Annotated in this window: 105 protein-coding genes, 4 tRNA genes, 1 pseudogene and 1 riboswitch (2 of these 111 cut by a window edge); of the genes and pseudogenes, 51 read left to right on the top strand and 59 right to left on the bottom strand. The window is 58.7% G+C overall.

Going from position 1 to position 115,343, the window contains the following annotated elements:
- Together secDF and yajC are read right to left on the bottom strand one after the other, a co-directional pair.
- On the bottom strand, positions 1–1,415 hold the 5' portion of the coding sequence (gene secDF / locus F617_RS0118180) for a protein translocase subunit SecDF (protein ID WP_019566235.1). Its footprint begins 1,150 nt before the window's first position; only the first 1,415 of its 2,565 coding nucleotides appear in the window; it begins with the start codon at positions 1,413–1,415; its stop codon lies beyond the left edge, outside the window.
- Positions 1,416–1,494: 79 nt separating this feature from the next.
- Entirely contained in the window at positions 1,495–1,842 is a 348-nt protein-coding gene (gene yajC, locus F617_RS0118175) for a preprotein translocase subunit YajC (RefSeq protein ID WP_003515350.1), read from the bottom strand.
- 207 nt (positions 1,843–2,049) lie between these two features.
- Here yajC and F617_RS0118170 point away from each other — a divergent pair, with 207 nt between their 5' ends.
- Positions 2,050–2,922 carry an ATP-binding protein gene (locus tag F617_RS0118170; RefSeq protein ID WP_013636188.1) on the top strand — a complete coding sequence of 291 codons (873 nt, stop codon included), beginning with the start codon at positions 2,050–2,052 and terminating at the stop codon, positions 2,920–2,922.
- A 304-nt stretch (positions 2,923–3,226) separates the two neighbouring features.
- Positions 3,227–4,417 carry a formaldehyde dehydrogenase, glutathione-independent gene (fdhA, locus tag F617_RS0118165; protein ID WP_025593503.1) on the top strand — a complete coding sequence of 397 codons (1,191 nt, stop codon included), beginning with the start codon at positions 3,227–3,229 and terminating at the stop codon, positions 4,415–4,417.
- A gap of 97 nt (positions 4,418–4,514) precedes the next feature.
- Here fdhA and F617_RS27175 read toward each other — a convergent pair whose 3' ends face one another.
- Positions 4,515–5,180, bottom strand: a complete 666-nt coding sequence (locus F617_RS27175) for a TetR/AcrR family transcriptional regulator (protein ID WP_026330931.1) — start codon at positions 5,178–5,180, stop codon at positions 4,515–4,517.
- A gap of 111 nt (positions 5,181–5,291) precedes the next feature.
- Here F617_RS27175 and F617_RS0118155 point away from each other — a divergent pair, with 111 nt between their 5' ends.
- Positions 5,292–6,686: a cytochrome P450 gene (locus F617_RS0118155; protein ID WP_019566232.1), complete on the top strand. Its 1,395-nt coding sequence runs from the start codon at positions 5,292–5,294 to the stop codon at positions 6,684–6,686.
- Positions 6,687–6,740: 54 nt separating this feature from the next.
- Here F617_RS0118155 and F617_RS0118150 read toward each other — a convergent pair whose 3' ends face one another.
- The 3 genes from F617_RS0118150 to F617_RS0118140 form a co-directional block, all read right to left on the bottom strand.
- On the bottom strand, positions 6,741–6,944 hold the full coding sequence (locus F617_RS0118150) for a DUF3126 family protein (protein ID WP_003515356.1): 204 nt from the start codon (positions 6,942–6,944) through the stop codon (positions 6,741–6,743).
- A gap of 150 nt (positions 6,945–7,094) precedes the next feature.
- Positions 7,095–7,919 carry a serine O-acetyltransferase gene (gene cysE / locus F617_RS0118145; RefSeq protein WP_003515358.1) on the bottom strand — a complete coding sequence of 275 codons (825 nt, stop codon included), beginning with the start codon at positions 7,917–7,919 and terminating at the stop codon, positions 7,095–7,097.
- 143 nt (positions 7,920–8,062) lie between these two features.
- Positions 8,063–8,839 (bottom strand): alpha/beta fold hydrolase, encoded by a 777-nt coding sequence (locus F617_RS0118140; RefSeq protein ID WP_025593509.1) that lies wholly within the window; start codon positions 8,837–8,839, stop codon positions 8,063–8,065.
- Between the two features lie 170 nt (positions 8,840–9,009).
- Between F617_RS0118140 and F617_RS0118135 the strand changes: the two genes are divergently transcribed.
- Entirely contained in the window at positions 9,010–9,255 is a 246-nt protein-coding gene (locus tag F617_RS0118135) for a zinc-finger domain-containing protein (protein ID WP_003495891.1), read from the top strand.
- A 29-nt stretch (positions 9,256–9,284) separates the two neighbouring features.
- Positions 9,285–10,454, top strand: coding sequence for an FAD-dependent monooxygenase (locus tag F617_RS0118130; protein ID WP_019566231.1), 1,170 nt, complete (start codon positions 9,285–9,287; stop codon positions 10,452–10,454).
- Positions 10,455–10,456: 2 nt separating this feature from the next.
- On the opposite strand, the gene F617_RS0118125 is transcribed toward F617_RS0118130, so the two are convergent.
- Positions 10,457–11,644, bottom strand: a complete 1,188-nt coding sequence (locus tag F617_RS0118125; protein ID WP_003515364.1) for a cystathionine beta-lyase — start codon at positions 11,642–11,644, stop codon at positions 10,457–10,459.
- Positions 11,645–12,020: 376 nt separating this feature from the next.
- On the opposite strand from F617_RS0118125, the gene F617_RS0118120 reads away from it, so the two are divergent.
- The 6 genes from F617_RS0118120 to F617_RS0118085 all read left to right on the top strand — a co-directional run bounded on the left by F617_RS0118120 (position 12,021) and on the right by F617_RS0118085 (position 17,339).
- Complete coding sequence (locus F617_RS0118120; RefSeq protein WP_003515366.1) at positions 12,021–13,043, top strand: amino acid ABC transporter substrate-binding protein; 1,023 nt, start codon at positions 12,021–12,023, stop codon at positions 13,041–13,043.
- A 107-nt stretch (positions 13,044–13,150) separates the two neighbouring features.
- Entirely contained in the window at positions 13,151–14,347 is a 1,197-nt protein-coding gene (locus F617_RS0118115; protein WP_003515368.1) for an amino acid ABC transporter permease, read from the top strand.
- Between the two features lie 3 nt (positions 14,348–14,350).
- Entirely contained in the window at positions 14,351–15,508 is a 1,158-nt protein-coding gene (locus F617_RS0118110; RefSeq protein WP_013636194.1) for an amino acid ABC transporter permease, read from the top strand.
- 12 nt (positions 15,509–15,520) lie between these two features.
- Positions 15,521–16,294, top strand: coding sequence for an amino acid ABC transporter ATP-binding protein (locus tag F617_RS0118105; protein ID WP_003515372.1), 774 nt, complete (start codon positions 15,521–15,523; stop codon positions 16,292–16,294).
- A 447-nt stretch (positions 16,295–16,741) separates the two neighbouring features.
- Positions 16,742–16,816 (top strand) — tRNA-Glu (locus tag F617_RS0118095).
- Between the two features lie 448 nt (positions 16,817–17,264).
- A tRNA-Glu gene (locus tag F617_RS0118085) sits at positions 17,265–17,339 on the top strand.
- Positions 17,340–17,468: 129 nt separating this feature from the next.
- Here F617_RS0118085 and recJ read toward each other — a convergent pair.
- The 5 genes from recJ to F617_RS0118060 form a co-directional block, all read right to left on the bottom strand.
- The gene (recJ, locus tag F617_RS0118080) at positions 17,469–19,277 is read right to left on the bottom strand and encodes a single-stranded-DNA-specific exonuclease RecJ (protein WP_013636196.1); all 1,809 of its coding nucleotides are present in this window, start codon (positions 19,275–19,277) and stop codon (positions 17,469–17,471) included.
- 103 nt (positions 19,278–19,380) lie between these two features.
- Entirely contained in the window at positions 19,381–19,605 is a 225-nt protein-coding gene (locus F617_RS0118075) for a hypothetical protein (RefSeq protein WP_026330929.1), read from the bottom strand.
- Positions 19,606–19,792: 187 nt separating this feature from the next.
- Positions 19,793–21,103 (bottom strand): homoserine dehydrogenase, encoded by a 1,311-nt coding sequence (locus F617_RS0118070; RefSeq protein ID WP_003515377.1) that lies wholly within the window; start codon positions 21,101–21,103, stop codon positions 19,793–19,795.
- A gap of 61 nt (positions 21,104–21,164) precedes the next feature.
- A complete protein-coding gene (locus F617_RS0118065; RefSeq protein WP_003515379.1) occupies positions 21,165–22,385 on the bottom strand; it encodes an LL-diaminopimelate aminotransferase in 1,221 nt (406 codons plus the stop codon).
- Positions 22,386–22,685: 300 nt separating this feature from the next.
- Positions 22,686–23,645, bottom strand: coding sequence for a nucleoside hydrolase (locus tag F617_RS0118060; RefSeq protein WP_019566228.1), 960 nt, complete (start codon positions 23,643–23,645; stop codon positions 22,686–22,688).
- Positions 23,646–23,824: 179 nt separating this feature from the next.
- On the opposite strand from F617_RS0118060, the gene F617_RS0118055 reads away from it, so the two are divergent.
- Entirely contained in the window at positions 23,825–24,628 is an 804-nt protein-coding gene (locus F617_RS0118055; protein ID WP_026330928.1) for a TSUP family transporter, read from the top strand.
- Between the two features lie 43 nt (positions 24,629–24,671).
- On the opposite strand, the gene F617_RS0118050 is transcribed toward F617_RS0118055, so the two are convergent.
- The 8 genes from F617_RS0118050 to hemN form a co-directional block, all read right to left on the bottom strand.
- Positions 24,672–25,370 (bottom strand): hypothetical protein, encoded by a 699-nt coding sequence (locus F617_RS0118050; RefSeq protein ID WP_013636202.1) that lies wholly within the window; start codon positions 25,368–25,370, stop codon positions 24,672–24,674.
- Between the two features lie 279 nt (positions 25,371–25,649).
- Entirely contained in the window at positions 25,650–26,579 is a 930-nt protein-coding gene (locus F617_RS0118045; protein ID WP_019566226.1) for a lipid A biosynthesis lauroyl acyltransferase, read from the bottom strand.
- Between the two features lie 4 nt (positions 26,580–26,583).
- Entirely contained in the window at positions 26,584–27,612 is a 1,029-nt protein-coding gene (locus F617_RS0118040; protein ID WP_003515388.1) for a zinc-binding dehydrogenase, read from the bottom strand.
- 152 nt (positions 27,613–27,764) lie between these two features.
- A complete protein-coding gene (locus F617_RS0118035) occupies positions 27,765–29,048 on the bottom strand; it encodes a beta-ketoacyl-ACP synthase (protein ID WP_003515389.1) in 1,284 nt (427 codons plus the stop codon).
- Positions 29,049–29,060: 12 nt separating this feature from the next.
- Positions 29,061–30,257 (bottom strand): beta-ketoacyl-ACP synthase, encoded by a 1,197-nt coding sequence (locus F617_RS0118030; RefSeq protein ID WP_003515391.1) that lies wholly within the window; start codon positions 30,255–30,257, stop codon positions 29,061–29,063.
- 209 nt (positions 30,258–30,466) lie between these two features.
- Positions 30,467–30,946, bottom strand: coding sequence for a 3-hydroxyacyl-ACP dehydratase FabZ family protein (locus F617_RS0118020; RefSeq protein ID WP_019566224.1), 480 nt, complete (start codon positions 30,944–30,946; stop codon positions 30,467–30,469).
- A gap of 89 nt (positions 30,947–31,035) precedes the next feature.
- Positions 31,036–31,320 carry an acyl carrier protein gene (locus tag F617_RS0118015; RefSeq protein ID WP_019566223.1) on the bottom strand — a complete coding sequence of 95 codons (285 nt, stop codon included), beginning with the start codon at positions 31,318–31,320 and terminating at the stop codon, positions 31,036–31,038.
- Positions 31,321–31,434: 114 nt separating this feature from the next.
- Positions 31,435–32,784, bottom strand: a complete 1,350-nt coding sequence (gene hemN / locus F617_RS0118010) for an oxygen-independent coproporphyrinogen III oxidase (RefSeq protein ID WP_019566222.1) — start codon at positions 32,782–32,784, stop codon at positions 31,435–31,437.
- A gap of 212 nt (positions 32,785–32,996) precedes the next feature.
- Between hemN and fnrN the strand changes: the two genes are divergently transcribed.
- Positions 32,997–33,722 carry a transcriptional regulator FnrN gene (fnrN, locus tag F617_RS0118005; RefSeq protein WP_003515395.1) on the top strand — a complete coding sequence of 242 codons (726 nt, stop codon included), beginning with the start codon at positions 32,997–32,999 and terminating at the stop codon, positions 33,720–33,722.
- Positions 33,723–34,106: 384 nt separating this feature from the next.
- Here the strand turns inward: fnrN and F617_RS0117995 are convergent, their stop codons facing one another.
- Positions 34,107–34,529: a hypothetical protein gene (locus tag F617_RS0117995; RefSeq protein WP_003515396.1), complete on the bottom strand. Its 423-nt coding sequence runs from the start codon at positions 34,527–34,529 to the stop codon at positions 34,107–34,109.
- Positions 34,530–34,667: 138 nt separating this feature from the next.
- On the opposite strand from F617_RS0117995, the gene F617_RS0117985 reads away from it, so the two are divergent.
- The 6 genes from F617_RS0117985 to F617_RS0117960 all read left to right on the top strand — a co-directional run bounded on the left by F617_RS0117985 (position 34,668) and on the right by F617_RS0117960 (position 41,310).
- A complete protein-coding gene (locus F617_RS0117985) occupies positions 34,668–36,527 on the top strand; it encodes an alpha/beta hydrolase (RefSeq protein WP_019566220.1) in 1,860 nt (619 codons plus the stop codon).
- Between the two features lie 30 nt (positions 36,528–36,557).
- Positions 36,558–37,277: a DNA/RNA nuclease SfsA gene (gene sfsA, locus F617_RS0117980; protein WP_019566219.1), complete on the top strand. Its 720-nt coding sequence runs from the start codon at positions 36,558–36,560 to the stop codon at positions 37,275–37,277.
- A 31-nt stretch (positions 37,278–37,308) separates the two neighbouring features.
- A complete protein-coding gene (map, locus tag F617_RS0117975) occupies positions 37,309–38,142 on the top strand; it encodes a type I methionyl aminopeptidase (protein ID WP_026330927.1) in 834 nt (277 codons plus the stop codon).
- Positions 38,143–38,154: 12 nt separating this feature from the next.
- The gene (gene radC, locus F617_RS0117970) at positions 38,155–39,000 is read left to right on the top strand and encodes a DNA repair protein RadC (protein WP_013636211.1); all 846 of its coding nucleotides are present in this window, start codon (positions 38,155–38,157) and stop codon (positions 38,998–39,000) included.
- Positions 39,001–39,146: 146 nt separating this feature from the next.
- Complete coding sequence (locus F617_RS0117965; RefSeq protein ID WP_013636212.1) at positions 39,147–39,569, top strand: TadE/TadG family type IV pilus assembly protein; 423 nt, start codon at positions 39,147–39,149, stop codon at positions 39,567–39,569.
- A 1-nt stretch (position 39,570) separates the two neighbouring features.
- A complete protein-coding gene (locus tag F617_RS0117960; RefSeq protein WP_019566217.1) occupies positions 39,571–41,310 on the top strand; it encodes a TadG family pilus assembly protein in 1,740 nt (579 codons plus the stop codon).
- Positions 41,311–41,377: 67 nt separating this feature from the next.
- Here the strand turns inward: F617_RS0117960 and F617_RS0117955 are convergent, their stop codons facing one another.
- From F617_RS0117955 to rpiA, 4 genes are all read right to left on the bottom strand, one after another.
- Positions 41,378–42,754 carry a class II 3-deoxy-7-phosphoheptulonate synthase gene (locus F617_RS0117955; protein ID WP_003515403.1) on the bottom strand — a complete coding sequence of 459 codons (1,377 nt, stop codon included), beginning with the start codon at positions 42,752–42,754 and terminating at the stop codon, positions 41,378–41,380.
- Between the two features lie 250 nt (positions 42,755–43,004).
- On the bottom strand, positions 43,005–44,393 hold the full coding sequence (gene gor, locus F617_RS0117950; protein ID WP_019566216.1) for a glutathione-disulfide reductase: 1,389 nt from the start codon (positions 44,391–44,393) through the stop codon (positions 43,005–43,007).
- Positions 44,394–44,561: 168 nt separating this feature from the next.
- Entirely contained in the window at positions 44,562–45,128 is a 567-nt protein-coding gene (locus F617_RS0117945; protein WP_003515410.1) for a DUF2059 domain-containing protein, read from the bottom strand.
- 16 nt (positions 45,129–45,144) lie between these two features.
- Positions 45,145–45,840, bottom strand: coding sequence for a ribose-5-phosphate isomerase RpiA (gene rpiA / locus F617_RS0117940; protein ID WP_003515412.1), 696 nt, complete (start codon positions 45,838–45,840; stop codon positions 45,145–45,147).
- A 192-nt stretch (positions 45,841–46,032) separates the two neighbouring features.
- Here rpiA and F617_RS0117935 point away from each other — a divergent pair, with 192 nt between their 5' ends.
- On the top strand, positions 46,033–46,734 hold the full coding sequence (locus tag F617_RS0117935) for an HAD family hydrolase (RefSeq protein ID WP_019566215.1): 702 nt from the start codon (positions 46,033–46,035) through the stop codon (positions 46,732–46,734).
- Between the two features lie 23 nt (positions 46,735–46,757).
- Positions 46,758–47,330: a hypothetical protein gene (locus F617_RS0117930; RefSeq protein ID WP_019566214.1), complete on the top strand. Its 573-nt coding sequence runs from the start codon at positions 46,758–46,760 to the stop codon at positions 47,328–47,330.
- A 68-nt stretch (positions 47,331–47,398) separates the two neighbouring features.
- On the opposite strand, the gene F617_RS0117925 is transcribed toward F617_RS0117930, so the two are convergent.
- Entirely contained in the window at positions 47,399–49,336 is a 1,938-nt protein-coding gene (locus F617_RS0117925; protein ID WP_081626756.1) for a murein L,D-transpeptidase, read from the bottom strand.
- Positions 49,337–49,744: 408 nt separating this feature from the next.
- On the opposite strand from F617_RS0117925, the gene fumC reads away from it, so the two are divergent.
- A complete protein-coding gene (fumC, locus tag F617_RS0117920) occupies positions 49,745–51,136 on the top strand; it encodes a class II fumarate hydratase (RefSeq protein WP_026330925.1) in 1,392 nt (463 codons plus the stop codon).
- A gap of 208 nt (positions 51,137–51,344) precedes the next feature.
- Positions 51,345–52,277 (top strand): alpha/beta hydrolase, encoded by a 933-nt coding sequence (locus F617_RS0117915; protein ID WP_019566211.1) that lies wholly within the window; start codon positions 51,345–51,347, stop codon positions 52,275–52,277.
- 66 nt (positions 52,278–52,343) lie between these two features.
- Here F617_RS0117915 and F617_RS0117910 read toward each other — a convergent pair whose 3' ends face one another.
- From F617_RS0117910 to F617_RS0117895, 4 genes are all read right to left on the bottom strand, one after another.
- Positions 52,344–53,981, bottom strand: a complete 1,638-nt coding sequence (locus tag F617_RS0117910; RefSeq protein ID WP_026330924.1) for a CTP synthase — start codon at positions 53,979–53,981, stop codon at positions 52,344–52,346.
- Positions 53,982–54,131: 150 nt separating this feature from the next.
- Positions 54,132–54,590, bottom strand: a complete 459-nt coding sequence (gene secG / locus F617_RS0117905) for a preprotein translocase subunit SecG (RefSeq protein ID WP_003515429.1) — start codon at positions 54,588–54,590, stop codon at positions 54,132–54,134.
- Positions 54,591–54,705: 115 nt separating this feature from the next.
- Entirely contained in the window at positions 54,706–55,476 is a 771-nt protein-coding gene (gene tpiA / locus F617_RS0117900) for a triose-phosphate isomerase (RefSeq protein ID WP_003515430.1), read from the bottom strand.
- A 214-nt stretch (positions 55,477–55,690) separates the two neighbouring features.
- Positions 55,691–56,572 carry a dienelactone hydrolase family protein gene (locus tag F617_RS0117895; protein WP_019566207.1) on the bottom strand — a complete coding sequence of 294 codons (882 nt, stop codon included), beginning with the start codon at positions 56,570–56,572 and terminating at the stop codon, positions 55,691–55,693.
- A 209-nt stretch (positions 56,573–56,781) separates the two neighbouring features.
- Here F617_RS0117895 and parE point away from each other — a divergent pair, with 209 nt between their 5' ends.
- Positions 56,782–58,902: a DNA topoisomerase IV subunit B gene (gene parE, locus F617_RS0117890; protein ID WP_013636223.1), complete on the top strand. Its 2,121-nt coding sequence runs from the start codon at positions 56,782–56,784 to the stop codon at positions 58,900–58,902.
- Positions 58,903–58,945: 43 nt separating this feature from the next.
- Here parE and F617_RS0117885 read toward each other — a convergent pair whose 3' ends face one another.
- Genes F617_RS0117885 through F617_RS0117875 form a run of 3 tightly spaced genes read right to left on the bottom strand, consistent with a single transcriptional unit; the run spans position 58,946 to position 60,271 of the window.
- Positions 58,946–59,557, bottom strand: a complete 612-nt coding sequence (locus tag F617_RS0117885; RefSeq protein WP_026330923.1) for an ATP-dependent Clp protease proteolytic subunit — start codon at positions 59,555–59,557, stop codon at positions 58,946–58,948.
- A gap of 43 nt (positions 59,558–59,600) precedes the next feature.
- Positions 59,601–59,960, bottom strand: coding sequence for an SRPBCC domain-containing protein (locus F617_RS0117880; protein WP_019566205.1), 360 nt, complete (start codon positions 59,958–59,960; stop codon positions 59,601–59,603).
- Complete coding sequence (locus F617_RS0117875) at positions 59,957–60,271, bottom strand: helix-turn-helix transcriptional regulator (protein WP_026330922.1); 315 nt, start codon at positions 60,269–60,271, stop codon at positions 59,957–59,959. The genes F617_RS0117880 and F617_RS0117875 overlap by 4 nt, the downstream gene beginning before the upstream one ends.
- A gap of 164 nt (positions 60,272–60,435) precedes the next feature.
- Here F617_RS0117875 and F617_RS0117870 point away from each other — a divergent pair, with 164 nt between their 5' ends.
- Complete coding sequence (locus F617_RS0117870) at positions 60,436–61,992, top strand: phospholipase D family protein (RefSeq protein ID WP_003515446.1); 1,557 nt, start codon at positions 60,436–60,438, stop codon at positions 61,990–61,992.
- Between the two features lie 31 nt (positions 61,993–62,023).
- On the opposite strand, the gene F617_RS0117865 is transcribed toward F617_RS0117870, so the two are convergent.
- The 4 genes from F617_RS0117865 to F617_RS0117850 all read right to left on the bottom strand — a co-directional run bounded on the left by F617_RS0117865 (position 62,024) and on the right by F617_RS0117850 (position 68,867).
- The gene (locus F617_RS0117865; RefSeq protein WP_003515447.1) at positions 62,024–62,857 is read right to left on the bottom strand and encodes a response regulator; all 834 of its coding nucleotides are present in this window, start codon (positions 62,855–62,857) and stop codon (positions 62,024–62,026) included.
- 162 nt (positions 62,858–63,019) lie between these two features.
- Entirely contained in the window at positions 63,020–65,533 is a 2,514-nt protein-coding gene (locus F617_RS0117860; protein ID WP_026330921.1) for an FAD-dependent oxidoreductase, read from the bottom strand.
- Between the two features lie 251 nt (positions 65,534–65,784).
- Positions 65,785–66,114, bottom strand: a complete 330-nt coding sequence (locus tag F617_RS0117855) for a hypothetical protein (protein ID WP_236770678.1) — start codon at positions 66,112–66,114, stop codon at positions 65,785–65,787.
- 83 nt (positions 66,115–66,197) lie between these two features.
- Positions 66,198–68,867, bottom strand: a complete 2,670-nt coding sequence (locus tag F617_RS0117850; protein ID WP_019566200.1) for a mechanosensitive ion channel family protein — start codon at positions 68,865–68,867, stop codon at positions 66,198–66,200.
- A 123-nt stretch (positions 68,868–68,990) separates the two neighbouring features.
- On the opposite strand from F617_RS0117850, the gene F617_RS0117845 reads away from it, so the two are divergent.
- Both F617_RS0117845 and F617_RS0117840 read left to right on the top strand, forming a co-directional pair.
- A complete protein-coding gene (locus F617_RS0117845) occupies positions 68,991–69,245 on the top strand; it encodes a GlsB/YeaQ/YmgE family stress response membrane protein (protein WP_003515453.1) in 255 nt (84 codons plus the stop codon).
- 154 nt (positions 69,246–69,399) lie between these two features.
- A tRNA-Lys gene (locus F617_RS0117840) sits at positions 69,400–69,475 on the top strand.
- Between the two features lie 134 nt (positions 69,476–69,609).
- On the opposite strand, the gene F617_RS0117835 is transcribed toward F617_RS0117840, so the two are convergent.
- Positions 69,610–70,155 carry an energy transducer TonB gene (locus F617_RS0117835; RefSeq protein ID WP_245260817.1) on the bottom strand — a complete coding sequence of 182 codons (546 nt, stop codon included), beginning with the start codon at positions 70,153–70,155 and terminating at the stop codon, positions 69,610–69,612.
- Positions 70,156–70,494: 339 nt separating this feature from the next.
- Here F617_RS0117835 and F617_RS0117830 point away from each other — a divergent pair, with 339 nt between their 5' ends.
- The 4 genes from F617_RS0117830 to F617_RS0117815 all read left to right on the top strand — a co-directional run bounded on the left by F617_RS0117830 (position 70,495) and on the right by F617_RS0117815 (position 72,153).
- Positions 70,495–70,827, top strand: coding sequence for a hypothetical protein (locus tag F617_RS0117830; protein WP_003515455.1), 333 nt, complete (start codon positions 70,495–70,497; stop codon positions 70,825–70,827).
- Positions 70,828–70,996: 169 nt separating this feature from the next.
- Positions 70,997–71,248, top strand: coding sequence for a hypothetical protein (locus F617_RS0117825; protein ID WP_019566197.1), 252 nt, complete (start codon positions 70,997–70,999; stop codon positions 71,246–71,248).
- Positions 71,249–71,443: 195 nt separating this feature from the next.
- A complete protein-coding gene (locus tag F617_RS0117820) occupies positions 71,444–71,668 on the top strand; it encodes a hypothetical protein (protein WP_013636232.1) in 225 nt (74 codons plus the stop codon).
- 296 nt (positions 71,669–71,964) lie between these two features.
- Complete coding sequence (locus F617_RS0117815; protein WP_003515469.1) at positions 71,965–72,153, top strand: hypothetical protein; 189 nt, start codon at positions 71,965–71,967, stop codon at positions 72,151–72,153.
- 73 nt (positions 72,154–72,226) lie between these two features.
- Here the strand turns inward: F617_RS0117815 and F617_RS0117810 are convergent, their stop codons facing one another.
- Together F617_RS0117810 and F617_RS28740 are read right to left on the bottom strand one after the other, a co-directional pair.
- Positions 72,227–72,478 carry a hypothetical protein gene (locus F617_RS0117810; RefSeq protein ID WP_003515471.1) on the bottom strand — a complete coding sequence of 84 codons (252 nt, stop codon included), beginning with the start codon at positions 72,476–72,478 and terminating at the stop codon, positions 72,227–72,229.
- Between the two features lie 139 nt (positions 72,479–72,617).
- Entirely contained in the window at positions 72,618–72,776 is a 159-nt protein-coding gene (locus F617_RS28740; RefSeq protein ID WP_162993578.1) for a hypothetical protein, read from the bottom strand.
- Positions 72,777–73,110: 334 nt separating this feature from the next.
- Here F617_RS28740 and F617_RS0117800 point away from each other — a divergent pair, with 334 nt between their 5' ends.
- A complete protein-coding gene (locus tag F617_RS0117800) occupies positions 73,111–73,545 on the top strand; it encodes a PACE efflux transporter (protein ID WP_019566196.1) in 435 nt (144 codons plus the stop codon).
- 24 nt (positions 73,546–73,569) lie between these two features.
- On the opposite strand, the gene F617_RS0117795 is transcribed toward F617_RS0117800, so the two are convergent.
- The 5 genes from F617_RS0117795 to F617_RS0117775 all read right to left on the bottom strand — a co-directional run bounded on the left by F617_RS0117795 (position 73,570) and on the right by F617_RS0117775 (position 78,648).
- On the bottom strand, positions 73,570–74,538 hold the full coding sequence (locus F617_RS0117795; protein WP_034502331.1) for a prolyl oligopeptidase family serine peptidase: 969 nt from the start codon (positions 74,536–74,538) through the stop codon (positions 73,570–73,572).
- A 102-nt stretch (positions 74,539–74,640) separates the two neighbouring features.
- Positions 74,641–75,246, bottom strand: coding sequence for an ABC-type transport auxiliary lipoprotein family protein (locus tag F617_RS0117790; protein ID WP_019566194.1), 606 nt, complete (start codon positions 75,244–75,246; stop codon positions 74,641–74,643).
- A gap of 15 nt (positions 75,247–75,261) precedes the next feature.
- The gene (locus F617_RS0117785) at positions 75,262–76,632 is read right to left on the bottom strand and encodes an MlaD family protein (protein ID WP_003515479.1); all 1,371 of its coding nucleotides are present in this window, start codon (positions 76,630–76,632) and stop codon (positions 75,262–75,264) included.
- Between the two features lie 8 nt (positions 76,633–76,640).
- Entirely contained in the window at positions 76,641–77,477 is an 837-nt protein-coding gene (locus tag F617_RS0117780; RefSeq protein ID WP_019566193.1) for an ABC transporter ATP-binding protein, read from the bottom strand.
- Positions 77,478–77,487: 10 nt separating this feature from the next.
- On the bottom strand, positions 77,488–78,648 hold the full coding sequence (locus tag F617_RS0117775) for an ABC transporter permease (protein ID WP_003515483.1): 1,161 nt from the start codon (positions 78,646–78,648) through the stop codon (positions 77,488–77,490).
- Positions 78,649–78,791: 143 nt separating this feature from the next.
- On the opposite strand from F617_RS0117775, the gene dgcA reads away from it, so the two are divergent.
- Positions 78,792–79,775: an N-acetyl-D-Glu racemase DgcA gene (gene dgcA / locus F617_RS0117770; protein ID WP_019566192.1), complete on the top strand. Its 984-nt coding sequence runs from the start codon at positions 78,792–78,794 to the stop codon at positions 79,773–79,775.
- 244 nt (positions 79,776–80,019) lie between these two features.
- On the opposite strand, the gene F617_RS0117765 is transcribed toward dgcA, so the two are convergent.
- Positions 80,020–80,856, bottom strand: coding sequence for a UDP-2,3-diacylglucosamine diphosphatase (locus F617_RS0117765; RefSeq protein WP_026330920.1), 837 nt, complete (start codon positions 80,854–80,856; stop codon positions 80,020–80,022).
- Between the two features lie 229 nt (positions 80,857–81,085).
- On the opposite strand from F617_RS0117765, the gene F617_RS0117760 reads away from it, so the two are divergent.
- On the top strand, positions 81,086–83,401 hold the full coding sequence (locus tag F617_RS0117760) for an NADP-dependent malic enzyme (RefSeq protein WP_003515491.1): 2,316 nt from the start codon (positions 81,086–81,088) through the stop codon (positions 83,399–83,401).
- Between the two features lie 135 nt (positions 83,402–83,536).
- On the top strand, positions 83,537–84,637 hold the full coding sequence (locus F617_RS0117755) for a DUF2865 domain-containing protein (RefSeq protein WP_026330919.1): 1,101 nt from the start codon (positions 83,537–83,539) through the stop codon (positions 84,635–84,637).
- A 69-nt stretch (positions 84,638–84,706) separates the two neighbouring features.
- On the opposite strand, the gene bluB is transcribed toward F617_RS0117755, so the two are convergent.
- A complete protein-coding gene (gene bluB / locus F617_RS0117750) occupies positions 84,707–85,423 on the bottom strand; it encodes a 5,6-dimethylbenzimidazole synthase (protein ID WP_019566188.1) in 717 nt (238 codons plus the stop codon).
- Between the two features lie 97 nt (positions 85,424–85,520).
- Positions 85,521–85,707, bottom strand: a riboswitch (cobalamin riboswitch).
- A gap of 128 nt (positions 85,708–85,835) precedes the next feature.
- A complete protein-coding gene (locus tag F617_RS0117745; RefSeq protein ID WP_019566187.1) occupies positions 85,836–86,666 on the bottom strand; it encodes a TolB family protein in 831 nt (276 codons plus the stop codon).
- 192 nt (positions 86,667–86,858) lie between these two features.
- On the opposite strand from F617_RS0117745, the gene F617_RS0117740 reads away from it, so the two are divergent.
- Positions 86,859–87,236, top strand: a complete 378-nt coding sequence (locus tag F617_RS0117740) for a VOC family protein (protein ID WP_019566186.1) — start codon at positions 86,859–86,861, stop codon at positions 87,234–87,236.
- 149 nt (positions 87,237–87,385) lie between these two features.
- On the opposite strand, the gene F617_RS0117735 is transcribed toward F617_RS0117740, so the two are convergent.
- Entirely contained in the window at positions 87,386–89,065 is a 1,680-nt protein-coding gene (locus tag F617_RS0117735) for an NAD+ synthase (RefSeq protein ID WP_019566185.1), read from the bottom strand.
- Between the two features lie 231 nt (positions 89,066–89,296).
- On the opposite strand from F617_RS0117735, the gene F617_RS0117730 reads away from it, so the two are divergent.
- The 3 genes from F617_RS0117730 to sthA all read left to right on the top strand — a co-directional run bounded on the left by F617_RS0117730 (position 89,297) and on the right by sthA (position 93,826).
- A complete protein-coding gene (locus F617_RS0117730) occupies positions 89,297–91,237 on the top strand; it encodes an LTA synthase family protein (RefSeq protein ID WP_026330918.1) in 1,941 nt (646 codons plus the stop codon).
- A gap of 109 nt (positions 91,238–91,346) precedes the next feature.
- A complete protein-coding gene (locus tag F617_RS0117725; protein WP_003515504.1) occupies positions 91,347–91,880 on the top strand; it encodes a DUF1003 domain-containing protein in 534 nt (177 codons plus the stop codon).
- 542 nt (positions 91,881–92,422) lie between these two features.
- Entirely contained in the window at positions 92,423–93,826 is a 1,404-nt protein-coding gene (gene sthA, locus F617_RS0117720) for a Si-specific NAD(P)(+) transhydrogenase (protein WP_003515506.1), read from the top strand.
- Between the two features lie 200 nt (positions 93,827–94,026).
- Here the strand turns inward: sthA and F617_RS0117715 are convergent, their stop codons facing one another.
- Together F617_RS0117715 and F617_RS0117710 are read right to left on the bottom strand one after the other, a co-directional pair.
- A complete protein-coding gene (locus F617_RS0117715) occupies positions 94,027–94,677 on the bottom strand; it encodes a hypothetical protein (RefSeq protein ID WP_013636246.1) in 651 nt (216 codons plus the stop codon).
- Between the two features lie 253 nt (positions 94,678–94,930).
- Positions 94,931–95,470: an AAA family ATPase gene (locus F617_RS0117710; protein ID WP_019566183.1), complete on the bottom strand. Its 540-nt coding sequence runs from the start codon at positions 95,468–95,470 to the stop codon at positions 94,931–94,933.
- Positions 95,471–95,769: 299 nt separating this feature from the next.
- Here F617_RS0117710 and F617_RS0117705 point away from each other — a divergent pair, with 299 nt between their 5' ends.
- The gene (locus F617_RS0117705) at positions 95,770–96,759 is read left to right on the top strand and encodes a carbon-nitrogen hydrolase family protein (RefSeq protein WP_026330917.1); all 990 of its coding nucleotides are present in this window, start codon (positions 95,770–95,772) and stop codon (positions 96,757–96,759) included.
- Between the two features lie 140 nt (positions 96,760–96,899).
- Here F617_RS0117705 and tig read toward each other — a convergent pair whose 3' ends face one another.
- Both tig and F617_RS0117695 read right to left on the bottom strand, forming a co-directional pair.
- Positions 96,900–98,378 carry a trigger factor gene (tig, locus tag F617_RS0117700; RefSeq protein ID WP_019566181.1) on the bottom strand — a complete coding sequence of 493 codons (1,479 nt, stop codon included), beginning with the start codon at positions 98,376–98,378 and terminating at the stop codon, positions 96,900–96,902.
- 240 nt (positions 98,379–98,618) lie between these two features.
- Positions 98,619–98,701, bottom strand: a tRNA-Leu gene (locus F617_RS0117695).
- Positions 98,702–99,360: 659 nt separating this feature from the next.
- Here F617_RS0117695 and F617_RS28025 point away from each other — a divergent pair.
- From F617_RS28025 to F617_RS27165, 8 genes and pseudogenes are all read left to right on the top strand, one after another.
- Positions 99,361–99,507, top strand: coding sequence for a DUF1127 domain-containing protein (locus F617_RS28025; protein WP_003502992.1), 147 nt, complete (start codon positions 99,361–99,363; stop codon positions 99,505–99,507).
- 476 nt (positions 99,508–99,983) lie between these two features.
- Positions 99,984–100,127, top strand: a complete 144-nt coding sequence (locus F617_RS27170; RefSeq protein WP_003515516.1) for a DUF1127 domain-containing protein — start codon at positions 99,984–99,986, stop codon at positions 100,125–100,127.
- Positions 100,128–100,423: 296 nt separating this feature from the next.
- A complete protein-coding gene (gene trmFO, locus F617_RS0117680) occupies positions 100,424–101,881 on the top strand; it encodes a methylenetetrahydrofolate--tRNA-(uracil(54)-C(5))-methyltransferase (FADH(2)-oxidizing) TrmFO (RefSeq protein WP_019566180.1) in 1,458 nt (485 codons plus the stop codon).
- 148 nt (positions 101,882–102,029) lie between these two features.
- Positions 102,030–103,157: an S-(hydroxymethyl)glutathione dehydrogenase/class III alcohol dehydrogenase gene (locus tag F617_RS0117675; protein WP_013636254.1), complete on the top strand. Its 1,128-nt coding sequence runs from the start codon at positions 102,030–102,032 to the stop codon at positions 103,155–103,157.
- Between the two features lie 278 nt (positions 103,158–103,435).
- Positions 103,436–104,194, top strand: a complete 759-nt coding sequence (locus F617_RS0117670) for a hypothetical protein (RefSeq protein WP_019566179.1) — start codon at positions 103,436–103,438, stop codon at positions 104,192–104,194.
- A gap of 88 nt (positions 104,195–104,282) precedes the next feature.
- Entirely contained in the window at positions 104,283–104,546 is a 264-nt protein-coding gene (locus tag F617_RS0117665; RefSeq protein WP_003515534.1) for an acyl carrier protein, read from the top strand.
- Positions 104,543–106,075 carry an AMP-binding protein gene (locus tag F617_RS0117660; RefSeq protein ID WP_019566178.1) on the top strand — a complete coding sequence of 511 codons (1,533 nt, stop codon included), beginning with the start codon at positions 104,543–104,545 and terminating at the stop codon, positions 106,073–106,075. Before F617_RS0117665 ends, F617_RS0117660 begins: the two co-directional genes overlap by 4 nt.
- Positions 106,059–107,327: pseudogene (locus F617_RS27165) on the top strand (type III PLP-dependent enzyme); the annotation flags it as partial. The gene F617_RS0117660 and the pseudogene F617_RS27165, both read left to right, overlap by 17 nt.
- A 501-nt stretch (positions 107,328–107,828) precedes the next feature.
- Here the strand turns inward: F617_RS27165 and F617_RS0117650 are convergent.
- The 6 genes from F617_RS0117650 to coaD form a co-directional block, all read right to left on the bottom strand.
- Positions 107,829–108,986, bottom strand: coding sequence for an aminodeoxychorismate synthase component I (locus tag F617_RS0117650; protein WP_019566176.1), 1,158 nt, complete (start codon positions 108,984–108,986; stop codon positions 107,829–107,831).
- Between the two features lie 36 nt (positions 108,987–109,022).
- A complete protein-coding gene (gene tgt, locus F617_RS0117645) occupies positions 109,023–110,153 on the bottom strand; it encodes a tRNA guanosine(34) transglycosylase Tgt (RefSeq protein WP_019566175.1) in 1,131 nt (376 codons plus the stop codon).
- A complete protein-coding gene (gene queA / locus F617_RS0117640; RefSeq protein ID WP_019566174.1) occupies positions 110,153–111,235 on the bottom strand; it encodes a tRNA preQ1(34) S-adenosylmethionine ribosyltransferase-isomerase QueA in 1,083 nt (360 codons plus the stop codon). The genes tgt and queA overlap by 1 nt, the downstream gene beginning before the upstream one ends.
- 194 nt (positions 111,236–111,429) lie before the next feature.
- Entirely contained in the window at positions 111,430–111,939 is a 510-nt protein-coding gene (locus F617_RS0117635) for a peptidylprolyl isomerase (RefSeq protein WP_003515547.1), read from the bottom strand.
- Positions 111,940–111,975: 36 nt separating this feature from the next.
- On the bottom strand, positions 111,976–112,545 hold the full coding sequence (locus F617_RS0117630; RefSeq protein ID WP_019566173.1) for a peptidylprolyl isomerase: 570 nt from the start codon (positions 112,543–112,545) through the stop codon (positions 111,976–111,978).
- A gap of 29 nt (positions 112,546–112,574) precedes the next feature.
- Positions 112,575–113,069 (bottom strand): pantetheine-phosphate adenylyltransferase, encoded by a 495-nt coding sequence (coaD, locus tag F617_RS0117625; RefSeq protein ID WP_003515552.1) that lies wholly within the window; start codon positions 113,067–113,069, stop codon positions 112,575–112,577.
- A gap of 418 nt (positions 113,070–113,487) precedes the next feature.
- Here coaD and F617_RS0117615 point away from each other — a divergent pair, with 418 nt between their 5' ends.
- From F617_RS0117615 to F617_RS0117605, 3 genes are all read left to right on the top strand, one after another.
- Positions 113,488–113,667, top strand: coding sequence for a hypothetical protein (locus F617_RS0117615; RefSeq protein WP_003515553.1), 180 nt, complete (start codon positions 113,488–113,490; stop codon positions 113,665–113,667).
- A 41-nt stretch (positions 113,668–113,708) separates the two neighbouring features.
- Positions 113,709–113,843, top strand: a complete 135-nt coding sequence (locus F617_RS29055; protein WP_003515556.1) for a hypothetical protein — start codon at positions 113,709–113,711, stop codon at positions 113,841–113,843.
- 270 nt (positions 113,844–114,113) lie between these two features.
- Positions 114,114–115,343 carry the 5' portion of a peptidylprolyl isomerase gene (locus tag F617_RS0117605; protein WP_026330916.1) on the top strand. 663 nt of this gene lie beyond the right edge of the window, so the window shows 1,230 of its 1,893 coding nt (coding positions 1–1,230); it begins with the start codon at positions 114,114–114,116; its stop codon lies beyond the right edge, outside the window.

Genomic DNA, 115,343 nt, shown 5'->3' with positions numbered 1-115,343 from the left:
GTCGCAAAGGCGCGTGTGAAACCATTATCCAGTGACTGGATCAGCGGTTTTCCGCTCTTCACCTCTTCGCGTATTCGCTCGTAGATCAGAACGTTGGAGTCCACCGCCATACCGATCGTCAAGACGATACCCGCAATACCGGGCAAGGTGAGCGTAGATCCGATCACACTGAGGACGGCGATCAGCATGACCACGTTGACAATGAGGGCGATGTTCGCAAGCAGGCCGAAGAAGCCATAAAAGACGAACATGAAGATGAGGACGCCGACAGCACCGATGGCGCTCGCCGTGAGGCCGGCGGTGATAGAGTCGTTACCAAGGCTCGGACCGACGGTGCGTTCCTCAACCACGGTCAACGTGGCCGGAAGTGCGCCCGCACGCAACAGGACTGCAAGGTCGTTGGCGCCCTGAACCGAGAAACTGCCGGAAATCTGTCCCGAACCGCCGATGATCGGCTCACGGATGACAGGTGCGGAAATGACCTGATTGTCGAGCACGATGGCGAAAGGCTTGCCGACATTCTGCTGCGTCGCCTGCGCAAAGCGCTGCGCACCGCGGCTGTCGAAACGGAAGGTGACGACGGGTTCGTTGGTCTGCTGGTTGAAGCTTGCCTGCGCATCGACGAGGTTGTCGCCGGAAACGAGCGCGCGGCGTTCCACCAGATAGGGAACCGGCGGATCGTCCTGCGAATAAAGAACCTCTGAGGTCGCGGGCGGACGGCCATTCATCGCTTCCTGCACCGGCATGGTGGTATCGACCATGCGGAAGGACAGCTTTGCCGTCTGGTTGAGAAGCGATTTCAGGCGCTGCGGATCCTGGAGGCCCGGCACCTGTACGATGATGCGGTCGGAACCCTGACGCTGGATGAGAGGTTCGGTGGTGCCGACTTCGTCAACACGGCGGCGCACGACCTCGATGGACTGCGACACGGCCGAGGACAGGCGATAATCCACGCCTTCATCGGTCAGGTTGAGCCGCAGCAGATTGTCGCCGCCGTCGTTCATCGTCACTTCTGTGATGGAACCGCCGACCAGCGTTCCGGCGGACACCGGCTGCGTCAGGTCGCGAAGCGCGGTTTTCGCCGCTTCATACTGAGCGGGATCGCTGATGCGAACCTGGATCTGCTGGCCGTTGCCCGTAAGCCCCGAATAGCGGATGTTGGCGTCGCGAAGCTGCGTGCGCACGTCACCCACGATCGTTTCAAGCCGTTCCTTGACGATGTCGGAACGCTCGATCTTGAGCATGATGTGGGAGCCGCCCTGAAGGTCGAGACCGAGCGTTACCTTGTTGTCCTTGTACCAGGCAGGCATGCCCTCCAGCTGTTTGTCCGAAAACAGGTTGGGAGATGCGATGAAGACGCTTGCCAGCACAAGCAACCAGATAAAGACTGTTTTCCAACGGGAAAAATGAAGCATTTCGATCTCGGTCAGGGTTGGGGTTGCGCGACGCGCAACCCGTCAAATTCGGAAGCGGACGTTCAATTATCCGGCAGGATCAGGAAGCGGCTTCCGTCTTGACCACTTCGCCCTTCACGCGCACTTCGGCAATGTAAGCACGAGCGGCACGGATTTTCACGCCTTCGGCGATTTCGACTTCGAGTTCATTGTCGTCGATGACCTTGGTCACCTTGCCAACGATGCCGCCACCAAGAACGACCTGATCGCCACGGCGAATATTGGTCAACGTTTCCTGACGCTTCTTCATCTGCGCGCGCTGCGGGCGAATGAGGAAAAAGTACCAGACCACCATAAGCGGTGCAAACAGGAAAAGCATCTCAAGGCCGGAACCGAATGCAGACGCGCCGCCCGCCGTGTCCTGGGCAAAAGCTTGACTAATGAACATATAAAACTCCTCAACGATTACAGCACGACCTCGTATGCCGCCCCAGCTTTCAAGCCGCCGGAATATAGTGGGGAACGCCGGGAATGCAACAGATGCAGAAGCCACGCCGTACCGATTCCGGACCTCTTAACCTTTATGGGCCTGAAACGCCATGCTAGGCCGGGTTGAAAACATCGTTATGAACATCGGATAAGCGGAAGAAACACCATGATTCGAGAAGAGACGGCCACCCTGCTTCTTGCCGAACTGCGCCGGCTTAACGTCGCCATGGAACGGTTGGCAGGCCCGGCACCTGCCGTGAACGACTGGAATGCGGCGGATTGCTTTGTCTGGACGCCGGTCAATTCCTTTCTGCAGCCGGTTTCACGTCCGAACCGCATTGCGCTGAAACTCATTCGCGGCGTCGATCATGTGCGCGATATCCTGCACGAGAACACGCTGCGTTTTGCCGATGGTTTTCCCGCCAACAACGTGCTGCTCTGGGGCGCACGCGGCATGGGCAAATCCTCGCTGGTCAAGGCCGTTCACGAAGATGTGCGCGCCGCAAGCGGCGTTCCGTTGAAGCTGGTCGAGGTGCATCGCGAAGATATCCACACCCTGCCCGCCTTGCTGGATATATTGAAAGCTTCCGGCGAACGCGTCATCGTCTTCTGCGACGACCTCTCCTTCGATCACGACGACACGGCCTACAAGTCGCTGAAGGCAGCACTCGATGGCGGCATAGAGGGGCGTCCGGACAATGTGCTGTTCTATGCCACGTCCAACCGCCGTCATCTTCTGCCGCGCCACATGATGGAGAACGAGCAATCGACCGCCATCAACCCTTCGGAAGCTGTTGAGGAAAAGGTCTCGCTCTCGGACCGCTTCGGCCTGTGGCTCGGCTTCCACAAATGCGGCCAGGAAGACTATCTGACAATGATTGACAGCTATGCCGAACATTTCGATCTCGGCCTTGATCGCGAAACCCTGCATCACGAGGCGCTGGAATGGGCGACCACGCGCGGCGGCCGCTCCGGTCGCGTCGCCTGGCAATATATTCAGGATGCCGCCGGGCGCCTGAGAAAATCGATCGACAGATAACGCCACCGTGACATCTGGCGGGAGCCGGTGTCGTTGCGGCTATAGGCGTTGTCGTATTCCCGACCGCCACATCGCCCGCCAAATGATTTGCTGCACATATCCGGCGTAATGCCGGGTATCTGCGGCGGGCGGTGATCAAGAGGCAGGCGACGTTTGTCCAGATGCGCCGATTGTTCTTCTTTCCATCCCTTCGCCGATTGAGATTCCACGCGAGCCGCATACGGGTCCGCGCATGAGTTTTGACGATATCATGTCCGCGGAGGAGCGGGCCGATATTGGTGTTCAACCCAAGGAGGAGATGGATATGAGCAAAAACAGAGGCGTCGTCTATTTGCGCCCCGGCCAGGTCGAGGTCCGCGACATCGATGATCCGAAGCTGGAGGCGCCGGATGGCCGCCGTATCGAGCACGGTGTCATTCTCAAGGTTATTTCCACGAATATCTGCGGTTCGGACCAGCATATGGTGCGCGGCCGCACCTCGGCGATGCCCGGCCTCGTCCTTGGCCATGAGATCACCGGCGAAGTCATTGAAAAAGGCGTCGACGTCGAGATGCTTGATATCGGCGATATCGTCTCGGTGCCGTTCAACGTCGCCTGCGGTCGCTGCCGCTGCTGCAAGTCGCAGGACACCGGCGTGTGCCTGACGGTGAACCCCGCCCGTGCCGGCGGCGCCTACGGTTATGTCGATATGGGCGGCTGGATCGGCGGACAGGCCAGATACGTGACCATTCCCTATGCCGACTTCAACCTTCTGAAATTTCCCGACCGCGACAGGGCAATGTCCAAGATCCGCGACCTCACCATGCTCTCGGACATCCTGCCGACCGGCTTTCACGGCGCGGTCAAGGCCGGCGTCGGTGTCGGCTCCACGGTCTATGTCGCGGGCGCCGGTCCGGTCGGTCTGGCGGCTGCCGCGTCTGCCCGTATTCTCGGTGCCGCCGTCGTCATGATCGGTGATTTCAACAAGGATCGCCTTGCGCACGCCGCCAAGGTCGGCTTCGAGCCCGTCGATCTTTCCAAGGGTGACCGGCTGGGCGACATGATTGCCGAGATCGTCGGCACCAACGAGGTCGACAGCGCCATCGATGCCGTCGGTTTCGAAGCGCGTGGCCATTCGGGCGGCGAACAGCCGGCCATCGTTCTCAACCAGATGATGGAAATTACCCGTGCCGCCGGCTCGATCGGCATTCCCGGCCTTTACGTCACCGAAGATCCAGGTGCGGTCGATGCCGCTGCAAAACAGGGCAGCCTGTCGCTTCGCTTCGGCCTCGGTTGGGCCAAGGCACAATCTTTCCATACCGGCCAGACGCCGGTGCTGAAATACAATCGCCAGCTCATGCAGTCGATCCTGCACGACCGCCTGCCCATTGCCGACATCGTCAACGCCAAGATCATCGCACTCGACGACGCCGTACAGGGATATGAAAGCTTCGACCAGGGTGCCGCAACCAAGTTCGTGCTCGATCCGCACGGCGATCTGCTGAAGTCAGCCTGATAACTGCGGCTTAAGACCCGCGAGATGGGAAACGCCCGCGATAGAATATTGTCGCGGGCGTTTTTGCCCGCATCCACATTGTCACCATCAGGTGAAATCATGGATCAACTTCAAGCATCGCCTCCAGCTCGGAGGTGGCCAATGGTGAGAGATAGGGTCGAAACAGGCTGGACACCTGCCGAAGTCCCCAGTCCAGTTGCTGCGGCCCGAATTCGGTGACCCCTTCCTGAAGGTTGAGATAAGCCGCCCAATAGGTCGAGACGATCCAGAGATTGGTAAGCAGGGCCGCCCGCTCAGTTTCTGGAATCTCTGCAAGCCCTGCCCTCTCCATCCGGCTGACGATATCATCAACGGCAAATCGCATTGCCGCGCTTATGCCGCGAACCGGCTCCACCAGCGCAGGCGCGGAGGAAAGAAGGCCGACAAAATCGCGAAACAGAAAGCGGTAGTTCCACACCAGCGAAAACCAGAGCCGCAGAAAGCCAGCATACGTCGATGCGGCAACTTCGTCCTCTTCGTCGATCTTTGCGACAACCGCCAGTGCGTCGGTCTCGAACAGGGCAAACAGCGCCAGCACCAATGCCTCCTTGGTGCGGAAATGATAATAAAGATTACCCTCGTTGATATTCACTGCCCTTGCGATCTCGGCTGTGGTTACGTGATCAGGCCCCCTCTCGTTAAATAGTTGGAGTGCGGCAGCGATTATTCTCTGTCGTGTGGGGGAAGGACGCCCCGTCGATCGTCCGGCCTCGCTTTTCTTCATTGATATCGGACCCCGCTATTGAAACCTAAGGTGCACACCTTAAATGAATAAAATAAGGTACACACCTTAACAAATAAATTTGAGTGTTCAACGCGAATAAAGGACCTGTCCATGCCCGGAACCGACCTTCGCACCCCGCTCCCGGATACATCCGCTGCGGCACCCGTATCGAAATTCGCCACAGCACGTTTGGCCCTCTCACTCATCCGCAACCCGCTGAACGCATTGCCACCGGAGATTTTCAACGAACCGGCGGTGTTTATCCGTGTCGGCGGTACGATGCGCGTCCATCTTGCCGATCCTGTCCTTATTCATGAGGCCCTCGTCAAGAACGCCCATCTGCTCGGCAAGGGTGAGGACGTGCGCCGCGCGCTTGGCCCCGCTCTCGGACAGGGCCTTCTGACCGCCGATGGCGATCACTGGAAATGGCAACGGCAATCCGTTGCCGCCGCCTTCCGGCACGAAAAGCTGCTGGAACTGCTGCCCATCATGATCGAGGCGGCGGAGCGAACCGGCAGGCGCTGGCGCGCATCTCCTTTCGGTGACATCGATATCGGCCATGAAATGATGCGGACCACCTTCGACATCATCGTTGAGACCATGATGTCCGGCGGCCACGGGATCGATATCGGGCGCGTGGAGCAAAGCATCACCGACTATCTGAAACCGACAGGCTGGACCTTCGCGCTCGCCATGCTGGGCGCACCGGAATGGCTCCCTCACCCCGGTCGGCGCAAGGCCCGGGCCGCTGTCGGTTATCTGCGCTCCAGCCTGTCGACGGTGATTGCGGACCGGCGGCAGAACCCCGTCGAGAGAAACGATCTGGTGTCCATGCTGCTTGAGGCGAAGGACCCCGAGACGGGACGCATGATGAGCGACGAGGAAATCATCGACAATCTGCTCACCTTCATCACCGCCGGTCACGAAACGACCGCGCTCGGTCTGGCATGGACGTTCAATCTGCTGTCGCAACACAGCGACGTGGAGCGGAAAGTCGTCGAGGAAATCGCAGCCGTCACGGGTGGAAATCCCGTCGCCGCAGAGCACATCGCCCAACTGACCTATACCAGACAGGTATTTTCCGAGGCGATGCGGCTTTACCCACCTGCCCCGGTGGTCACCCGCACGGCGTTGCAGGATTTCAAGCTCGGCGACCATGATATTCCTGCCGGAACCGTTCTTTATGTGCCGATCTACGCTGTCCACCGGCACACGGCGCTGTGGGACGAACCGGAACGTTTCGACCCTTCCCGCTTCGAGCCGGAAAAGACCAAGGCGCGCCACCGTTACGCCTATATGCCCTTCGGTGCAGGTCCGCGTGTCTGCATCGGCAACGCATTTGCGATGATGGAGGCCGTGTCGATCCTGGCGGTGCTGTTGCAGAACGTCCATCTCGAAAACAGATCGGCAAGTCCGGCGGAGCCACTGATGAGGGTGACGTTGCGGCCGCAAAGCCGCTTGATGATGCGTATCACCGACCGCAAAAACAAATCGCCCGCGGCGTGAACCACCGCGGGCGACTATTAATCCGGGAAAACACCCGTCACCGGGCAGTGACGATCAAAGATCGACGTCGAGGATTGCCATGGAGAAGTTGTACGAGCGGTCGCCGTCCTCGTCATCGATGTAGACAACGCCAAGGAACTCTTCGCCAAGATACACTTCGGCGGAATCGTCCTTACGGGGACGCGCCTTCACAACCATCTTTTCATTGAAGGTGCGCTTGAAATAGGCGTCGAGTTTTTTGATTTCGTCGGCTTTCACCACTATTCTCCTGTGCGGTTCGGGTTGCGCCGCTTTTGGCATGGGACAAAGGCGAAAGTAAAGTGAAAGCGGCACATCGCAATGTCTTTCACAGGCCATGTCGTTCACGCGGAGCCTTCCACACGGACGATTGAGAGAATATCGGACCCGTCAGATATCGGCTCCGATGACCTGATCCATCAGGCGCGAGGGTTCGGAACACCCTGCCTCTCCCACCACGCGCGCCGGCACACCGGCAACGGTGGTCTTCGGCGGGACCGGCTTCAAAACCACAGAACCGGCGGCGATGCGCGAGCAACTACCGATCTCGATATTACCGAGGATTTTCGCGCCCGCTCCGATCATCACGCCATTGGCGATCTTCGGATGACGGTCCGCCCCCTCCTTGCCGGTGCCGCCAAGCGTCACGCCATGCAGGATGGAAACGTTGTCGCCGATAACGGCCGTCTCGCCGACCACAAGCCCGGTGGCATGATCGAGGAAGATACCCTTGCCGATGCGTGCTGCCGGATTGATATCCGTCTGGAAAATGCTGGACGAGCGGCTTTGCAGATAAAGCGCCAGATCCCTGCGGCCCTTTTGCAGCAGCCAATGGGCAAGGCGATGCGTCTGGATGGCCTGAAACCCCTTGAAATAAAGGAGCGGCTCCATGAAGCGCGTGCAGGCCGGATCGCGATCGTAAACCGCCTGGATATCGACGCGCAGCACGCTGCCCCATTCGGGCCAGTCATCCAGCATGTCCTGAAAGGTCTGGCGCAGAAGAACGGCCTGCATATCGGGATGATCGAGGAGTTCACAGATGCGATAAATCACGCATTCTTCCAGAGACCGGTGATTGAGGATCGTCGAATAAAGGAAAGCCGAAAGCAGCGGGTCCTGCGCCACGGCGCTTCGCGCTTCATGCAGCAGGCTGCCCCAGATCGGATCGACGATCGCCAGCTGTTCCGGCTGACGGGCCTCGGTACGTGCGACCATGAATGGTCTCCTCGTTTGCAGTAGTCGTTCTTTATACAGAAAAAGACGTGCATAAGAAATGGGATTCGAATGACGACTTTAAAGGCGGCAAGGCTTCAGTTTTTCTTCATGCAGCATGAAAAACCGTTTCTTGCCGCCACCCATCAAAGGCTGCGGTAAAATTCCAGAACCGCCGCCTTGAACACCCGGTCGCCAACGGCCAGCATGTGGTCACGGCCGGGAATGTCGATAGCGCGCGCATGCGGCATGATCGCCGCAAGTTCGGCACCCGATCCGGCGATATCGTCATTGGTTCCGACCGCGATCAGCGTCGGTGCATCGATCTTTGCGGCCTGTTCGCGGCTGACGAGGACACGCGACGTCTCGATACAGGCTGCAAGCGCCAGCCGGTCGCTTTTCGTCTGGTCGGCAAAGGCGCGGAACATACGGCCGCGCTCATGCGTGACGACATCGAGCGAGGGGGCCAGCAGCGCTTCGGCGATCGGATCCCAGTCGCCCACACCTTCCACCATGCCGATGCCAAGTCCGCCGAAAACCAGTGAGCGGACACGCTCCGGATGTGCCATCGCCAGAAAGGCCGAAATGCGTGCGCCCATGGAATAGCCCATCACATGAGCCTCCGCGATGCCGAGATGATTAAGCAGCGCCACCGCATCGCCGGCCATGACGGGCGGATAATAGGCTTGCGGATCATGCGGCTTGTCGCTTGCGCCATGGCCGCGATTGTCGATGGCAATCACCCGGTAACCGGCGTCACCAAGCGTTTTCAGCCAGCCTGGATGCACCCAGTTGACGTTGGCGCTGGAGGCAAAGCCGTGAATCAACAGAACCGGATCGCCCGCCGGGTCACCTTCATCGAAATAGGCAAGGCGAAGGCCGTCATGGGAAAAATCGGAAAATTGCGGCATGTTGAGATTCATCAAGGACATCCTTTTTGCCGGACCATATGGCAGGAAATCGCAATTTTGAACATGTTTTCCTGACGATTTTTATGGAGATGCAATGCGTTTGAGGCTACATATCCGCAGCAATAAGCCCATGCTCGATGACGACCTGCGGCTTAACCACGATATTGCATTTGGAGACGAACATGGCCGGGCATTCCATTCCCCACTTCCAGAACGATGGCGGACACAGCGTGATCGAGATCGGCGTCAAGGAATTCATGTGCACCGGCGCTTCGGTGCCTTTCGATCATCCCCACATCTTCATCGACATGGGCGACGACAACGAGAAGGTCTGTTCCTATTGCTCCACCCTTTACCGCTACAATCCGTCGCTGAAGGCCGAGCAGACCAATCCTCCAGGCTGCGTCTTCCATGTGAAGGCCGCCTGACCTTCCACCTTTCCTGATCGGGGCGCGACATGCCCATCAAATCCGTAGCCATCGTCGGTGCCGGCATCGCCGGTCTCACCGCAGCGCTTTCTTTTGCCCGCCAGGGCATCAGCTCTGACATCGTTGAACAGGCCGGCGAACTGACGGAAGTCGGTGCGGGCCTGCAAGTATCGCCCAATGCCGCCCGCATCCTTGCCGAACTCGGCGTGATGGCTGAGATAGAGGCGCGTTGGACCGAGCCGGTGAGTGTCGATCTGGCCGATGGCAAATCGCTTGCCACGTTGCTGTCCTTACCCGTGGGTGCGACGGCCCGCACACGCTGGGGCGCACCTTATGGCGTGCTGCATCGCTCGACGTTGCAAAACGCGCTTCTCAATGCGGTAACGCGCAATCCGCTCTGCCGCCTGCATCTTGGCAAACGTATCGAAAACGCGACGACAGACGTCATCGCTGCAACCACGTTCCGCGATCACGACCTGATCGTCGGCGCAGACGGTGTCTGGTCCGCGGCCCGTTTCGCTGTCCCCTCCGCCCCCACTGCCACCTTCTCCGGCAATATTGCCTGGCGCTTCACGGTCGCGGCAAAAGATGTGCCGTCAGCCATCAACAAAAGCGCCGTCACCGCCTATCTCGGTTCGGGTGGCCATATCGTCGCCTACCCGCTGAAGGAAGTCGGCGGCTTCAACATTGTGGCCATCGCACTCGGCGCCGATCCCGGCGCAACATGGCGGGCGGAATCGAGCGGCCAACAGAAAGCCATGCTGCTTGCGCAGTTTCGCGGGTGGAGCCCGGATATCGTTCGGCTGCTGGCATCGTCGGAAAATCCGACCTTCTGGCCACTTTATCAGGCCGGTCCCGGACGCTGGCACAATGGTCGCGATACGGTGCTGATCGGCGACGCTGCCCACGCGATGATGCCCTTTGCGGCACAGGGGGGGGCGATGGCCATCGAGGATGCATTTGAACTGGCGGGCACATTGACCGGAACATCCCTGCCCGTACCACAGGCCCTTGCCGCCTTCGAAGCCCTGCGTCTGCCGCGCATAGAAAAGGCCCGCAAGCGGGCCTCTCTCAATCGTTTCGCCTATCACGCCACAGGCCCGGTTCGGCTTGCCCGGGACTTCGTCTTCTCGACACGTCCGAGGGAAGCCTTCCTGAAGGACTTCGACTGGCTATACGGCTACCGCGCCAAAGGCTGAGGTTAGACCGCGGCTGCCGCAGCAAACCCGGCCTCGAGATCCTTCTTGAGGTCGGCGATATCTTCAAGCCCTATCTGCAGACGGATGACCGGACCTTCCGACGGGCCTTTGGCAATCGTCCTGTCGACAAGCGACACCGATACGGCAAGCGATTCGTAACCACCCCAGGAATAGCCGAGCCCGAAGAAGGTCAGCGCATTCAGGAATGCCGCCGCAGTCTGCTTGTATTTGCCCTCTTCGGCCTTCAGCACGAAGGAAAATACGCCGCTCGCGCCCTTGAAATCGCGCTTCCAGAGTTCATGCCCGGCAAAGCTCGGCAGGGCCGGATGCAGAACGCTCACGACGTCGTCGCGGCTTTCCAGCCAGGTGGCGATGTCGAGGGCGCTTTTCTGGTGGTGCGCAAGCCGAATGCCCATGGAGCGCATGCCGCGCAGTATCTGATAGGCGTCATCAGGCGTCACGCAGATGCCAAGATTGGTGTTCGCTTGATAAAGCGTCTTCCAGTGCTTTTCATTGGCGGAAACAAAGCCCATCAGGACATCGGAATGACCTGACGGATATTTGGTGGCGGCATGGATGGAAACATCGACACCGAAATCGAGCGGCTTGAAATAAAGCGGTGTCGCCCAGGTATTGTCCATCGTCACGACGCAATCGTGCCTGTGGGCGATCTCGGTGATCAGCCGAACGTCCTGAATCTCGAAGGTATTGGAACCCGGCGCTTCGAGATGCACCAGCTTGGTATTCGGGCGGATCAGCGCTTCGATACCCGTCCCGATGGCCGGGTCGTAATACTCCACCTCCACACCAAGCTTCTTCAGCATCGTGTTGCAGAAGCGGCGTGTGGGAAAATAAACCGAATCGACGATCAGCGCATGATCGCCGGCGCCAAGATAGGCGAGGAACGGCACGGTGATCGCCGCAAGGCCCGATGGCACGAGAATGGTTCCGAAAGAACCCTCCAGCTCGTTGACGAGATTGCATAGCGCATCGGTCGTCGGCGTGCCGTGGGTGCCATAGGTGTATTTCTGGTTTTCGGTCGAAAGCGTCTCGGCATCGGGGAAAAGCACGGTAGAACCGCGCACGATGGGCGGATTGACGAAACCGAAACAGTCGGCGGGATCGTTGCCGCCATGGGTCAGGCGCGTATTCATACCTGCGGTGGAAAGCAGGTCATTGGTCTTGGTCATTTCAGATCAGCTTTCGAAGGGATATTGACGCGAGCGACAATGCGGAGAGCCGGAGGCAAGGTCAAGTCCCGCAGAACATTCGTAGATGGGAGGATTGATCCACCCGGTAACAGCATACAAGAAGTATACAAAAATCGTGCAAGTGTATTTTTCCGCAAAAATATGCTTATATTTTCACCCTTTGCACACTTCCCGACCAAAATTTGGAAAATTCCGTTTTATAGGCACAATTATTGTCAGCATGTCTTGACCCCGCTGCCAATTACGATTGTGATAGAAAAAGCGGATCGAAAAGATCTGCTGAAGGGGGGAGCTGGGGCAAAAACAATATGCCGGTCCTCTTCCGATTGACGATAACAAACAAAGGTTGGGAAAAATGAAAAAGGCAATTCTGTCGGCCGTTATCGGCGCAGCAGTTTTGGGAGGAGCCTCGGTCGCTTCGGCTGCGACGCTTCAGGACGTGAAGTCGAAAGGTTTCGTCACCTGCGGCGTGAGCGCTGGCATTCCGGGATTTTCCAATCCCGATGACAAGGGCGAATGGTCCGGCATCGACGTGGACTATTGCCGCGGTATTGCCACTGCGGTTTTCGGCGATCCTACGAAGGCTAAATTTGTCGCTCTTTCGAGCAAGGACCGTTTTCCGGCTCTCCAGTCTGGCGAGGTCGACGTTCTGACCCGTAACACCACCTGGACGATCAGCCGCGACACATCGCTCGGCTTCAACTTCCGTACCGTCAACTATTATGACGGCCAGGGCTTCATCGCCAAGAAGGGCCTCAACGTGAAGTCCGCGCTTGAGCTTTCCGGCGCCGCCGTCTGCGTTCAGACCGGCACGACCACCGAGCTCAACCTTGCCGACTACTTCAAGACCAACAACCTGCAGTACAACCCGGTTGTTTTCGAAAAGGAATCCGATGCGACTTCGGCTTATGATTCCGGCCGTTGCGACGTTTACACCACCGACCAGTCCGGTCTGTACGCTATCCGTCTCAAGCTAAAGAACCCCGATGACAACATCGTTCTGCCTGAAGTGATCTCCAAGGAGCCGCTTGGACCGGCCGTTCGCCAGGGCGACGACCAGTGGTTCGACATCGTCACGTGGGTTCACTACGCGATGGTCAACGCCGAAGAGCTGGGCATCACGTCGAAAAACGTCGACGAGCAGAAGAACAGCGCCAACCCTGATATCAAGCGTCTGCTTGGTACTGAAGAAGGCACCAAGATCGGTACCGATCTCGGCGTGACGAACGACTGGGCCTATAACATCGTCAAGAAGGTCGGCAACTACGGCGAAGTCTTCGACCGTAACGTTGGCGCCGGCTCGCCGCTGAAGATCGAGCGTGGCCAGAACGCGCTTTGGACCAAGGGCGGCCTGCAATACGCACCGCCGGTTCGTTGATCGGCACTATCGTTGGCTAAGGACTGAAGGGAGGCTGGGCAATGCCCGGCCTCCACTTGAAATTATAGAATAAGCTCGCAAAGAGCATATAAAAGGGAAAGGTGCCTATGGCAGGCAACGCGGTCAGTTCGCAACGATCGCGCGCGCAAAGCGCGTCGTCACTCATTTACGATCCACGCATACGCGGAATTTTTTATCAGGTTCTGACAGTCGTCATCCTGACCGCCTTCGTCTGGATCATCGTGACGAATACGATCACAAATCTTCAACGGTCAAACATTTCGTCCGGCTTCGGCTTCCTCAATGGAAGAGCCGGCTTCGATATCGGCCAGTCGCTGATCGCTTACACCAGCGATGCGACCTATGGCCGGGCATTGCTCGTTGGTATTCTCAACACAATTCAGGTCGCATTTTTCGGCATCATCGCCGCGTCGATCATCGGTTTCATCGTCGGTATCGCCCGGCTGTCCAACAACTGGCTAATCTCGAAGCTGGCGCAGGCCTATGTGGAAATCTTCCGCAACATCCCGCCCCTGCTCGTCATCTTCTTCTGGTACAAGGGCGTCATATCCGTTCTGCCGCAGGCCCGCGATTCGCTCCAGCTTCCGCTTGGAACCTACCTCAACAATCGCGGCTTCTTCTTTCCAAAGCCTCTCTGGGGCGAAGGGACGTGGCTGATACCGCTCGCTTTTGTGGTCGCCATCGTCATCAGCGTCTTCATTTATCGCTGGGCGAAGGCCAGGCAGGAAAGAACCGGCGAGCAGTTCCGCACCGGCATCACCGCAACACTTCTCATCATCGGCCTTCCGGCTGCGACATTCCTCGCGCTCGGCTCACCCCTGACATTCGATTACCCGATTGCCGGGCGGTTCAACCTTGCGGGCGGTTCGGTCGTCGCACCTGAATTCATGTCGCTGTTTCTGGCGCTCTCCTTCTACACCGCTTCCTTTATCGCCGAGATCGTTCGCGGCGGCATCAAGGCCGTGGCAAAAGGGCAGACCGAGGCAGCGGAGGCATTGGGTCTTCGCGCCAGCACGACGACACGTCTGATCGTCGTTCCTCAGGCGATGCGCATCATCATCCCGCCGCTGACAAGCCAGTATCTCAACCTGACCAAGAACTCGTCGCTTGCGGTCGCGGTCGGTTTCGCCGACATCGTCTCCGTTGGCGGCACGATCCTGAACCAGACGGGACAGGCGGTCGAAGTTGTCGCTATCTGGCTCGTTCTCTATCTCTCGCTGTCCATTCTCACGGCCGTGGTCATGAACTGGTTGAACGCGAAAATGGCCCTGGTGGAGAGATAATAGATGACGATCAGCAATCACGCGTTCGTGCGCCACACCATTGAAGAAGCCAAACCCGCGCCTTCAAGCGCGGTTGGTATCAGCCATTGGCTGCGCACTAAACTTTTCGCCACGCCGAAGGACACCGTCCTTACGGTTCTTGCCATCGCGTTCCTCGCCTATCTTTTGCCACCAATCTTCAAGTGGCTGTTCGTAGACGCGGTATGGACCGGTACGGATCGCATCGCCTGCCTCACCGCCTCCCAGGGCGGTGCGCTGGCCGATGGCCAGTCCGGCGCATGCTGGGCCTTCGTTTCGGCGAAGTTCGGCCAGATCATGTTCGGCCGTTACCCGATCGATGAACGCTGGCGTCCTATCCTTGTGATGGTCATGTTCACCATCCTCCTGGTGCCAATGCTCATTCCGAAAGCGCCGTTCAAGCGGCTCAATGCGCTGGCGCTTTTCATCATCCTGCCAGTCATTGCGTTTTTCCTCCTCATCGGCGGCGTCTTCGGCCTGCCGGTGGTGGAAACGCAGCTCTGGGGCGGCCTGATGGTTACCCTGATCCTGTCTTTCTTCGGAATTGCAGTGTCCCTGCCCTTCGGCATTCTTCTGGCGCTTGGCCGCCGGTCGAACCTGCCGGTAATCAAAATGCTGTGCGTGCTTTTCATCGAAGTTATCAGAGGTATTCCTCTGATCACCGTCCTGTTCTTCGCCAGCATCATGTTGCCGCTGTTCCTTCCCGACGGCTGGACCTTCGACAAGTTCCTGCGCGCTCTGGTCGGCGTGTCGCTCTTCTCGTCCGCCTATATGGCGGAGGTGATCCGTGGCGGCTTGCAGGCCATCCCGAAGGGGCAATATGAAGGGGCAGACTCGCTCGGCCTGAACTATTGGCAGAAAACCCGGCTGATCGTGCTGCCGCAGGCGCTGAAGCTCGTCATTCCGGGCATCGTCAACACTTTCATCGGTCTTTTCAAGGACACGTCGCTGGTCTCGATCATCGGCATGTTCGACCTGCTTGGCATTGTCACACTCAACCAATCGGATGCGAACTGGGCGACACCTGTCACCGCAATGACGGGCTATATTTTCGCCGGGTTCATATTCTGGATATTCTGCTTCGGCATGTCGCGTTATTCGCTGTTCATGGAACGGCACCTCGACACCGGGCATAAACGATAAGGGACGCTCAAAATGGCAGAAACCCAAACAAAAAAACTGGCCGTTTCGACAACGGACGTGGCAATCGAACTCGTCGGCATGAACAAGTGGTATGGCGACTTCCACGTCCTGCGCGACATCAACCTGAAGGTGATGAAGGGCGAGCGCATCGTCATCGCCGGCCCTTCGGGATCGGGCAAATCGACCATGATCCGCTGCATCAACCGGCTGGAAGAACATCAGTCGGGCACGATCAACGTCGACGGTATCGAACTCACCAACGACCTGAAGAAGATCGATGAGGTGCGTCGTGAAGTCGGTATGGTGTTCCAGCACTTCAACCTCTTCCCGCACCTGACCATTCTCGAGAACTGCACGCTGGCGCCGATCTGGGTTCGCAAGATGCCCAAGAAGGAAGCCGAAGAAGTGGCGATGCACTATCTGAAGCGCGTCAAGATCCCCGAACAGGCGCATAAATACCCTGGCCAGCTCTCCGGCGGTCAGCAGCAGCGCGTGGCGATCGCCCGCTCGCTGTGCATGAAGCCGAAGATCATGCTGTTCGACGAGCCGACCTCGGCGCTTGACCCGGAAATGGTCAAGGAAGTGCTTGATACCATGGTCAGCCTTGCCGAAGACGGCATGACGATGCTGTGCGTGACCCACGAAATGGGCTTTGCCCGCCAGGTCGCAAACCGCGTCATCTTCATGGACCAGGGCCAGATCGTCGAACAGAATTCGCCCGCCGAATTCTTCGACAATCCCCAGCACGAGCGCACAAGGCTGTTCCTCAGCCAGATCCTGCACTGAGACACTGCAATCAGCTAGCATCACGAAACGGGGCCATTTCGGCCCCGTTTTCATTTGACGACAGCCTCTCCACGCTCGACCTCATCCATGGGCTTGTCCTAAATATCTAAGTCAACAAAATCGAGCGGTTGAAGATCTCGGCAAAAACCCAAGGGTGACGCCGAAATGTTTGGTAAGGTTCGCCATTCATTTTGATGGCTTCTTTCGCACCATAAGCCCCGTTGAGTGAATCACCGGCCCCTGCAAATCGTCGTTTCACATCGTTCTTCATCCGCGAGAAGCACTGAAACTGCCAAGCCGACCTCGGTTTAACCATTTGTTACGAAACGGAAATCCTTGTTTTCCAAGGGTTCTGACAGCCAATGTCATTTTTTTGTCAAATCATGCATTTTTCCGCTTGCGGACCACGGGGAGCCTGACTATAAGGGCGCCACACCACAAGCGCACGCGCCCTTCGTCTATCGGTTAGGACGTCAGATTTTCATTCTGAAAAGAGGGGTTCGACTCCCCTAGGGCGTGCCACTTGCCTTCGTGTTTCCCCCTTCGAAAATATAAAGCAGCTTCGCAGATAGCGAATTCGTAACGCGTGATCGATGCGCCGGAACCGATTCCAGGGCGATACGTTAGAGTGCCGTCCCCCCGATGGAAGGCAAGCCGGATGAATCGCCAGCGGGCAAATCGACCGGCTTGCCTTTCCCCTTCCAGCCAAACAGTGTCGGTTCTTTCTGGCGGGCAGCAGATGCCAGCTAAGGGTTGGAAAACCACGCCCCGAGGCCTTCGACGAGTCATGAAGGCATTGCCGGCGCGCAGTGATAGCGGCGAAATTTCAAGGCCTTGGCCAGTCCCAGCGCAGTTTTCCACAGCCGGTCCGGCCTCCATAAAAAAACTCGTCACGAAGCGGAAAAAATCAATTTTTCCGCTTGCGGAGCAACGGGAGCCTGACTATAAGGGCGCCACACCACAAGCGCACGCGCCCTTCGTCTATCGGTTAGGACGTCAGATTTTCATTCTGAAAAGAGGGGTTCGACTCCCCTAGGGCGTGCCACTTGCTTCTCCTTGAAAATCAGTATTATGCGTTCAAATCTTCACGTGATGTGTGAGATAGAGAATGCATGCCGTTTCCGGCCGTCCTTCAGCTTTTCCCGTAAAATCAAGTCTCGATCTGTGCCGACTGTCAGGGCGCGAAAGCCGCGTCCAGAACACGCAGCTGCACACGCCTCTGGCCCTGCCAGAGATCGGCACCCACGGTGCCTGCCACGTGGATGGACCTGCCACGCGCATTCAGCAGCATCTGCCCCAGAGGGGCCTCTGCGGCGCGGAATGCGATGCCATCCAGCCGTGAACCATCCATGGCCTCCAGCGTGATCTTGACGTGTGAGGTGCCGACCAGACGCACATCGCGCAGCCGGTGGGCAGGCACGGCAAAAATGGGCTGAGAATGGCCGGAGCCATAAGGACCTGCCTGTTCCAGCTGATCGACAAGCTGCAGGGTCGCGCCAGACGCGCCGATTGCGCCGTCGATCTTCAGCACGCTGCTTTCCACCAGCTCGCTCACCGTCTTTGCGGCGGCTTCCTCGAAGAAGGTCCGGAGTTTGCCGAGATTGGCGCGTTCCACCGTCAGGCCCGCGGCCATGGCGTGACCGCCACCCTTGACCAACAGGCCGGCATCCACAGCGGCGCGGACCATTCTGCCCATATCGAAACCATTGATCGAGCGGCCGGAGCCTGTGCCCTTGCCAGAGGGATCGAAAGCGATGGCAAAGGCCGGGCGGCGGAAACGGTCCTTGAGGCGTGAGGCGAGCAGTCCGACGATGCCAGGATGCCAGTTTTCCCGTGCGGTAACGATGACGCCAGCGCCAGACCCGTCGCCATACTCATAAAGCGCTTCCGCTTCGGCTTCCGCCAGCATCACGGCTTCCATCGCCTGTCGCTCGCGGTTCAGCTCATCCAGCTTTTCGGCAATCACGTCCGCCTGTGACGAGTCGTCGAGTGTAAGCAGACGGCTACCCAGTGCGGCATCGCCAATACGGCCACCGGCATTGATGCGTGGACCGATCAGGAAACCGAAATGATACGGTGTCACCGGCCCACCCAACCCCGCCTTCCTGAACAGCGCCGCCAGCCCGGCGTTGTTCATATGGCGCGCGGCAATCAACCCCTTCACGACATAGGCGCGGTTCAGCCCCTTCAAGGGCACCACGTCGCATACGGTTGCGAGTGCGACTATATCCAGCAGCGCCAGCAGATCGATCGTGAACGCCTGTCTGTTGCGCCTGTCCTTCAACAGCCTGAGGGTGGCGACCAGAACCAGGAACACCACGCCTGCGGCGCAGAGATGCCCCTGCCCCGAAAGATCGTCTTCGCGGTTGGGATTGACCAGCGCCACCGCCGGCGGCAGTTCCGAACCGACCTGGTGGTGATCGATCACCACCACATCTGTTCCCGCATCCTTTGCGGCATTCAGAGATTCATGGCTGGTGGAGCCGCAATCGACCGTCAAGATCAGGGTCGCGCCATTGGCGGCAAGCTGCTGCATCGCCGCCGGGTTCGGCCCATAACCCTCGAAAATACGATCTGGAATATAGATTTTCGGCGTCAGCCCGAAATGCGCGAGAAAACGATACATCAGCGCGGAAGACGCGGCGCCATCAACGTCATAATCGCCGAAGATCGCCACCTTCTCACCGGTCTCGATGGCGCGGACCAGCCTTTCGGCAGCCTTTTCGCAATCTGTCAGCATATGCGGGTCGGGCATCAATGAGCGAATGGTCGGATCGAGGAAAGCGAGAGCCTCATCCACACCCACCCCTCGCCCGGCCAGCACCCGGGCAATCAGTTCGGGAATGGCATGGATCTGGGACATGGCCAGCGCACGGTTCTGTGCGGCCTGATCCAGCCGCGAAACCCAACGTTGCTCTGTCGCCGACCGCTCCACGCTTAGAAATGCGCGGACCACGGTATCGGCCGGCTCCATCATTGCCATCCTGTCCATCGTCCTGTCATGCGAATGCGTATCCGCGCCTTGTCATGACAACGGGCTAAATGGCGATGGCGCCTTTTTCAAGCAAAAACGCCCGTATGAGGTTTCACACCGAGAAAATCGAGAAAAATGGGCTGACGATCGATACCGCGCCGACCAGCAGCAACAGGGAAAACACCGCAAGTGAACACCAATTGCGCTCACATTCAGCAATATCGAATTCCATGCCTCGAATATTGTCGTTGGCATTGTGAGGCCGCGCCCGATGATGGGCGGCCAGAACGCTTTCGCGCTTACTGTCCTTGAAAAGGATAATCGATGTCACAGCCACGCCTCCCTCGCTTGGTAACATGATTAACCATAGAGCCGAATCGCGTTGTTTTCCAGCGGTTCTGAGGCGATCCCCTCAAATTTTATGGCGGCTTATCCGGTGGTCGCCAAAACGGGTTTCGGGAGAAAAAAGATCGCGCCTCCATGTGGTGGCGCGGCCCTCAAATTCAGAAAAATCGTAAAGCGTCTCAGGTACGCTCGATGCGGATGACCTGCGGTTCGCTGACCAGATATTTCTCGTTCTTGATCGCCTTGACGGCCTTGCGGATCGCATCTTCCATCGTCGCGTGGGTCACGAGGATAATCGTCTGCGGCGCGCCTTCCACATGCACGCGCTGGCGCTGCACGATGGATTCCAGCGAAATGTTGTTATCCGCCATGCGGGTAGCGATGGAAGCGAAGACGCCCGCCTGGTCCTTCACCGTCAGCCGGATGAAATAGCCGCCTTCATGGCTCTTCATCTTGGCGCGACGATAATCGGTCAGCGACTTCGCCGGACGGCCGAGCACCGGAACCTGCTGGGCACCGGGACGGCTCTTGGCGATATCGGCGATGTCACCGAGCACGGCAGAGGCCGTGGCATTGCCGCCCGCACCTGGGCCAACCATCAGAAGCTCGCCAAGAATATCGGACTCGATCGCCACCGCATTGGTGACGCCATCAACCTGCGCGATAACGGAATCGAGCGGCACCATGGTCGGATGCACCCGCTGCTCGATACCGGATTCGGTCACCTGCGCCACGCCGAGAAGCTTGATGCGATAACCGAGCTCGGCGGCCGCCTGAATGTCCTCGCTGGAGATGTTGGTGATGCCTTCGAGATAGATGTCGTCGGCCGAAATCTTGTTGCCGAAGGCAAGCGTCGTCAGAATGGCAAGCTTGTGGGCGGTATCGTTACCCTCGATATCGAAGGCGGGATCGGCTTCGGCATAACCCAGCCGCTGCGCTTCTTTCAAACAGACCTCGAACGACAGCCCTTCCTTCTCCATCTTGGTCAGGATGTAGTTGCAGGTGCCGTTCATGATACCGTAGATGCGCGACACATTGTTGCCGGTGAGAGATTCACGCAGCGCCTTGATGACGGGAATACCGCCGGCCACAGCCGCTTCGAAATTGAGAAGCGCACCCTTGTCTTCGGCAATCGTCGCCAGCTCGACGCCGTGCTTGGCAAGCAGCGCCTTGTTGGCTGTCACTACATGGAGACCGCGCGAAAGTGCTGCGCGCACAGCTTTTTCCGCCTGGCCGGAAGCACCGCCGACCAGTTCCACCAACACGTCGATATCGGCTTCGTTTGCAAGCTGCTCCGGCGTATCGAACCAGGTAATACCCTTGAGATCGATGCCGCGGTCACGCGAACGGTCGCGCGCGCTCACTGCAATAATCTCAATCGCGCGTCCGCAGGTAATCGCAAGTTCGTTGCTTCTCTGCTGGAGGATGCGCACGAGCGAAGCGCCGACAGTGCCGAGCCCCGCTATGCCGATTCTCAATGAATCTGCCATGGGTATGTTCCTGATTTGCTGGTGATGGTGACGGCCGGGACCCGGCCGCCTTCGGTTGCCCTTATCTGTGGGCATTGAGCGAAACGACATTGTGCATCGTTTCGTCAGCACTCGACAGGAAACGCTTCAGATTGCGCGCTGCCTGACGAATTCGATGCTCGTTTTCAACGAGCGCGAGGCGGACGTAATCATCGCCCATTTCGCCGAAGCCGATGCCGGGAGCAACGGCAATGTCTGCCTTCTCGACCAGAAGCTTGGAAAACTCCAGGCTGCCGAGATGGCGGAACTTTTCCGGGATCTTCGCCCAGGCGAACATCGTCGCCGCCGGCGGTGGAACTTCGAAGCCCGCCTTGCCGAACGTATCGACCATGACGTCGCGACGGCGGCGATAAACGCTGCGTACCTCCGCGATGTCGGAGCCGTCGCCGTTCAGCGCGTGCGTCGCCGCAACCTGGATCGGCGTGAAGGCACCGTAATCGAGATAGGACTTCACGCGGGTCAGAGCCGCGATCAGCCGCTCGTTGCCAACGGCAAAGCCCATGCGCCAGCCCGGCATGGAGAAGGTCTTCGACATGGAGGTGAATTCCACCGCAACGTCGATTGCACCGGGAACTTCGAGAACCGAAGGCGGCGGATTGTTGTCGTCGAAATAGATTTCCGAATAGGCAAGGTCGGAAAGCACGATGATTTCGTGCTTCTTCGCAAATGCGATCACGTCCTTGTAGAAATCGAGCGAGGCAACGTGCGCCGTCGGGTTCGACGGATAGTTGACGATCAGCGCCAGCGGCTTCGGAATGGAGTGGCGCACCGCCCGCTCCAGAGGCCCGAAGAAGCTCTCGTCCGGCTCCACATTCATGGAACGGATAACGCCGCCCGCCATCAGGAAGCCGAAAGCGTGGATCGGATAGGTGGGGTTCGGACACAGGATGACGTCACCAGGCGCGGTGATGGCCTGCGCCATATTGGCGAAACCTTCCTTGGAACCAAGGGTCGCGACGACCTGCGTATCGGGGTTCAGCTTCACGCCGAAACGGCGGGCATAATAACCAGCCTGCGCGCGGCGAAGGCCGGGAATGCCCTTGGACGAGGAATAGCGATGGGTGCGAGGGTCCTGAACGACTTCGCACAGCTTGTCGACGATCGCCTTGGGGGTCGGAAGGTCGGGATTGCCCATGCCGAGATCGATGATATCGGCCCCGGCCGCTCGCGCGCTCGCTTTCAAACGGTTGACCTGTTCGAAGACGTATTGCGGCAGACGCCGGACCTTATGAAACTCTTCCATCACTTTCCTCATGGAAATGGACCGGTTCTGCCGGCCCATAACGAAGTTCGTTCTTGTTGTTAAACGCCGCCGACACGAACCGATCCGGCGGGCGCTATTCATTGTACCGCAAAGCACAAGAAAACCTACAGCGGTTTTCTCGGTCCACGCGGCATCGCGATCATCCGCCTTGTGGCTCCGGCGCGGCCTTTTCAGACCAAAGGCAAGGCGAATTGCGCAATGTAATCAGGAAACCTGCATAACGCCAGATTCTTGGAAATTGCAAGGCAGACCATGCTCAAGAACGGCCATTCCGGCCGTTCAGTCGCGCTCGCCCTTCACAATTGCCGCGCGGATGACGGAAAGCACCCGCTCCGGCTTGATATCGGTGCAGATGAGCTGGCTCGGATGCCCGTCCCAGTCGCCCGGCGGAAAGGCGCGGCCATCCGGCTTCTGAATGGTCTGGCCATCGGCAAGCCCGCCGCAGACGACGCGTATAGGGCCGCTGCGGGTCTCGAACAGTTCGGGCGCAACAAGGTAAACGCAGGCGCAGCTGTCATGCACCACCATGCCATCGCCGGTGCGTGTCTTGTAGAAATCGATGTAGAATTGCGACAGATCGGAAAGTAGCTGCACCGGCTTGCCGCCCGCCTCTGCCATCTCGGCCATGAAGGCGCTGGTCATCACCGTTTTCGTCGTCACGTCCAGGCCGACGACGACCACGCGCCAGGGCGCGGTGAAGACGAGATCGGCCGCTTCCGGATCGCCGTGAATATTGGCCTCAGCCGCCGGCGACACATTGCCGTTGATATCGAAGGCGCCGCCCATGACGATCACCTGCTTCACCAATGCCGCAAAATCCGGCTCTTCGCGCAGCGCCAAGGCCAGATTGGTCATGCGACCAACAGCGATCAGCGTCACCTCGCCGGGATTGGCCTTGACCGTCTCGATAATAAAGCGATGCGCGGGACGCGGATCGAGCGGCAGATCGATGGTCTCTGGAATATCGATATCGCCGAGACCGTTTTCGCCATGGATGAAAGTCGGCCAGTGGCCTTCCTTGCGGGCCGGATCGAAGGTCACGCCCGCACCTTTCGCTACCGGCGCCGTCATCTGCCATTCCCGTTTCAGGAAGAGCGCATTGCGGGTGGTGATATCGATGGGCGCGTTGCCGAAGACGGTGGTGACGCCGATCAGATCGATATCGGGGTGACGGTGCAGGAAAAGAAGCGCCATGGCATCATCTACACCGGGGTCCGTATCGAATATCACTTTATGCATAATGCCCTCATCCTGATGTCTCGTCATCGCCGCGTCTGGCGGTGCGCCACGGAAACATACCCATAAGCGGCAACACCGCAATCCCCCTGCCCGTCCCGGATCGGAGAGAAAAATATTGCGTGGCGATCTTTTCGGTGAAAGAAGAGGCCCTCTCCCTTAAGCCCGCCTGGACATGCCAAGTGCAAGACATCGCTCTCAACGTTTTCCTCGTTCTTTTCTGCGTCGCCATCTTTGCCGGATTTATCGATTCCATCGCCGGCGGCGGCGGTCTCATCACCATCCCGGCCATGCTGATCATGGGAATTCCGCCGCTCGATACGCTCGGCACCAACAAGCTGCAATCGCAGTTCGGCTCGGCGTCGGCCACCATTGCCTATGCCCGCCGCGGCCATGTCAATCTGAGGGAGCAATTGCCGATGGCGATCATGGCGATGATCGGCGGCGGGCTCGGCGCTTTCACCGCCGCCTTCGTGCCGTCAGACCTCCTGCGCACCATCATGCCCTTTCTGCTGATCGCGATTGCCCTGTATTTCGCCTTCAAGCCGCAGCTCAGCGATATCGACAGCCATCGCCGCATCACGCCTTTCGTGTTCGGCCTCACCGCCGCACCGCTCGTGGGTTTCTATGATGGCGTTTTCGGCCCCGGCGCGGGTTCCTTCTACATGCTTGCCTTCGTGGGGCTTGCCGGCTTCGGCATGCTGAAGGCAACCGCCCATACCAAGCTTCTGAACCTGGGTTCGAACTTCGGCGGCTTTGTTGTTTTTGCGGCTGGAGGCGCGGTTCTCTGGAAGCTTGGCATCGCCATGGGCATCGGCCAGTTCGTCGGCGCGCAGATCGGATCGCGGTTTGCGATGAAAAACGGCGCGAAGATCATCCGCCCGCTTTTGGTTCTTTCCTGTCTGGCAATGGCGACGAAGCTTCTTGCGGATGCTTCATCCGCATGGTCAATCGCCACGATCTGGGAAACCATCTTCCCGAAATGACAGGAAAAGGACACGGCTCGACGCTTGCGTTCGAACCGTGAATTTATGCCGTGGCGCGACGGCGCCTGCGATCGGCGATTTCGCGGATGACCACCATTGCGCCAACCAGCTTGTAGTTGGAGGAATAGCAGGGCGACATTTCCAGCGATTTTACGATCGTATGGCCGTCATGATCTTCGGCATAGGTGTATTTCGACGTACCGCCCTTGAAGCAATTGTCGAGCCTCTCCCGCAGATCGTTCTGAAAACGGTGTACTCCGACAAGCTCGGCGATATGACATCCCAAAGGCCCTTCCGGCGTATTGCGCGGAAAAGCATCGATCCCGTTGGAGAATGATACCCGATAACCGGGAGAAACGACGACCACCGGCTCGTCGAGGTCGTTCAGCATATCCTCATCGAGAATGAGATGGCGGTGATGCCACTCCAGGATGTCCTCGTCCTCGTCGCCGATCACCTTTGCCTTGAGCGGCATGCCGACATAGCGGTCAACCAGCGTTCTCAAAAGATCGGAATTGCGCTGCACGCAGCCGAGATCTTCCGCCTCGTGATTAAGGAGGTCGATGGCGAAACGGAATTGCTCACGAATGTCCTCGGAACTGCCGGTCTTACGCCCGATGACCCGATCAAGCAGCAGCTCCAGTTCACGCTCCAGCACTGCGATCTTGTCGGCCTCGTTCTTACCAACCGCTGATTGCAGTTCCGTATAACGCAGCCAGAACAGCTCAATCAAATCTTTCAACCCAACTCTCCCTGAACGGGCAAACAGCCCGCTCCCAATCCGAATGGATAGACACTTATCCCCTCATTGTAGCGTCTGTGCATTAAAAAATGACGTAACGACACGCAGGACCGCCGCAGGGATTAATCTCTAAAATATCATAGCTACTGCTATTTTTTCAATTTCGATAATCCATGAACGAAAAATAAGGTTCCACTAATAAGTAAAAATACTTAAAAACGCAATTTTACGACCGAATTCTGTAAAAAATCACTAGAAATTCGGCCGCGCTGCAAATAATCAGATCTGGTGTTTAACGTCCCAACGGTCGTGATACCACAGCCATTGTTCGGGATATTCGCGGACCCAGCTTTCCACCTTGTCATTCAAAAGCTGCGCCGTCGCCTGAATATCGACATTTCCTTTTTCATCGCGCGGAATTTCAACCCTCGGCTCTATTTCCAGCCGGTAGCGGTTATCAGGCAGACGCACGCAGCGGGCGGGATAGACATCGCAATTGAATTGCCGCACCAGCTTGGCAAGAAGCGGGTTGGTGCGCACCTCATGGCCGAAGAACTTCGTCGTCAAGCCTTTGCCGAACTTCTGGTCAACGAGCACGCCGACACCGCCGCCCCTTTCCAGCTGCCGCGCAAGCGCGAAGGAAGAGCCGGCATGCGACGGCACGAGATTGCCCATGCGTTCCTTGCGGAACTTGAACACCTTGTCGGCCACGAAAGGATTATTCGGCGGCCGGAACAGCACCGTCACATCCAGACCGAAGGCAGAACTGGCCACCGGCAACAATTCGAAATTGCCGCTATGGGCAGTAAATACGATGAAGGGCCGCGGGTTATCGCGAAGCTCGATAAACGTCGAAATACCCTCGACCCGGATACGGCCCGGCTCGCTATTTTCCGGATCGAAATCGAACAGCCTGTCGAGAAAGACATATTCCGCCGCAAGCCGCCCCATGCTGCCCCAGCTGTCCATTGCGATGGTAAGCCGCTCCTCTTCGGATTTCTCCGGAAAGGCGCGCGCCAGATTGTAGAGCATCAGCTTGTGGCGGCCGGTTTTCGGCCCCACGAAGCGCGCCAGCCTGTCGGCAGCGCGAATTCCCGCGTCAGCTGGAAATATCTTCAGCAGATTGAGAAGGCCGAAGGCAAACGTCGCAATCAGCCATTGCCGGAAATGGTCCAGCTTCAGGACGATCCGCGTAATGAACAGTTTCAAGGCGTCAATCCATCCGCAGAACGATTTTGCCGAATACCTGGCGCGTTTCCATGCGCTCCAGCGCCCGGTCGATATCCTCGAAGGTGACTTCCGTGTCGATGACAGGATGAACGATGCCGCGCGCCATCTTCTGCATGGCGTTGGCCATGTTTTCCATGCGGCAACCGAAGGAGCCGAGCAGCTTCAGCTGCTGCTGGAACAGCATCATCAGGTTGATATCGGTCGATACGCCTGAGGTTGAGCCGCAGGTGACGAGACGGCCGCCACGCTTCAGCGAGAACATCGATCCCGCCCAGGTGTCTTTGCCGACATGCTCGAACACCACGTCTACACCCTTCTTTTTCGTCAGCTTGCGCACGACGCCTTCGAAACGGTCGGTCCGGTAGTTGATGACGTGATCGGCACCCAGAGCCTTCGCCCGTTCGATCTTGTCGTCGGAGCCGACCGTGGTGATGACGGTGCAGCCCATCTTCTTGGCCAGCTGGATCGCCGCCGTGCCGATACCGGAACCGCCGGCATGCACGAGGATCGTTTCGCCCGATTCCAGCTTGGCATTGTCAAACAGCATGTGTTCGACCGTGCCGAAGGTCACAGGCGCCAGAGCCGCGCCGATGGCATCGACGCCATGCGGCGCCGGAACGAGCTGGCGGGCGGGAATATTGATCTTTTCCTGCGCAAAGCCGTCGAGATGGAAACCGTGCACGCCCTGAACATGTTCACAAAGATTGTCACGGCCTTCACGGCACGGCTTGCAGATCCCGCAGGTGCGCGCGCCGTAGATCGCGACGAGCTGGCCAGGCAGCACATTCGAAACGCCCGGGCCAATGGCCTCCACTACGCCGGAAGCCTCAGCACCGATCGTCAGCGGCATCTTGCGCTTGGCAAAAGCCATGCCGCGCCAGCCCCAGACGTCGATGTGGTTCAGCGCCACGGCCTTGACGCGCAGCGTCACCTCGCCCGGACCTGGTGCATCGGGTTCAGGCAGGTCCACTTTTTCGAGCTTCCGGTCGTCCACGAGTTGAAGAGCGCGCATGTTTTTAGTCCTTCGCCCGGAGGCGTCTATCTCAAGAGTAATTCCAGCAAAACTCTGTAACGGTTTTGCGGTCGGAATGTGTAGTCACACCAGCGAGAGCGTTCCCGGGCTTCGTTCAGGCCGGAAACGCCCCTGTATTCTGGCGGAACCGGTTAAGCCGGTTCACGCGTCATGACAAGGCTGGCATTCTGCCCGCCGAACCCGAAGGAGTTGGAAAGCACGGCATTGACCGTCGCGTCCCGCTTCACATTCGGCACCACATCGAGCGAAATGGTCGGATCAGGGTTGTTGTAGTTGATCGTCGGCGGCAGGGTGCCGGTCAGCATGGTCTGTAACGAGAACACCGCCTCAACCGCGCCGGCCGCCGTCAGCGTATGGCCGATCATCGACTTGTTGGATGACAGCGGAATGTCTTTCAGGCCTTCGCCGAAGACGGCAAGCATCGAGCCATATTCCATCTTGTCGTTTTCCGGCGTCGAGGTGCCGTGGGCGTTGATGTAGCCGATATCGCTTTCAGCAACACCCGCATCCGCAAGTGCGGCGCGGATCGTCGCGATCGCCGGGCCGCCATCTGGCGAGGAACGCGTGCGGTGGAAGCTGTCCGCCTTTTCACCGGCGCCCTTGATGATGCCGAGAACCTTCGCCCCGCGCGCAATCGCCGATTCCAGCGATTCCAGCACCAGCGTTGCCGCACCTTCGGCGATCACGAAACCGTCGCGGTCCTTGCTGAACGGCTTGGATGCCTTTTCCGGCGGCTCATTCTGGGTCGACAGCGCCGAAAGAAGCGAAAAGCGGATCAGCGCTTCGGCGCTGACCGAACCGTCTGTCGCAACCGTCAGCGCGCGCTCGGTGCGGCCCTGGCGGATAGCCTCGACACCAAGCTGGATTGCGGTCGCGCCGGATGCACAGGCCGTCGAGAGCGTGACCGGCAGGCCGCGTGTACCAAAGCGGTCCGAAAGACGCTCCGAAATCGCGCCGAAAAGAGCCGCTTCCTGAAACGCCGGGTCCGGACGTTGACGGAAAGCCGTCAGGAACCGTTCATAGGCATCACCCGGCTGGGCGGCCGGCGGAGACCGGTCGGCAAGCTCGAAACGCGCGCTCCATTCCGGCTCGATCGGTGGTGCAGCCAGAAACAGCGGGCCATCGAAATCGCCCGAGATGCCGGCCTGCGCCAAAGCCTCAATGGTTGTCTCGCGTGCAAAGGCATAAGAGCGCTCGACGGAATTCGGAACCGGGATGTCGATGAAATCGACGGTGCCGCTGATCCTTGTGGAAAGCCCCTCCGTCGGGAAGCGGGTAATCTTGTGGATGCCCGACTTGCCCGCAGTCAGAGCCGCCCAGTTATCGGCAAGACCCTGCCCAAGCGAGGTGATAATGCCCATACCGGTGACTGCAACGATCGGGCGACCGAGATGATCCTTGAAGTTGGAAGTCATGGTCTTTTCTCCTCACACGTCACGGGACAGAACGGCGACACCTTCGCCGCGCACATGGCCGACGGTGGTGACGACCGCTTCGCTGGCCGCCTCGCCCATGGGCTTTTCCGCGGCGCCATCGAAAGTAGGAACCTTCGCGCCGCTTTCAAGCGTCAGGGCAGCAAGCGCCAGCCCAAGCGGGAACTGTGCTTCAAGTCCATGGCCGGTGATACCGCCGAAACCGCGAATGACGGCCTGCGGCAAAGCTTTTTCGAGAATATTCTTTTCACGCTGCGTCACGGCGTCGTAACCGCTCGCACCGGAAAACACGACGGTCGCAGCACTGTCCTTTGCAGGGGCAAGCAGCCGTTCCATGCGCTTTTCCATCTTGCCGTCATCACGGCTACCACGATCGCCCTCGATGGCGTCGATGCGGGCATAGATCCGTGCGCCGCGTTCACTGGCGTGCTTGCGCGATTCCAGCACCAGGAAGGCTCCCAGCGAACCGGAAATCATGCCGCCGCCGTCCTGGCCGCCACGCGACCAAAGAGGCTGCCAATCGCCCTGCGCATGCGCGCCGATCGCTTCAAACAGCAGGATCATGTCCGGGCGCTCGGCCGAGAAGGCGCCGCCCACCAGGGCGTGGCTGGATTCGCCGGAACGGATACGGTGAAACGCAGTCTCGACGGCGGAAATGCCGGCTGCTTCCTCGCCCATGAAGGTACGGGAGGACCCTGTGACCTTATGCACGATGGAAATGTTACCGGCCATCAGATTGGAAAGCTGGGCGAGAAACAGGGTCGGACGCAATTCCGTCGTCAGCTTCTCGTTGAGCAGCACTTCGCGGTCGTTGCGTTTCAGCGCCTCATCGACAATCAGCGTATCGACATTGATGTCGCGCTCGCCACCGCCGGCAGCCACGATCATGTCCATGGTAGCGCAGGCTTCCGGGTTTTCCTTCAGCCCTGCATCATCAAGCGCGAGGCCGGCGGCAAAAACGCCGAGACGCTGCCAGTTTTCCATCTGGCGCTGGTCGCCGCGCTTGGCAATCTGCGTGGACCAGTCGATCTCCGGCATGGGATGAACCGGATAGGGTTTGAACTTTTCGGTCTCGATCACCGTTGCCGGCGCCGCAGTTCCCGAAAGAAGCGCAAGATGCGCCTGGCTGCCGACGCCGTGACAGGTCACGATGCCGACCCCGGTTATCACCACATCATTGTCAGATTTCATCGTCTGTCATCCTTTGCAGCCTGACCCATTGAAGCGGTCACGGCTATCCAACAGCGGTCGCAAACGACCACTCCATGCGTTGCGGAATAAAGCGCGCGATGCGGATTGGCAATGGTGAAGGCCCGATCCGCCAGCACAAGCCCACGATTTTCGTGAATCAAAACCGGGTCTAGGGTAAAAATGCCGTCTCCCGGCATCAGCGGAAGCGCTTATTTTTGCGCATCCGCGGCAATCGCCGCCATCAGGCCGACTTCCTCGGCCCGCTTCCTGACGATAGGCGCGAGCGGAATTTCGCTGAAAGGCATTGTCCTGAGCTTCAGCTGCGCATCGCAGACCTTCTTGCCTTCGCAAGTGATCTTCGCCTTGGTGACTGCAAAACCCGAACCGTCATGTTCCAGCACCGCCTCGATATCGAGAACCGCGCCCGGCTCCACGAAGGTGCGCATCTTGGCACCGTCAACCGACATCAGGAAGGGCATGGCGGAAAAATCGCTGAACGCCAGAACCATCATGCCGGAAGCCTGCGCCATGGTCTCGATCAGAAGCACGCCCGGAACCAGCGGCATGCCGGGGAAATGTCCCTCGAAAACCGGGCTTTTGTCGGGAACGACAGACCGCGCCTTCAATGTGCGCGTCGCCATATCCACGGCTTCGACCTTGTCGATCATCTGAAAATATTCAAGCAGCATCCGTCCGGCCCGTTTCTGGTCGGTTACGACCCGTCCCTGAAGGTCAGGTCCAGAAAAAGAAATGCCCGCTCGAAGCGGGCATTATCGCCTCAGCCCTTGGCTGCGCGCAATTCGTCGATCTTGGCACAGAGGTTCTTCAGCACGAAATATTCTTCGGTGGTAACCTTGCCTTCGTTGACTTCCTGCGTCCACTGCTCGAGCGGGATCTTGATACCGAATTCCTTGTCGATGGCGAAAACGATATCCAGAAAGTCGAGGCTGTCGATGCCCAGATCGTCGATCGTGTGGCTTTCCGGCGTAATGGTTTCGCGGTCGATTTCGCTGGTTTCGGCGATAATGTCGGCAACCTTGTCGAATGTAGCTGTCACGCCCATAATCCTTATTGTCGTTCGTATTAAATATCCTGTCTGACGCACCACATAGGCAAGTCGCACAAAAAAGCCAATGGTTTCGTTACGTAACTTTGAAATTTGCCTTAAAACTGTTGCCTAAACAGCAACCGAATGACGGCCGCGTCCGCTGCCGAGATAGGCGTCGAAGGTTGCCGCAATATGACGGACAAAGGGTTTTCCCGCCTCCGTCACGGCAAAAACATCGCCATCCATCCGCACCACACCGTCCCTGTCGCCGCCAGCGAAAAGCTGCGCCTCCATGCTGATGGAATGGCTGGCCCTGCCGAAACGCCGCTTCAAATCGCCCAGATCGAGCGAAAAATCGCACATCAGCCGCTCGATGACATAGGAGCGCAGGTGATCCTCGTCAGACAATTCTATTCCCTTTAGAACCGCGAAACCACCCTCGCCCACCATCCGCTGATATTCCCCCGTCGCCACCATGTTCTGCACGTAGCCCTGGGGCAACCGGCCGATCGCGGATGCACCAAGCCCGATCAGGGCATCGGCCGTGTCAGTGGTGTAGCCCTGAAAATTCCGCCGCAGCTCCCCCGTCTCGACCGCCCGGCTCAGAGTGTCGGCGGGCTTGGCGAAGTGATCGATCCCGATTGCCCTGTAACCCGCCTTGCTGAGCATCTCCGCCGCCATCGTCATCTGGCGGTAGCGCTCGGCAATATCTGGCAATGCCTGCTCAGGGATCAGCGACTGGTGTTTTTTCATCCACGGAACATGCGCATAACCGAACAGCGCGATCCGGTCGGGGTCGAGTGAGATGATCTGGTCAACCGTCTGTTGCAATGTCTCGCAGGTCTGGAACGGCAGGCCATAGAGAATGTCGCAATTGACCGAGTGAACGCCCCTTGCCCGCACGGCATCTACCACCGATTCCGTCTGCTCGAAGGTCTGAATCCGGTTGATGGTTTTTTGCACTTTGTCATCAAAGTCCTGCACACCGAGGCTCGCGCGCGTCATGCCGATGACGGCAAGCGCGTCATAGCGACTTTCGTCAAGATCGTTCGGGTCCATTTCCACGCTGATTTCGGGCGCCAGACCAAAGGTGAAATGGCGTCTTAGACAGTCCATCAGGCCCACCATGTCTTCAGGCCTCAGCATAGTGGGAGAACCGCCGCCAAAATGCACCGCGCTGACCACTGCATCGGGGGAAACAAGCGAGCCGACGGCTTCTATCTCCCGCCTAAGTGCCTCAAGATAAACGGCAATCGGCTCGTATTTCAGCGTGTGCTTGGTGTGGCAGGCACAGAACCAGCACAGCCGGTCGCAATAGGGAATATGCAGGTAAAGCGATATCCGGTTCCGGTGGCCAAGCTCGCCGAGCCAGCGGCGATAGGTGCCATTATCGATTCCCTCGTGAAAGTGCGGCGCGGTAGGATAGCTTGTGTAACGCGGCACGGCGCCCGAATATTTGCGAAGAAGTTCGGTATTCATCCCCGGATTTGCCTTTTATCAAGAAAATGTCGATTTCCTCCCCTTCAGTAACGGCTGCGACAGTTTGCAACTTTGACTTCAATCAAATTGCACCTTAAGTTCTTGCTAAAGTAGACGCGGGGGCGACGACTACACGGCGCAAGCCTTCGAAAAGACCGGATTTTACACCTGCGGTCGCATTCGTCCCTTAAAGCCAGCATCGGAAAAGGCTGATGGACACGCTACAGAAGACCATCCACAATTCGGAATATCCCGTCGTATGCCGCTCCTGCGAGGCGCGTCACGGTGGTCTTTGCAGCACGTTGACGCCGCAGCAGCTCTGCGACCTCAACCGTCATTCCAGCCGTAAGAAGCTGGAAGCGGGCAACGAGTTGCTTGCCCAGGGGGAGCTCGTCAGCTCCTACGGCAACATTCTCAACGGCGTGGTGAAGCTCTCGAAGATGATGTCGGATGGCCGCCAGCAGATCGTCGGCCTGCAATTTGCACCGGATTTTCTCGGCCGCCCGTTCATGGCGGAAAGCAAGATGACGGCGGAAGCCGCAACCGATGTGGAAATCTGCCTGTTCCCGCGCCGCATCGTCGACCGCATGGTTTCCGAAGTGCCGGATATGGAACGTAAGCTTCACAGCCAGTCTCTGAAGGAACTGGATGAGGCGCGCGACTGGATGCTGACACTTGGCCGAAAATCGGCACAGGAAAAGGTTGCCAGCTTCCTTTATATGATCGCCACGCATATCGATCCGGAAAAGGACGATAAATCAACGTTCGACCTGCCGCTATCGCGCGCAGATATAGCCGATTTCCTTGGTCTCACCATCGAAACAGTTAGCCGGCAAATGACTAAGCTGCGCAAGGAAGGCACTATCAGCATCGAGAACAACCGTCATATTACAGTGCCGGACCTCGATATGCTCAGCGAAGCCGCCGGAAACGACTGACCGGCGTTTTTCAACTTTTCATCGTCCCTGCGGCGCTGACGTTCCGATGTTGATGTACGGCGCCCGCGCCTGCGCGGGTGCGAGCGCAAAACCGGCAAGAACCAGCAAAGCAGCGATGCATCTCATGATATTTCACCCTGTCTACCGCTTTTTCAGCGGCCTGTTTGTTATGACCGCATCATAAGCGGCAAAGCGCATCCATCCGCTTAACATCTTCAGTAAGCATATGGTTCAAAGGCAGGGTAAATAAGGGGTTATGAGAGCGGCTTGGTACAGAATGAAGCACAAGGATTGCCGTTATCCTCGGCCTTGTGCCGAGCGAATCCCGAGATCCACAGGTTGTCGATTCTCGGTAAAGGCCCGAGAACGACGAACGGAAGAACCTTACTGCGTAACAGGCGTCGCAACCGGCTTCTGGTTTTCGCCAAGCGCCCGCAATTCCGCGACTCGGCGTTTGTATTCAGCTTCCGAAATCTGGCCGTTGCGGCGTGCAGCACCCAGGCGCGACAGGTTCGATTCCATTTTGGACGCTTCATCATCCCCCATCTGGCTGCCGGCAGCCGTAATAGGCGCTGAAAAGCTTGGATAGGTGCCGGTATCGCGTCTCTGGCTCACCACATTGTCGCTGACGGGGCGCGGGCCGACGATTTGGGCTTGCGGGTGGGGCATATGGGCCGGTGCGACGATCGGTGCCGGGGTCTTGCAGGCGGCAAGTACTGTAACGAGCATGGCGCCGGAAAGCGAAAGAAGGGCGATCCTTCCAGCGTTTTCCGCAAATCTTCCCCATGTACCCATGTGCTTGCCCATCGTCATGTTCCGCCTGTAAGGATATCGCCGATATCGAATTCGACTGCGGTTCGGCTCTTCGTGGCCTCCCCTTGCTGGTGGAACTTGTATTCGTTTTCATGCAGAATGTGCAAACACAAATTTGGTGGAGGACAGCGCATGGCAGGTGTTGACGGCGGGGCAGAGAAAAAGGGTGGCAAAACGCCCGGTTTCGACGCCACATCCGCCGAGGCTTACCTGATCCGCGACCCGGAAGCCTTTGCGGTCAACATCGCCCGCGCGCTGGAAAACCTCGGCAAAGCCGCGTCCGAATGGCTGGCACCCCGCGAACGCGGTGAAATTCCGCAGACCAGCGCCGATCCGATGACCGACCTCGTCAAGACGCTGTCCGACGTCGCCGAATATTGGATGGCTGAACCGAAGCGCTCACTCGAAGCCCAGACCCATCTGCTTTCCAGCTATTTCGATCTGTGGACAAAATCGGTGGCACAGTTTTCGGAAGATGCCGATTCCCGCTCGGAAAAGGCCGCGGAGACCGGCCCGGCAGAGCGAAAGAACAGGCGTTTTGCCGACGCGGACTGGCAGGCCAATCCGTTTTTCGATTTTCTCCTCAAAGCCTATCAGACTACCGTCGGTTTTGCCGACCGGATGGTTATGGAAGCCGAAGGGCTGGACGAGCACACCCGCACCAAGGCGTTGTTTTACATGCGCCAGATGACGGAAGCCCTCTCGCCGGCCAACTTCGTCTTCACCAATCCGCAGGTCTTCCGCGAGACGGTCGCGTCCAGCGGGGCCAATCTCGTCAAGGGCATGGCACAGCTTGCCGAAGATGTCGCGGCCGGCCACGGCCATCTGAAACTGCGCCAGACCGATTACAGCAAATTCGTCATCGGCCAGAACATCGCCATCACATCAGGCAAGGTGGTTGCCAAAAGCCCGCTCTGCGAGATCATCCATTACGCGCCCACGACGAAAAAGGCCCTCAAACGGCCGCTGCTCATCGTGCCGCCATGGATCAACAAATTTTATATCCTCGATCTCAACCCACAGAAATCCTTCGTTAAATGGTGTCTCGATCAGGGTCACAGCGTGTTCATGGTCTCGTGGATCAACCCGGACGCCAGGCTGGCCGACAAGGGCTGGGAGGACTATATCCGCGAAGGTATCGATTTCGCCCTCGACACGATTGAGGAGCAAACCGACGAAAAAGAGATCAACGCCATCGGCTATTGCGTCGGCGGCACGCTTTTGTCTTCGGCTCTGGCATTGCATGCGCAGGAAGGCAATGAGCGCATTCGCAGCGCCACACTTCTCGCCGCCCAGACGGATTTCATCCATGCGGGCGACCTCAAGGTCTTCATCGACGAAGGCCAGCTCGCCGCGCTCGACAGGCACATGCAGGCCGTCGGTTATCTCGATGGCTCGATCATGGCCACAGTCTTCAACATGCTGCGCGCCTCCGATCTTATCTGGCCCTATATGGTCGATAATTATCTGCGCGGCACGGAACCCCTGCCCTTCGATCTCCTCTACTGGAATTCCGATTCGACCCGGGTGACCGCTGCCTGCCATTCCTTCTATCTGCGCAATTGTTATCTCGACAACAATCTCGCCCGCGGGCTGATGCGCGTGGCGGACAAGCGGATCAACCTCGGCGACATAAAAATCCCCGTCTATGATCTCGCAACCCGCGACGACCATATCGCGCCAGCGAAATCGGTCTTCACGGGGGCGGCACTGTTCGGCGGCCCCGTGGAATTCGTGCTCGGCGCTTCCGGCCACATAGCCGGTGTGGTCAATCCGCCGCAATCCGAAAAATACCAATATTGGACAGGCGCATCACCATCCGGAGACTTCGATGCCTGGCAGGCCGCAGCCACGGCCCACAAGGGATCATGGTGGGTGCACTGGCAAAACTGGATCGAAAGCCAGAATGGCGAAAAGGTAAAGGCAAGGGCGCCGGGAGACGGCAACCGACCAGTGCTCGGCGATGCCCCCGGAACCTACGTCCTGTCCTGACCAGCCCCCACCTCTCATCTTTCAGGCCACATGCTCTTCACGCCCCCACTCGTTCCCGCCACGCTGATCGCCCGCTACAAGCGTTTCCTCTTCGACGCTGTTCTGGAGGACGGCACGGCGATTACAGGCTCCTGCCCCAATACCGGCTCCATGCGCGGATTGACCACGCCCGGCTCGCGTATCTGGCTGTCCGAGCATGACAGCCCAACCCGCAAGTACCGGCATATGCTGGAAATGGTCGAGGCCGATGGCACCGTGGTCGGCATCAATACCGGCATGCCGAACCGGCTGGCGGAAGAAGCGATCTTCAATGGCCGCATCCCGCAGCTTGCCGGCTATTCGACGATCCGGCGCGAGCAGAAATACGGCCGCAATTCCCGCATCGATTTCCTGCTTTCCGAAATTGGGCGGCCGGATGCCTATGTGGAAGTAAAAAACGTGCATTTCATGCGCGAAAAAGGTCTGGCCGAATTCCCTGATACCGCCACCAAACGCGGCGCCAAACATCTGGAGGAGCTGGGCGACGCAGCAGAGGCCGGTCACCGCGCGGTGATGCTCTATCTCATTCAGCGCAACGATTGCGACCAGATGCGCATCTGCGATGATCTGGATCCGGTCTATGCGCTGGCGTTTCAGCGGGCCATGTCGCGCGGCGTGGAGGCCTATGCGGTGAAATGCGACGTTTCCCCGGCACAAATTTCAGTCACGGGAACGGTTAAGATGGACGAATGGCGTCCGGCTGTTTTATGAACAGGGACGTAAAGAGACAGAAAGCACTATGATGGTCACCTATATCGACGCAGCCTCCGCCCCCCTCAAGAATACCGGCGTCATCCGCCTTTATACCCCTGAGGATTTCGACGGGATGCGCAAGGCGTGCCAGCTGACGGCGCGTTGCCTCGACGAACTGGCGGCAATCGTCAAGCCGGGTGTGACGACTGACGCCATCGACCGTTTCGTCTTCGAGTTCGGCGCCGACCATGGCGCTTTGCCGGCAACACTGAATTACCGCGGTTATACCAAGTCCGTCTGCACCTCTATCAACCATGTGGTCTGCCACGGCATTCCGGACGCAAAGCCGCTGCGCGAAGGCGAAATCGTCAATATCGACGTGACCTATATTCTGGACGGCTGGCACGGCGATTCGAGCCGCATGTATCCGGTTGGCACGATCAAGCGTGCAGCTGAACGTCTGATGGAAGTGACCTATGAATGCCTGATGCTCGGCATCGCGGCAGTGAAACCGGGTGTGCGCACCGGCGCGATCGGCGCGGCTATTCAGGCCTATGCCGAGGCGGAACGCTGCTCGGTGGTGCGTGATTTCTGCGGCCACGGCGTTGGACGCCTGTTCCACGACACCCCCAATATCCTGCACTACGGCCGCCCGGACGAAGGCCCGGAGATTCGCGAGGGCATGATCTTCACCATCGAACCGATGATCAACCTCGGCAAGCCGCATGTGAAGGTACTCTCCGATGGCTGGACGGCAGTAACGCGCGACCGCTCCCTTTCCGCGCAATACGAACATGCGGTCGGCGTAACCGCGACCGGTTGCGAAATCTTCACACTGTCGCCGGGCGGCTTTGACCGTCCGGGCCTGCCGCCACTCGCATAAGGCCAGACCGCCATGGCAAAACGCCCTGCCCCGCCTTCCGCCGATCTTCCATCGACCTCCGGCTTTCAGGCGGGAAACGGCGATCTGTTCGACGGAACGGATGAGCGCGGCTTCTTTGCCGAACCGCGAAGTGCGGTGAAGAAGACCTCGGAACACCCCGCAGCCGTTGCGGAGCCGGAAGCGGAGATCGCACACTATCACGGCCATCGGGACAGGCTGCGGGCGCGTTATCGCGACGGCGGCGATACCGCCCTTGCCGATTACGAACTGCTGGAGCTTCTGCTTTTCCGGCTGATACCGAGGCGTGATACCAAACCCATCGCCAAGGCGTTGATCGCCCGCTTTGGTACCCTTGGCGGGGTGCTCGGCGCGCCGCTGCCGCTGTTGCAGGAGGTGAAGGGCGTGGGTGAGGCCGTGGCGCTCGATCTGAAGCTCGTCGCCTCCGTTTCCCAGCGCATGCTGAAGGGCGAAATCCGCAACAAGCAGATTCTCGGCTCCTGGTCTTCGGTCATCGACTATTGCCATGCCGCCATGGCCCATGAAACCCGCGAACAATTCCGCATCCTGTTCCTCGACAAGCGCAACGTCCTGATCGCCGACGAGGTGCAGGGTCAGGGAACCGTGGACCACACGCCGGTTTACCCGCGCGAAGTGGTGCGCCGCGCCCTCGAACTTTCCTCTACGGCTTTGATTTTAATACATAATCATCCGAGTGGAGACCCTACCCCCTCGCGTGCCGATATCGAGATGACCAAAACCATCATCGATACGGCAAAGCCGCTGGGGATAGCGGTGCACGACCACATCATCATCGGCAAAGACGGCCACGCCAGCTTCAAAGGGCTTCGGCTGATCTGAAATCCATGGGTATTAACGCGAAGGGCTTTCCCGGCCTGCAACCCATAAGAGCGACATCAATACAAAATTAACACCTATAAATTAGCATTTCCGAAAATAAGAATAAAGGCATCTGACTTTGGTGCCTGAAGAAACGGGGGTGCTTTATGCGTAATGGAGTGCATTTCCTTCGTGATCGATCCGGCTCGTCCGCTGTCGAGTTCGCTATCGTCGCGCCGATTTTCTTTCTCGTCCTGCTGACAATGATTGCCTACGGTATCTACCTGATGGCCGCCTATTCTGTGCAGCAGATCGCCGCCGACGCGGCAAGGACGGCAGTTGCCGGACTGAATACGACCGAGCGCCAGCAGCTGGCCCGTGATTTCGTCACCAAAAGTGACCTCAGCTACGCCTTCATGGACAAGAAGCGTTTCACGGTCAACGTCGCCACCGATCCCGCCAATGCCAACCAGTTCACGGTCAAGGTGGAATATGACGCCCGTGATCTGCCGATCTGGAGCCTCTACAGCTACACCCTGCCCGAGCCGGTCATCCGGCGGTTTTCCACAATCCGGATCGGAGGAGCATGACATGCAAAATATCTCTTCTTTGCTTCCCCGTTTCCTGAAGGATAGCACAGGCAACATCGCCATCTCGGCCGGGCTTACCGCACCGCTTTTCATCGGCATATTGGCGCTTGGCGTCGATTATGGCTATCTGACCCTGCAGAAGCGGCAATTGCAGCAGACCGCCGATCTTGCGGCCATATCAGCGGCGGCCAATGCCGCTGATCCCGAAAAGGCGGTCCAGCAATATTTCGCCCTCAACGGCATGAATCTCGGGGTCAAGACACCGAATGGCCTCTTGACCGTGGACGGTCTTCAACCTTTCGACCCCTTGAACGAATTTGCCAAGAGCAACGGTTATGCCGAAGTCGTCAAAGGTCACTATGAGCCGGACGCGACCCTGCCTGTCGGCCAGCGTTTCGTCGAAAATGCACTTCCCACCAATGCGATGAAAGTGAATATCGTCGAAAAGGGCCAGATATTCTTTGCCTCCGCCTTCACAACGCCGCCCAAGATTTCCGCGGCCGGAACGGCCTCATCCCAAAAGATCGCGGCATTTTCGGTGGGCTCGCGACTGGCGAGCCTCGATGAAGGCATTTTGAACAGCCTACTCGGCGGCCTGCTCGGCACCACGGTCTCGCTCAAGGTTATGGATTACCAGGCGCTTGTGGCTGCAGATGTCAACGCGCTGCATGTCGTCGAAGCGCTGGCTGTCGATCTCAACCTGACAGCCGGCACCTACAAGGATGTCCTGAAGACGGAAATCACCTACGGCAAATTCCTGGACGCGCTGACGAAGACCACCGGCCTGCAGCCGGCTGTGGCCAACATTCTGAAGACGCTGGCAAAAACCGCTAACAAGAGCAACATCAAGCTCAAGCTTGAAGAAATCCTCAATCTCGGCCCGTTCTCGGACAAGCTGATCGGTAGCGGCGAAAACCTCAAGGTCACCGCAGGCGTCTTCGATCTTCTCAACGCCGCTGCCGTGGCAGGCAATGGCGGCAACCAGCTGGCGCTCAACCTCAACGCCAATCTTCTCGGTCTCGCCTCGGTCAAGACGACGCTCGCCATCGGTGAGCCACCCGTCGAAACGCCGTCGCTTGCCGTCGGCGGCCAGGGCACGGTGGTGCGCACCGCACAAACCCGTCTGGCGGTCAGTGTCGTGGTTGACGGGCTTCAGGCGATTGCCGGTCTGAAGGTCAACATTCCGCTCTATGTGGAAGTCGCCCATGCCGAAGCGCGGCTCGCCGACATTCGCTGCACGGGCGGCGGACAGGGTACGGTCGATGTCGAAGTCGTTCCCGGCGTCGCAGAAATCGCGCTTGGCAATGTCGATACCACGGCCTTTGCCAATTTCGGCAAGGATCCGCGCGTCACCAAGACCGCGATCGTGGATTCGGCCCTGCTTGCCATCAATGGCAGCGCCCTCATCAATGCCACGAACATGACGAAGACCAAGCTGACCTTCACCCAGTCGGATATCACCCAGGCCAAGATCAAGAGTGTTTCCACCAAGGATACCGTTACCACTCTTGTCAGTTCACTGCTGAAAAACCTCAATCTGGATATCAGGCTTCTCTTCCTCAACATCGATCTGGGAGGTCTGGCGGGCATCCAGTCAGCGCTTGCCAACACGCTCGCGGCAGTCACGGCGCCCGTGGATCAGCTGCTCTACAACGTGCTGCTGGTACTCGGCGTCAAGATCGGCGAAGCCGATGTGCGCGTCACCGACGTTCGCTGCCAGCAGCCGGCACTCGTCCAGTAATCAGGCCGACAACCATAAAAAAAGCCGCCGGCAGTATCCGGCGGCTTTTTTGTTTTATCTGCCTCTGTCAGGCAGTAGCAATTGCCAGACGCTTCTCGTCCCGGCCGCTCTTCATGCGCTCGGACAGAAGGAAAGCCAGCTCCAGTGCCTGATCGGCGTTGAGACGCGGATCGCAATGGGTGTGGTAACGATCCGACAGCGAATCCGCCGTCACGGCGCGGGCGCCGCCGGTGCACTCGGTCACGTCCTTGCCGGTCATCTCGATGTGGATGCCGCCCGGATGTGTGCCTTCGGCGCGGTGGATCTGGAAGAAGCTTTCGACTTCCGACAGGATGCGCTCGAACGGACGCGTCTTGTAGTGGTTGAGCGTGATGGTGTTGCCATGCATCGGATCGCACGACCAGACGACCTTGCGGCCCTCTTTCTCCACGGCACGGATGAGCTTCGGTAGGCTGTCGGCAACCTTGTCGTGGCCGAAACGGCAGATCAGCGTCAGACGACCTGCCTCGTTTGCAGGGTTCAGCGCGTCGATCAGCTCGATCAGATTATCAGGCGTCAGCGACGGTCCGCACTTCAGGCCGATCGGGTTCTTGATGCCGCGGAAATATTCCACGTGCGCATGGTCGAGCTGACGCGTGCGGTCGCCGATCCAGATCATGTGGCCAGACGTGGCATACCAGTCTCCGGAGGTCGAATCGACGCGGGTTAGCGCCTCTTCGTAACCGAGCAGCAGAGCCTCGTGGCTGGTGAAGAAATCGGTTTCGCGCAGGCTAGGGTTGTTTTCTGCGCTGATGCCGATTGCCTGCATGAAGTTCATGGTCTCGGAAATCCGGTCAGCCAGCTTGCGGTAACGATCCGCCTGCGGGCTGTCCTTGATGAAGCCGAGCATCCACTGGTGAACGTTTTCAAGGTTGGCGTAGCCGCCCATTGCGAAAGCGCGCAGCAGGTTAAGCGTCGCCGCCGACTGGCGGTACGCGTCGAGCTGACGCTCGGGGTTCGGCACGCGCGAGGTCTCATTGAACTCGATGCCGTTGATGATGTCGCCGCGGTAGGACGGCAGCGTCACGCCATCGAGCACTTCCACGTTCGAAGAGCGAGGCTTGGCGAACTGACCGGCAATACGACCGACCTTCACCACCGGCAGCTGCGCACCATAGGTCAGGACGACAGCCATCTGCAGAAAAGCGCGGAAGAAGTCGCGGATATTATCCGCGCCATGCTCGAGGAAGCTTTCGGCGCAATCGCCACCCTGCAACAGAAAGGCGTTGCCGTCTGCCACATTGGCAAGCTGCTTTTTCAGGCGGCGGGCTTCACCGGCAAAAACGAGCGGCGGATAGGTCGCAAGCGTGGCTTCCGTCGCCGCAAGCGCTGCCGCGTCAGGATATTCGGGAACCTGCTGGATCGGTTTCTGCCGCCAACTGCCGGGTGTCCAATTCTGTGCCATGTCCTTACCCTTTTCTCGCCCGCGCATTTGTGCACGACCGCCTCGAAAAATTGAGCGGCTTATAGCTCCAAGCACAGGCTTTGCATAGCCGATGTCAGGGCCATCGGGCCCATTCCGCCCGTTTTGGGCGTTTAACGTGCATAAAAGTCAATTCAAACGATTTAATAAACCCGCCACCACCCGGAAAACAACGGTTTTCAAGTGGTGGCGAGCAAAGCGGAGACGTGATCACGTCGCGCAAGCGACGGCGTTACACGCGCTCGCCGTTCACCACGCGGTAGCTTGGCGAATACATCGTCACCAGTTCCTCGGCCGCTGTCGGATGAACCGCCATGGTGCGATCGAAATCGTCCTTGGTGCATCCGGCCTTCAGCGTGATGCCAAGAAGCTGCGCCATTTCGCCCGCCTCGTGGCCGAGAATATGCGCGCCGACGACCTTACGGTCGGCGGCATTGACGATCAGCTTCATGATCGTCCTTTCCTGACGCCCGGACAGCGTTGCCTTCATCGGACGGAACTGCGCGCGATAGACTTCCAGTTCCGGGTATTTCCTGCCCGCTTCCTCTTCAGAAAGTCCAACCGTGCCGATTTCCGGCTGCGAGAACACCGCAGTGGCAATAAGCTCGTGGTCCGGCTTGGTCGGGTTGTTCTTGTACTCGGTTTCGATGAAGCACATGGCCTCGTGGATCGCCACCGGCGTCAGCTGTACCCGGTCGGTGACGTCGCCCAGTGCGAAGATACCAGGAACGTTCGTGCGCGAATACTCATCGACGATGATTGCGCCGCGCGCATCCACCTTCACACCGGCATTTTCAAGGCCTAGACCATGCGTATTCGGATCGCGACCGAGCGCCAGCATCACCAGGCCGACATGCAGCGAGTTGCCCTGCTTCGTCCGTGCCACAAAGCCGCTCCCACCGTCCTTGCTCACTTCCTGAATGACGTCTTCAAGAATGATACGAATGCCCTTGGCTTCCATCGCTTCATGAAGGCCCTTGCGCATATCGTGATCGAAGCGCGAAAGGATTTCCCTGCCGCGATATATCAGCGTCGTTTCGACACCGAGTCCGTGGAAGATATTGGCGAATTCCACGGCGATGTAACCACCGCCAGCGATCAGGATCGATTTCGGCAGCTCTTCCAGGTCGAAAGCCTCGTTGGAGGAGATCGTCAGCTCGTGGCCGGGCAGCGCCTTGTGTTCGTTCGGCGTACCGCCAACGGCAATCACGATACGCTCGGCCGTGAAGGTCTCACCAGTCTTCGTCAGCTTCACGGTATGCGCATCGACAAGCTCTGCACGGCTGTCGAAAATATCGGCCTTGGCGTTATCCAGACCCTTGCGGTACAGGCCTTCGAGACGGGTAATTTCCCTGTCTTTCGCTTCAATCAGTTTTTTCCAGTCGAAACGACGCTCGCCAACGCTCCAGCCGAAACCTTCGGCATCCTCGAAATGCTCCGGAAATTGCGAGGCATAAACGAACAGCTTCTTCGGCACGCAACCACGGATGACGCAGGTTCCGCCGTAACGGTATTCCTCGGCAATTCCCACACGCTTGCCGAGTGAGGCGGCAACGCGAGCGCTGCGAACGCCGCCCGAGCCGCCACCGATAACGAAAAGATCGTAGTCATAAGCTGTCATAATCAAAACCCCTGATCAAAACCACGTGCCATCGGCCTCAAGGCGGGCTGTGGCGTATTCATGGCACATATAGGTGCTGCGACGCACAAATGAAAAGCCCGACCTTGCGGCCGGGCTTTGAATATTTCTGAACGTGAGCTTTGGGACCCGACGCTCTATCTATTTCACTCAGGGCTTGTGAGCCGGAGCGCCGCCGGTGTTGCCCTGATCGGCCGGAAGCGGCTTCAGATCAGCGCCGGCCACTTTCTGCAATTCGGTCATGCTGGAGGTGTTCAGATCGCGGTTGATGCCCGCGGCCCAGATGTCGGCAGCCTTCATCAGTTCGCGCGTGGCGATCGGGCCGTCCTTCAGAAGCTTCTTGCCGGCTTCGCTGCTGTAGAAGGTTGAGATAGCGTTCAGCTCTTCGACGGAGAAGGCGCGCGCGTAGGTGAGTGCTGCCTCGCGTTCCAGATCGGCGCGGCGCGGCGCAAGCTCAAGTGCCTTGGCGTCGACAGTCGCGGTGATCACGTCCTGCACATTCGGCGATGCCTGAATGAGTTCGGCCTTCAGACGTTCCGCCAGACCCGGCAGGATATCATCGAAACGGTCAGTAACGCCAAGAGAGGCGATCGCCTGCCGTGCGGCGGCTATATGCGCTTCCGAAATTTCCTGAGCGCGTGCGGCAGTACCGAACACGATGCCGGAAATGAGGATCGAAGCAGCGGCAGCTTTGCCCAGTCCCGCTAGTTTGATCATGAAAATCTCGCTCCTGTTATACTGCCTGCATCACGCGGGCGCCTTCAGGACCCGCAATGATGGCAAGCGATGCCAAATTTATGAAAAGTCCGTGCTCGACAACACCGGGGATAGTGTTCAGCTCGCGTGCAAGCGCTTCTGCATCAGGAATACGGCCAAAAGATGCGTCGAGAATGAGGTGTCCACCATCCGTCATGAAGGCGCCGTCGCCCGACGAACGCATCGTCAGGTCGCCCGAGAGGCCGGACCGCGCCGCCAGTTTCTCGATGGCTATCTGTGTCGCCACCTGACCGAACGGATTGATTTCGATGGGAAGCGGAAAAGCGCCAAGCGTCTCCACAACCTTGCTCTGGTCGGCGATGACGATCATGCGGGCGGATGCAGCCGCCACGATCTTTTCGCGCAGAAGCGCACCGCCACCACCCTTGACGAGTCGCAGGCCGTGATCCACTTCGTCCGCGCCATCGATGGTAAGGTCCAGTTCCGGCAATTCATCGAGGGATTTCAGCGGCACACCAAGCTCCACGCAAAGGCGCGCGGTACGCTCGGATGTCGGCACGCCTTCGACCTTCAGGCCTGCAGCAACCTTTTCCGCCAGAAGCCTGACGAATTCCTCAGCCGTAGAGCCCGTGCCGATACCAAGTCGCATCCCGTCTTGCACATGGGACAATGCGGCCTCGGCGGCCTTGATCTTCATCTGGCGGGCATCCATGTGCCTGAAACTCCGGTAGCTTTGTCGTCGCCGTGCTGTTTACACGGGTCGAAAGCCAAACGAAAGCATTTTTGCAGGCAACGAACAGAACGTTGTGGCGCGGTTGCAAAGACAAAGCCGTTTGCCTAGGCTTGGCCACAACGAACGCACCGATATCATCGCCAAAAGCATTCTCTCAAGAGGCCAGTTCCCGTGACATCCCGCCCGCTCTCCCCGCTCGCCATCTTCGACCTCGATGGTACGCTCGTCGACACCGCCGCCGATCTCGTTTCCAGCCTCAACCACACCGTCGCCGCAGCCGGTCTTGTCCCCGTTACTTATGACGACCTGACGCATCTCGTCGGCCAGGGCGCGCGCGTGATGATCAAGCGGGCCTTCGCGCTGCGTCAGGTAGAATTGCCGGAAGCCGAACTGGAGCCGCTATACGAGCGGTTCATTGACCATTATCGCGCGGAAATGCCCGGCGACAGCCGCCCCTACCCCGGTATCGTCAGCGTACTGGATGCGCTTTCGTCAGCTGGCATCACGCTCGCGGTCTGCACCAACAAGACCGAAATCCTTGCGCTCCCGCTGCTCGAAAAACTGGATCTCACCCGATATTTCGCCGCCATCACCTGTGGCGACACCTTCCCCTTCCGCAAGCCTGATGCGCGCCATATTCTCGGCACCATCGAAAAGGCTGGCGGCGACCCGCAGCGCTCGGTCATGGTAGGTGACAGCATCAACGACATTCTCGCCGCCAAAAATGCGGCCGTCCCATCGATCGGCGTCACCTTCGGTTATTCGGATGTGCCGATGGCCGAACTCGAACCAGATGTCGTGATAGATGATTTTGCAACGCTAACGCCAGATCTAGTGGGAAGGCTGCTGACAGAACGCAACGCCGCTGCATAAATCGGAACACTCTCAGGCTCGCCATGGTCGATCGCAATGTCCTTTTCCCTCGCACCGCCGTCGGCATTGTCGCCGTCGGCGATTCTGGCGAGGCCCTGCTTTTGAGGGCAATGCTGGAAAGCCTAGGCGCATCGGTAAGGCTTTATCTCCCCGGCACGCCGGAAGACATTCTGGTCTGCCTGAAACAGCCAGATAACCCGCCGCCCTACCTCATCATCAGCGGTCATGGCGATGAAAACGGCCTAGTCGTCGGCGAGTGCGCCCCGGAGATAACCCGAACAGAACTGAAAGACGGCAGCATGGACGCCGACATTCTCTCTGGTAACATCGACCTGCGGGACACAGTGGTGTTCAGCACCGCCTGCTGCACGGGTTCGCAGGGTTTCGCCAAAGTATTCATCGAAGGTCGAGCACACGCCTACATAGCCTCACACGGCTATCCCGATGGTGCGGCAACGCCGCTTTTCGTTCATCTATTCTTTTACCAACTCCTCATCCGCAAATCATCGCTGGAAGATGCGCTGTTGAGCGCAAACATGCTCGACGGCGATGGCGAACTGGCATTCACGCTTTTTACGGCATCGTCGCTACGATAGTAACTGGCAGTCGCAGAAACAAAAAAAGCGCCGTTTCCGGCGCTTTCTTTTTCTCAATGAGATTTCTATCAAATCGACGCGGCCCGCGCCTTCGTCGTTACCGCAAACGCCTTCTGGACGTAGCTGTCACGGTCGTAGACGTCGTCGAAGAACTGCACCTTGCCGGCCTTGTCCGGCCAGGCAGTAAAATAGGCCACGTAGACCGGTATCTTCACCGGCACCTGCACGGCGCGGTTCTTGCCCGCTGCAATCTGCTCGTTGACCTTTTCGACGCTGGTGCCAAGAACAGCCGCCGCCATGCGGCGCGGGTCGACCAGACGGATACAGCCGTGGCTCAGCGCCCGCATATCGCGGTTGAAGAAGCTCTTGGCAGGCGTATCATGCATGTAAATGGCATGCGCATTCGGGAACAGGATTTTCAGGTCGCCCAGCGCATTGTCGCTGCTTGGCGGCTGACGCACCGAAATGGCGTTGGTCGAGCCGAACCAGTTGACGCTGGTGGAAGAAACCGCACGGCCACCCACCTGTACCTCATAACCCAGACGGTCGAGATAGGACGGATCGCGGCGCAGCTTCGGCAGCATCTCGTTGACGATGATCGACTGCGGAACGCCCCAATAGGGGTTGAATTCGACGGTCTGGATTTCGTCCTGGAAGAAGTAGGTCTGGTTGGCCTTGGAGCCGACCACCACCTTCATGCCGAACTGTTCCTGTCCGTCATTGTGGTAATAGGCCATGAAGGCGGGCTGGTTGATCAAGACATAGCGCTGGCCGAGATCGGCCGGCAGCCAGCGGATCTGCTCCATCGCCACCTGCACCTTGGCAATCCGGGCGTCGTTGCTTTCGCCGACCATGGCACGCACGGTCGCGCGGCCGATGACGCCGTCGGCCTTCAGGCCGTTTTCGCTCTGGAATGCCTTCACCAGATCAACGAGATCAGGCGTATAATCCGGCGTCTGCTGGTAGCCGGAAATGATCGCCGCATGTTCCGCCTTGAAGGCAGGCGAAGCGCGATGTTCGATTGCCTTGACGACGCTCGCCATGTCGCCGCTGCTGTTGCCGGGTTTCAGCACCAGATCGGCGGGAACCTTGACCGTGTTGGCCGCATCACCCTCGCTGCGCAACCGGGCCAGTTCGGCCTTCAGCGCCAGATATTCGGCGTTCGAAGGTTCACGGCTGCGCAGATAGGCTGCGATATCGGGGCTGAGGCCTGCAAGCTTCAGCACGGGCGCAAGGTTCACCGTCTTGCGCTTGAAATCGTGGTAACCGGACAGCCGGTTCGGATCGACACGGCCACGCGTCGTATCCTGCACATAGGCCAGGACCTTGGCGGAAAGCGCAAGCTCGAACTGCATCTGCGCGCGCTGATAGGCGTCGGAGGTCGATACGGAAGCCACTTCCACCGGCGTGCCGGATGCGTTCGCGCCGGCGCTGATGCTGGCGGTTACGTCCTTTGCGGGTACTGAAATGCTGTAGTCGGCCGGATCGAGGCCGCTTTCGCCAACAGTCTCCAAAAACGCCATGACGGCGTTCGCGCGGGCAGTCAGCTCGCCTTCGGAAACCCAGAGCGCCTTGCCGCCGGCACCGTAATAGGCTTCCAGAGCCTTGCCAATTTCGGGGGTGGCGCTGAACTTCACATTGGCAAGACCCTCGCCGAAATTGGCGGTGTTCACAGCGCGTGCGGTATCAGCCTTGTAATCGTAATAACGTGGACCGGAAACACGCGGCAGAGGCTCGGGATCGGATGCATCGGCGCTCGGTCCGACCGTCGGCGGCGAGGTGACGATACCGGCTGGCGGCATTTCACCGCGATCGCGCGCAACCTTGCCAGGCCCGCCACGCAAAAGGTCCATCAGCGTTACCGCGCCGGCGCTGCCGGGAAGAGCGGTGGAAACGGAAAGACCGAGAGCCAGCACCAGCGCTGCCGATGTTTTTCCAGATGTGACTTGCAATTTGATCCTCGTAGCACCCAGCGCCGCCAACGAAGACGGAGCATCCAGTTTCATGCTTGTCTAGCCGATAGACGGCCCGTTGAAAAGAAAACGCCGAAGTCCAGAACGCACCCGAAATGAACCTCATATTACGGCCAAAACCGTAAAAACGTAATTTCCAGAATTGGCGAGAATGGTTAAATTTCTATTTATTTCATTCACTTTGCCGTGGTTGGCCAAGCCGTTCAAAGCCGATGAAACCCCGGTTTTCCGGGCTTTCATCGACGTAGTAAAAATGACACGCCAAGGTCTTTTTCTTAACCGGGCAGGATGAGCGCCAAAATCGCCCTGTCCCAAGGGAAATATCTGCCAGGCATGCCTCGCAACGCTTTCATTGCCAGCGCGATGATTCTATATATCGGCGCGCGCAAGGCGGGCGAAGTGCCGTTTTGGCGGAGGAAAACGAGTAAAAAGGCAAGATTGATGACAGCCACACGGACGGAAACCGATACATTTGGACCCATTGAAGTTCAGGCCGATCGCTATTGGGGCGCGCAGGCGCAGCGCTCGCTCGGCAACTTCAAGATCGGCTGGGAAAAGCAGCCCGCCTCTGTCGTTCGCGCGCTCGGCATCGTCAAGCAGGCCGCCGCCCGTGCGAACATGGCGCTTGCAGGCCTCGACCCCAAGGTAGGCGACGCCATCATCGCAGCTGCACAGGAAGTCATCGACGGCAAACTGACCGAGCATTTCCCGCTGGTCGTCTGGCAGACCGGCTCCGGCACGCAATCCAACATGAATGCCAATGAGGTGATTTCCAACCGCGCAATCGAGATGCTCGGCGGCGAAATGGGCACCAAGAAGCCGGTTCACCCCAACGACCACGTCAATATGAGCCAGTCCTCGAACGACACCTATCCGACGGCGATGCACATCGCCTGCGTGGAAGAAATCGTTCACCACCTGCTGCCGGCCCTCAAGCACCTGCACACGGCGCTGGAAGCCAAGGTCAAGCAGTTCGAAAAGATCATCAAGATCGGCCGCACCCACACGCAGGATGCCACGCCGCTGACGCTCGGCCAGGAGTTTTCCGGTTATGCCGCGCAGGTCGCCTCGGCGATTGCCAATATCGAACTCACCCTGCCCGCACTTTCCAAGCTTGCCCAGGGCGGCACGGCGGTCGGCACGGGCCTGAACGCCCCCGTCGGTTTCGCTGAAAAGGTTGCCGAAGAGATTTCCAAGATCACCGGCCTGCCGTTCGTGACGGCGCCGAACAAGTTCGAAGCGCTTGCCTCGCACGATTCCATGGTGTTCTCGCATGGCGCGATCAATGCCGCAGCAGCAGCCCTGTTCAAGATCGCCAACGACATCCGCTTCCTCGGCTCCGGCCCGCGCGCCGGTCTTGGCGAATTGTCGCTGCCGGAAAATGAACCCGGCTCATCGATCATGCCGGGCAAGGTGAACCCAACGCAGTCGGAAGCGCTGACGCAGGTTTGCGCCCACATCTTCGGCAACAATGCCGCGCTCTCCTTCGCAGGCTCGCAGGGGCACTTCGAACTGAACGTCTACAATCCGATGATGGCCTACAACTTCCTGCAGTCGGTCCAGCTTCTGGGCGATGCCGCCGTCTCCTTCACCGACAACTGCGTCGTCGGCATCGAAGCCCGCGAAGACAACATCAGGAAGGGCGTCGAGAACTCGCTGATGCTCGTCACGGCTCTCAACAGCAAGCTCGGCTACGACATCTGCGCCAAGATCGCCAAGACCGCGCACAAGAACGGCACTACACTGCGCGACGAGGCAGTCGGCGGCGGATACCTCACGAACGAGGAATTCGACCAGTATGTGCGCCCGGAAAACATGATCGGCCCGAAGTAAGCCGGTCGAGATTATCGCTGGAATAGAGAACGGGCCTTCGGGCCCGTTTTTTGTTTGTTCGATTGACGGATGAGCGATGAGACCGTGGTGTAGGGTCAAAGCATTGAGATGTCCCGGTACTGACCACTCTTGGTGTTTTTAAATCGTCCCCGTAAGCTGTTGTTCCGCAGAGAATGCCGAAACCAGATGCACGATTGAGGATGACATCATGATCTGCCGCCGCAGCCTGCTTCTTGGTGGTGCGTTCCTCGCCACGGCCATGAAAGTCCCAAGTCTGCTTGCGCAAGGCGATAGGCAATGGATTTCACTTTGGCCCGGCCCGCCTCCGGGTGGCGGTGGTCCGAACGGCGTCCCGGATATAAGCAAAAAAGGCGCTGTCACCAACATTGCCGTACCGAGCCTGGAGGTTTTCGCTCCCGCAAAGCCAAATGGTTCCGCAATGATCATTGCAGGTGGCGGTGGATATAAACGCATCGAGGAAGGCAAGGAGTCCTATCCCGCCGCACGCTGGCTCGCGGCCAGAGGCATTTATGCTTTTGTCCTCACCTATCGTCTGCCGATTGAAGGATGGGCTGCTGGACCGCTGGCACCGCTTCAGGATGCGCAGCGCGCATTTCGTCTGGTGCGTGCACGCGCTTTGGACCGGCAGATCGATCCGCACAGGATCGGCGCACTTGGTTTTTCTGCGGGTGGGCACTTGATGGGGTTGGCCGCCGCCCGCTCGGCTTTTGCGTCTTACGAAGCAGTCGATGACATCGACAGGCAATCAGCCCGGCCGGATGTTGCGGCCCTGATCTGTCCGGTCATCACGCTTGCAGCGCCCTATGAACATACATCGACCCGGAGGGCACTTATCGGCAGGCACCCGACAGACGAGGCAACACGAGAGTGGTCAGTGGAAAGCCATGTGAGCAAAGATTGCCCTCCGGTCTTCCTCACGCAGGCAGATGACGACCGGATTTCCAATCCCGCCAATAGCCGTATCATGCAGCAGGCGTGCGAGAAGGCGGATGTCGATGTCGAATTTCACCCAATCATTTCTGGCGGCCACGGCTTCGGCATGGGCAAGCCCGGAACCCCCACGCAAGAATGGCCTGGATGGTATGAGGCATGGCTGAGGAAGCACAACCTTCTGGCCTGACGCTTTCTGTGCGCACCCCAATAAAAAAGGGCCGCAAAAGCGGCCCTCTTCATCTCATTCAAACCATCAAACCAGCCGGCTCTGCTCCACCGCCGCTTCAACGAAGCTGGCAAACAGCGGATGCGGGTCGAGCGGGCGGCTCTTGAGTTCCGGGTGGTATTGCACACCGATGAACCAGGGATGGTCAGGATATTCCACCGTTTCCGGCAGCACACCATCAGGAGACATGCCCGAGAAGACGAGGCCGCACTCTTCCAGCCGGTCCTTATAGTCCACATTCACCTCGTAACGGTGGCGGTGGCGCTCGGAAATATCCGTGGAACCGTAGATTTCGGCGATCTTCGTGTCCTTCTTCAGCGCTGCCTTGTAAGCGCCGAGACGCATGGTGCCGCCGAGATCGCCCTTGGTGGAGCGCTTCTCCAGCTCGTTGCCCTTTACCCACTCGGTCATCAGGCCAACGACGGGCTCAGCCGTCGGACCGAATTCGGTGGAGGAGGCATTCTCGATGCCGGCCAGATGACGCGCCGCTTCCACGACTGCCATCTGCATGCCAAAGCAGATCCCGAAATAGGGCACGTTGCGCTCACGGGCGAACTGCGCCGCCATGATCTTGCCTTCCGAACCGCGCTCGCCGAAACCGCCCGGCACCAGAATGCCGTTGACCTTTTCGAGATAGGGCGTCGGATCTTCCTTTTCGAAGACTTCCGACTCGATCCACTCCAGCTTGACCTTGACGCGGTTGGCAAAACCACCGTGATGCAGCGCCTCGATCAGCGACTTGTAGGCGTCCTTGAGGCCGGTATATTTGCCGACGATCGCAATCGTTACCTCGCCTTCCGGCGTGCGGATACGGTTGCAGACCTCTTCCCACTGTTCCAGACGCGGCTTCGGCGCCGGTTCGATACCGAAAGCGGCCAGCACTTCCGAATCGAGACCTTCATTGTGGTAGGCGATCGGAACGTCATAGATGTTGGCAACATCCAGCGCCTGAATGACGGCGGAAGGACGCACGTTGCAGAACAGCGAAAGCTTGCGGCGTTCCGCTTCCGGGATTTCCCGGTCGGCGCGCACCAGCAGAATGTCGGGATGAATGCCAAGCGCCTGCAGTTCCTTCACGGAATGCTGGGTCGGCTTGGTCTTCAATTCGCCGGCCGCCGGAATGTAAGGCATCAGCGTCAGGTGAACATAGATTGCAGTGCCGCGCGGCAGATCGTTGCCGAGCTGGCGGATCGCCTCCATGAACGGCATCGCCTCGATATCACCCACCGTGCCGCCGATTTCGCAGATGACGAAGTCGTAATCGTCATTGCCTTCGGTCACGAAATCCTTGATCTCGTTGGTGACATGCGGAATGACCTGAACGGTCGCGCCGAGATAGTCGCCGCGGCGTTCCTTGTCGATGATGTTCTTGTAGATCCGGCCAGTGGTGATGTTGTCGGTCTTGGTCGCCGAACGCCCCGTAAAGCGTTCATAGTGGCCAAGGTCGAGGTCCGTCTCGGCACCGTCGTCCGTCACAAACACTTCACCGTGCTGTGTCGGGCTCATCGTGCCGGGATCGACGTTCAAATAGGGGTCAAGTTTGCGAAGCCGCACCCGATAACCACGGGATTGCAGCAATGCTCCGAGTGCCGCAGCTGCGATGCCCTTACCGAGAGAGGAGACCACGCCGCCTGTGATGAATACATATCGCGCCATGGGATTCACCGGATACCTTTTTACCTCTGATTCCGCCAGCCCAAATTTCATGCTGTTGCAAATTCGCTGTTGACGAATTGGCAATGGGATGTGGCGAAATGCGAACAAAAGAAAACCGGCAGGCTTTTGGCCTGCCGGAGCGTTAAATCATAACCGGGCTTATTGACCGGTCGGAACTGCGTTCGGATCGGCGGGCTTGGCCGGTGCCGGAGCGGCTTCACCAGCAGTGGCCGGCGCAGGCGCGGTCTGCGCAGGTGCTGCAGCGCCGCTGTTGGTCGGAACGCCATTCTCAGCCGGAGCCGGCGTTGCCGGCGTCTGTGCCGGGCCGAGCGTGTCGAGAATGCCGTTGCCCTGACCCTGCGTGGCCGGAATACGGTTCAGAATATCCGTCGGGCGCGATTCGTACCGGGTCAGAAGACCAAGTCCGAGCGACGTCACGAAGAACAGCGCGGCAAGGATACCCGTCGTGCGGGTCAGCGCATTGGCCGTTCCGCGCGCGGACATGAAGCCCGAACCGCCGCCGATGCCGAGGCCGCCGCCTTCGGAACGCTGGATCAGAACCACGCCGACAAGCGCCAGCACGATCATGAGGTGAATAACAATCAAAACGGTCTGCATGACAATCCATTCCATGCCCCGCGCGGAGCACTACAAAGAAGGTTTCGCGGCTCTTTACATGAGGCGAAGGCTTATTCCAAGCCCCTTTCCCGCCACTGTGGCAGGAAAGCGTGTCTCAAGCCGTCAGTTGCTCGTATGCCGCATAGATGGAAAGGAAGTCGGAGGCTTTCAAGCTCGCGCCGCCGATCAGTGCGCCGTCGACATTCTCGACACCCATCAGTTCCAGCGCATTGGCAGGCTTCACCGAGCCGCCGTAGAGAATCCGCATGGTCTTGCCTTCATCACCAAAGCGCTTGACCAGCTCGTCGCGCATGAAGGCATGAGCCTCGCGCACATCCTGCGTGGTCGGCGTCAGACCCGTGCCGATGGCCCAGACCGGCTCATAAGCGATGACGGTGTTTTCGGCGGTTGCCTCGTCCGGAAGCGATCCGGCGAGCTGGCGCTTGAGGATATCGAGCGTCTGGCCCGCCTTGCGCTCGTCCGCCGTCTCGCCAATGCAGACGATTGCGATAAGATCGGCCTGATGGGCGGCAACGGCCTTGGCACGGACCAGATGATCCGTCTCGGCATGGTCGGTGCGACGCTCGGAGTGGCCGACGATGACATGGGTGCCGAAGCAATCGGCAATCATCTCGGCGGAAATGTCGCCCGTATGCGCGCCGGAAACATTCTGGTGGCAATCCTGTCCGCCAATCATCAGCGGGCTGTCGTCGCAGAGCGCGGTTGCCACATAAAGAAGCGTCGATGGCGGGCAGATCAGCGCATCCACCTTTTCCGAAAGCGCGCCCTTGACGCCCTCAGCCATGGCCTTGATCTGATCGAGCGACGAACGGGTGCCGTTCATCTTCCAGTTTCCGGCTACAAGCGGTCGAACATTCGGCGTCATGCGTATCCCATTCCCTTTGTCTCGGAGAGCCGCTTGCGCGAACACCCCTTACCTCAGCCGCCAGGCGGCCCCTAATCGCGACAGAAACCCTGCCGGAAATCCCGGAATATTTCCTTAAACGCAGCTGATGACAATTGGTACAAAAAAGCAGTCATAAGCTTCAAAACGTCAGTCAATTTGCCGAAATTCGCGCCTGTCGAACCAAAACTGGACCTCATCGGCTCAAAATCCAGTTCAAAACCGCCCGCCAGTCGGTCATGCGCACCGGCGTTCCATGCGTGCCTGTCTCAAAAAGCGTGAAGCGCGCCGGCTCTCCCGCCTTCAGCAAGGTGCGGAAGATGGTCGCCTGGCTCTCGGCGGAATAGACCTTGTCGGCGCTGCCATGGGTGAACCACACCGGCTTTTTGGCTTTCGCAAAGGCGCTCTTCGGAAAATCGGGATCGACCGCGCCGCCAAGGATCGCCATACCCTTGAGATTGCCGACCGTCGCCTTGTCGCGGCTGATGCCGTAGCAGATGAAGCTGCCCATGGAGGCGCAGGCCAACACCACCGGCTTGCCGCCGGATTTGCTAGCAGCATAGGCGATCAGCGCGGAAACGTCGGCAACGCCATTGGCATCGAAGGATCGTACGCTCGGCACATAATAGGTGCCGCCATTGGCGACAGCCAGATTTTTCAGCCGGTTGAAATTGCCGCCGAACGTATAGTCGTTCATGCCAAGCCGCCGGTCGCCGCCGCGCCCGTGAATGAAGATCACGGTGAAGGCCTGCCCGGATGATGGCCCGACGCGGCCCACCTCAAGCGCCCTGCCCTCAACCGCCACGGATTCCATCGCCTGCGCTGTCTTGGGCGCCATATCCACATATTGCCGCTTCACCCGGCGTTCCGGTACCTCGTCGCGGCCGTTGATATCGCGCATCTCCTGATAATCGATCACCTCAGATGCGCCGCCATCGGCCGTGGAAAGCACTGTCTGGCTGGAAAACAGCTCGTCCTTGAACGGCCGCAGCGGCCCGTCCGCCGCCCCGGCACCGCCCGGCATCGCCGCAACAGTCAGGCAGAAAAGAGTACAAAACGTGAAATGAGCTGTGGACATGACTTGGTTAACCGTTCATTCGTGGCTGCGAGACTTGCCATTGCCAGGGCGGCAGCGCAATCCTCCTGTTGCGAAACCCTGACATAGTCGTGGCATAGGGTGCGCCGCGTTAGGCCACACGCCCTGCACGTTTGGCGCTATACTCGCCCCTATTGGCATACTGATTCGCTTGGCGAAATTCTGACGACACGCTTTTTTGAACCTTGGACATGATGGACGATAGCAACGATCTCTTCTCCGGTCTTCCGGTGGCACCAAACAGCGAAACGGAAAAGAACGAGGACACGGCAAAACCCGTGAAGGCCCCGGTGTCCGCAGCCGCGAACGTGAACGTGCAGCCGAAACCAGCAGCCGTTGCGGCCGTTACGACGCCCCCGCCCCCAGCGCCCGTGTCCCCCTCCGGTGACGACTACGGTGCCTCGTCGATCCGCGTGCTCGAAGGGCTGGAACCGGTGCGCATGCGGCCCGGCATGTATATTGGCGGCACCGACGAGAAGGCGCTGCACCACCTCTTTGCCGAAGTCATCGACAACTCCATGGACGAGGCCGTCGCAGGCCACGCCAATTTCATCGAGGTCCATCTCGATACCGAGGGTTTCCTCACCGTCACCGATAACGGACGCGGCATTCCGGTGGAAAACCATCCGCAGGTTCCGGGCAAGTCGACGCTCGAAGTCATCATGACCAAGCTGCATGCCGGCGGCAAGTTCGATGGCAAGGCCTATGAAACCTCCGGCGGCCTGCATGGCGTCGGCGTTTCCGTGGTCAATGCGCTGTCCGATCTTCTGGAAGTGGAAGTCGCCCGTAACCGCAAGCTTTACCGCCAGCGCTTTTCGCGCGGTGCGCCGATCGGCGGTCTCGAAGAACTGGGTGACGTGCACAACCGTCGTGGCACCCGCGTGCGTTTCCATCCGGACCCGCAGATCTTTGGCGATCACGCAAAATTCGAACCGGCCCGTATTTTCCGCATGGCCCGCTCCAAGGCCTATCTCTTCGGCGGCGTCGAAATCCGCTGGAGCTGCGATCCCGGCATGGTGCCCGCCGGCGGCGAAATCCCCGAAAAGGCCGTGTTCCATTTCCCCGGTGGTCTGAAGGACTACCTGGCCGCCACGCTCGGCAAGGAATTCACCGTCACCCGCGAGATTTTCTCCGGCCGCACCGAAAAGACCGGTGGCCACGGCGCGCTGGAATGGGCTGTGACCTGGTATGGCGGCGACACGCAGATCCATTCCTATTGCAACACCATCCCGACGCCTGAAGGCGGTACGCATGAGGCCGGTTTCCGCATCGCGCTCACCAAGGGCCTGAAGAACTATGCGGAGCTGACCCAGAACAAACGAGCCAGGGAAATCACCACCGATGACGTGATGATCTCGGCAGCGGGCATGCTCTCCGTCTTCATCCGCGAGCCGGAATTCGTCGGCCAGACCAAGGACAAGCTCGCGACCGTCGAAGCCCAGCGCATCGTCGAAAACGCGCTACGCGATCCCTTTGACCATTATCTCACCGGCAATCCGGGCGAAGCGGCGAAGCTGCTGGACTGGGTGATCGAGCGCGCCGAAGAACGCCTGCGCCGCCGCAAGGAAAAGGAAGTCAACCGCAAGACGGCGGTGCGCAAGCTGCGCCTGCCCGGTAAGCTGGCGGACTGCTCGCAGAACACGGCTGAGAATGCCGAGCTTTTCATCGTCGAGGGTGACTCGGCTGGCGGCTCGGCCAAGCAGGCGCGCAACCGCGCCAATCAGGCCATCCTGCCGCTGCGCGGCAAGATCCTCAACGTCGGCAGCGCCAGCCGTGAAAAACTCTCCGCCAACCAGCAGATCGCCGATCTCATCCAGGCGCTGGGCTGCGGCACGCGCACCAAGTACCGCGAAGAGGATCTGCGTTACGAACGCATCATCATCATGACGGATGCCGACGTCGATGGCGCTCACATCGCCTCGCTGCTCATCACCTTCTTTTATCAGGAAATGCCGGAACTCATTCGTGGCAACCACCTCTATCTCGCGGTGCCGCCGCTCTACGTCATCCGTCAGGGTGCCAAGAGCGCCTATGCACGCGACGACGCCCACCGCGCCGAATTGATGGAAACCGTCTTCAAGGGCAAGAAGGTCGAAATCGGCCGCTTCAAAGGCCTTGGCGAAATGATGGCGGCACAGTTGAAGGAAACCACCATGGATCCCGAAAAGCGCACCCTGCTGCGCGTCGAGATCGACGACGTGGATTTCGAAGGCACCCGCGAGGCGGTCGACAATCTGATGGGCACCAAGGCGGATGCCCGCTTCCGCTTCATTCAGGAACGCGCTGCCTTCGCGGATAATCTGGATATCTAATCAACCGTCCCGGCCAGCCATGCGCCAACCGGGACGATTTGAGTCATGCCGCCGCCACATCTTCGCGAACGTCCAGAACGCGGTCGATCAAACCCCACTCCAGTGCCTCTTCCACCGTCATGAAACGGTCGCGATCCATTGCCGCTTCAAACTGGTCATAGCTGCGTTTGCAATGCTGGGCATAAAGCCGCGTCATTCGGTGCTTTGTCTGCCTGATTTCTTCAGCATGGATGAGCATATCCGACGCCTGCCCCTGAAACCCGCCGGACGGCTGGTGAATGAGGATGCTGGCGTTGGGCAATGCCGCCCGCGCGCCCGGTTCGCCCGCCATAAGCAGGAACGAGCCCATCGAACGGGCGGTCCCCATGCACAGAGTATGAACCGGCGCGCGGATGTAGCGCATGGTGTCATACATTGCGAGACCGCTGGTCACGACGCCGCCTGGAGAATTGATGTAGAGATGGATCGGCTTTTTCGGGTTTTCCGCCTCCAGAAACAGCAGTTGCGCGCAGACAAGCGCGGAAACAGCGTCGTTGACCTCACCGTTGAGAAAGATGATCCTTTCCCGCAACAGCCGGGAATAGATGTCGAAGGACCTTTCTCCCCTAGCGGATTGTTCAACTACCATAGGGACGAGTTGCATCGCTTCGCGCATCGGCGAACTCCTGTCGTTTGAAAATGTAAGGAAATGTCGTGGATCAGGCGGCGAGCTTGATGGGCGAACGGTTGTGGTTTGCGGCGGCCTTTGTCATCCGACCGGAACCGGTGATGGGCAACTCATGAATGACCCGCAGGCTGGTGCCGCCGCTCGCGTTGGGTGCAATCCTGAAGGTGACGGTGCTTTCCAGAAATGGCGGAACGTCATCCCGCATCCTATAACAGACCTCCTTCCCCGGGGTGATCATAATCGCCTCGGGTTCAGCCAAAGCCTCCTTCGGCAACCAGTTTTCACGGAAGGCCGGAATGCTGATCGCACGCCAGACTTTTTGCGGCGGCTCATCGAGATCATATTCCAGCGCGACAACGGGTTTGGGTGCTGCGGGCAGTTCCCTGTTCATTGATCCATATCCTTCAGCAAGAGCTTCAGTGCTTCAACGCGCTGCGGCCAGTAGGCGCGGTATTTGCCAAGCCACGTCGCAATCCGTGTCAGCCCATCCGGATCGACCTCGTAATTGACAAAACGACCCTGCCGCCGTTCGACGACCAGCCCCGCCCCCCGCAGCACGGCAAGATGCTGCGACATGGCCGGCTGGCTGATATCGATACCCTCACGCAAGGCGGAAGCGTTCTGGGCACCATCCGCGAGCTTTTCGAAAATAGCGCGGCGTGTCGGATCGGCCAGCGCCCGGAAAATATCATTCTCTGTCATGACAACAGATAAGCATAGACTTATGTGATTCACAAGTCCCGCCTCCTGCATTCGCTTCGCAAGGCAGCCTTTTTCTCCCGCACCCTCTTCTGCCGTGAACGCTTTATGTGCTCGCGCGTTTTCACCCGGCCTGATAATCTTCAGGCCGGGAGTGATCAAAACAAGTGACTGCATTTACGGTCTTTATCGCCATGGTGCTGCTGGTCGTCGGACCAGCCCTGTTTGTTGTCATCAGCAAGCAGCGGGAAAAGGCCATTCCCAAACGCCCCTCAACTGCCCTGCCCGTTGCCGAGGATGCGACCGGGCTCGACCGCCACTGGCAGTCAATAAGGAACGGCTGGAACGAGAAAAACGCGCTCTGCCTGCTGCATTCCAATCTGGATGCCTTTGCAGTGCGTATGGCGGCCGCGCGGGCGGCTGGGCGCAGCCTTGATCTGATGTATTACATGTGGAATGCCGACCTGACCGGTCGGCTGATGATGCGCGAGGTCATTGCCGCGGCAGATCGCGGCGTGCGCGTGAGGCTGCTTCTGGACGATCTCGGCGTCTCGATGTCCGACCGCATCTTCCACGCCATCGACAGCCATCCCAATATCGAGCTGCGGCTCTTCAACCCGACCAGGGCGCGGGAAAACATCCTGTATCGAAGCCTGGAACTGGTCCTCCGGTTCCGAAGCGTCAACCGGCGCATGCACAACAAGGCGTGGATTGCCGACGGACGCGCCGCGATCGTTGGCGGCCGTAATATTGGCGACGCCTATTTCGATGCCGCCGAACGGGCCAATTTCCACGATTTCGACATTCTCGGTTTCGGCAGGATCGTTGCGGATGCCACCGAAATCTTCGACGACTACTGGAACAGCGCCGTTTCCGTTCCCGTGCGCTCGCTTCTGGCGCGCAGGCCGAGCAAGCTTGCCAGGTTAAGACGCGAGCTTGCTGCACTGCCGAAAAGCGAGGCTGCCAAACCCTATCTCGAGCGCGTCGAAAACCAATATGGCAGCGGTCATTTCCTGATGTCGGACCGCCTGCACTGGGTCGATGAAGCCGACGTGCTTGCCGACCCGCCGGAAAAAGCAGCGGGAAAACGCCGCAACGGCCACAACTTCCTGATGGAGAGCCTGCTGCCGCTGATGCAGGCGGCAAATGACAGCCTGCACATCACCTCCCCTTATTTCATTCCCGGCAAACAGGGCTTGGACATTTTTGCAAACCTTGCCGAGCGCGGCGTCTCGGTTGCCATCCTCACCAACTCGCTGGCTGCAACAGATGTTGCCGCCGTTCACGCCGGTTACGCACGGTATCGAAAGCCGCTTCTGCTGGGCGGGGTGCGACTGCATGAACTGCGTGCACAGGCGGACCAGCCAAGCTTTACGCTTCGCGGTTCAGGACAGGCGAGCCTCCACACCAAGGCTTTCTCCCGCGACGGCAAGACCGGCTATATTGGCTCGCTCAATTTCGATCCACGCTCCGCGTCTCTCAACACGGAAATGGGCGTCGTTTTCACCTCAGCCCCGCTGGTTGCGCGCATGGACGAGATATTCAGCGAAGAGATCCGCCGCTCAATGAGCTTCGAGCTGGATATAGACAACGGCAATCGCATCGTCTGGATGACCGAAGAACACGGCCAGCCGAAGACATACAGGCGTGAACCGGACGCTGCCATCAGCCGCCGGATCGTCGCGGGCATCATGCGTTTCCTGCCGCTCGAGTCTCAGCTTTGACTTATCGCGGCTTTGATAACGAACAGTCCGGTCAGGCCGCCGGTCTCACGCCAGCCTTGGCCAGCTGTATCTGCACCAGCGTGTCGAGGTTCTGGTTGACGCGGCAATAAAATTCCTCGTCGATGAAGGGCCGCAGCATGAAATCGTTGCCACCCGCCTTCAGGAACCGCGCCGACAAAAGCCGGTTGGTGGAAGAGGAAACGCCGATGATGCGCAACTCGTGCGAACCGCGCACGGTGCGGATGCGCCGTGTCAGTTCGAAACCGTCAATATCGGGCATATTGTAGTCGGTCACCACCAGCCCGATATCGGGATTGGCCTTCAGGATTTCGAGCGCCTTCGCACCGCTATCGGCAAGGCTGACGCGGAAATTATAACGCTTGAGGCGGCTGGAAAGCAGCGCCCGCGCCGTTGGGCTGTCATCCACGATCAGCACATGGTGGCGGTGGTTGGTGAGGAACCGACAGATGGATTCCGTCAGCATGTCCACGGCAAAGATATTGTCTTTCAGAATGTAGTCGACCACATTCTTGGCGATCAGCGTTTCGCGGGTCGCCTCATGGAACGTGCTGGTGAAAACGATGGTCGGGATCGAGAGATCGATCAGATATTCCAGCGCCTCGCCGTTCTCCGCCCCCGGAAGATTGATGTTGGAAATCGCAAGCGTCACGGGTTCGGCCGAGTGTTCGTAGCACGCCTGCAACTCCTCGAAGTTGCGGCACACCTCCACGGAAACGCCCAGCAATTCCTTCAGGCGCATGCTCACCATCTGGGTGAACACATTGGTATCTTCCGCAAGCAAAATGCGGCAATTGGTAAATGGCACACCAGAATATTGCATGCCCGTAATGCCCAGAAAATTCATTTTGTCCCAGTCCCCCGTCGTCTTTCACGGGAAATTAGCAGGCGTATTTTTCAGAATGATTAATAACACTTTTGCCCGAAAACAGTCGGCATACATGCTTACCCAAAAGAAAACACGGCCCCCGAGGGAGGGCCGTGTTTCGAATGCTTCCAGGAAAATCCCTCAGGCGCGCAGCAGCGCGTTTTCAGTATCGAAGGGGCTTTCTTCCACCACCTCGGCATCATAAAGCGTGCCGAGAATGCGGATTTTCAGCTTCGTGCCAATCGTGGCATATTCGGGTTTCAGCATGGCAAGCGCAATCGATTTGCCGATACGCCAGCCAAAGCCGCCGCTCGTCACACGGCCGGCAAGTGCGCCATCTGCGTCGAAGATAGCTTCAGAACCACGGGCATCGACATCCGTATTGCCCGAAACGGTCAGCGTCGAGAATACCGATTTCAAGCCGGCTTCCTTGTATGCCACCAGCGCATCGCGGCCGATGAAGTTTTTCTCCGGACGCAGGAAACGGTCGAGACCGGATTCATAGGCGTTATATTCGACCGAAAGCTCGCGGCCCATGTTGCGATACGACTTTTCAAGCGACATCGACACCATCGCACGAATACCGAATGGCTTGATGCCAAATTCGGCGCCCGCTTCCATCAGCCGGTCGAAGATGTAGTTCTGCATTTCGATAGGATGGTGCAACTCCCAGCCCAGTTCACCGACGAAGTTGACGCGCAGCGCATGCGCCGTCGCCACACCCACTGAGATCTGCTTCGCCGTCAGCCACGGGAAATCCTTGTTCTCGAGGCTGGTACGGGTCAGCTTCTTCAGGAGATCGCGCGACTTCGGACCGGCAAGCACCAGCACGCCGTATTTCTGGGTGATGGGCTGCAGCACGACTGAACCGTCGGTGGGCGCAAGCCGCTGGAGCACGTCATGATCGTGCGCCTCAAGACCACCGGCGGATACAAGATAGAACCGGCCCGGCGCCCATTCATAGACAGTGAACTCCACCTTCACGCCGCCATTCGGCGTCAGAAGGTGCGTAAGCGCAATACGGCCGCGCTTCTTCGGCACGATATTGGCGAGAATGCTGTCCAGCCAGGCGCGCGCGCCGGGACCGGAAACTTCCATCTTGGCGAAGGCCGACATGTCAAGCACGCCGACATTCTCGGTGACGTTCTTCACCTCGTTGCCGACATGTTCGAAATAGTTCGAGCGGCGGAACGACCACTTCTCGACGATACGGCCATCATCCAGTGGCGGCGCATAGTTGTGGCTGGTGATGACATCCGCACCGACGCCGAGGTCCTCTTCGCGCAGCGCATAACCTTCCGGCGCATACCAGTTGGCACGTTCCCAGCCGTAAACGGAACCGAACACGCCGCCAAGCTTCTTCAGACGGTCGTAAACCGGCGTCGTCTTCAGCGGACGGGCAGCGGAACGTTCTTCATCAGGGTAATGCATGGTGAAGACGTTGGCATAGGCTTCCTCATTCTTGGCAATGAGGTAACCTTCCGTGGCATGAGGGCCGAAGCGGCGCGGATCGACACCCATCAGATCGAGTGTAGGCTCACCATCGACGATCCATTCGGCAAGCTGCCAGCCAGCACCACCGGCAGCGGTGATGCCGAACGAGTGGCCTTCATTCAGCCAGAAATTCTTCAGGCCCGGTGCCGGACCGACGATCGGGTTGCCATCAGGCGTATAGGCGATAGCGCCGTTATAGACCTTCTTGATACCGACTTCACCGAAAGCCGGAACACGCACCATCGCCGTTTCGATATGCGGCATAAGCCGGTCGAGTTCCTCCTGGAACAGCTCATATTCGCTATCGTCAGAGGGACCGTCGACATAACAGACCGGAGCGCCGACTTCGTAAGGGCCGAGGATCAGACCGCCGGCCTCCTCGCGCATGTACCAGGCTGAATCCGATTCACGCAGAACGCCCATTTCCGGCAGACCCTGACGGCGGCGCTCCAGAATGGCCGGATGCGGCTCGGTGACGATATACTGGTGCTCAACCGGGATGACCGGAATATTTATGCCGACCATCTCGCCGGTCTTGCGGGCAAAGGAGCCGGTGCAGGAAATGATATGTTCGGCGATGATCTCGCCCTTATCCGTCGTCACCTTCCAGTGACCGTCTTCCAGCTGCTCGATGGCGGTGACGGTGGTGTTGCGATAGATGGTGGCGCCACGGTCTCGCGCGCCCTTCGCCAGCGCCTGCGTCAGGTCGGCGGGCTGGATATAACCATCATCGGGGTGCTGGATGGCGCCCAGCAGGCCGTCCGTCTCGCAAAGCGGCCAGATTTCCTTAACCTGCTCCGGCGTCAGCATGTTGACCCGCACACCGATGGTCTCGGCAATGCCGGCATAATACATATATTCGTCCCAGCGATCCTTGGTGCGGGCGAGACGAATGTTCGAGACCTTGGAGAAACCGACATTCATGCCGGTCTCTTCCTGAAGCTCTTCGTAGAACTTCACCGAATACTTGTGGATCTGGCCGACCGAGTAGCTCATGTTGAACAGCGGCAAAAGACCGGCTGCGTGCCAGGTGGAACCGGATGTCAGTTCCTTGCGCTCGATAAGGACGCTGTCGCTCCAGCCCTTCTTGGCAAGATGATAAAGCGTCGAAACGCCGACGACGCCGCCACCGATCACCACCGCCCGTGCATGTGTCTTCATTTACAGAACCCCTAAAAAGCGCCGGCATTGCCTGTCGTGCTGCCAAATCGATGGGATGGAATATGAAGCCCCCGGCGGCCGTTCAGCCGCCTGATTGCGACATGGCCATAGGGTGCTGCGACAGGGGAGAAAATGCCGTCGCTGGAGGCGGGTTTCAAACCACCGTCGCCTTTTGAAGACGACGGTGGCGCACATATCCTGCGCATTTGCCAGAAACGGAAAAAACATACCGAAGAGAAAAATAGCCAGTCTCATTTCGCAACCACCTGCGAAGATGCACAAATCTTGGCGCGGTCTTTTACGTCCTTGCCAGCGGCAGCTTTTGCCGCGGCGTCCAGCCATGCGGGCGTGCTGTTGCGCATACCGATGGAAACGCTGTTGATGCCTATGACGAGCGGCCTCGCAAACTGGCTATCGGAAAAAAGGCCAGAACTGTTTGTGCTGCGAATGGTGTTGTCATTGCCGGCCATGTTTTCGGCCGCCGGCTGCTGGCCCTGCGGGCCTGTGGTCGCGGCAACGTCCGCACCATCCACAGTCTTCTGGACGTCGCGTTTGTTTCCCCCGGGCGTCTCATCCGCCACAATGCAAATCGGGCGCGAGGATAACTCCCCGCGCCCGTCAACGCCCGTATCGGCTGCGTCGCCGCAGCGGCGGTAGCCGCAGATTAAGTGTCCTTGCCGGCCGCCTTCAACGTCGCCTTCGGCTCCACCACGGTTTTGTCACCCGCCTTGCCCGCATCCTTTTCCGGTGCAGTTGCCGCGGCAGGCGCCGCCGCGCCCGTATGCGCCGCCACCGCCTTGTCACCCTCTTCCGAAAGCAGCGCCGCCAGCATTTGCGGATTTGCATCGCCTTCCACGTGGATGTTGAGGTTACGCTGCGGGAACGGGATGGCGATCCCCTCTTCGCGGAAGCGTTTCAGGATTGCGATCCTCAGCGCGTTTTTCACGCCAAGCCCATTCGAAAGATCGGCGAGGTGGAAACGCAATTCGAAATCCAGCGAGAAGTCGCCGAAACGGAGGAATTCCACATGCGGTTCGGGGTTGCGCAGTACGGGCGGCTGGGTGCGCACCAGTTCCAGCAGAATATCCATCACCTGCTGCGGATCGGATTCATAGGCAACGGAGACCGGAATTTCCGCTCGCATGATACGGTTGCGGTGTGTCCAGTTACCGACCGAGGAATTGATGAATTCCGAGTTCGGTACGATGATCGACTGGCCGCGGAAGGTTTCAATCTCGGTCGCGCGCACCGAAAGCCGTTTGACGGTGCCTTCAGTCGTGCCTGTCACCACCCAGTCACCCACCTTGAAGGGACGCTCGACCAGCAGGATGAGGCCGGAGACGAAGTTCGAGACGATGTTCTGAAGGCCGAAACCGATACCGACCGAAAGGGCAGACGCCACCAGCGCCAGGCTGGAGAGGTTAAGACCGGCGGAAGAGACGCCGAAAATGGCCGCAACCGCGATGCCGAGATAACCGATGCCGGTCTTGACCGAGTTGCGCACGCCCGCATCCACCTGCCCGCGCGCCATGACGTTGTTGTCCAGCCACTTCTGGAACCAGCGTGTGATGATGTAGCCGATGGCAAAGACAAGGACGCCGCCGAACAGGCCGATCAGCGAGATGGAGGCATTGCCGACGGTGATGCCGGTCAGCAGACGATAGGCCCAGCTTTCGATATCGCCCGGCTGGAACCCCCAGGAAAACAGGATGAGCGGCACGCCGAAGGCGAGTGCGATGACATAGATGCCGAGCCCCGCCGCAAGACCGGCCTGATCCAGCGCAACCGGGCCGAGACCGTAGCGCCGCCCGAGATAACGCCCGGCCAGGGATTCGGAAAAGGCGCCCTGTCGCGAAATCGCCTTGCCGGAAAGAATGCCGATATACATCGTTGCGAGCACCGCACCGGTGGCGACGATCTGCGTGGCAAGGAACCGCGCCAGCCCCACATAACCCGTCAGGCAGGCACCGATGAGAACAAGCCCGCCGACCCTGAGCAGAATGACCAGCCAGCGCGGCAGGCGCTGGTTGCCGGTCTCGTAGTCCTGCCCCTCACCGATCACCGGGCGCAGGAACGACACGGTGAGCAGGATGATGCCAATGATGATGGAGGCAATGAAGCTCTTGGCAACGGTGACGATCAGCGGCGAATAGAGCGTCTCGCTGATCGTGCCGAACAGATAATCGAGACCGTTGACGAGCGCCATCAAAAGCACGGCCGAGGACAGCGTGTGCGCTCCGCGATTGGAAACCTGCAACAGACGCCATTCCGGCTGCGTCGGCGCAAAGATAGCGTAGCTCAGCCGCGACACGAAATAGACGAAGCCCGTAACTGCCATGGCGCCGAACAGGATCGGCGCGATATCGGAACGAAGCACGTTGAAATTATCGAGGAAAAACGCCGAGGTTACCAGAAACAGGAAAAGCGACAGCGACTGCACCATGGTTGACCAGAAGGCCACCGAAAGCCGCCGCAGATAGGAAGGCTCGCCGGAAAAGGCCCGCCGTTCCATGCGGCTGCCGAAAAAGCGGTAACCGCCCACCAGAAACAACAGCGCCGCCATGATCGACAGCATCACCGCCCCGAACATCGGCAGGCGTTTGTAGTTCCAGACGAAACCCGCCCAGCTGCTGAAGGCGTTGTTGAGATTGGTCAGCTCGCTCACGAAGGCGGAAGAGGCGTCGCCCAGCGTCTGGGAAGAGACTTCGGTGCGCTTGAACAGGGTCGCGGCAAAAAGCGCCCGCCGAACCGCCGTAATGTTGTTGGAAATCTGCGCGGCGTTGGTGGCAGTGCTCTCCACCTCGCCGGCAATGGCATTCACCTCGGCGCGCTCCGCAGTCAGCCGGGAGCGCTCCTCCGTCACCATGCTCGCTTCGGGCGGCTGTCCTTCCGCCGGGGCAGCACCAAGCGCGTCGAGACGCGTCTTGATCTGGTCCAGACGGGTCCGCAGCTTGGTGTTGGCGGCGGCAGCATCGGCTGCAATGGTATCGGCGCGTCCCTTCAGGTCCACCAGCTGCACGTCATCGCTGCCGCCCGCCTCCACCTGTTTGGCGATTGCCGAAATATCGGCCTTCCATTTTTCCAGATCCGTGCGCGCCTGCTCGACGATGGAAGCCTGGATAGCGACTGGTGCGGCCGCTGGCGCATCCTGCGCCGACGCCAAGGTTGCGGACGACAGAAAGCTGCCAAGGAGGGTGAATACCGCGACCATTATTGCAGCCATGGCGGCCTTTCGCCGCCGGCCGGATAAAGGCCCGCCGAACATCCGCCTACCGTCAATCATTCCGCCAAACATCAACCGCACATCCATGCCTTTCATATCTTCACCCAGCATCAGGCTATTTATCGCCTGCCGCGCGGAAAACCACCCGCAAAAAGCGAGGTTTTCGGGAGTTTACCTTGCTTTTCACCCGGAGAATCATCACCTTCAATAGTGCAGCAATCATGGGAGGAAATCATGGAATCTGCTGGTATTGGCTGGATCGCAGCTATCATCATCGGTGGTGTCGCCGGGTGGCTCGCCGAACAATTCATGAAAAGCAATATGGGTGTTTTCATGAACATCCTACTTGGAATCGTCGGCGCCATCGTCGCCAACGCCATTCTCTCGGTATTCGGAATCGTTTTGACCGGATGGATCGGTTATCTCATCGCCGGCTTCATCGGCGCCTGCATCCTCATCGTTATCGGCAGAGCCTTCCGGCGAGGATAGCAAAAGAAAAAATCCGTAAAATCCCGGATTTCCAGCCTTTTCCAGCGCGACTGAAATTTTTTCGTCACAAAAATCGAAGAAATTTCATTTCCGCGCTGGACAAGCCGAAACTTCCCCTTTATAGCCCCCCTCACACCGCCACACGGTGTCGGTCGGGTGATTAGCTCAGTTGGTAGAGCAGCTGACTCTTAATCAGCGGGTCGTAGGTTCGAGCCCTACATCACCCACCAAATTCTTCAAAAATGACAAGACGTTGCGGTGCTAAGTTAAAGCATCGCCTTCGGCGCCGGGCACTGAAAAAACAGTTCGCATTCGGCGCGCCTAAACATGCGGCCGCGACAGCGGACCTAGCTCCCAAGAAAACCTACAACTTCGTTTCGGGTATGATTTTTGTCCCGATAAAACGCGGCCCCAAGGGCCGCCCGGCAATACGGCTTGCGAATTCCTCGGTGAAAGGAACAGGCGTTGCCCGCCTCACCGCGTCGATGGCGGAATCGATAAAGGCTTGCCGTCTTGGACTGTCTTCCTGCGGGCGCGCGGCTGTGACGACCACCTTGCCCCTTATCTGCCCATCCTTATGCAGAATGAACTGAAGCGTCACGACAAGCCCCTCCGTGTCTTCCGGCGGCATCCAGCATGCGTAAATCGCATCGAACATTTCTTTGAGGTTGCTGACCGGAGCAGGATCGTTGCAGACCCGCGACTGGCCCAAAGCCTGCGTCAGAAAACCCGCGTACAGGGTGGCCAGTGCCACGATACCCGGCAGCTTGAGGCCGCAGAAGAATGAAAACGAACGCTTGATCAAATCCATTATCCTCTGTCGGAAAGCGATCAGCCTGGCCCATCCACCAATTAACGTCATTTTAGAAAAAATATTTTTGTCAGTAAAAACTATTCGCTGATTCAGCAATCGATATATACAAAATAATAAAGTCTACGATACACACAGAAAAATCATAAATACATCAAAATAAAACTCAAAATAAATGAAAAAAAATTGAAAATAAAAAATAGTTTCGAAATAGAAAAATAATATATTTGTTTCATAAAAATAAAATTACAAATAAAGGCAAAAATTCGAAATATTTATTTATATGTATTTGTAATATTTAAAATAGACTGGATATCTCGAAAAGTTACCCATAACGAACCCTTCGCAATTTAACCAAAACCCGCAGTTTGCATTGCAAGCCACTGGTTTGGTTGTATGCATTGCCCAGCCAGAACGATGGCGCAAAAGGGGGATATCATGACATCAAAATGGGTAACGGCGGTATTTTTCGGGGCTACGTTGACGGTTGCGGGTGCGGCGCAGGCGGACGACCTCGTCTTTTCGCTGAAGAACGGAACGAACTCCGTTCTCAATGCCTTCTACACCTCGCCGGTCGGCGTCGATGACTGGGAGGACGACGTTTTCGGAAAGAAGGCGCTTGGTCCGGGCGAAACGATGGAGATCACCATCGCCGATGGCCGCCGCGTGTGCAAATACGACATGCGTTTCGAATTCCAGGGCGATGAGCTGGAAGACCTCGAGGATACGCAGAACCTGTGCGAACTCGGCGAGTATACCATCACCGAGTAAGAATCCGGCAATAACGGCCCTGCCCGATCATGGCGGGGCCTGCACCAACAAGCGGCCTTCAAAAAAACCAGCCGCTCCGGCAACGCCGGTTTTGCAACACAGCTACTGAAACGACGAAATATCAGCACGGCAGTGCCACCCGCTCCGCAAAGCGGTCTTAATCATGCCTATGATTGGCGTGATGAGATTGATCGTCAACATATTGCTTTTCGCCCTCGGCGCAGTCGGAAGCGGCGTATGTGCGTTTCTATTGTCGGGTACGCTTGCCGATTCCGGATTTCTCGGTTCCTGTTTCGAGGGAAGTTGTGCCTATGCGGCGCTTTTCATGGTGCTGCCCGTCACATGGTTCGTGCTTTTTGCGCTTTATGTCATGGCATTGCTGGTCTGGAGACGAAAACCTTTCCGGAACGGAAGGCTCTGAAATAGGTAAGACGACGCCGTCGCTACCGGACGTTCGTTGACAGCCATCGAGACTTGCCGTTAACGTCCCGCCTGCTGGGGGATTCGCTGCCATTGATATACGGGCCTGCCCGATATCATAGGCCTCTGAATGTGCATGTTTCCGATTTGCGCGTCGCTTAACGACGTGCATGGCGGAAAACAGGGAGACCAAACGATGCGGGCCGCAATTAATTCTCCATCGCTTTCTATCGATACCATGGACTATCAGGCCGAGTGCCAGTTCGCGCTGGAGCCCTCCATTCAAGGGCTGATCGAAAAAGCGGAAGACGCTGGCTGGAACCGCCAGCAAGCCGCGCTTGCCATCGTCGCGCTCGCCAGTGAACATCTGAGTGACCTGCTTCCCGGCCTCACCGCACCCGATCAACGCCCCCTGTCCTGACAGCCTCCCGCCCGCCGGAGCCGATCGGCACCCGGCATGATTGCCAAAGCATCCCGAAAATTGATTGAGCAGGCCGGAGTATCCCCAGTCGCGCCCGCACGGGCCTTCGATGCTCCGTCGCAAGCGCGAGGGGAGAAAACGCTCCAGGCAAAGCCCTGCCCCCTCAATGCAGCCGGTAGCGTCCCCGTCACAGACCATCTCCAGGGCATTTCAGCTGCCCTTTAAGTATCGCTGCCACAGTGTTGACATAAGCGACCGATAATGAGAACATAAAGTGAACATTATGGAGGTCAGCGATGAACGCAGCAGACGCAACCATAGAAAATGCCCTGTCCGTGGTCGCTCGCTCCCGCGATATGCGCGAGCGCGCGCTCGAGAGGAGACGGGAATTGCAGCGGCGAACGGAAGTCATCATCGCCCGGCCGCTCTACGTGCTGAAAAAGAATGAAGGCCCGAAGCAATTGTCGCTGAAACTCGACAGCTAGATGGCAAAAAGCAAATCCCGTGCGGATTACCTCACACACGGGATTTTCAGAATGAAACGATCATTGTCTTGTCTTATTGCATGCGCTGCATTGCGGCTTCGGGTTCGCCAGTCGTCGCAACCGTTGCCGCCGGAAGGCGATCGGTCTTTTTCAGTATGACGATGGGCTTGTCCACCGGATCCGTCGGCGGAACGATGCTTGCAGTTTTGAATTCACGGTCGACAGCAGGAACGGAAGCGTTGATCTTTTCATGACCTGCGCACTCCGCCAACGCTGCACTGGCGGAAAAACCAAGTACAGCGGCGATAATGAGAACTGATTTCATGTCATTCTCCCTTCGCTTTCGTGGCGATCTCCCAATCTAAGGGGAGACGGTCCGGATTGAAAATCACACTTTAGAGACATCTAAAGCTCTCTGTCATTGCGGCAGTCGTCATCGGTGGCAATGGGTGAGGCGTGCCGCTTTATTTTTTCCGCAAATCCAGCGGATTTTGGCAAAGCGGCCTGCGGAATATCATCGCCACATAACTTCCCTTCAGGGAAATCAGGCTAGGCTTGTAAGTTGTGGCCTGTGCCGCGTTGGCGGCCTTTATCGTTCGTCCATCTGGAGAATTATGCTGCATGGCACGCCTCCTTCCATGAGCGATAACGAAAAAACAGCGGTCTTGTTCCGCAGCGGCGAAACGGCGGACAATTGAAAAGATAAGGCACCGCCGCGTGCTTCGTCTCCACGCCGGTGATACGGTGGCACGAATAGTCGCATGAAGGCGAAGTCTCGCCGCATAACTCCGGCCTCGCCACCTCATCCCGCTCCCGCTGAGAAGAGCGCTCCCGAACCCAACCATGACCCAAGGCTTGAAATTTTGCCCGAAACCGCTATATGGCTTTGCGAGAGGACGACCTCGGCCATTATGGCGACAGCATGCGGGACGGCCCGGTCACATACCGGAGAATAAATTGCGTTCCCTGCCCGATCGTATCCGCCACGCTCTCAGCTTCGAAATCATCGGCCTTCTGCTGGTCGTGCCGCTGGGTGCATTCGTATTTCACATGCCCATGGAAGATATCGGCGTTGTCGGCCTCGTCAGCGCCACGCTCGCCACCGCCTGGAACTATCTTTACAATCTCGGCTTCGACCATGCCATGCAGCGCCTGAAAGGCACGACGCTGAAGACGCCTGCTATCCGCGTCGCCCATGCCCTGCTGTTCGAACTGGGTCTGCTGATCGTGCTGATGCCTTTCATCGCCTGGTATCTCAGCATCAGCCTTGCCCAGGCGCTGGTGATGGATATCTCGTTTGCGCTGTTCTACGTAGTCTATGCCTTCGTCTTCAACTGGGGCTACGACCGGCTTTTCCCGCTGCCGGAATGGCGGTCGCAGGACGCCGTCTGATCGACGGCGGCACCGGCGTGTGCGTCAGGGTAGCGAAGCCGTGAAAAAGCGGATGACTTCGCTTTTCAGTCGACGATGAAACTCCGCCCGGTCAAACCCCGGAGTATCGCCGCATATCTCGGCCAGGGCTTTTTCCATCTCGGCGGGGCAAGGTGTTATGAACGAAAAATGCCCTGCCCCTTTCACCGTCTGATAGTCCGGTTTTGCCGGCAGGTCGTCGCGCAGCCCTAAAATATCCTCCGGCGCCACACCGTCGCCGCCGCGCTCTGAACTCCAGAGCTGAACGGGGATTTTGATATCTCGCAGATCGGCCCGCCCTGGAAAGGCGTTGAGGGGGTCTGCAACAACCACAGCCTTCACCCGCGCATCGTAGACCCGGTCCTCAGGCGAAGCAGACCTTTCCAGCATCTGAGCACGCACCGCCGCCTGCCCATCAGGGCACGGCAATCCGGTATTTGGAAAATCCGGAACGCCGCCGGCAAGCACCAGCGCCGTATAACCGCCGCGCGAAAATCCGAACACCCCGATCCTTCCGGCATCGATAAAACGGGCATCGTTCCAGTTCGCCAGCATATGGTCGAGCAGACGGACGATATCGGCCGGTCGTTCGGTCAGCGCGGAAAGATCGCCTGCCCGCTTCATGTCGATGGCGTTATCGCCGGGATGATTGATCGCCGCGACGATGAAACCGGCATCCGCCAGCGCCGCCGCGGTATCCCGATGGCTGAAATACGTACCGCCGAAACCGTGGGAGATGATGACGAGCGGATATTGCCCATCGACAACTGGGCAATCACGCACCGCTTGCGGAGCGAAGGGGCCGATGCGGGTCTCCACCGGAGTCGCCGCGCAGGGCGACCACACCGCCGCCCTCATGGAAGGCTTGCCGCCTGCCGAAGGAATCTCGATCAACCGAAGACCGGCTGCCGGAACGGTGCCTGTTCCGCACATGGCGGAAACAAGGGAAAGGCAAAGCAACACCAGAAATCGCATGACGGACCCGCGGATCGGAAACATTGAATGCAAGGCCGTCACCAACAGGCCTCGCCCGCAACATAGAGCAATCTTTTGTAGCGGAAATGACCGTTGTCAGACTTAGAGCGACTTCAGCGTCCACGCCACGATTTCGCGGGTGGCGGCGGCGAAAGCCTGGTCCAGCGCTTTGACGAAATTGGCATTTCCGGAACCGCTGACGCGTGCGCTGGCGCGGAATACTTCCTGCGCCTTTACCGTGCCGTTGCGATCGTTCAAGAGCTTCACCGAAATCTCGATATCGGCGGTGTTTTTTGCCGTATCGATTTCGAAGGTGCGAATATCGCTGACCACCTGGTAATCGATCGCCAGCCCCTGCCCCGGCCGGCCGACGCCACCGAGCTTGCCGGTATCCTCGAAGGCTTGCACCAGCTTGGATTGCACCATGCGCGGCAGGCGGTCGCTCCATTGCGAATTGCCGAGATATTGCACTTCCGAGCCGGAAAGGCGCACCACGATGTTTTCGCTATCAAGCGCTTTCAGCGCCGTCGGATCGGCGATCAGCAATTGCCGGCCTTTGAGCGACGGCCCCTGCGTCACAGTCGCCGAAGAGACGGAAAGGTCGAACGTATCGTTCGATGGGGTTCCCGCACAGCCCGCCATCGCAACCGCAAGCAGCGGAGCCAGAAGCAGGGCACGGCGCTTATGGCCGTTCATCAATCGTGTCATTGGCCCATACCCCTTTTAGCGCCTTGTTCTGCCGTCATATTGTTTCACGGTTTCGCCGCCGAAAATCAACCGCTGCGGATCGCGGTCGATATTGGTGATCGCATTGTTGAGATTGTCGACCGTCTGCCGCGTACTGCCGATAAGCGCCTGGAAATCCTTCAAGCCCGAACTGGAGAAGCGCGTGAGATTGTCGGCAATCGGCCCGATTCGGGCATTGAGATTGTCGGCCACGGCCTTGAACGAGGTCAAAGTCTCGCGCGCCTTTGCAAACAGCGAATTGGCATCGTCGGTTCCAAGCATGCCGTCCACCTTGGCAAGAATGCCATCGACACGGCTTGAGGCAAGGTTCAGCTTGCGGCCCATGTCGGTGAAATCGGAGACCGCCTGGTCGATATCGGCCCGGCGCGCGCCGACATCGTCGGCAATCCGCTTGAAGTTCGCCACGGCATCACGCGCATCGGCAGTCGCTGCGGAAACATCACCCACCACGGTGCTGACCTTTGCGGGATCGACCGACGCCAAAAGCTCATCCGCGCGCTTCACCACCGTCTGAACTTCCGTGCTCGCCGCCTCGAAGTTGCGCGCCGTGCTCTGCACCGTTTCCATGATACCCTGAATATCGCTCGAAGCGGAAGCGACGTCCTTCGTCACCTTGTCGACATTAGACAGGATGGAATCGATCTTGCCGGCATCCACCGCCTTCACCAGATCTTCGACAGCAGTCAGCGTGCCGTCCAGGCGTACCGAGACCGATTGAACGGTGGTGGAAAGCGAACTGAGGCTGGCGATGAAACTCTTGATACCATCGGAATTTGCGGCCAGCGCATCGGAGAATTTCTCGGCGTTACGCACCGTCTGCGTCAGCGGCCCACGGGCATCCTGCACGAAGCCCTGCAATTCGCCGATGGCGCCATCGGCGCGTTTCAGGATCTTGTCGGCGGTGGCAAGAAGGTTGGTGACGCTGGAAAGATCGGCCGTCAGCTCGGCGGGAACGCCGCTTTCGACGGATTTCTGCAGAATGCGCTCACCGTCCTTGTTGCCGCCGGAGAGCTCGATATAGGCAGCGCCCGTCAGGCCCTGAATTTCAAGCACGGCGCGGGTGGAGGGGAAAACCGGCGCGTCCGCCTGCACTTCGGTAAAGGCGATGGAATAGGCCGGATCGTCGCGGTCGATCGCAAGACCGCGCACCGTGCCGACAGGAATGCCGTTGAAGCGTACCGGAGAGCCGACGGAAAGGCCGTTTGCCGAGCCGGGAATACGCACCACGAGCTGCGCCGTCGGTCCACCCCGGCCGAATTCCGCCATCCAGTAAACGAAGCCGAATGCGGCGGCGATCACGATCAGCGTGAAAATTCCGACTATGGTGTAGTTCGCCTTGGTTTCCATGCTTCTTGTTACTCCACCGGATTTTCGTGTCTGTCGTCCGGAAGAACGACAGAGCGCGCCCGTTTGCCACGGAAATAGGACTGCACCCAGGGGTCGTCACAGGCAAACATGTCCTGCAAGGTCCCTTCCACCAGCACCTTCTTCTGCCCTAGCACCGCAATGCGGTCGCAGACGGAGAACAGGCTGTCGAGGTCGTGCGTCACCATATACACGGTCAAACCGAGCGAATCGCGCAAGCGCGCGATCAGCATATCAAATTCCGCCGCCCCGATGGGATCGAGGCCGGATGTCGGCTCATCGAGGAAGACAAGGTCGGGATCGAGCGACAGCGCGCGCGCAAGCGCCGCACGCTTGATCATGCCGCCGGAAAGCTCCGACGGGTATTTGTCGCCCGCATCGGGCTTGAGGCCCACCATCTCGATCTTGAGATAGGCAAGCTCGTCCATCAGCTTTTTCGGCAGGTCCAGATATTCCCGCATGGGCAGCTGGATGTTTTCTTTCACCGTCAGGCCGGAAAACAGCGCCCCCTGCTGGAACAGCACGCCGAGCCGCTGGTCGAGCATCATGCGGTCGTCTTCGCTGGCCTTGTCGTAATCGGTGCCGAGAATGCGGATTGCACCCGCCTGGCGTGGCAGGAGCCTCAAGATCGCACGCATCAGGACGGATTTACCCGCGCCGGATGGGCCTATGAAGCCAAGGATTTCACCGCGATAGACATCCAGATCGAGATTCTCAAGCACGTTCCTGCCGTTGAAACCGACAGTCACACCCTCGACGGAAAGAACCGTCTCACGGCCGTCCTTTGCCGTTTTTGTCTGTTGCGGCTTCTGGTCCAAAGTTTCCAACGCGCCCTCCTTAAAAATCGATGGCTGCGTAGAAGATGGCAAAAAGGCCATCCACCAGAATGACGACGAAGATCGATTTGACCACCGACGACGTGACGTGTTTGCCGAGCGATTCCGCCGAACCGCCGACCTTCATACCCTCAACCGCCGCGACGATGCCGATGATGAGCGCCATGAACGGCGCCTTGATCATGCCGGCGGCGATGGTCGATTCCTCGACCGCGCCGTGCAGACGCGACAGAAACACTTCGAAGGTGATGCCGGAATAGAGAAGCGTGACGATGGCGGCGCCGAAAAGTGCGGCGAAATTGGCAAGGATGGTCAGAAGCGGCAGTGCGATTGTCAGCGCCACGAGACGCGGAAACACCAGCACGCCAACGGGGTTGAGACCGATCACCTTCAGCGCGTCGATTTCTTCGCGCATCTTCATCGAGCCGATTTCCGCCGTGATCGCACTGCCGGAGCGACCGGCGATCATGATTGCGGTCAGAAGCACGCCGATTTCTCGCAATTGCAGGATGCCGACGAGATCGACGACGAACACTTCCGCGCCGAAGTAACGCAGCTGGAAGGCGCCCTGCTGGGCGATGATGGCGCCGATCAAAAACGACATCAGCATGATGATCGGCACGGCGCGCACGCCCATATGGTCGATCTGGTTGACGATGGCCGCCGGCGAGACGCCACGGCCGCGCCCGAGCTTCATCTGCGCGCCGCGCACGGCAGAACCCAGAATATACATGCCCGCGAGGAAATCCGCACCATTCTGGACGACAGCCTGGCCGATCGGCGAGAAGAAGCGTTCGGCAAGTCCCACCTTGGCGGCAGGCTCACCCTCCATCGCCGCTTTATCCGGCAATTGGCCGATCAGATCCTCGATTCGCTCGTTTCCGGTAAGCGTGACGGTAACGCCCTTCGCTTCCATATCTTCGCGCAATCGCCGGATGACCCAGGCGCCGGTCGTGTCGATTGCCTCCACCGAGGAAAGATCGATCTCCACCGGACCGGCAGGGCCGCTTTTCTCGATGTTTTCGAGGCGTGCAAAAATGCCTGAAAGATTGCTGTTACGCCAGGAACCGCTCAAGGCATACCGCTGGCCGCCGCCGGAGACGGCGTCGTCTTCGGTGATTGCGGCCGGGTTCGCCTGTTGCCGTATATCCTGTTCTTGCATAATGCTCCGAGCGAGTGCAGCCGTCACGAGATTCTTAAAGGTTTCATAACGGTTTGGCCTTCGGCAAGCCACAGTGACAGCCGACAATTCGCGATAAATTTGGCGTCATGTGTCTTTTAACGCCTGTCAGGAAGTGAAAAAACATGCCCCGTTACCTTCAAGCCACAACAGAACGTTTCGCCGTTGCTGGCAGCTTCACTATTTCACGCGGCACTCGCACACATGCGGATGTCGTAACGTGCACCATCAGCGATGGTTCCTTTACCGGCAGAGGTGAATGTGTGCCCTACCCGCGTTATGGCGAAAGCATCGAAGGCGTTATCGCCGATATCGAAGCAATGGCTGAGCAGATTGCCGGCGGCCTGACACGGCATGAATTGCAGCAGGTGATGAAACCCGGCGCCGCCCGCAATGCAGTGGATTGCGCACTATGGGACCTCGAAGCCAAGATGAGTGGCAAAAGTGCTGCCGAACATAGTCTCGGACACGCGGCAAAACCGCTCGTTACCGCCTATACCATCTCGCTTGCCGACCCCGAGACCATGGCGGCGAAAACGGCGGAAAACGCTGCCCGCCCGCTGCTGAAGATCAAGACAGGAACGGCGGATGACGAGGCGCGCCTGCGGGCCGTGCGCACCGCAGCACCTGACGCGCGCATCATCATCGACGCCAATGAGGGCTGGAACGACGATAATATCGAATATTATCTGAAACTCGCAGCGGAACTGAACATCGCGCTCATCGAACAGCCGCTTCCCGCCGGCAAGGACGCCATCCTGGCCCGCATCGACCACCCGGTCCCCATCTGCGCCGATGAAAGCGTGCATTCCACCAAGGACCTCGCCGACCTGCGCGACCGTTACGATGCGATCAACATCAAGCTGGACAAGACTGGCGGTCTCACGGAAGCACTTGTCATGAAGGCAGAGGCGGAGCGGCTAGGCTTCATCATCATGGTCGGCTGCATGCTCGGCACCTCGCTCGGCATGGCCCCCGCCGTTCTGGCCGCCCAGGGAGCCGCCTTCTCCGATCTCGACGGCCCGCTGATTCTCAGGCAGGACCGGCAGCCGGGCCTCGTTTACGAGGGTTCGTTGGTTTATCCGCCGCAGCCGGAGTTGTGGGGATAAGAGCCGTCGTTCGGGTTTCGTGTGAAAGCACTACGCCGCACATCGCAATAGTCTTTGCAGTATCACGTAAACTGTATGACCAGCCTTGCCTCACACTCGACGTCATCCTCGGGCTTGTCCCGAGGATCTATCCACGTCGCGCGAAATCAATCGGTTGCAAATCTTTGGGACAAGCCCAAGGATGACGACAGAGAGCTGAAACATCCCGCGCTTAGGGATCGCCCTGCCTGTTGAACCAACCCAATCAGGCCGCGTGCTTGCCAATCAGACCTGGAATATCCACCGGCTCCATCTCGTCCGATGTCTGCGAATGGACATCGCTCGTCTGCATCCAGGTGATCAGCTCGAAAGTGCCATCGGCATTTTCGGCAATCGCCGTGCAGCTTTCCACCCAGTCGCCGGTGTTGATGTAGCGGATGCCGTCCATGTCTTCCATCACGGCGTGGTGGATATGGCCACAGATCACACCATCCACATTGTTGCGGCGCGCCTCGTCGGCCACTACGCGCTGGAACTCGCCGATGAAGTTGACGGCGTGTTTGACCTGCAATTTCGCCCAGGCCGAGAACGACCAGTAAGGCAGGCCGATGCGGCGGCGCACCGCAGCAAGGACGATGTTGATCGCAATCGCCGCGTCATAGGCCCAGTCACCGAGATAGGCGAGCAGGCGGGCATTGCGCACCACCACATCGAACTCGTCGCCATGGATGATGAGATATTTCTTGCCGTCTGCCGCCTCGTGGATCATGCGCTCGGCCACTTCGATACCGCCGAAATGCATGCCCGGAAACTCGCGCAGAAATTCATCGTGGTTGCCGGGAATGTAAACGATGCGTGTTCCCTTGCGGGCCTTGCGCAACAACTTCTGCACCACGTCGTTGCAGCCCTGCGGCCAGTACCAGCTGCGGCGCAGCCGCCAGCCGTCGATGATGTCACCGACCAGAATGATCGTATCGGCCTCGTGATGTTTCAGGAAGTCGAGCAAAAAATCCGTCTTGGCCGCCTTGGAACCGAGATGGACATCCGAAATGAAAAGCGTTCTGAACTGTCTGGTTTCAATTTGACCGGCCACGGATTTAATCCCCTTGTTCGGTTGCGTCCCTGCGGCTTTCTTCCCTCTCAGAACCAGACTCGTGTTGCAGCAACATGACAATGGCCGGTTTTTGTATGGAATATGACTGATGGCATCACGAAAACGCGAATAAGCCATGCCCGCATTTGCATAAGGGGGCGGCAAATAACGGCTGTACCACGGGAAAGTTTGTTGTATTCAGAGGGCCGGAATTGAACCAGACATGACGGTGGAAGACATGACCTCTCACGATAAGAACAACACGCCCGCCAACACGGCAAAGGCCGACATCGAGGAACAGGCGCTCTTTTTCCACCGCTACCCGCGCCCCGGCAAGCTGGAAATCCAGGCCACCAAGCCCCTTGGCAACCAGCGCGATCTGGCGCTTGCCTACTCGCCGGGTGTCGCCGCCCCCTGCCTCGCCATCCATGAAAATCCGGAAATGGCGGCGGAATATACCGCCCGCGCCAATCTCGTTGCAGTGATTTCCAACGGTACGGCAGTGCTTGGCCTTGGCAATATCGGCCCGCTTGCGTCGAAGCCGGTCATGGAGGGCAAGGCCGTCCTCTTCAAGAAATTCGCCGGCATCGACGTTTTCGATATCGAGATCGATGCGCCCGGCATCAACGACATGGTCTCCACCATCGCAGCGCTGGAACCCACCTTCGGCGGCATCAACCTTGAAGACATCAAGGCGCCCGAATGTTTCGAGGTGGAGCGCCAGCTGCGCGAGAAGATGAACATACCCGTCTTCCACGACGATCAGCACGGCACGGCGATCATCGTCGCCGCCGCCGTCACCAACGCGCTGGAACTGGCCGGAAAATCGCTTTCGAGCGTCAAGATCGTTGCGTCAGGCGCCGGTGCGGCAGCCCTTGCCTGCCTCAACCTGCTTGTCGCCATGGGCGCAAAGAAAGAAAACATCTGGGTCCACGATATCGAGGGCCTCGTTTATGACGGCCGCAACTCGCTGATGGACGAGTGGAAGGAAGTTTACGCGCAAAAGACCGACAAGCGGGTTCTGGCCGACTCGATCGACGGCGCCGATGTCTTCCTCGGTCTTTCGGCGGCAGGCGTGCTGAAGCCGGAACTTCTGGAGCGCATGGCGGAAAATCCGCTGATCCTGGCACTTGCCAACCCCAATCCGGAAATCATGCCGGAAGTGGCCCGTGCTGCCCGCCCGGATGCGATGATCTGCACCGGCCGTTCGGATTTCCCGAACCAGGTCAACAACGTGCTGTGCTTCCCCTATATCTTCCGCGGCGCGCTGGATTGCGGCGCAACCACGATCAACGAGGAAATGAAGATGGCCGCCGTGCAGGCCATCGCCGAGCTTGCCCGCGAGGAAGTCTCGGAAGTCGCCGCCAAGGCCTATAGCGGCGAAACGCCGATCTTCGGCCCGAACTACCTCATTCCCTCGCCTTTCGATCCGCGTCTCATCCTGCGCATCGCACCGGCCGTTGCCCGTGCTGCCGCCGCAAGCGGCGTCGCCGCCCGGCCAATCAGCGATTTCGAAGCCTATCTCGACCAGCTCAACCGCTTCGTCTGGCGTTCCGGCTTCATCATGAAACCGGTCTTCAACGCCGCCAAGGTTGCCGAAAAGAAGCGCATCATCTTTGCTGAAGGCGAAGACGAGCGCGTGCTGCGCGCCGCACAGGTGCTTCTGGAAGAAGGCACCGGCATCCCGATCCTCATCGGTCGCCCGCAGATCATCGAAACGCGCCTGAAGCGCTTCGGCCTGCGTATCCGCCCGAATACCGATTTTGCGGTGGTCAATCCCGAAGACGATCCGCGTTACCGCGACTACGTCGATGATTATTTCGCCCTGGTCGGCCGCGCCGGCATCAACCCGGAGGCGGCCCGCACCATCGTGCGCACCAACTCCACGGTCATCGGCGCGCTGTCGGTGAAGCGTGGTGAGGCGGATGCGCTGATCTGCGGTCTGGAAGGCCGCTACGACCGGCACCTGCGCGACGTGAACCAGATCATCGGCAAGCAGGAAAGCGTTCGCTCTTTCGCAGGCCTCAGCCTGCTCATCACCCAGCAGGGCGCGCTGTTCCTCACCGACACCTTCGTCAACAACGATCCGACCTCCGAAGAAGTGGCCGAAATGGCCATTCTCGCGGCAAAGGAAATCCGCCGCTTCGGCATCACGCCGAAGATCGCGCTCGCCAGCCACTCCAATTTCGGGTCGCGCGATTCGGAAAGCGCCCGCAAGATGCGCCGCGCCCTGAAGATCGTGCAGGCAGCGGCACCCGAACTGGAAGTGGACGGCGAAATGCAGGGCGGCTCGGCACTTTCGGAAGCGCTGCGCAAGCGCGCCATGCCCAACAGCGTGCTGACCGGCGAAGCGAACCTGCTGGTCTTCCCGAACCTCGATGCCGCAAACATCACGCTCGGCGTCACCCGCACGCTGACGGAGGGCCTGCATGTCGGCCCCATCCTGCTTGGCACGGCTCTTCCCGCCCATATCCTGTCGCCCAGCGTCACCTCGCGCGGCGTTGTCAACATGGCGGCCTTTGCCGTCGTGCAGGCATCGCACCCTTCGGTGTGATGAAGGCGTATTAACGCAGTTTTGAACATGCTGTTGCCGCATTGCGGCAACAGCTTATGTTATCTTCCTGAAACACGGATTTCCCGAAGCATAACACCCTCGCCACCGGCCGGGGACATCGAACGGATCGCACCATTGACCCGGCGCCGCAGCATTATCGGCCTCCTGCTTCCCCTTGTTTTCATCGCCCCGGCCGCCGCTTTCGCGGATCAGGTCTGCGATACGCTTTATGCGCAGCTGCGCGAACCGCCGCGTGTCATCGGCAACACAGCCGAGGTACGGCGTTACGCCAATGCGCTCACCCGCCAGAACATCGAGATCCGCAGGATCAGGAACGATCTGCGCCGTTACGGCTGTTCATCCGCAAGCGTCACCGTTTATGGCAGCCCGAATGCCGAACTCTGCGCAGAGATCAGCGACGCGATGGCGGATGCGCAGAGCGAACGCGATGCCATCATCCGTGACCGCGACTATGCCATGGCGGCCCAGGGCAGCGATGATGGCGACATCAGACGCCAGCGCATTCTCGCCGCCCTCGACGCCAATGGCTGCAGCGCCATTCCGGAAACGGAAGCGCGCCAGCCGACGGCCCCCGATGTGACACGTTACCCCGACGCCTTCAGCGAACAGAGCAATCCGCCGGGACAGGCAGGGCTTTCGCCCTACCCCAATGCCGCTGCGGAAGGCGGGCTCAGGACGCTGTGCGTGCGCACCTGCGACGGCTCGTTCTTCCCCATCGCTTCCAATGCCTCGCCGCTCGATTTCCGTGCGCAGGCCGAACAATGCCAGAAAATGTGTCCGGGTACGCAGACGGAGCTTTATTTCCACTCCATGACGGAGCAGGAAACGGCTGACATGGTCTCGGCTGAAACAGGAAAGCCCTACAAGGACCTGCCGACCGCCTTTGCTTATCGAAATGCCTCAACGAAAGCCCCAGGCTGCGCCTGCAACATGGCCGCCTATCACGAGGAGATGAAGCAGCAGGAGGCTGCGCGGCCGGAAGCTGAGAAACCCTATTCCAGCATCACGACCATTCCATCACCGCAAGGTGACACCCCCAAAAAACCCACCGAACTGCAGCAGGCCGCAAAGCCGCCGGAACAACCGGTTCCGGAACGCGACTATGACCCGAACAACAGCAGGGTCCGCGTCATCGGCCCTAGATTCCTGCCCGATCAGACAGGGCGGATCGACCTGAAAAACCCGGCGCTGAAGGGCATTCAGCCGCAGCAATAGCTCCCATCAAACACGCGGTATGGAGTTGGCAACGCTCTGTCTCACTCACAAGGCGGTCGCGTGTTCTCTTTACCGTCCACCCCAGCGATTGCGAAACACCAGCTCGTCCAGCGGCACGCGCTGGCGCCAACCCTTCACCGCCAGTTCCGGCTCGGTATAAAGTGTATCGACGCGGCCGAGGCATAGCCAGGCGACGATCTCGATGTGGTCGGGGATCTCCAGAATGGTGCGAATGTCGCTATCGTGGAAAATGCTGACCCAGCCGACGCCGATGCCTTCGGCGCGCGCTGCAAGCCAGAGGTTCTGGATGGCGCAGACGGTGGAATAGACATCGGTGCGCGGATTGTGGGTACGGCCCAGCACCACCTTGCCGCCACGCGTCGGATCGCAGGTGACGCAGATGCTGAGCGGCGCCTTGCGGATGCCCTCAAGCTTGAGGCTGCGGTAAAGCGCCTGCTGCTCCCCCTCGAACATCGCCGCCGCCTCGCCATTGGCGCGGCTGAAGGCAACCCAGGCTGCCTGCCTGACCGCACCGTCAGTGACAAGCGTGAAATTCCACGGCTGCATGAAACCGACTGAGGGTGCGGAATGCGCCGCCTTCAGCAAGCGCTCGACCACATCTTCCGGCAATGGATCCGGAAGGAACTGGTCGCGCACATCACGGCGGGTTTCGATGGCACGGTAGATCGCCTCTCGCTCCCCCTCGGAAAACGGGTAGGCGGGCGAAAGCGCGTGATCGAATGCATTGGCGTCGAGCGAACTGGTCGCGAGTGGATCGGTCGGCATCGTCTATCCCCAACAATGCTGGCGCGCCGCCACGAAAACCGGCTCCGGTTTTCGCCTGCACGACGCGCTGCTGCAACAACCTGCCGCCGTCCACGCGGTCTGGTCTATCCTGTCAGGCCGGTCTTCTGACTCGGCTTCATCCGCCCACTTTCGCCTTCCCGAATGGATTCAGTGGCATCAAGAAAAAGGGCATCCGCCTCACAGCGCTGGGCACGTTCCGGTCTTGCACCGGATTCCCGATTCTCCCGCCCTAAAGGGCAGGCACCTGACGAAGAAGCTTATGAGCAACAAAGATTGCAAATACAAGTATCTTGCGCAGCGATGCGGCAATGTGACCGTGGCCACCTCACCTGCGTATTGCGGCCTTCAGCCGCCGCGCCGACGCGCGCCGGCTGAAGCACTCCCTACCGCATCACCCAACGGGAAAATACCGCACATAAGCGAACTCATCCCCGTCCGGTGACCAGTTGGGCGAATTCATCGTTCCCTGCCCGCCGAAAAGGTCAAACAGCGTTTCGGCATTACCGCCATCCATATCCATCAGCCGCACGCGCACGTTGAGGTCGCGCGGATGGTCGAAGACATCGGCGTCGTAGGAGACGAAGACGACTTTGTCACCGCTGGGAGACGGATGCGGGAACCAGTCGCCATAGGCGCTGTCGGTGATACGCTCGACGGCCGAGCCATCCACCCGCACGCGCCAGATCTGCATCTGGCCGGTGCGGCTGGAGTTGAAATAGATCCATTCTCCATCCGGCGAATAATCCGGCCCGTCATTGCGGCCCTCACCATGGGTAAGGCGTGTCTCAACGCCGCTGTCTATGTCCATGGAATAAATATCGAAAACCTGATCGCGAATGCCGCAATAGGCGAAACCTTTCCCGTCCGGCGACCAGCCGTGCCAGTAGGACGGAAGGTTCCTAGTCATCAGACGCGGCGTTCCGCCCGTCGAAGGCAGCAGATAGATGGCACTCTTGCCGAACTCCACCTTGTCGGAAATGGCATAAAGCGAACCGTCAGGCGAAATGCCGTGGTCATTGTTGCAGATTGTCGCAAAGCCAGTATCGACCTTTTCCGGCGAAGGGTCGCCGGCAAGTGACAGGCGATAAAGCAGACCGTCGCAGTTCAGAAGCAGGTATTTCCCGTCCGGCGACCAGTTCGGAGCCTCGAACAGCTCCGGCGTCTGCCAGACCACCCGCATCTGCCGGGTGCGGATGTTGAAGATTTCGATGGAACTGCGCATGCTGCCTCCCGGGCCTTTCGATCGTCTGGCGTGGAGCGTTGAATGGCACAAACAATCCGTTTGCATCCGCCACCGCCGTGATTATGATCCTATTGCCGCAGGCACCGCCCTGCAAATTCAAATAGGAAAAAACAGCAGCGTTCCGGCACCGCCCGCACCCCTGCCCGTTTCTCCCAGATCCGAGGTTCCGCGATGAACACCATCGCCGATCACGGCATCCGCTTCGGTCGGATCGCCGCAATGCTTCCTGTCAAGAATATCGAAAAGGCCCATGACTTTTATGTCCGTGTGCTGGGCTTCGAAAAGACCTTCGAAAACGGCAACCCTGTCGGTTTCATGATCCTGAAACAAGGTAATTCCGAGTTGCACCTGACATTGCAGTCAACGCACAAACCGGCCCCCTTCAATGTGGCGCATATGCTGGTCAGCGACGCCGACGCGCTGCACGCGCTTTGCGAAAGCCACGGGCTTCGCATCATCAAAAGTCTGCAGGACAAGGATTATGGCCTGCGGGCCTTCGTTTTCGAAGACCCGGATGGCAACCGCATCGATGTGGGGCAGGTTATTTAACGAGATAGGGAAACGGCGCGGCGTGTCCGCGCCGTTGGAGGAAAAGGATGCTTCTTCGCCATCGATATATGGCGAATCCGCAGCATCCGCACTCCGTCACCCCGAACTAGATTCGGGGTCCAGCAAGCTCCCTCCATGCCTTCCTTCGACTACCTGTCCCTGAACCGGTTGGTAATCGGATAACGGCGATCGCGGCCGAAGTTCTTCTTCGTGATCTTCACCCCGGGCGCGGATTGGCGGCGTTTGTATTCGGCGAGATAGAGCAGATGCTCGATCCGGTGCACCGTCGCGATATCATGGCCACGCGCGAGGATTTCCTCGACCGACATTTCCTTTTCCACCAGGCACTCCAGAATATCGTCCAGCACCGGATAGGGCGGCAGCGAATCCTGGTCTGTCTGGTTGGGTCGCAATTCGGCGGATGGCGCCTTGGAGATGATATTGGCGGGGATCACTTCGCCGGATGGCCCGAGCGCGCCCGGCGGCACATGGGAATTGCGCCAGCTGGAGATGGCGTAGACCTGCATCTTGTAGAGGTCCTTGATGGGATTGAAACCGCCATTCATGTCGCCATAAAGCGTCGCATACCCCACCGACATTTCCGACTTGTTGCCTGTTGTCACCACCATCGAGCCGAACTTGTTGGAAACAGCCATAAGAATGGTGCCGCGTGTACGGCTCTGCAGGTTTTCTTCGGTAATGCCTTCTTCCGTGCCTTCGAACATTTCCGAAAGCGACGACAGGAACCCATCCACCGGTTCGGCAATGGGCACGATATCGTAACGGCAGCCAAGTGCCCTGGCGCAATCGGCTGCGTCCTTCAGCGAATCCTCGGAGGTGTAACGATAGGGCAGCATGATGCAGCGCACCCGCTCTTCGCCCAGCGCATCAACAGCAAGCGCAGCGCAGATCGCCGAATCGATACCGCCGGAAAGGCCGAGAACCACGCTCTTGAAGCCGTTCTTGTTGACGTAATCGCGAAAGCCCAGCATGCAGGCGCGGTAATCCGCCTCCTCGCCTTCAGGGATTTTCGAGAAAGGACCGCTCTCGCAGCGCCAGCCTTCTGCGGTGCGTTTCCAATCGGTAACGGCAAGGGTCGCTTCGAACTGGCTCATCTGGAAGGCAAGGGTCTTGTCGGCATTGAAACCGAAGCTCGCGCCGTCGAAAACCAGCTCGTCCTGCCCGCCAAGCTGATTGGCGAAGACCAGCGGCAAGCCGCTTTCGATTACCTGTTTCAGCGCCACCTGATGGCGCACATCCAGCTTGCCGCGATAATAGGGTGAACCATTCGGCACCAGCAGGATTTCCGCCCCGCTTTCGGCAAGCGTTTCGCACACACCCATATCGTTCCAGATTTCCTCGCAGATCGGAATGCCGATCCTGACACCGCGGAAATTATAGGGACCGGAGATCGAACCTTCGGCGAAAACACGCTTTTCATCGAATTCGCCGTAATTTGGCAGGTCGATCTTGTCACGCAGCGCGATGATCTTGCCGCCATCCAGAAGCGCAACCGAATTGTGCCGGCCCGTTTCGCCCTGACGCGGAAAGCCGATGACGACGCCCGGCCCGCCATCGGCGGTTTCCGCCGCCAGTTCTTCCACGGCCTTCAGGCACGCTTTCAGAAAAGCCGGCTTCAATACCAGGTCTTCCGGCGGATAGCCGGATATGAACAGCTCGGTCAGAAGCAGGAGATCGGCACCCTGCGTCGCCGCATCGGCCCGTGCTTCGCGCGCCCTGGCGAGATTGCCCGCCACGTCGCCAACAGTCGGATTGAACTGCCCGACGGCAATTCGAAGATGGTTTTTGATGTCGTGTCTGTCGCTCATGGCTTTTCAATACCGCGCCCGTGCCCGCTCCGCAACGCGGCAATTGCATGCCGCACCACCTTGATAGGATGAAGCCGCAACAGGCATTCACGCTAAGGTTATCACCGCACCGGCCACACTCCGCAAAGTTCATGTCGCGTTCATCGCGCTTATGTGACAGTTACATGACAGTTTTGCGACGCCCCGATTCACCTCCCCGAATTGCGCGGTGTTGCCTCGTAATACCGGAGTATGAGTTTGAGAAATTCGGCGCCAAAAACAACGGCTTCCGAAAAGACTGATTTTGTCTTTTCGCCTGCATGGACGCGGAGCCTTTCCAAGCTTTCGGGTAAGGCCTACACGCTTGCCAATCTGACATTTTCGTCGGTCGTGCTTGTCGTCGCGCTGGAATGGATCGCCCGCGGTTCGCTAGTTGATGTCGGCACCTTCCTCACCTCATCCGCCCGCCCCGGCATGACCACCATCGCCGCCGTGCTGCTGCTGCTCGTAGCGCTCGATTCCATCCTCGGCCGCCGTTACCTGTCGCTCATCGCCGTTGCGCCGCTTTGCGCGCTGACAGGGCTTATTTCCGCGCAGAAACAGACCTATCTCTCCGATCCGCTTTATCCCTCCGACCTGCTGTTCGGCCGGCAGATCCTCGAGCTTCTGCCCACCATGCTGAAAGCCCAGCCGCTGACGGCCGTGCTGGTCGGCCTTGGCCTTTGCGCCACGGTTGCGGCCCTTTCCACCCTGTGGCTGCTGGCGCGGCGTTATTCGCCGGGCTTGAGCTGGCGCGAACGCGCCGCAGGTCTTGTGCTGGCGCTGCCGCTTCTGGCCGGCCTCGCCTCGCTCATGGACTATTCGCATTATTCGTGGGTGCGCGATCGTCTCAACATCATCCCCATGATGTGGGATCAACAGGAGAATTACCGCCATAACGGTTTCCTGATGGCCTTTGCCTTCAATATTCCCATGGCCAACGTCTCGGCGCCGCAGGGTTACGGCGAAAACAGCATCGCAGACCTGACCTCGGAACCCGCCGCCTTTGCCGCCAACACGGGCGATTACCCTGATGTCATCATGTTGATGAGCGAATCGCTGTGGGATCCGACACGGCTTGAAAACGTGAAGCTCTCTGCCGATCCGATGCCCAACATCCGCGCCAAGCAATCCGGCAACGTGTTCTCGCCGGAATTCGGCGGCATGACGGCGAATGTGGAATTCGAGGCGCTGACCGGCTTTTCCAACGCCTTCCTGCCCTATGGCAGCATTCCCTACCAGCAATATATCCGCCGCCCGGTGCCCTCGCTTGCCAGCTTCTTCCGTGGCGAAGGGTATTCGGCCATCGCCATGCATCCGTTTCAGGAATGGTTCTGGAACCGCAAGGAAGTTTACAGGAATTTCGGCTTCGAGGAGTTCCGCTCGGAAGAGACATTGCCGCCCATGGAAAAGCGCGGCAACTTCGCCTCCGACGACGCGCTGATGGACCAGATCATGGTGGCCGCGGACGATGCGCGCAACCCGCTCTTCCTCTTCGCCGTCACCCTGCAGGGACACGGACCTTACGAGGCGGGCCGTTATGCCAGCGACACCATCGGCATAGAGGGCAATCTCTCCGCTTCCGCATCGCAGGCGCTTGGTACCTATGCGCAGGGTGTGGCGGAGGCCGACGACGCCCTTCTGAAGCTGATGCGCTGGGCAAAAAAGCGCGAGCGCGAAACCATCATCGTGCTCTTCGGCGATCACCTGCCGCCGCTTGGCCAGACATTCGTGGAAAGCGGCTACATGCCGGGCATGGTGGCCAGCCGCCGCGCGCCGCTGGAAATCATGAAAAAGGAACACGAGACGCCGCTCGTCGTCTGGTCCTCGAAGACGGGGGTGCGCAAGAATATCGGCACCATCAGCCCGGCGCTGTTGCCCTATCACGTACTGAAAACAGCCGGTTTCTCAGACCCCTTCTATACGGGGACTTTGGGTGAAGTGCAGGATGCGTTTTCCGTCCTCGACCGGCATATGCTGGTGGCAACGGATGGCAAGGCGCTGCCCGACTGGTCGATTTCACCCAATTCCATTCCGGACGTGGTGCGCAATTATCGCCTGCTGCAATTCGACATGATGTTCGGCGAGCAATATGGCCGAGAGCGCTTCTTCCCCGGCTTCAACTGGGTAAATGACGCCACGCCGTCAGTCTGATGGGTCTGGATGGCTGAACGGCATGGCAGCGGAAATCGTTTGAATTCCATTGCCATGCGGGTTTATCTCGACAGGGCCTTACCGAACCATCAGCACCACGAGAAGCACCGTGTCAGACATCTCCGACTATATCGTTTCGCACTTCAAGCGCTCCTCCCGGGAAATCGGCGAGGTCGAGCGTCGTATTCTGGAACTGTCGCACCAGAAAAAGCTGGTCTCGACCGACACCAATGCGGAATTTTCCGCCGGGGCAAACCTGGGCGACAGGCTGGCCGACAGCATTGCAAGGGTTGGCGGCTCCTGGGGATTTATCCTCAGCTTCTGCTTTTTCCTGGTGTTCTGGGCAATCATCAACACCATCGTGCTGACGACGCGGGCCTTCGACCCCTACCCCTTCATCTTCCTCAATCTTCTGCTCTCCATGCTCGCGGCCATCCAGGCGCCGATCATCATGATGTCGCAGAACCGGCAGGCCGCTCGTGACCGTTTCGAGGCCGCCAAGGATTATGAGGTGAACCTGAAAGCCGAGCTTGAGGTGCTGTCTCTGCACGAAAAGATCGACGTGAAGGTACTGGCCGAACTGGCAGCACTCAGGCAGGACCTCGCTGCCCTTCACCGCCATGTGACCCGGAAAGAAGACTGACGAAAAAGAACCGGCGCGCGAAAATCCATCCCCGCTTTTCCCCGCGCCTCCTTACCCTGTTATCTTGAATGCAGTCCTGCCGGGTAGACGCCAGACGTGGCGTAAACCGAAGGACGGTCCTGGTGGTGGGAACGGTGGCACGTTCATGGTGACAGGACCATTTCGCAAAAGGCCGTGCACTGCCTCTTGCGAAATACGGCTTTCTGGAATGCCCGGTTGCGCAAGCATCCGTACAATCCAACCCCAATCAGCGCGTGACCGGGCACAACCCGTCTGAAACTACGAAAACCCGACGGCGAAGGCCGTGCCGGGCGCAAAGGCGCATCTTTGCGTCGCAAAACGACAAGCGGGCAAAACGGTTACGAATCCGTCAGATTATTGCGCTACAGATTGACGCAGGCGTTTGTTGCATTGCACTCTCGTGTGCAAGGCTGACAAGGGAATCACTTCCCCTGGTCAAAATGGCATCACGACCATTTCGCGGCAGCGCCATCCCGGATGCGACATCCGGTCATTGCAATACATTCTGTTCCGGGGTTTTCATGTACCAGTTCGATCTGATTGTTATCGGCAGCGGTCCGGCGGGAAGACGCGCCGCCATCCAGGCCGCCAAGCTCGAAAAGAGGGTTCTGGTCATCGAGAAGGGCAGCCGCGTCGGCGGCGTTTCGGTGCACACAGGTACCATCCCTTCCAAGACATTGCGCGAAACCGCGCTCAATCTCACCGGCTGGCGCGAACGCGGTTTTTATGGCCGCTCCTACCGCGTCAAGCAGGAAATCGACGCGGACGATCTGCGCCGCCGCCTGCTGATCACGCTCGACCACGAGGTCGAGGTGCTGGAACACCAGTTCGCCCGCAACCGCGTGCAGCACATTCGCGGCACGGCAAGCTTCGTCGATGCCAACACGGTGAAGGTGGTGAAGAACGACGGTGAAGTCATGAACGTCACCGGCGCTTCCATTCTGCTCGCCATCGGCACGCGGCCCTACCGGCCACCGCATATTCCCTTCGACGGCGCGGCAGTGCTCGATTCGGACGAGATACTCGAGATCAAGGAACTGCCGCGCTCCATGGTCGTTGTCGGCGCGGGCGTCATCGGCATCGAATATGCCACGATCTTCAGTGCGCTCGACACGCAGGTAACGGTGGTGGAACCGCGCGAAACCATGCTGGAATTCATCGACAAGGAAATCGTCGAGGACTTCACCTATCAGTTGCGCGACCGTAACATGAAGCTGATCTTCGGCCAGAAAGCGGAAAAGGTGGAGCGCGACGACAGCGGCAAATGCCTCGTTTCGCTCAGCAACGGCCGCGTCCTTAAAGCCGAGACGGTTTTGTTCGCCGCCGGACGCGTCGGCGCAACCGATACGCTCAATCTTTCCGCCTGTGGGCTGGAAGCCGACAGCCGCGGCCGCCTGAAGGTCAATCCCGAGACCTTCCAGACAACAGTGCCGAACATTTACGCCGCCGGCGATATCATCGGTTTTCCAAGCCTCGCCTCCACCTCAATGGAACAGGGCCGTATCGCCGCCCGCCACGCGGTCGGTGCACCGGCCGGTGAACCGCCGCAGTTCTTCCCTTACGGCATCTATGCCGTTCCGGAAATCTCCACCTGCGGCCTGACGGAAGAAGAAGTCACTGAACGCCACATTCCCTATGAATGCGGCATCGCCCATTTCCGCGAAACCTCACGCGGCCATATCATGGGTCTCGACAGCGGGTTGCTGAAGATGATCTTCTCGCTGAAAACCCGCCGCCTGCTCGGCGTCCACATCGTCGGCGAAGGTGCCACCGAACTGGTGCATATCGGCCAGGCGGTGCTGAACCTGAAGGGTACGGTGGAGTATTTCGTAGAGAACACCTTCAACTACCCCACGCTTGCCGAGGCCTACAAGATTGCCGGTCTCGACGCGTGGAACCGCATGGGTGAGCTGAAGAAGGATTGAGGCTGGTGTTGCGGGTGGAGATCGTTTGCAATGTGCGCAAACCTCTCCTCCGTCATGCTCGGGCCTGTCCCGAGCATCTGCAAGGTCACGATTTTATGCGACGTGATTAGATCCATGGGACAAGCCCAAGGATGACGCCGAATGCGACGCAAGAACGTCCATCACTTTCTGCTCATCCATACGATAACCGGTGACGCCCCTCACCACCGAATACTATACCGCGCACTCACACCCGGCCGAAAATGATCCGCATATCCCTGATCGAGCGTTCCGCGCACTGTCAGGTGATCGCCGATCTTCTGCTCCACGGCCACGCCGCTGCTGAACTCGTTGAAGCTGTTGCGGCTTGCCCCCGTCAGCACGAAAGCCGTGCCGGTTTCCGAGCGGGAAAGGCGCAGCGACTGCGATACATCCAGGCCGTTCCATTGCTGCGCCGTGCCGTCATAACGCACCGTGAAATTTCGGTTGGCCTCGATATCCAGTTCCGGCGTAACGATGCGTTTCTGTCGCGACGTCATGGAAACGCTGCTCGACCCCGTCAACGCGTTGAAGAGGACACCGACATCACGGGCAAGCGAAACACCGGGCAGCTGCTCCGCCAGCAGCGTGACATTGCCCCACAACCTTACTGGCGTATCCACCACCTGCCCCGTCCTGGAGGCATTCATGCCCATTTCCAGCCCCGCCCGGATCGGCGTCTCGACCGGCAGCTTCGCACCGATACGCGCCGTATAGGAACGATCGGAATTCTTGACCGGCTTCCAGATCAACTCCGGCTCATCGGCACGGGCGTTGGTGCCAATCGCGGCGAACAGAGAAAACAACAGGGCGAAGCCCGTTCGTGGCGACATATCTTGTCCCCTGGCAAATTAAGGCCGCACCGGGTGAACCCGGCATGCACGGTAAAAGCTTAAGGCCAAAGGTTTTGGCAGCGATGACAGCCGCGCGTTGGCGGCCATGTTTCCTGACGGCTGCACAGGCAGCCAAGGCAAATCATGCTGCGCAGGGTGCCAGATGAACGGGAGATGAACAAGAGCAGATGCAGCAAAAAATCATGCTGCACTGCATTGTGATCAAAACGAAGGTGACGGGAAGATCAGCGTCTTAATTTCCTGCCTTCGGAACATTGCAACGAGCCAGAATATCATCCACCACCACTCCCAAAGACCTCGATGAATCAATGGCAGATGCACCGACTGGAAGGTCTTCTTTCGTTGCGTGGAGTTGCAGGACAAATTGTCTTTCGGCCAGATTGCCACCGAACTCATCCTCCGGCCTGGCAGCCAGCCGTCTTAGTAAGGTCGCTGCATCGACATCCAGAACGAAGACCTCATCGAACAGATCTATAAAGCATCGAAAATTTCTCGATCCGCCGCAGAAGAAGGTGACGGCGTGCTCTTGATCAGCCACAAGCTGCCGAACTTTTTCGACATTCCAGATGTGATGTCGGTGACGGAAGGCGATTTTTGTGTCGTCGCCCTGAAACAGCGCGACATCCATGGGTTCGCCCGTTTCGGGGTCGCCTTTGTAAGCCAGTTCACGGTCGCCGTGAATCACATGAAGGCCGCGTTGCTGAAGTTCCGTTGCAACCGAGGTTTTACCAGCCCCGGAGACACCCTCGATCAAATAATTTCTTCTGCCCATCGCCGCGACTGCCCAACGCCCTGTCATGCCTTCTGAAGATAATATTCGAGAAAGACGTGAAGATGTCGGAGTGTCGAATTCTCCGGTTCATGTAATGCGAAATTGCGGTAGCTTGACGACTCAACGTTTTCCCACTGATAGTGACAAAAAGGCGAAGCCTGCGCCTAACCTCCCAGACCTTCCCCAGCATGGTCTTGAACGGAGGCAAAGGGACTTTCGTTGTCTCTGGCTACTGTCTTGGTCCGATCGTTTCGGGCGGGTTGCTGGGGAATCGCGTCCGGGACGTGAAAGGCCTGATCATGACGCAAAATAATAATTTCAAACGCCGCGTAAGAGCTCGTGCAGCGAAAACCGGCGAGTCCTATACGGCGGCGCTCAAGCATATCCGCCGAACTCCCGACATGCCAGTTAGCCCTTCTTTACGAATGGCTGTCGCGCAAACGTCGCTGGTCGACGACCCTCGTATGGTTTCGGCACTGAAAGCAGCCGGGCAAGAAATGCGTCGCCTCATGTGCGATGCCCATAAGGCCGGCGCCCGTCTCATCCATTTTCCGGAAGGGGCAACGTGCTGGCCCAATAAACGCATCATGTCCGAAACTGGGCCGAGAGAAATCGGGCCTTCCGACTGGACGCGCTTTGAATGGGAAACTCTGCGCAGAGAACTGGAAGCGAGCAGAAAACTGGCGCGAAGGCTGAAGCTTTGGACGATTCTCGGGTCCGTCCATCAGCTTACTCCGCCACATCGACCGTATAACAGCCTGTACGTCATCTCCGATCGCGGGAAGCTTATAACTCGCTACGATGAGCGCCTGCTGTCGAACACCAAAATCTCGTTCATGTACTCGCCGGGAACTGTACCGGTGACGTTTGAAATCGATGGCTTCCGTTTTGGTTGCGCGCTCGGCATGGAGGCGCACTACCCAGAAATATTCATGGAATACGAGACGCTGAACGTCGATTGCGTGCTGTTTTCCACCGCAGGTGATGGCCCGTCCAATGCCCCGGCTTTTGCAGCCGAAATATTGGGGCATGCGGTGAGCAACACCTATTGGGCCAGCTATTCCACCTTGGCGGCTCAGAGTACAGCTGCTCCCTCGGGAATCGCCGCACCGGATGGCCGTTGGGTGGCGCAATGCCCGATGAACGGTTTACCGGCTATCGCGATAGCAGACATTGCTATCGATCGTGAAAATCCCGCACGACCATGGCGGCGAAAAGCCCGCAGCGATCTATATGCGCCTCATCAGGTGAATAATGATCCCAGAAGCGATAGCCGGGAGCAATTTTAACAGGCGAGATCGGTCAGCGGCGCGGTTTGGGTCCGCTGGCCACCGCGCAAGGCGGATGGACCGCATCGCCCAGACGAAACAAAAAAAGGCCGCAGCTTTCGCCACGGCCCTTCCATTCATTCAGCTTTCGCCCGCCAAGATTATTCGGCGTCGGCCTCAGTGGCCTTCTTCTTGGCCGGAGCCTTCTTCTTCGGAGCGGCTTCTTCGCCTTCAGCGGCGTCGTCAGCCTTGGCAGCAGCCTTTTTCTTGGCAGGCGCCTTCTTCTTGGTTTCCGTTGTTTCTTCGCCGTCGTCAGCCAGAAGCTCTTCCTTGGAAACGGTCTTGTCCGTTACCGAGATTTCCGTGAGCAGCTTGTCGATGACCTTTTCTTCGAAGATCGGAGCGCGCAGCGAAGCGGAAGCGCCGGGGGTGTTGCGGAAGAAATCGAGGATTTCTTTCTGCTGGCCGGGGAACTGCTGCAGCTGCTGGAACAGCGCGCGCTGCATTTCTTCTTCGGTCACTTCGACGCCAGCCTTTTCGCCGATTTCGGAGAGAACGAGGCCGAGACGAACGCGGCGTTCAGCGAGCTTGCGATATTCTTCGCGGGCTTCTTCTTCCGTGGTGTCTTCGTCAGCAAATGTCTTGCCGGACTGGGCAAGATCGGTGTTGATCTGGCGCCAGATGTTGTCGAATTCGGCATCGACGAGGCCAGCCGGCGTGTCGAACTTGTACATTTCGTCGAGCTGGTCGAGAATCTGACGCTTGACCTTCTGGCGGGTTACGTTGCCGTACTGGCTTTCGATCTGGCCGCGAACGATTTCCTTCAGCTTTTCAGCCGATTCGAGACCGAGCTTTTCCGCCAGTTCGTCGTTGATTTCAACAGCAGCGGCAGCAGCAACTTCCTTGACGGTGATGTCGAAGTTGGCTTCCTTGCCTGCAAGGTTCGCAGCCGGGTAGTCAGCCGGGAAAGTCACGGTGATGGTCTTTTCGTCGCCGGCCTTGACGCCAACGAGCTGGTCTTCGAAGCCGGGGATAAAGCGGCCAGAACCGAGAACCAGTTCAGCGTCTTCAGCAGCGCCGCCATCGAAGGCTTCGCCATCAACCTTGCCGAGATAGTTCATGGTGACGCGGTCGCCTTCGGCGGCCTTGCCCTTTTTGGCTTCAAAGGTACGGGCGCTCTCAGCGATCTTGAGGATCTGCTCGTTGATTTCGTCTTCGGAGACTTCAACAACTTCGCGGGTAACCTTGATGCCGTCATTGGCCTTCAGTTCGATGGCCGGAATGATTTCGTAGGCAACGGTGAATTCGAAATCGGTTTCAGCCGAAAGGATCTTTTCGGCTTCCTGCTCGTCTTCGGTCATGGAGATGGCCGGCTGCGTTGCAGACTTCTCACCGCGGCTGGAAAGGATTTCGGAAGGCTTTTCACGAACCAGCTCGTTGACGAGGTCGGCCATGATGGACTTGCCATACATCTTCTTCAGATGGCCCATCGGCACCTTGCCGGGACGGAAACCGTTGATGCGAACCTTGTCCTTGGCGTCAACCAGGCGCTCGTCCAGACGGGCCTTCATGTCGGCAGCCGGGATAACGACCTTGAGTTCGCGCTTCAGGCCTTCAGCCAGCGTTTCGATAACCTGCATTTTCTCAAACCTTCACATCATGGCGGCGGTGCTCAGACAGCCGTTGGTTTACTTTCGAGCACTGCGCCGGAAACGTCGTTCCCCGGCCGTGGCTTCCATTATTTCTTTACACAAGCGCCTGCCGGACAAAATTGCGCTCGCGCCGGAGACAAGGGCGCGAAGGGGATGATGAACCCCAAAGCTCCCTGCATCACTAAGGATGCACTCTGGCACAAGCGTGGCACAGCCATGCTTTACTTGTGGTGCGGGTAGAGAGACTCGAACTCCCACGCCGAAGCGTTGGTACCTAAAACCAATGCGTCTACCAATTCCGCCATACCCGCACGTTGGGCGGCGGTATGTCACAATGTTCTGGAAGGGTCAAGCACACCTTATCGCCGCGTCCCGTTTCGCCCGGACTTTTCTTGGGTCCCCGCCCCAGCCGCAAAAGCCGGCCGGTACGTTCTTGCCGTTTCGTGCCCGCATGAAAGGGAACGGCGCGCCCGCAAACGGTGACACGAGAGGCCGCAAAACTGCGCGCGCCGTCTCCCTCTTTCCCGTCCCGCTTCACATGTCCCGACAGGAAAAACGCGCAACATTTATGCGGCTACATGACATTATATATATGACGTGCCGCCCGTCATTTTACGAGAACGCGCGCCTCCAGCCGAAGCCCTTATACGAACGACCTTTGCATCCCCATCCTTGCCTCTGCCCTGCCCGACCCGTTGTATTCAGCCGGACCGCACGGCTTGGCAGCGACAGATGCCGCCAAGTTCACTAAAAGCACACAAATTGGTCACAAATTATGCAGTAACCGCCGCAATTGGGGTCATTTACCGGCTTGCTTTGCGTTCCATGCATAGGTGGCATCTTGCTTTGTCTGTTTTTGTTTTTATTAAACCGATTATATTCATGGTCATACAGAGATCGAGTTCAGCCCCGAGCCTAATCCTCCTAAGACGGGCCGGAAATGCTGGACAGCACGAAGAGGAAGATGACAATGAACATTACACGCTCGCTCACCAACTGGCGCAAGTATCGTCAGACCGTAACCGAACTCGGCCGCATGACCGACCGCGAACTGAATGACCTCGGCATTGGCCGTCAGGACATCCGTCGCGTCGCACGCACCGCCGTCGGCATCTAATACTCTCCGCCGCTTGAAGCGGCGGATGCGAGACGACCTTCCCAAAAGGCCAGAGGCTCCCGCCTCCGGCCTTTTTTTTCGTTCTGGCACCCTCTCGGAACCGAGCCGCGCCGCCCACCGGCATGTGCGCGTGACAAACAGATGAAAAATGCATCGATTAGGCGGCTGCATCCGGCATGTCTGAAGAGCCCGAACGCCCTTCAAGCACCGCTGAGGGGAGCAAAAAGCCGGTCCAACACCGCCAATGGCCGCAAACCCCTTCAAAACCGCCCGAAAGACAGGCATTTCCGCTCATATTTTGCTCATACGGTAGTCAAAGCCGCAAATTTAGCCGACATAGTGCACAAATGCATGGCAGTCGCCTAAATTCTGCACTGCACAACATGGCTCAATGTCTATATATAAAACCTCAACAGCCGAGAGCACAGAAACACTGAGCCGGCCGACGAAATCAAAGAAAGATTGAGGAAACGATCATGAACCCTATCCGCATCGCAAAGAACTGGATCTCCTACCGTCGCACGATCAACGAACTTGGCAGCCTGTCCAACCAGGCCCTGAGCGACATCGGCCTGACACGTTACGACATCCGTAACGTAGCTTCCCGTTCGTTCCGCTAAGGCGTAAAAGATCGTCCCGCTGCCCGACCTCCAGGGCGCGACGATTGAGCGACAGGTAAAAGAAAGCGGCGCCTCTGGCGCCGTTTTTGATTCTGGCGGTATTCGCCGGAGATTTTTGGCTTACAAGCATAGAGACCACATTCCCTCCGCCCCAATCGTGCCACCCGCAAAAACATTTGGCTGTCGCAGCCATGCATGGTAGTGCATCGCCCTGAAAAACGCGTCCTTCGGGACCCGCGCGGAACAATCACTCGAAAGACAGCCGCCGGAGGGGAGCTTTTGCCCCCACGCGGCCTATGGGCGCCAGCATGCAAGACAAGACCTATTCTCCCATTCACGTCGTGGGCGGCGGACTGGCCGGTTCGGAAGCCGCCTGGCAGATCGCTGAAAGCGGCGTTCCAGTCATCCTGCACGAAATGCGCGGCGTGCGCGGCACGGAAGCGCACAAGGGCGATACGCTGGCGGAACTGGTCTGTTCCAACTCCTTCCGCTCCGACGATGCGACCGCCAATGCAGTGGGCGTCATCCATGCGGAAATGCGGCTTGCCGGCTCGTTGATCATGGCCTGCGCCGACAGGCATCAAGTGCCTGCCGGCGGCGCGCTTGCCGTCGATCGCGACGGATTTTCTCAGGCCGTCACGGACCGGCTCGAAAGTCACCCGCTGGTGACGATCCTGCGCGAAGAGGTTTCCGGTCTGCCGCCGAAGGAATGGGGCAGCAGCATCATCGCCACCGGCCCGCTCACCTCGCCGGATCTGGCGGCGGCGGTTCAGGCCGAGACGGGTGAGGATGCCCTGGCATTCTTTGACGCCATTGCCCCCATTGTGCACCGCGACAGCATCAACATGGATATCTGCTGGTACCAGTCGCGTTACGACAAGGTTGGCCCCGGCGGCACGGGCAAGGACTACATCAACTGCCCGATGAACGAGGAGCAGTACAACGCCTTCATCGACGCGCTGATCGCCGGCGACACGGTGGGTTTCAAGGAATGGGAAGGCACACCCTATTTCGACGGCTGCCTGCCAATCGAGATCATGGCTGAACGCGGCCGCCAGACGCTCCGCCACGGGCCTATGAAACCGATGGGCCTGACCAACGCCCACAACCCCACCGTCAAGGCCTATGCCGTGGTCCAGCTTCGCCAGGACAATGCGCTCGGCACGCTTTACAACATGGTGGGTTTCCAGACCAAACTGAAATACGGCGCGCAGGCGGATGTATTTCGCATGATCCCGGGTCTCGAAAATGCGGAATTCGCCCGTTTGGGCGGCCTGCACCGCAACACCTATATCGATTCCCCCGTCCTACTCGATCCATCGCTGAAGCTGAAATCCCGGCCTGACCTGCGTTTTGCAGGCCAGATCACCGGCTGCGAAGGGTATGTGGAAAGCGCCTCCGTCGGACTTCTGGCCGGCCGTTTCGCTGCCGCCGAACGGAAAGGCGAGACCCCGAGCCTGCCGCCCGCAACGACAGCCCTCGGCTCACTTCTCAACCACATCACCGGCGGGCATCTTTCCTCGAATGATGAGCCGGGCAAACGTTCCTTCCAGCCGATGAACATCAATTTCGGCCTCTTCCCAGAACTGGAGCCAGGCTCCATCGTCAAGCCGGAAGGCGTGAAACGTTTTCGCGGCAAGGACAAGACAATCATGAAACGCCAGCTCGTTGCAGCGCGGGCGTTGAGGGATTGTGCGACGTGGCTTGGGGTGGAACACGTCGCAACGGAACAAGAGAGCGACGCAACGCCATAGGCCCTGCCCGCATGTATCAGCCAAAATAAAGGGGCGTGTTTCCGCACACCTGCTTTTCATTCCGGGTCACCGGATTTTGCCTTGCCCGGCCAGCCGCGCTCGGGCAAAACCTTTTACTTCGCACATTAAAAGACTGAGGAGATAGAATATGGACGTTCGCGCCGCAGTTGCCATTCAGGCAGGAAAACCGCTTGAGGTCATGACCGTTCAACTCGAAGGTCCCCGCGCTGGCGAAGTGCTGGTCGAGGTCAAGGCGACAGGTATCTGCCACACCGATGATTTCACCCTCTCCGGTGCCGATCCCGAAGGTCTGTTTCCGGCCATCCTCGGCCATGAGGGTGCAGGCATCGTCGTTGATGTCGGTCCCGGCGTCACCTCGGTCAAGAAGGGCGATCATGTCATCCCGCTCTACACGCCGGAATGCCGCGAGTGCTATTCCTGCACATCGCGCAAGACCAATCTCTGCACCTCCATCCGCGCCACCCAGGGCCAGGGCGTGATGCCTGACGGCACCTCGCGCTTCTCGATCGGCAAGGACAAGATCCACCACTATATGGGCTGCTCGACTTTCTCGAACTTCACCGTCCTGCCCGAGATCGCCCTTGCCAAGATCAATCCCGATGCGCCCTTCGACAAGGTCTGCTATATCGGCTGTGGCGTGACGACCGGTATCGGCGCCGTCATCAACACCGCCAAGGTGGAGATCGGCTCGACGGCAATCGTCTTCGGTCTCGGCGGCATTGGCCTCAACGTTCTGCAGGGTCTGCGTCTTGCCGGCGCTGACATGATCATCGGTGTCGATATCAACAATGACCGCAAGGCCTGGGGCGAGAAGTTCGGTATGACCCACTTCGTCAACCCGAAGGAAGTGGGCGACGACATCGTGCCCTATCTCGTCAACATGACGAAGCGCAATGGCGACCTGATCGGCGGCGCGGATTATACGTTCGACTGCACGGGCAATACCAAGGTCATGCGCCAGGCGCTGGAATCTTCGCATCGTGGCTGGGGCAAGTCTGTCATCATCGGCGTTGCCGGTGCGGGCCAGGAAATCTCCACGCGTCCGTTCCAGCTGGTCACCGGCCGCAACTGGATGGGCACGGCCTTCGGCGGCGCGCGTGGTCGCACCGACGTGCCGAAAATCGTCGACTGGTACATGGAGGGCAAGATACAGATCGATCCGATGATCACCCACACGATGCCGCTCGAAGACATCAACAAGGGTTTTGACCTGATGCACAAGGGCGAGAGCATCCGCGGCGTCGTGGTCTATTGATCGGCTGACAAAAAATGGCAGGCGCGCACCGCGCGTCTGCCATATGAATTGACCGACCTTTCCGCTTACAGCCGTGCCGATTAACGGGACGGTAAATCTATCGTCGTATGCCGATATTGCGCGGTGGAGTTGAAAAATCCCTCCCTGCCCGAAACGACGCCAGATAGCGGGAGCGACCTCTGAGAACCGTACCGATCGACAACGGAAACCGCGTCGCTGCCGTTGCACTTCTGGCGAAAGGTTTTCCGGAAAAGAGCGAGGCTTTCTGGGCGCTCGGCGTGTCCCTTATAAGCGACCATCATCAGCGGCAGGATCTCGGCCCCATCGGGCAATTGCTGATGAAGGGCGACGATGTCGTTGGCGTTCTTCTGACAATCCGAAGCCGCCTGGCCGAGACCGGCAGGACAGTCGTCAACCTGTCCAGCTGGTATGTCGAACCTTCCAGCCGCTGGTTTGCACCGCGTATGCTGCAAATGGCGACATCCTCCGAAGAAGACATCTTCACCGATCTCACCCCGTCTCCAGAAGCCTGCAAGCTGAACGAGAGACTGGGGTTCACAACGATAACGAATTGCACGCTTTTTTATCCCCTGCCTTTAAAGGCATTCGGCCCGGCCAGGGTGCGGCTGCGCCCGCTTGCCGAAGTGCCCCAGGGCACGCTGTCTACCGCCACGCGCGACATGCTGGAAGATCATGCGCGTTTCGGCTGCATCGTGGCAGTCATGGAGGCGGATGGAAGCCATTATCCGCTGGTGTTTTTAAAAACCATAACCAAAAGGCTGCCCTCCGCCCGCCTCATCTATTGCGAGGACAGGCAAGTCGCCCAGAGGCACATTTCGGCAATTGCCCGCCATCTTCTTGGCAAAGGCCGGCTTGCATTGACCATGGCGGCTTCCGATGAGAAGCGAGACGCCGGTGGATTTGCCATACTCAAATCCTCGCCAATACAAGTAAAGGGAGCATGGAACCCACGGTTTATTAACGAAACATATTCAGAATTGGTGTTATTGCCACCCTGGGTATTGGGACGCTCTTAAAAGACGCGCGCTTAAACCTTGCCTGAAAAGAAGAAAATGCGCTTCGGACGAGACTAGTCCCGACTGCGCGAACGAGCGGAGAATAAGCATGCTTTCAGCGAAACCCAGGGAAGTCGATGTCTCCGAGACCATCTATTCCTACCTCTCGCAGCGTTTCCCGGCTCATGCCCCGTTTTCCGCAGATACGCAATTGCTCGAAGGCGGCGTGATCGATTCGCTCGGTTTTCTCGAACTGATGATCTTTCTCGGCGAAGGTTTCGGCATCGTTCTCAATGATGAACATTTCACCCCGGAAAATCTCAGCACGCCGGCCGATCTGATTGCCTTCGTCACGCAGGAACGGCGCAGATGACAACCCACATCCTGCTGCACCACCTGCTCACCGCGCGGGCGGAAAGCGGCGATGAGGCGCTTGTCTACAAAGAAAAATCACTGAGCTATCGCGAATTTTCCGAAGCGGCCGCACGTTGTGCGGCGGCATTGCAGGAGGCAGGAACGGAGCGCGGCGACCGTGTCGTCATCTTCCTGCCGCGCGGCATCGAGGAATGCTGGTCGATCTTCGGCGTGAGCATGGCTTCCTGCGTCTTCGTGCCGGTCAATGCACTTTTGAAGGCGCAGCAAATCCGCCATATCGTCGCGGATTGCGGCGCAAAAATCGTCATCAGCAGTGCTACGATGATGGATGAGCTGAACGCGGCTGTGGAAGACCTGCCCGAGGTCACTGTACTGCTGGCGGAACAAATCGACCGCCGCCCGCCCGTGCCTGCCAAAGTCTCCCCGTTAATTGGCGAGGACCTTGCAGCAATCCTCTACACATCCGGCTCCACCGGCTCGCCCAAGGGCGTGATGCTGTCGCACCGTAATCTTCTGGCCGGAGCGCGCATCGTGCGCACCTATCTGGAGATCACCGGAAAAGACCGCCTTCTCTCCATTTTGCCCTTCAGTTTCGATTACGGCCTGAACCAGTTGCTGACAGCGGTTGAACAGGGTGCGACCACTGTTATCTCCACCTTCAGGCTCGGCGATGATATTGTCAGGGACTTGCGCGACCATGCCATTACCGGGCTTGCCGGCGTACCAACTGTCTGGGCTATCCTGACGAGGGCCGCGCCGTTGCTGGCGAAAACGCCGCTGCCGCAGTTGCGATACATCACCAACTCCGGCGGACGCGTGCCGCAGGAAACCGTGAGGGCGTTGCGCGAAAAGCTGCCGGACACCAAAATCTATCTGATGTATGGCCTGACCGAAGCCTTCCGATCCACCTTTCTGCCGCCTGATGAAATCGACCGCCGCCCGACTTCCATCGGCAAGGCAATCCCGGAATGTGAAATCTTCATCGTCACCGCCGAGGGACAGAGGGCAAAACCGGGTGAGCCCGGCATTCTCGTCCATCGCGGCCCGACCGTGTCGCTGGGTTACTGGAACCGGCCGGAAGATACCGCCAAGGTGCTGCGCCCTCACCCTTTCATTCCGGCCGAACGCGGCGGCGAGACTGTGTGTTATTCCGGCGATCTGGCGGTGGAGGACGAGGACGGCTTTTTCAGTTTCGTTGCCCGCAACGATGCGATGATCAAATCGTCAGGCTATCGCATCAGCCCGACCGAGGTGGAGGAAAGCCTGATGTCGACTGGCCTTTTCCAGCAGGTCGCCGTCATCGGCCTGCCGGACCCCTTTGCAGGCGAGAAGGTGCATGCCGTGGCAACCGCCGCCAACGAAAATATCGATGTTTCGGCAGCTCTCAAAAAAGCCGCCGAAATGCTTGCCCCCTTCATGATTCCGCGCGCCATCGAACTGGTCGACCGGTTTCCGGTCACGGCCAATGGCAAGGTGGATTACCGCGCGCTGGTGCGCGAACGGACGGATAATGGCGCCCACGGATAAACCCCAAAGCCACGGCCCTGCCCTTGCCGCCGCGCAATTCGCAGTCGACGAAAACGATCTTGTCATCGGCGGCCTTGCCGTGCGCGATATCGTCGCTGAGACCGGAACGCCGTGCTTCCTCTATGATGCCAGCGCCATGCGCCGCGCCTATCGCGATCTCGCAACCGCGCTCAGTGGTTTTGCCGATATCTACTATTCGGTGAAAGCCAATCCCCTGCCCGCCATCATCTCGCTTTTCCGTGAAGAAGGCGCTGGCGCAGAAATCGCCTCCGTCGGTGAATATCGCGCCGCCATCAAGGCAGGTGTGCCACCGGAAAAGATCATCTTTGCCGGTCCCGGCAAGCGCCAAGCTGAATTGCTTGAGGTGATCGAGAGCGGTATCGGCGAAATCCATATCGAGAGCGCCGAGGAAATTGCCCGCATCGAGGCGATCGGCAAACCGGTCAAGGCTTCGATCCGCATCAATCCGGTGCCGGATGCGCAGGCAGGCGCCATGCGCATGGGTGGCAAGGCCACCGCCTTCGGTTTCGACGAGGAAGAACTCGAAAACGTCCTGCCGCTGTTCAGGGACATCAGGCATATCAATCTCGTCGGTGTCCATATTTACGGTGGCACGCAAATCCTCGATGCCGACATGCTTGTCTCCCAATGGAGACACTCCATTTTGCTTGCCGCACGCATGGCCGAAATGCTCGGCAGGCCCCTTGAAACCATCGATCTCGGCGGCGGTCTCGGCATCCCCTATTTCGCCGGGGAGACGCCGCTCGATCTTGCAGCGGTCAGTGCCGCCATTCCCGACCTCAAGGCCTTGGTGCAGGCACATCCGCTGATCGCCGATGCCCATATCATTGTCGAACCCGGCCGCTTCCTCGCCGGTCCCGGCGGCATCTATGTGGCGGAAGTCAATTCGGTAAAGACCTCGCGCGGCACCACCTTCGTGGTGACGGATGGTGGCATGCATCACCATCTGGCAGCCTCCGGCAATCTCGGCCAGATCGTCAAGCGCAACTACCCCATCGTCGCACCGGCCATGATGCAGGCAGACTATGAGGAAACTGCAACCATAGTCGGCCCGCTCTGCACACCGCTCGACACGCTGGCACGCAATGCGGCCCTGCCGAAGCTGAAGGCTGGTGATCTCCTGGCAATCCTGCAATCGGGCGCCTATGGCGCCACCGCCAGCCCTTCGGGTTTTCTCAGCCATCCGGCGGCGAAGGAAGTGCTGATCGAGGATGGTGACATCGCCATTGTCACGTCGGCTCGAGATAGGGCTGGAGACAATATTGCTACCCTCACATCCGAAAATCCCCATCAAACACTAAGAATTTATGACATTCGCGAGGGCGTAATTGCAGCCGATCTTTACGATCTCCTTCATCTCCTCGCACCGGCCTCTCAAACGGCAACTTGGGTCGTTTCCACGGTCAAGTCTCTGCAATCCGCCGATGAATGGTTTGAGGTGGTGGGTGAATCGCGAGATGACCTCGAGATGTTGGCCCAGAAAGATGCGCGTATTTCAGGCGCCGTTCTGGCCGACCTCGCGAAGAAGGCGAAACAAGTGATATGGGGGCAGTTTACTGCGTTGTCGCCAGCCTTGGATCAGGAATGGGTGACCATTCGGGCAATCGACAGTAGCTTCTATGAAGTAACGACGCCTGACGCGAATGTGCAGGATAAGATTAAATCGTTCTTTCGGGATGTCCGCCCTACAGATTCGCAATACCGGTAAACTGAGACGCAACGCACGGGATAATCACCCCCGTAACAGTCTGTCCCCAACCGCAAATTTGGATTTCAGCAGACACTCATCATATTCCGCCTCGGCATCCGAATCGAAAACGATGCCGCCGCCGACATTGAAGATCGCGCGGCCGCCATCGAACAAGGTCAGCGTGCGGATCGCCACCGAAAAGCGCATCTCACCAGCTGGAGACATGAAGCCGATCGCGCCGCAATAGGCGTCGCGCGGCGTCTGTTCCAGTTCGCGCAGGATCTTCATCGCCCACATTTTCGGCGCGCCGGTCACCGAACCGCAGGGAAAAAGCGCCGCGAAAATATCCTCCACCGTCACATCAGGCAAAAGCTTCGCGCGCACATGGCTGACCATCTGGTGCACGGTGGGATAGGTCTCGATATCGAACAGTCGCGGCACATGGAGGCTGCCGACTTCGGTGATGCGGGAAATATCGTTGCGCAGGAGATCGACGATCATGCGGTTTTCGGCAAGCGTCTTTTCATCCTCAAGCATCGCCGCGATGATCGCCCGGTCCTCTTGCGCATTCGCACCGCGCGGCGTCGTTCCCTTCATCGGGTGGGTTTCAATGAAACCTTCCCCGTCCACCGAGAAAAACAGTTCCGGTGAGCGCGACAGGATCACCGGTCCACCGAGATCGACCAGCGCGCCATATTTGACCGGCTGGCGCTCAACCAATGACCAGAAGGCCGTGAGCGGATCGCCGCTCCAGCGAGCGTGAACGGGCATCGTCAGATTGCCCTGATAACAGTCGCCGCGACGCAGATGCCCGTGCAGCCGCTCGAAGCGCTGGCAATAGTCTTCAAGGCTCCATGCGGGCGCGGGATCGGACAGAAACGCATCGGCATCCGGCAGACTTTCGGGCCGCGCAAATCGCCCCTCATCCGGTTGTGGGCCGGAAAAGACGCCGAAGCGAAGGAACGGCACGTTGCGAGGCTCCGCAGCAAAGTCCGCAAGTTTCGGCTCGAACAGGAAACCCGCCTCGTAGGACATATAGCCGGCAAGGTATTTCCCGGCGCGGCGCAGCTGCTCCATGCGTTTCAGCGCCGCGAAAAACGCCTCTGGCTCATCCGCGACGATGATCTCCTCCGGCTCGGTGAAGGCTGTCACCGTGCCGGTCGTGTCATCCCGGAAAAGAACGTAAGGCGCATGTGCCAAGGAAAGCGTCCGAACAGGAGAAAGGGTCGGGAAAAATCAGATCGGGTCTATGTCGCCCCGCGCCCACATCTCTATGGTTTCCGCATAAAAATCAGCGAAACGGCCTTCCTCGATCGACTTGCGGATACCCTGCATCAGCTCCTGATAATAGGCAAGATTGTGCCAGGAGAGCAGCATGCCGCCCAGCGCCTCGTTGGAGCGCGTAAGATGATGCAGATAGGCGCGGGAATAATCACGCGAGGCCGGGCAGTTTGACTGCTCATCGAGCGGCCGCATATCCTCCGCATGGCGGGCATTGCGGATATTGACCCTGCCGCGACGGGTGAAGGCAAGCCCGTGACGACCGGAACGGGTCGGCATCACGCAGTCGAACATGTCGATGCCGCGCGCCACCGATTTCAGAATATCGTCAGGCGTACCGACGCCCATCAGGTAACGCGGCTTTTCGGTGGGCAGCACCGGCAGCGTGATGTCGAGCATGCCCAGCATCACATCCTGCGGCTCGCCGACGGCAAGGCCGCCGACAGCGTAACCCTTGAGATCAAGCTGCTTCAGCCCTTCGGCGGAGCGAATGCGCAGATCCGGCTGGTCGCCGCCCTGCACAATGCCGAACATGGCCTTGCCGGGCTGTTCACCGAACGCGACGTGGCAACGCTCCGCCCAGCGCAGCGACATTTCCATGGCGCGCTCGATTTCCTTCCGCTCGGCCGGCAGCGCGATGCATTCATCGAGCTGCATCTGGATGTCCGAATCAAGCATGCCCTGAATTTCGATCGAGCGTTCAGGCGACATATGGTGCAGCGAACCGTCCACATGGCTCTTGAAGGTCACACCCTTCTCGTCCAGCTTGCGCAGTCCTGAAAGCGACATGACCTGGAAGCCACCGCTGTCGGTGAGGATCGGATGCGGCCAGCGGATAAGCTCATGCAACCCGCCAAGCCTTGCCACGCGCTCCGGGCCGGGCCGCAGCATCAGGTGATAGGTATTGCCGAGAATGATATCGGCCCCGAGCTCGCGCACCTGGTCGAGATACATGGCCTTGACAGTACCGACAGTGCCAACAGGCATGAAGGCAGGTGTGCGGATGACGCCGCGCGGCATGGCGACTTCGCCAAGGCGGGCGCCGCCGCTCGTGGCTTTCAGGGTAAAGGTGAATTTGTCGTGCATCAGTTCTTCCGGAACAACAGGCTTGAATCGCCATAGGAATAAAAACGGTATCCGGTTTCGATGGCATGCGCATAAGCGGCACGCATCGTCTCGAGACCGCAAAAAGCCGAAACGAGCATGAACAGCGTCGATTTCGGCAGGTGGAAATTGGTCATCAGAATATCGACCGCGCGGAAACGGTATCCGGGCGTGATGAAGATGCCCGTCGCGCCCGACCATGGCTGAATGACGCCATTCTCATCAGTGGCGCTTTCGATAAGCCGCAGCGAGGTGGTACCGACGGAAACGATCCGCCCGCCGCGCGCCTTGACGGCATTGAGCTTTGCCGCAGTCTCCTGCGAAACATGGCCGATCTCGAAATGCATCTTGTGATCGTCGGTATCGTCGGCCTTAACTGGAAGGAAGGTGCCTGCCCCAACGTGAAGTGTCACGAAATGTCGCTCGATGCCGGCTTCGTCCAACGCCGCAAACAGATCGGGCGTGAAATGCAGGCCGGCAGTTGGTGCGGCAACGGCGCCCTTCTCGCGTGCATAAATTGTCTGGTAATCGGTCTGGTCCTGCGCATCTTCCGGGCGCTTCGCGGCAATATAAGGCGGCAAAGGAATATGGCCGACGGAGGCGATCGCCTCGTCCAGAACAGGGCCGGAAACGTCGAACAGCAGCGTGATCTCGCCCTCCTCACCCTTCTCCTCGACGGTGGCCTCCAGATGGGCAAGGCCGCAGGCATTGTCGCGCTCATAACCGAAACGGATGCGGTCACCCTGCTTGATGCGCTTGCCCGGCCGCGCGAAAGCCTTCCAGCGCGACTGGTCGGCGCGCATGTGGAGCGTGGCTGAAACTACCGTTTCAGGCGCACCTTCGCGCAGCCGCACGCCTTCAAGCTGGGCTGGAATGACGCGGGTGTCGTTGAATACCAGCGCGTCGCCGGGCTTCAGGAAGGAAGTCAGGTCGGATACGATGCGGTCTTCCATGTGGTTCGCATTCGGATCGACCACGAGAAGACGCGCACTATCGCGCGGGTTCGCCGGGCGAAGGGCGATATTGTCCTCGGGGAGATCGAAATCGAACAGGTCTACGCGCATTGCAAGGGCTCTCGAAATATCAAAACCCGCCCTGCATGGCATGGGGCGGGTGGTGGGTGATGACAAGGCTTCCGACTACACTCGAAGTCATCCTCGGCTTGTCGCGAGGATGAGGTCTGAGAGGTTGACGCCATCATCAATGTGAAACGCCCCGCAGTTTCCTGCGGAGCGGGTAAACACTTTATACGCTATTATCAGGCCGCCGAAGCAAGCTTCATCGAAACGATCGAATCGGGGTCCTTCACAGGCTCGCCGCGCTTGACCTTGTCGATGGCTTCCATGCCTTCGATGACCTGGCCCCACACGGTGTACTGCTTGTTCAGCCAAGGCGAATCGGTGAAGCAGATGAAGAACTGCGAGTTGGCGGAGTTCGGGCTCTGCGAACGGGCCATCGAGCAGGTGCCCCGAACGTGCGAAATAGCCGAGAATTCAGCCTTGAGGTCAGGCTTCTCGGAGCCGCCCATGCCAGCGCGGGCCGGGTTGAAGCTTTCCGAACCCTTCTTGCCGAACTTCACATCGCCCGTCTGGGCCATGAAGTCTTCGATGACGCGGTGGAACACGACGCCGTCGTAAGCGCCTTCCGATACCAGTTCCTTGATACGGGCAACGTGGCCCGGAGCAACTTCCGGAAGCAGCTGGATCACGACCTTGCCGGTCGTCGTTTCCATGATGATGGTGTTTTCCGGATCCTTGATCTCGGCCATGATTATTCTCCTCTGTTCGGGCTCTATTGCCCTACCTTACTTCTTGCCGACGGTGACCTTGATCATCCGGTCGGGGTTGGAAACTTCGCCGTTGCCGCCGGCGCCGCGCTTGATCTTGTCTACGGCTTCCATGCCGGACACGACCTTGCCGACCACGGTGTACTGGCCGTTCAGGAACGGACCGTCGGCAAACATGATGAAGAACTGCGAATTGGCGGAATTCGGATCGCTGGAACGGGCCATGCCGACAACGCCGCGCGTGAACGGTGTCTTGGAGAACTCAGCCGGAATGTCGGCCATGTCAGAGCCGCCGGTGCCGGCACGCTGGGCGTTGAAGCCCTTCTCCATGTTGCCGTACTGCACATCGCCGGTCTGCGCCATGAAACCGTCAATGACGCGGTGGAAGGCCACGTTGTCATAGGCGCCTTTTTTCGCCAGCGCTTCAATCTGCGCCACGTGCTTGGGCGCGACTTCCGGCATCAGTTCGATGACGACGGGGCCGTCCTTCAGCTGGACGGTCAGGAATTCGGCAGCCGAAGCGAAGGTGCTGGCGGCAAGCGCGCCCGCAAACAGGGCGCCGGCAAAGGCAAATCGAACGAGTTTCATTGGATTGGCTCCGGAATGTGAGGCTGAAGTCAGCGCTTCAGCTTGGCGTTGAGGGCTTCAAGCACGGCTTTGGGAACGAAGGCATCCACATTGCCGCCCATGGCGGCGATCTGCCGGACCAATGTGGCTGTAATGGGTCGCGACGACGTACCCGCCGGCAGGAACACGGTCTGTATATCAGGTGCCATCTGGCGGTTCATGCCGGCCATCTGCATTTCATAATCGAGATCGGTGCCGTCACGCAGGCCGCGCAGAAGAAGGCGCGCGCCATGCTGGCGGGCTGCATCGACGACCAGATTGTCGAAGGAAACGACCTCAACGCGCGCCGCCTCACCAGGCAGGCTTTCGGAAAGGGCCCGGCTTATCAGCGTCGCCCGCTCCTCGAAGCTGAACAGCGGTGCTTTTCCGGGATGGATGCCGACGGCGACGATGACTTTGGACGCCACGTTCAGCGCCTGGATAAGCACATCCAGATGTCCGTTGGTCATCGGATCGAAGGATCCTGGATAAAAGGCAATCGTCATATCGCTCTCAAGTGGTGGGCGTTATGTGCCGCCTTTTGTCACGGAGATGGGCGCGGCGCAAGACTTTTACAACCCGGACGCCCTCCGGGTGCGGTCTGAACAACGGATGAATGCGCCGTTCAGTGCGGTTTCAGGGCTCATTTATATAAATACACGGCATCGGGAAACCGAAATGCCCCTCACCTCGTTAAGCCCCCGGAGAAATGAAAATGCTGGCCTTTATGATCGTCTTTTCGGTCATCGCATCATTCGCAGCCGAGTATCTTTTCCTCGAATGAGGCCAGTCGCCGGTTTCCTGAACGCCAGATGAACAAGCCATTCAAGGAAGTTTCACAGGCGCGATGCTAATCGATTTTTAAGGTTGACGCGGAACATGATTGGACGTGGCGCGTTAATATCAAACCAAAGGAACAGACAGATGTTTGTAAGAGAAAAACAGTCTACTTCGGCGAAAATCAGCGTCATCAGCACCGCCTGGACAGTACTGGTCATCGCAATGGTAGCAACAACGTTTAGCCTTTATGATCAGAAGCCTGCTGCCCAGGGACCGGACTATCCACAGATGACCGCCCGCTACCAGTCCATGACCTATTACTGATGAGGAACTAGGATTTCCTCGCCACCAACGGAGATGATATCATGTTCACATTCCTGACTCTGCTTCTTGCCCTGATCAGCATTATGTTCGTGACGTCAATGATCTCCGCCGTCGCCGAGATGCGACGTGAAGACGAGGAATTCAAGGCCTCGGTAAGACGCAACCGCGCGTTCTGACCGCAACCATCAGACTTAGCCGTCTTTCAGAATATGATTCTCCGCAACCGCCTGGACGCTCCGGGCGGTTTTATTTTGCCGCCTTAAGGGCCAGTATGGCGAAGATGAAGGCGTAAAAACCTAGCCTCAATCACATAAGCGTTTTCAAAACCCCGTTTTTCCAAGGCAAATTCCCTTCAATTTCCCATTGGATTGATTTAAGGAACGCCGATACGTTGCGGGCCGGACGGCTGGCGACCGCAATGACGTTCCTGTGAGGTTTGCATAACGATGCTCGATTCCCTGAGAAATGCTTCTCGAACCATGGCAGCCAAGCTGCTGCTTCTCCTGCTTGTTGTTTCGTTTGGCGTCTGGGGCGTCTCCGCATCACTCGTCACCTCCAATTCGCATGCGGTCATGACCGTCGGCGACCAGACGGTCAGCCCGCAGGAATTCCGCCTCGCCTATCAGCGTCAGGTTTCCGATCTCAGCCGCCAGTTCGGCGCGAGACTGACGACCGAACAGGCCAAGGCCTTCGGCATCGACCGTCAGGTGTTCAGCCAGCTTGCGGCGGGTGCCTCGCTTGACGAACTGGCGTCGAAGATGAATCTCGGCCTTTCGGAAGACCGCCTCGCCAATCTCATCGCCGAAGACCCGGCATTCAAATCGGTTAATGGCCAGTTCGATCGCACCCTGTTCACCGAACGGCTGCGCAACTCCGGCCTGCGCGAAGACGACTATATCAAGGAACGCAGCAAGGTCGCGGTCAGAAGCCAGATCGTTGAAGCCGTTTCCGATGGTTTCAAGGCGCCGCAGGTACTGGTGGACGCACTCAAGCAATACCGCAACGAACAGCGCTCGGTCGATTACGTCATCCTGTCCAACGCCGTCATTGCGCCGGTCAAGGCGCCGGGCGACGACGTGCTTGCACCCTGGTTTGAAACCAACAAGGCGAAATATCGCGCGCCCGAGTTCCGCAAGTTCACCTATGTGAAGCTGGAACCATCGGACATTGCCGATCAGGCTTCGGTGACGGATGCGCAGATCGCCGACTATTACAACAGCCACAAGGACAGCTTCCGCACCGCCGGTCGCCGCACCGTCGAGCAGCTGACCTTCCCGGAAAAGGAAATGGCAGAAGCCGCCGCGGAGCAGATCCGCCTCGGCAACACCACCTATGATCAGGTGGTTAAGGATCAGGGCAAGACCGCCTCCGACGTGACGCTTGGCGAATTCACCAAGGACACGATCCCCGACCAGTCGATTGCAGATGCTGCTTTCGCCGTCCAGAAGGATGGCGGCGTGTCTCCGGTCGTGGCAGGCTCCTTCGGCCCGGTCATCCTGCGCATCACCGGCATCAAGCCGGAAACCACCCGCACGCTGGAAGAAGCGAAAGAGGACATCCGCAAGGACCTCGCCACCGCTGCTGCAGCCGAAGAAGTCACCAATGTGCATGACCGTTACGAAGACCTGCGTGCCGGCGGCTCCTCGCTTGCAGATGCGGCAAAGCAGCTGAACCTC

The sequence above is a fragment of the Agrobacterium sp. 10MFCol1.1 genome (genome assembly GCF_000381165.1).
GTDB classification, from domain to species: Bacteria; Pseudomonadota; Alphaproteobacteria; order Rhizobiales; family Rhizobiaceae; genus Agrobacterium; species Agrobacterium tumefaciens.
Note: the sequence above shows the minus strand (reverse complement) of the source record. Positions and strands in the feature narration are given on the sequence as shown.

Bases quoted from the DNA above. Each gene is read 5' to 3' on its own strand.
- rpiA (WP_003515412.1), bottom strand. From the start codon at position 45,840: ATGGATGCCCGCCAGATGAAGATCAAGGCCGCCGAGGCCGCATTGTCC.
- F617_RS0118155 (WP_019566232.1), top strand. From the start codon at position 5,292: ATGCCCGGAACCGACCTTCGCACCCCGCTCCCGGATACATCCGCTGCG.
- tpiA (WP_003515430.1), bottom strand. From the start codon at position 55,476: ATGACGCCGAATGTTCGACCGCTTGTAGCCGGAAACTGGAAGATGAAC.
- trmFO (WP_019566180.1), top strand. From the start codon at position 100,424: ATGGGCGCCAGCATGCAAGACAAGACCTATTCTCCCATTCACGTCGTG.
- fdhA (WP_025593503.1), top strand. From the start codon at position 3,227: ATGAGCAAAAACAGAGGCGTCGTCTATTTGCGCCCCGGCCAGGTCGAG.
- F617_RS0117955 (WP_003515403.1), bottom strand. From the start codon at position 42,754: ATGGCACAGAATTGGACACCCGGCAGTTGGCGGCAGAAACCGATCCAG.
- F617_RS0117850 (WP_019566200.1), bottom strand. From the start codon at position 68,867: ATGCTGGGTGAAGATATGAAAGGCATGGATGTGCGGTTGATGTTTGGC.
- F617_RS0117965 (WP_013636212.1), top strand. From the start codon at position 39,147: ATGCGTAATGGAGTGCATTTCCTTCGTGATCGATCCGGCTCGTCCGCT.
- secG (WP_003515429.1), bottom strand. From the start codon at position 54,590: ATGCAGACCGTTTTGATTGTTATTCACCTCATGATCGTGCTGGCGCTT.
- F617_RS0117875 (WP_026330922.1), bottom strand. From the start codon at position 60,271: ATGACAGAGAATGATATTTTCCGGGCGCTGGCCGATCCGACACGCCGC.
- queA (WP_019566174.1), bottom strand. From the start codon at position 111,235: ATGCGCGTAGACCTGTTCGATTTCGATCTCCCCGAGGACAATATCGCC.
- F617_RS0117825 (WP_019566197.1), top strand. From the start codon at position 70,997: ATGATTGGCGTGATGAGATTGATCGTCAACATATTGCTTTTCGCCCTC.
- F617_RS0117630 (WP_019566173.1), bottom strand. From the start codon at position 112,545: ATGAAACTCGTTCGATTTGCCTTTGCCGGCGCCCTGTTTGCGGGCGCG.
- F617_RS0118040 (WP_003515388.1), bottom strand. From the start codon at position 27,612: ATGCGCGCTCTTCAACTCGTGGACGACCGGAAGCTCGAAAAAGTGGAC.
- F617_RS27170 (WP_003515516.1), top strand. From the start codon at position 99,984: ATGAACCCTATCCGCATCGCAAAGAACTGGATCTCCTACCGTCGCACG.
- cysE (WP_003515358.1), bottom strand. From the start codon at position 7,919: ATGGTCGCACGTACCGAGGCCCGTCAGCCGGAACAGCTGGCGATCGTC.
- F617_RS0117960 (WP_019566217.1), top strand. From the start codon at position 39,571: ATGCAAAATATCTCTTCTTTGCTTCCCCGTTTCCTGAAGGATAGCACA.
- F617_RS0117865 (WP_003515447.1), bottom strand. From the start codon at position 62,857: ATGAATTTTCTGGGCATTACGGGCATGCAATATTCTGGTGTGCCATTT.
- hemN (WP_019566222.1), bottom strand. From the start codon at position 32,784: ATGAATACCGAACTTCTTCGCAAATATTCGGGCGCCGTGCCGCGTTAC.
- F617_RS0117810 (WP_003515471.1), bottom strand. From the start codon at position 72,478: ATGAAATCAGTTCTCATTATCGCCGCTGTACTTGGTTTTTCCGCCAGT.
- bluB (WP_019566188.1), bottom strand. From the start codon at position 85,423: ATGCCGACCGATCCACTCGCGACCAGTTCGCTCGACGCCAATGCATTC.
- F617_RS0117715 (WP_013636246.1), bottom strand. From the start codon at position 94,677: ATGTCGCCACGAACGGGCTTCGCCCTGTTGTTTTCTCTGTTCGCCGCG.
- F617_RS0118035 (WP_003515389.1), bottom strand. From the start codon at position 29,048: ATGACTTCCAACTTCAAGGATCATCTCGGTCGCCCGATCGTTGCAGTC.
- yajC (WP_003515350.1), bottom strand. From the start codon at position 1,842: ATGTTCATTAGTCAAGCTTTTGCCCAGGACACGGCGGGCGGCGCGTCT.
- F617_RS0117930 (WP_019566214.1), top strand. From the start codon at position 46,758: ATGGTCGATCGCAATGTCCTTTTCCCTCGCACCGCCGTCGGCATTGTC.
- F617_RS0118120 (WP_003515366.1), top strand. From the start codon at position 12,021: ATGAAAAAGGCAATTCTGTCGGCCGTTATCGGCGCAGCAGTTTTGGGA.
- dgcA (WP_019566192.1), top strand. From the start codon at position 78,792: ATGCCCCGTTACCTTCAAGCCACAACAGAACGTTTCGCCGTTGCTGGC.
- F617_RS0117740 (WP_019566186.1), top strand. From the start codon at position 86,859: ATGAACACCATCGCCGATCACGGCATCCGCTTCGGTCGGATCGCCGCA.
- F617_RS0117915 (WP_019566211.1), top strand. From the start codon at position 51,345: ATGATCTGCCGCCGCAGCCTGCTTCTTGGTGGTGCGTTCCTCGCCACG.
- F617_RS0118065 (WP_003515379.1), bottom strand. From the start codon at position 22,385: ATGGAAGAGTTTCATAAGGTCCGGCGTCTGCCGCAATACGTCTTCGAA.
- F617_RS0117945 (WP_003515410.1), bottom strand. From the start codon at position 45,128: ATGATCAAACTAGCGGGACTGGGCAAAGCTGCCGCTGCTTCGATCCTC.
- F617_RS0118135 (WP_003495891.1), top strand. From the start codon at position 9,010: ATGGCCGGGCATTCCATTCCCCACTTCCAGAACGATGGCGGACACAGC.
- fumC (WP_026330925.1), top strand. From the start codon at position 49,745: ATGACAGCCACACGGACGGAAACCGATACATTTGGACCCATTGAAGTT.
- F617_RS0118140 (WP_025593509.1), bottom strand. From the start codon at position 8,839: ATGAATCTCAACATGCCGCAATTTTCCGATTTTTCCCATGACGGCCTT.
- F617_RS0118030 (WP_003515391.1), bottom strand. From the start codon at position 30,257: ATGAAATCTGACAATGATGTGGTGATAACCGGGGTCGGCATCGTGACC.
- gor (WP_019566216.1), bottom strand. From the start codon at position 44,393: ATGACAGCTTATGACTACGATCTTTTCGTTATCGGTGGCGGCTCGGGC.
- F617_RS0117820 (WP_013636232.1), top strand. From the start codon at position 71,444: ATGCGGGCCGCAATTAATTCTCCATCGCTTTCTATCGATACCATGGAC.
- F617_RS0117660 (WP_019566178.1), top strand. From the start codon at position 104,543: ATGACAACCCACATCCTGCTGCACCACCTGCTCACCGCGCGGGCGGAA.
- F617_RS0118060 (WP_019566228.1), bottom strand. From the start codon at position 23,645: ATGCATAAAGTGATATTCGATACGGACCCCGGTGTAGATGATGCCATG.
- parE (WP_013636223.1), top strand. From the start codon at position 56,782: ATGATGGACGATAGCAACGATCTCTTCTCCGGTCTTCCGGTGGCACCA.
- F617_RS27175 (WP_026330931.1), bottom strand. From the start codon at position 5,180: ATGAAGAAAAGCGAGGCCGGACGATCGACGGGGCGTCCTTCCCCCACA.
- F617_RS0117665 (WP_003515534.1), top strand. From the start codon at position 104,283: ATGCTTTCAGCGAAACCCAGGGAAGTCGATGTCTCCGAGACCATCTAT.
- F617_RS28740 (WP_162993578.1), bottom strand. From the start codon at position 72,776: ATGCAGCATAATTCTCCAGATGGACGAACGATAAAGGCCGCCAACGCG.
- fnrN (WP_003515395.1), top strand. From the start codon at position 32,997: ATGGACACGCTACAGAAGACCATCCACAATTCGGAATATCCCGTCGTA.
- F617_RS0118115 (WP_003515368.1), top strand. From the start codon at position 13,151: ATGGCAGGCAACGCGGTCAGTTCGCAACGATCGCGCGCGCAAAGCGCG.
- F617_RS0118105 (WP_003515372.1), top strand. From the start codon at position 15,521: ATGGCAGAAACCCAAACAAAAAAACTGGCCGTTTCGACAACGGACGTG.
- F617_RS0117760 (WP_003515491.1), top strand. From the start codon at position 81,086: ATGACCTCTCACGATAAGAACAACACGCCCGCCAACACGGCAAAGGCC.
- F617_RS0117615 (WP_003515553.1), top strand. From the start codon at position 113,488: ATGTTTGTAAGAGAAAAACAGTCTACTTCGGCGAAAATCAGCGTCATC.
- coaD (WP_003515552.1), bottom strand. From the start codon at position 113,069: ATGACGATTGCCTTTTATCCAGGATCCTTCGATCCGATGACCAACGGA.
- F617_RS0117730 (WP_026330918.1), top strand. From the start codon at position 89,297: ATGAGTTTGAGAAATTCGGCGCCAAAAACAACGGCTTCCGAAAAGACT.
- F617_RS0117635 (WP_003515547.1), bottom strand. From the start codon at position 111,939: ATGGCCGAGATCAAGGATCCGGAAAACACCATCATCATGGAAACGACG.
- F617_RS0118070 (WP_003515377.1), bottom strand. From the start codon at position 21,103: ATGGCAGATTCATTGAGAATCGGCATAGCGGGGCTCGGCACTGTCGGC.
- F617_RS0117830 (WP_003515455.1), top strand. From the start codon at position 70,495: ATGACATCAAAATGGGTAACGGCGGTATTTTTCGGGGCTACGTTGACG.
- F617_RS0117790 (WP_019566194.1), bottom strand. From the start codon at position 75,246: ATGACACGATTGATGAACGGCCATAAGCGCCGTGCCCTGCTTCTGGCT.
- F617_RS0117795 (WP_034502331.1), bottom strand. From the start codon at position 74,538: ATGCGATTTCTGGTGTTGCTTTGCCTTTCCCTTGTTTCCGCCATGTGC.
- F617_RS0118020 (WP_019566224.1), bottom strand. From the start codon at position 30,946: ATGCTGCTTGAATATTTTCAGATGATCGACAAGGTCGAAGCCGTGGAT.
- F617_RS0118170 (WP_013636188.1), top strand. From the start codon at position 2,050: ATGATTCGAGAAGAGACGGCCACCCTGCTTCTTGCCGAACTGCGCCGG.
- F617_RS0117895 (WP_019566207.1), bottom strand. From the start codon at position 56,572: ATGTCCACAGCTCATTTCACGTTTTGTACTCTTTTCTGCCTGACTGTT.
- F617_RS0118130 (WP_019566231.1), top strand. From the start codon at position 9,285: ATGCCCATCAAATCCGTAGCCATCGTCGGTGCCGGCATCGCCGGTCTC.
- F617_RS29055 (WP_003515556.1), top strand. From the start codon at position 113,709: ATGTTCACATTCCTGACTCTGCTTCTTGCCCTGATCAGCATTATGTTC.
- sthA (WP_003515506.1), top strand. From the start codon at position 92,423: ATGTACCAGTTCGATCTGATTGTTATCGGCAGCGGTCCGGCGGGAAGA.
- F617_RS0117925 (WP_081626756.1), bottom strand. From the start codon at position 49,336: ATGAAACTGGATGCTCCGTCTTCGTTGGCGGCGCTGGGTGCTACGAGG.
- F617_RS0117675 (WP_013636254.1), top strand. From the start codon at position 102,030: ATGGACGTTCGCGCCGCAGTTGCCATTCAGGCAGGAAAACCGCTTGAG.
- F617_RS28025 (WP_003502992.1), top strand. From the start codon at position 99,361: ATGAACATTACACGCTCGCTCACCAACTGGCGCAAGTATCGTCAGACC.
- F617_RS0117745 (WP_019566187.1), bottom strand. From the start codon at position 86,666: ATGCGCAGTTCCATCGAAATCTTCAACATCCGCACCCGGCAGATGCGG.
- F617_RS0117845 (WP_003515453.1), top strand. From the start codon at position 68,991: ATGGAATCTGCTGGTATTGGCTGGATCGCAGCTATCATCATCGGTGGT.
- F617_RS0117775 (WP_003515483.1), bottom strand. From the start codon at position 78,648: ATGCAAGAACAGGATATACGGCAACAGGCGAACCCGGCCGCAATCACC.
- F617_RS0117815 (WP_003515469.1), top strand. From the start codon at position 71,965: ATGAACGCAGCAGACGCAACCATAGAAAATGCCCTGTCCGTGGTCGCT.
- F617_RS0117735 (WP_019566185.1), bottom strand. From the start codon at position 89,065: ATGAGCGACAGACACGACATCAAAAACCATCTTCGAATTGCCGTCGGG.
- tgt (WP_019566175.1), bottom strand. From the start codon at position 110,153: ATGCACGACAAATTCACCTTTACCCTGAAAGCCACGAGCGGCGGCGCC.
- F617_RS0117785 (WP_003515479.1), bottom strand. From the start codon at position 76,632: ATGGAAACCAAGGCGAACTACACCATAGTCGGAATTTTCACGCTGATC.
- F617_RS0117880 (WP_019566205.1), bottom strand. From the start codon at position 59,960: ATGAACAGGGAACTGCCCGCAGCACCCAAACCCGTTGTCGCGCTGGAA.
- F617_RS0117885 (WP_026330923.1), bottom strand. From the start codon at position 59,557: ATGCGCGAAGCGATGCAACTCGTCCCTATGGTAGTTGAACAATCCGCT.
- map (WP_026330927.1), top strand. From the start codon at position 37,309: ATGGTCACCTATATCGACGCAGCCTCCGCCCCCCTCAAGAATACCGGC.
- F617_RS0117995 (WP_003515396.1), bottom strand. From the start codon at position 34,529: ATGGGCAAGCACATGGGTACATGGGGAAGATTTGCGGAAAACGCTGGA.
- F617_RS0117860 (WP_026330921.1), bottom strand. From the start codon at position 65,533: ATGAAGACACATGCACGGGCGGTGGTGATCGGTGGCGGCGTCGTCGGC.
- F617_RS0117705 (WP_026330917.1), top strand. From the start codon at position 95,770: ATGACGCAAAATAATAATTTCAAACGCCGCGTAAGAGCTCGTGCAGCG.
- sfsA (WP_019566219.1), top strand. From the start codon at position 36,558: ATGCTCTTCACGCCCCCACTCGTTCCCGCCACGCTGATCGCCCGCTAC.
- F617_RS0118110 (WP_013636194.1), top strand. From the start codon at position 14,351: ATGACGATCAGCAATCACGCGTTCGTGCGCCACACCATTGAAGAAGCC.
- F617_RS0118015 (WP_019566223.1), bottom strand. From the start codon at position 31,320: ATGGGCGTGACAGCTACATTCGACAAGGTTGCCGACATTATCGCCGAA.
- F617_RS0117985 (WP_019566220.1), top strand. From the start codon at position 34,668: ATGGCAGGTGTTGACGGCGGGGCAGAGAAAAAGGGTGGCAAAACGCCC.
- tig (WP_019566181.1), bottom strand. From the start codon at position 98,378: ATGCAGGTTATCGAAACGCTGGCTGAAGGCCTGAAGCGCGAACTCAAG.
- F617_RS0118125 (WP_003515364.1), bottom strand. From the start codon at position 11,644: ATGACCAAGACCAATGACCTGCTTTCCACCGCAGGTATGAATACGCGC.
- radC (WP_013636211.1), top strand. From the start codon at position 38,155: ATGGCAAAACGCCCTGCCCCGCCTTCCGCCGATCTTCCATCGACCTCC.
- recJ (WP_013636196.1), bottom strand. From the start codon at position 19,277: ATGGCAATGATGGAGCCGGCCGATACCGTGGTCCGCGCATTTCTAAGC.
- F617_RS0117710 (WP_019566183.1), bottom strand. From the start codon at position 95,470: ATGGGCAGAAGAAATTATTTGATCGAGGGTGTCTCCGGGGCTGGTAAA.